General features: G+C 55.0%; 87 protein-coding genes, 2 tRNA genes and 3 pseudogenes (1 of these 92 only partly in view). 46 read left to right on the top strand and 46 right to left on the bottom strand.

Annotation, left to right across the window (positions count from 1 at the left end):
• The 5 genes from KO498_RS08840 to KO498_RS08860 form a co-directional block, all read left to right on the top strand.
• Positions 1-5, top strand: the 3' portion of a protein-coding gene (locus KO498_RS08840; RefSeq protein ID WP_215959549.1) for an ABC transporter substrate-binding protein. The gene continues 1,561 nt to the left of window position 1, outside the view; only the last 5 of its 1,566 coding nucleotides appear in the window; the start codon falls outside the window, past its left edge; its stop codon occupies positions 3-5.
• A gap of 62 nt (positions 6-67) precedes the next feature.
• Positions 68-1,051: an ABC transporter permease gene (locus tag KO498_RS08845; protein WP_215959550.1), complete on the top strand. Its 984-nt coding sequence runs from the start codon at positions 68-70 to the stop codon at positions 1,049-1,051.
• A complete protein-coding gene (locus KO498_RS08850; RefSeq protein WP_215959551.1) occupies positions 1,048-1,923 on the top strand; it encodes an ABC transporter permease in 876 nt (291 codons plus the stop codon). Before KO498_RS08845 ends, KO498_RS08850 begins: the two co-directional genes overlap by 4 nt.
• Positions 1,923-2,909 (top strand): ABC transporter ATP-binding protein, encoded by a 987-nt coding sequence (locus KO498_RS08855; RefSeq protein WP_215959552.1) that lies wholly within the window; start codon positions 1,923-1,925, stop codon positions 2,907-2,909. The genes KO498_RS08850 and KO498_RS08855 overlap by 1 nt, the downstream gene beginning before the upstream one ends.
• A complete protein-coding gene (locus KO498_RS08860) occupies positions 2,910-3,878 on the top strand; it encodes an ABC transporter ATP-binding protein (RefSeq protein ID WP_354667649.1) in 969 nt (322 codons plus the stop codon).
• Here the strand turns inward: KO498_RS08860 and KO498_RS08865 are convergent.
• Complete coding sequence (locus tag KO498_RS08865) at positions 3,875-4,822, bottom strand: formylglycine-generating enzyme family protein (protein WP_215959553.1); 948 nt, start codon at positions 4,820-4,822, stop codon at positions 3,875-3,877. The genes KO498_RS08860 and KO498_RS08865 overlap by 4 nt on opposite strands.
• 310 nt (positions 4,823-5,132) lie before the next feature.
• Positions 5,133-5,209: transfer RNA gene (locus KO498_RS08870), tRNA-Arg, on the bottom strand.
• A gap of 260 nt (positions 5,210-5,469) precedes the next feature.
• Between KO498_RS08870 and KO498_RS08875 the strand changes: the two genes are divergently transcribed.
• Complete coding sequence (locus tag KO498_RS08875; protein ID WP_215959554.1) at positions 5,470-6,459, top strand: Hint domain-containing protein; 990 nt, start codon at positions 5,470-5,472, stop codon at positions 6,457-6,459.
• An 18-nt stretch (positions 6,460-6,477) separates the two neighbouring features.
• Here KO498_RS08875 and KO498_RS08880 read toward each other — a convergent pair whose 3' ends face one another.
• From KO498_RS08880 to KO498_RS08890, 3 genes are read right to left on the bottom strand one after another with little or no spacing between them, the layout of a single operon-like run.
• Positions 6,478-7,848 carry a sensor histidine kinase gene (locus KO498_RS08880; protein WP_215959555.1) on the bottom strand — a complete coding sequence of 457 codons (1,371 nt, stop codon included), beginning with the start codon at positions 7,846-7,848 and terminating at the stop codon, positions 6,478-6,480.
• Between the two features lie 15 nt (positions 7,849-7,863).
• Positions 7,864-9,255: a dihydrolipoyl dehydrogenase family protein gene (locus tag KO498_RS08885; protein ID WP_215959556.1), complete on the bottom strand. Its 1,392-nt coding sequence runs from the start codon at positions 9,253-9,255 to the stop codon at positions 7,864-7,866.
• Positions 9,255-9,986 carry a TVP38/TMEM64 family protein gene (locus KO498_RS08890; protein WP_436835926.1) on the bottom strand — a complete coding sequence of 244 codons (732 nt, stop codon included), beginning with the start codon at positions 9,984-9,986 and terminating at the stop codon, positions 9,255-9,257. The genes KO498_RS08885 and KO498_RS08890 overlap by 1 nt, the downstream gene beginning before the upstream one ends.
• A gap of 327 nt (positions 9,987-10,313) precedes the next feature.
• Here KO498_RS08890 and rpmH point away from each other — a divergent pair, with 327 nt between their 5' ends.
• From rpmH to yidD, 3 genes are all read left to right on the top strand, one after another.
• Positions 10,314-10,448 (top strand): 50S ribosomal protein L34, encoded by a 135-nt coding sequence (gene rpmH / locus KO498_RS08895; protein ID WP_215959558.1) that lies wholly within the window; start codon positions 10,314-10,316, stop codon positions 10,446-10,448.
• A gap of 102 nt (positions 10,449-10,550) precedes the next feature.
• Positions 10,551-10,907 carry a ribonuclease P protein component gene (rnpA, locus tag KO498_RS08900; RefSeq protein WP_215959559.1) on the top strand — a complete coding sequence of 119 codons (357 nt, stop codon included), beginning with the start codon at positions 10,551-10,553 and terminating at the stop codon, positions 10,905-10,907.
• Positions 10,904-11,125 (top strand): membrane protein insertion efficiency factor YidD, encoded by a 222-nt coding sequence (gene yidD / locus KO498_RS08905; RefSeq protein ID WP_215959560.1) that lies wholly within the window; start codon positions 10,904-10,906, stop codon positions 11,123-11,125. Before rnpA ends, yidD begins: the two co-directional genes overlap by 4 nt.
• A gap of 97 nt (positions 11,126-11,222) precedes the next feature.
• Here yidD and KO498_RS08910 read toward each other — a convergent pair whose 3' ends face one another.
• On the bottom strand, positions 11,223-12,137 hold the full coding sequence (locus tag KO498_RS08910; RefSeq protein ID WP_215959561.1) for a LysR substrate-binding domain-containing protein: 915 nt from the start codon (positions 12,135-12,137) through the stop codon (positions 11,223-11,225).
• Between the two features lie 91 nt (positions 12,138-12,228).
• On the opposite strand from KO498_RS08910, the gene KO498_RS08915 reads away from it, so the two are divergent.
• The 7 genes from KO498_RS08915 (at position 12,229) to KO498_RS08945 (ending at position 18,460) form a co-directional block, all read left to right on the top strand.
• Positions 12,229-13,038 carry a HalD/BesD family halogenase gene (locus tag KO498_RS08915; protein WP_215959562.1) on the top strand — a complete coding sequence of 270 codons (810 nt, stop codon included), beginning with the start codon at positions 12,229-12,231 and terminating at the stop codon, positions 13,036-13,038.
• 26 nt (positions 13,039-13,064) lie between these two features.
• Positions 13,065-14,327 (top strand): M24 family metallopeptidase, encoded by a 1,263-nt coding sequence (locus tag KO498_RS08920; RefSeq protein ID WP_215959563.1) that lies wholly within the window; start codon positions 13,065-13,067, stop codon positions 14,325-14,327.
• Positions 14,328-14,362: 35 nt separating this feature from the next.
• Positions 14,363-14,584 carry a hypothetical protein gene (locus KO498_RS08925; RefSeq protein WP_215959564.1) on the top strand — a complete coding sequence of 74 codons (222 nt, stop codon included), beginning with the start codon at positions 14,363-14,365 and terminating at the stop codon, positions 14,582-14,584.
• Entirely contained in the window at positions 14,581-15,321 is a 741-nt protein-coding gene (locus KO498_RS08930) for a phosphate/phosphite/phosphonate ABC transporter substrate-binding protein (RefSeq protein ID WP_215959565.1), read from the top strand. The genes KO498_RS08925 and KO498_RS08930 overlap by 4 nt, the downstream gene beginning before the upstream one ends.
• Before the next feature lie 99 nt (positions 15,322-15,420).
• Positions 15,421-16,905, top strand: coding sequence for an aromatic amino acid lyase (locus KO498_RS08935; RefSeq protein WP_354667651.1), 1,485 nt, complete (start codon positions 15,421-15,423; stop codon positions 16,903-16,905).
• A gap of 200 nt (positions 16,906-17,105) precedes the next feature.
• A complete protein-coding gene (locus KO498_RS08940; protein ID WP_215959567.1) occupies positions 17,106-18,254 on the top strand; it encodes an aromatic ring-hydroxylating oxygenase subunit alpha in 1,149 nt (382 codons plus the stop codon).
• On the top strand, positions 18,251-18,460 hold the full coding sequence (locus KO498_RS08945) for a hypothetical protein (protein WP_215959568.1): 210 nt from the start codon (positions 18,251-18,253) through the stop codon (positions 18,458-18,460). Before KO498_RS08940 ends, KO498_RS08945 begins: the two co-directional genes overlap by 4 nt.
• Before the next feature lie 66 nt (positions 18,461-18,526).
• Here the strand turns inward: KO498_RS08945 and KO498_RS08950 are convergent, their stop codons facing one another.
• From KO498_RS08950 to KO498_RS08960, 3 genes are read right to left on the bottom strand one after another with little or no spacing between them, the layout of a single operon-like run.
• The gene (locus KO498_RS08950) at positions 18,527-19,324 is read right to left on the bottom strand and encodes a transglutaminase family protein (protein ID WP_215959569.1); all 798 of its coding nucleotides are present in this window, start codon (positions 19,322-19,324) and stop codon (positions 18,527-18,529) included.
• Between the two features lie 9 nt (positions 19,325-19,333).
• Positions 19,334-20,275: an alpha-E domain-containing protein gene (locus tag KO498_RS08955; protein ID WP_215959570.1), complete on the bottom strand. Its 942-nt coding sequence runs from the start codon at positions 20,273-20,275 to the stop codon at positions 19,334-19,336.
• 4 nt (positions 20,276-20,279) lie between these two features.
• On the bottom strand, positions 20,280-21,707 hold the full coding sequence (locus KO498_RS08960) for a circularly permuted type 2 ATP-grasp protein (protein ID WP_215959571.1): 1,428 nt from the start codon (positions 21,705-21,707) through the stop codon (positions 20,280-20,282).
• Between the two features lie 299 nt (positions 21,708-22,006).
• On the opposite strand from KO498_RS08960, the gene KO498_RS08965 reads away from it, so the two are divergent.
• Positions 22,007-25,336 carry a DUF2126 domain-containing protein gene (locus KO498_RS08965; protein WP_215959572.1) on the top strand — a complete coding sequence of 1,110 codons (3,330 nt, stop codon included), beginning with the start codon at positions 22,007-22,009 and terminating at the stop codon, positions 25,334-25,336.
• A gap of 19 nt (positions 25,337-25,355) precedes the next feature.
• Here KO498_RS08965 and KO498_RS08970 read toward each other — a convergent pair whose 3' ends face one another.
• The 3 genes from KO498_RS08970 to KO498_RS08980 all read right to left on the bottom strand — a co-directional run bounded on the left by KO498_RS08970 (position 25,356) and on the right by KO498_RS08980 (position 28,078).
• Complete coding sequence (locus KO498_RS08970) at positions 25,356-26,090, bottom strand: proteasome-type protease (RefSeq protein ID WP_215959573.1); 735 nt, start codon at positions 26,088-26,090, stop codon at positions 25,356-25,358.
• 115 nt (positions 26,091-26,205) lie between these two features.
• The gene (locus KO498_RS08975; protein ID WP_252731352.1) at positions 26,206-26,913 is read right to left on the bottom strand and encodes a transglutaminase-like domain-containing protein; all 708 of its coding nucleotides are present in this window, start codon (positions 26,911-26,913) and stop codon (positions 26,206-26,208) included.
• A gap of 190 nt (positions 26,914-27,103) precedes the next feature.
• On the bottom strand, positions 27,104-28,078 hold the full coding sequence (locus KO498_RS08980) for an alpha/beta hydrolase (protein WP_215959575.1): 975 nt from the start codon (positions 28,076-28,078) through the stop codon (positions 27,104-27,106).
• A 127-nt stretch (positions 28,079-28,205) separates the two neighbouring features.
• On the opposite strand from KO498_RS08980, the gene ttcA reads away from it, so the two are divergent.
• The 9 genes from ttcA to KO498_RS09025 all read left to right on the top strand — a co-directional run bounded on the left by ttcA (position 28,206) and on the right by KO498_RS09025 (position 36,924).
• Entirely contained in the window at positions 28,206-29,063 is an 858-nt protein-coding gene (gene ttcA / locus KO498_RS08985) for a tRNA 2-thiocytidine(32) synthetase TtcA (RefSeq protein WP_215959576.1), read from the top strand.
• Positions 29,064-29,121: 58 nt separating this feature from the next.
• The gene (locus KO498_RS08990; RefSeq protein ID WP_215959577.1) at positions 29,122-30,669 is read left to right on the top strand and encodes a putative bifunctional diguanylate cyclase/phosphodiesterase; all 1,548 of its coding nucleotides are present in this window, start codon (positions 29,122-29,124) and stop codon (positions 30,667-30,669) included.
• Positions 30,670-30,903: 234 nt separating this feature from the next.
• Positions 30,904-32,697, top strand: a complete 1,794-nt coding sequence (gene yidC / locus KO498_RS08995) for a membrane protein insertase YidC (RefSeq protein ID WP_215959578.1) — start codon at positions 30,904-30,906, stop codon at positions 32,695-32,697.
• Complete coding sequence (locus KO498_RS09000) at positions 32,694-33,440, top strand: MOSC domain-containing protein (RefSeq protein WP_215959579.1); 747 nt, start codon at positions 32,694-32,696, stop codon at positions 33,438-33,440. The genes yidC and KO498_RS09000 overlap by 4 nt, the downstream gene beginning before the upstream one ends.
• Positions 33,440-34,093 carry a ribosome biogenesis GTP-binding protein YihA/YsxC gene (gene yihA, locus KO498_RS09005; RefSeq protein WP_215959580.1) on the top strand — a complete coding sequence of 218 codons (654 nt, stop codon included), beginning with the start codon at positions 33,440-33,442 and terminating at the stop codon, positions 34,091-34,093. Before KO498_RS09000 ends, yihA begins: the two co-directional genes overlap by 1 nt.
• A gap of 36 nt (positions 34,094-34,129) precedes the next feature.
• Complete coding sequence (argB, locus tag KO498_RS09010; protein ID WP_215959581.1) at positions 34,130-34,990, top strand: acetylglutamate kinase; 861 nt, start codon at positions 34,130-34,132, stop codon at positions 34,988-34,990.
• A gap of 37 nt (positions 34,991-35,027) precedes the next feature.
• Entirely contained in the window at positions 35,028-35,822 is a 795-nt protein-coding gene (locus tag KO498_RS09015) for a sterol desaturase family protein (protein WP_215959582.1), read from the top strand.
• Positions 35,789-36,430, top strand: coding sequence for a ferredoxin (locus KO498_RS09020; RefSeq protein ID WP_252731353.1), 642 nt, complete (start codon positions 35,789-35,791; stop codon positions 36,428-36,430). Before KO498_RS09015 ends, KO498_RS09020 begins: the two co-directional genes overlap by 34 nt.
• A complete protein-coding gene (locus KO498_RS09025; RefSeq protein WP_215959583.1) occupies positions 36,427-36,924 on the top strand; it encodes a SixA phosphatase family protein in 498 nt (165 codons plus the stop codon). The genes KO498_RS09020 and KO498_RS09025 overlap by 4 nt, the downstream gene beginning before the upstream one ends.
• On the opposite strand, the gene KO498_RS09030 is transcribed toward KO498_RS09025, so the two are convergent.
• Complete coding sequence (locus KO498_RS09030; protein ID WP_436835925.1) at positions 36,896-37,996, bottom strand: DUF2235 domain-containing protein; 1,101 nt, start codon at positions 37,994-37,996, stop codon at positions 36,896-36,898. The two genes, KO498_RS09025 and KO498_RS09030, sit on opposite strands and share 29 nt — an antisense overlap.
• A 180-nt stretch (positions 37,997-38,176) precedes the next feature.
• Entirely contained in the window at positions 38,177-39,328 is a 1,152-nt protein-coding gene (locus KO498_RS09035) for a type III PLP-dependent enzyme (RefSeq protein WP_215959584.1), read from the bottom strand.
• A gap of 101 nt (positions 39,329-39,429) precedes the next feature.
• Here KO498_RS09035 and KO498_RS09040 point away from each other — a divergent pair, with 101 nt between their 5' ends.
• A complete protein-coding gene (locus KO498_RS09040; protein WP_215959585.1) occupies positions 39,430-39,861 on the top strand; it encodes an Lrp/AsnC family transcriptional regulator in 432 nt (143 codons plus the stop codon).
• Positions 39,862-40,069: 208 nt separating this feature from the next.
• Here KO498_RS09040 and KO498_RS09045 read toward each other — a convergent pair whose 3' ends face one another.
• From KO498_RS09045 to KO498_RS09055, 3 genes are all read right to left on the bottom strand, one after another.
• A complete protein-coding gene (locus KO498_RS09045) occupies positions 40,070-43,099 on the bottom strand; it encodes a valine--tRNA ligase (protein ID WP_215959586.1) in 3,030 nt (1,009 codons plus the stop codon).
• A 95-nt stretch (positions 43,100-43,194) separates the two neighbouring features.
• A complete protein-coding gene (locus tag KO498_RS09050) occupies positions 43,195-43,983 on the bottom strand; it encodes a crotonase/enoyl-CoA hydratase family protein (RefSeq protein ID WP_215959587.1) in 789 nt (262 codons plus the stop codon).
• A gap of 62 nt (positions 43,984-44,045) precedes the next feature.
• Positions 44,046-44,210, bottom strand: coding sequence for a Tat pathway signal protein (locus tag KO498_RS09055; RefSeq protein ID WP_215959588.1), 165 nt, complete (start codon positions 44,208-44,210; stop codon positions 44,046-44,048).
• A gap of 95 nt (positions 44,211-44,305) precedes the next feature.
• Here KO498_RS09055 and KO498_RS09060 point away from each other — a divergent pair, with 95 nt between their 5' ends.
• The gene (locus tag KO498_RS09060; RefSeq protein ID WP_215959589.1) at positions 44,306-45,412 is read left to right on the top strand and encodes a pyridoxal phosphate-dependent aminotransferase; all 1,107 of its coding nucleotides are present in this window, start codon (positions 44,306-44,308) and stop codon (positions 45,410-45,412) included.
• Here KO498_RS09060 and KO498_RS09065 read toward each other — a convergent pair.
• The 3 genes from KO498_RS09065 to ppk2 form a co-directional block, all read right to left on the bottom strand.
• Positions 45,404-46,315: a nickel/cobalt transporter gene (locus KO498_RS09065; protein ID WP_215959590.1), complete on the bottom strand. Its 912-nt coding sequence runs from the start codon at positions 46,313-46,315 to the stop codon at positions 45,404-45,406. The two genes, KO498_RS09060 and KO498_RS09065, sit on opposite strands and share 9 nt — an antisense overlap.
• A complete protein-coding gene (locus tag KO498_RS09070) occupies positions 46,300-46,920 on the bottom strand; it encodes a DUF1007 family protein (RefSeq protein ID WP_215959591.1) in 621 nt (206 codons plus the stop codon). The genes KO498_RS09065 and KO498_RS09070 overlap by 16 nt, the downstream gene beginning before the upstream one ends.
• 74 nt (positions 46,921-46,994) lie before the next feature.
• A complete protein-coding gene (gene ppk2 / locus KO498_RS09075; RefSeq protein WP_252731354.1) occupies positions 46,995-47,882 on the bottom strand; it encodes a polyphosphate kinase 2 in 888 nt (295 codons plus the stop codon).
• Positions 47,883-47,990: 108 nt separating this feature from the next.
• On the opposite strand from ppk2, the gene dtd reads away from it, so the two are divergent.
• Entirely contained in the window at positions 47,991-48,428 is a 438-nt protein-coding gene (gene dtd, locus KO498_RS09080) for a D-aminoacyl-tRNA deacylase (protein WP_215959593.1), read from the top strand.
• Positions 48,428-48,889, top strand: coding sequence for a DUF6194 family protein (locus KO498_RS09085; RefSeq protein ID WP_215959594.1), 462 nt, complete (start codon positions 48,428-48,430; stop codon positions 48,887-48,889). The genes dtd and KO498_RS09085 overlap by 1 nt, the downstream gene beginning before the upstream one ends.
• Here the strand turns inward: KO498_RS09085 and KO498_RS09090 are convergent.
• Positions 48,869-50,071: a pyridoxal-phosphate-dependent aminotransferase family protein gene (locus KO498_RS09090; protein ID WP_215959595.1), complete on the bottom strand. Its 1,203-nt coding sequence runs from the start codon at positions 50,069-50,071 to the stop codon at positions 48,869-48,871. The genes KO498_RS09085 and KO498_RS09090 overlap by 21 nt on opposite strands.
• A 148-nt stretch (positions 50,072-50,219) precedes the next feature.
• Here KO498_RS09090 and KO498_RS09095 point away from each other — a divergent pair, with 148 nt between their 5' ends.
• A complete protein-coding gene (locus KO498_RS09095; RefSeq protein ID WP_252731355.1) occupies positions 50,220-52,115 on the top strand; it encodes an ABC transporter ATP-binding protein in 1,896 nt (631 codons plus the stop codon).
• On the opposite strand, the pseudogene KO498_RS09100 reads toward KO498_RS09095, so the two are convergent.
• Positions 52,051-52,686 (bottom strand): annotated as a pseudogene (locus KO498_RS09100) (TIGR04283 family arsenosugar biosynthesis glycosyltransferase); the annotation flags it as partial. The gene KO498_RS09095 and the pseudogene KO498_RS09100 sit on opposite strands and share 65 nt — an antisense overlap.
• Before the next feature lie 42 nt (positions 52,687-52,728).
• Here KO498_RS09100 and ygfZ point away from each other — a divergent pair.
• Positions 52,729-53,466 (top strand): CAF17-like 4Fe-4S cluster assembly/insertion protein YgfZ, encoded by a 738-nt coding sequence (ygfZ, locus tag KO498_RS09105; RefSeq protein ID WP_215959596.1) that lies wholly within the window; start codon positions 52,729-52,731, stop codon positions 53,464-53,466.
• 289 nt (positions 53,467-53,755) lie between these two features.
• Here ygfZ and efp read toward each other — a convergent pair whose 3' ends face one another.
• The gene (efp, locus tag KO498_RS09110) at positions 53,756-54,319 is read right to left on the bottom strand and encodes an elongation factor P (protein WP_215959597.1); all 564 of its coding nucleotides are present in this window, start codon (positions 54,317-54,319) and stop codon (positions 53,756-53,758) included.
• 216 nt (positions 54,320-54,535) lie between these two features.
• Here efp and KO498_RS09115 point away from each other — a divergent pair, with 216 nt between their 5' ends.
• Positions 54,536-54,856, top strand: coding sequence for a DUF6280 family protein (locus tag KO498_RS09115; RefSeq protein WP_215959598.1), 321 nt, complete (start codon positions 54,536-54,538; stop codon positions 54,854-54,856).
• A 72-nt stretch (positions 54,857-54,928) separates the two neighbouring features.
• Entirely contained in the window at positions 54,929-56,371 is a 1,443-nt protein-coding gene (locus KO498_RS09120) for a cobyric acid synthase (RefSeq protein WP_215959599.1), read from the top strand.
• On the opposite strand, the gene KO498_RS09125 is transcribed toward KO498_RS09120, so the two are convergent.
• From KO498_RS09125 to KO498_RS09135, 3 genes are all read right to left on the bottom strand, one after another.
• A complete protein-coding gene (locus KO498_RS09125) occupies positions 56,372-57,253 on the bottom strand; it encodes a hypothetical protein (RefSeq protein WP_215959600.1) in 882 nt (293 codons plus the stop codon).
• 73 nt (positions 57,254-57,326) lie between these two features.
• Positions 57,327-58,748: a TolC family outer membrane protein gene (locus KO498_RS09130; protein ID WP_215959601.1), complete on the bottom strand. Its 1,422-nt coding sequence runs from the start codon at positions 58,746-58,748 to the stop codon at positions 57,327-57,329.
• A gap of 34 nt (positions 58,749-58,782) precedes the next feature.
• A complete protein-coding gene (locus tag KO498_RS09135) occupies positions 58,783-59,436 on the bottom strand; it encodes a protein-L-isoaspartate O-methyltransferase family protein (protein WP_215959602.1) in 654 nt (217 codons plus the stop codon).
• 170 nt (positions 59,437-59,606) lie between these two features.
• Between KO498_RS09135 and KO498_RS09140 the strand changes: the two genes are divergently transcribed.
• Positions 59,607-59,680 (top strand) — tRNA-Cys (locus KO498_RS09140).
• A 126-nt stretch (positions 59,681-59,806) separates the two neighbouring features.
• Here the strand turns inward: KO498_RS09140 and KO498_RS09145 are convergent.
• Complete coding sequence (locus KO498_RS09145; RefSeq protein ID WP_215959603.1) at positions 59,807-60,004, bottom strand: hypothetical protein; 198 nt, start codon at positions 60,002-60,004, stop codon at positions 59,807-59,809.
• 11 nt (positions 60,005-60,015) lie between these two features.
• A complete protein-coding gene (locus tag KO498_RS09150) occupies positions 60,016-61,020 on the bottom strand; it encodes a tyrosine-type recombinase/integrase (protein WP_215959604.1) in 1,005 nt (334 codons plus the stop codon).
• A gap of 1,007 nt (positions 61,021-62,027) precedes the next feature.
• On the opposite strand from KO498_RS09150, the gene KO498_RS09155 reads away from it, so the two are divergent.
• Positions 62,028-63,683 (top strand): RNA-directed DNA polymerase, encoded by a 1,656-nt coding sequence (locus tag KO498_RS09155; RefSeq protein WP_215959605.1) that lies wholly within the window; start codon positions 62,028-62,030, stop codon positions 63,681-63,683.
• Complete coding sequence (locus tag KO498_RS09160; RefSeq protein ID WP_215959606.1) at positions 63,680-65,236, top strand: DNA polymerase; 1,557 nt, start codon at positions 63,680-63,682, stop codon at positions 65,234-65,236. The genes KO498_RS09155 and KO498_RS09160 overlap by 4 nt, the downstream gene beginning before the upstream one ends.
• 371 nt (positions 65,237-65,607) lie before the next feature.
• Here the strand turns inward: KO498_RS09160 and KO498_RS18180 are convergent, their stop codons facing one another.
• The 4 genes from KO498_RS18180 to KO498_RS09175 form a co-directional block, all read right to left on the bottom strand.
• Positions 65,608-66,234, bottom strand: coding sequence for a tyrosine-type recombinase/integrase (locus KO498_RS18180; protein WP_252731356.1), 627 nt, complete (start codon positions 66,232-66,234; stop codon positions 65,608-65,610).
• Positions 66,235-66,376: 142 nt separating this feature from the next.
• Positions 66,377-66,628: a hypothetical protein gene (locus KO498_RS18185; RefSeq protein WP_252731357.1), complete on the bottom strand. Its 252-nt coding sequence runs from the start codon at positions 66,626-66,628 to the stop codon at positions 66,377-66,379.
• Positions 66,622-66,831, bottom strand: coding sequence for a hypothetical protein (locus tag KO498_RS09170; protein ID WP_085632936.1), 210 nt, complete (start codon positions 66,829-66,831; stop codon positions 66,622-66,624). The genes KO498_RS18185 and KO498_RS09170 overlap by 7 nt, the downstream gene beginning before the upstream one ends.
• Positions 66,828-67,061: a hypothetical protein gene (locus KO498_RS09175; protein ID WP_215959607.1), complete on the bottom strand. Its 234-nt coding sequence runs from the start codon at positions 67,059-67,061 to the stop codon at positions 66,828-66,830. Before KO498_RS09175 ends, KO498_RS09170 begins: the two co-directional genes overlap by 4 nt.
• 110 nt (positions 67,062-67,171) lie before the next feature.
• Between KO498_RS09175 and KO498_RS09180 the strand changes: the two genes are divergently transcribed.
• From KO498_RS09180 to KO498_RS09195, 4 genes are read left to right on the top strand one after another with little or no spacing between them, the layout of a single operon-like run.
• Positions 67,172-67,576, top strand: a complete 405-nt coding sequence (locus KO498_RS09180; protein WP_215959608.1) for a helix-turn-helix domain-containing protein — start codon at positions 67,172-67,174, stop codon at positions 67,574-67,576.
• 14 nt (positions 67,577-67,590) lie between these two features.
• A complete protein-coding gene (locus tag KO498_RS09185; protein ID WP_215959609.1) occupies positions 67,591-67,875 on the top strand; it encodes a hypothetical protein in 285 nt (94 codons plus the stop codon).
• A gap of 47 nt (positions 67,876-67,922) precedes the next feature.
• Positions 67,923-68,957, top strand: a complete 1,035-nt coding sequence (locus KO498_RS09190) for an adenine-specific methyltransferase EcoRI family protein (protein WP_215959610.1) — start codon at positions 67,923-67,925, stop codon at positions 68,955-68,957.
• Between the two features lie 5 nt (positions 68,958-68,962).
• Positions 68,963-70,066: an HNH endonuclease family protein gene (locus KO498_RS09195; protein ID WP_215959611.1), complete on the top strand. Its 1,104-nt coding sequence runs from the start codon at positions 68,963-68,965 to the stop codon at positions 70,064-70,066.
• 328 nt (positions 70,067-70,394) lie between these two features.
• On the opposite strand, the gene KO498_RS09200 is transcribed toward KO498_RS09195, so the two are convergent.
• Complete coding sequence (locus KO498_RS09200) at positions 70,395-72,263, bottom strand: hypothetical protein (protein ID WP_215959612.1); 1,869 nt, start codon at positions 72,261-72,263, stop codon at positions 70,395-70,397.
• A gap of 274 nt (positions 72,264-72,537) precedes the next feature.
• Here KO498_RS09200 and KO498_RS09205 point away from each other — a divergent pair, with 274 nt between their 5' ends.
• A complete protein-coding gene (locus tag KO498_RS09205) occupies positions 72,538-72,726 on the top strand; it encodes a hypothetical protein (RefSeq protein ID WP_215959613.1) in 189 nt (62 codons plus the stop codon).
• 197 nt (positions 72,727-72,923) lie between these two features.
• Here the strand turns inward: KO498_RS09205 and KO498_RS09210 are convergent, their stop codons facing one another.
• The 9 genes from KO498_RS09210 to KO498_RS09245 form a co-directional block, all read right to left on the bottom strand.
• Complete coding sequence (locus tag KO498_RS09210; protein ID WP_215959614.1) at positions 72,924-73,226, bottom strand: hypothetical protein; 303 nt, start codon at positions 73,224-73,226, stop codon at positions 72,924-72,926.
• Complete coding sequence (locus tag KO498_RS09215; protein ID WP_215959615.1) at positions 73,227-73,574, bottom strand: hypothetical protein; 348 nt, start codon at positions 73,572-73,574, stop codon at positions 73,227-73,229. It lies immediately after the preceding gene.
• A 1,012-nt stretch (positions 73,575-74,586) separates the two neighbouring features.
• The gene (locus KO498_RS18190; protein WP_252731358.1) at positions 74,587-75,009 is read right to left on the bottom strand and encodes a plasmid mobilization protein; all 423 of its coding nucleotides are present in this window, start codon (positions 75,007-75,009) and stop codon (positions 74,587-74,589) included.
• 41 nt (positions 75,010-75,050) lie between these two features.
• On the bottom strand, positions 75,051-75,455 hold the full coding sequence (locus tag KO498_RS09225; protein WP_354667650.1) for a hypothetical protein: 405 nt from the start codon (positions 75,453-75,455) through the stop codon (positions 75,051-75,053).
• 68 nt (positions 75,456-75,523) lie between these two features.
• Complete coding sequence (locus KO498_RS09230) at positions 75,524-75,922, bottom strand: helix-turn-helix domain-containing protein (protein WP_215959616.1); 399 nt, start codon at positions 75,920-75,922, stop codon at positions 75,524-75,526.
• A 219-nt stretch (positions 75,923-76,141) separates the two neighbouring features.
• Positions 76,142-76,501 carry a tyrosine-type recombinase/integrase gene (locus tag KO498_RS18195; RefSeq protein WP_354667652.1) on the bottom strand — a complete coding sequence of 120 codons (360 nt, stop codon included), beginning with the start codon at positions 76,499-76,501 and terminating at the stop codon, positions 76,142-76,144.
• A 9-nt stretch (positions 76,502-76,510) separates the two neighbouring features.
• On the bottom strand, positions 76,511-77,173 hold the full coding sequence (locus KO498_RS18200; protein ID WP_252731360.1) for a site-specific integrase: 663 nt from the start codon (positions 77,171-77,173) through the stop codon (positions 76,511-76,513).
• Positions 77,170-77,361 (bottom strand): hypothetical protein, encoded by a 192-nt coding sequence (locus tag KO498_RS09240; RefSeq protein ID WP_215959617.1) that lies wholly within the window; start codon positions 77,359-77,361, stop codon positions 77,170-77,172. The genes KO498_RS18200 and KO498_RS09240 overlap by 4 nt, the downstream gene beginning before the upstream one ends.
• 24 nt (positions 77,362-77,385) lie before the next feature.
• Positions 77,386-77,580: an Arc family DNA-binding protein gene (locus KO498_RS09245; RefSeq protein ID WP_215959618.1), complete on the bottom strand. Its 195-nt coding sequence runs from the start codon at positions 77,578-77,580 to the stop codon at positions 77,386-77,388.
• Between the two features lie 84 nt (positions 77,581-77,664).
• Between KO498_RS09245 and KO498_RS09250 the strand changes: the two genes are divergently transcribed.
• The 4 genes and pseudogenes from KO498_RS09250 (at position 77,665) to KO498_RS09260 (ending at position 81,123) form a co-directional block, all read left to right on the top strand.
• Entirely contained in the window at positions 77,665-78,003 is a 339-nt protein-coding gene (locus KO498_RS09250) for an Arc family DNA-binding protein (protein WP_215959619.1), read from the top strand.
• A 429-nt stretch (positions 78,004-78,432) separates the two neighbouring features.
• A pseudogene (locus tag KO498_RS18205) lies at positions 78,433-78,702 on the top strand (UvrD-helicase domain-containing protein); the annotation flags it as partial.
• A gap of 212 nt (positions 78,703-78,914) precedes the next feature.
• Positions 78,915-79,136 (top strand): annotated as a pseudogene (locus KO498_RS18210) (IS3 family transposase); the annotation flags it as partial.
• Between the two features lie 166 nt (positions 79,137-79,302).
• On the top strand, positions 79,303-81,123 hold the full coding sequence (locus KO498_RS09260) for a hypothetical protein (protein WP_215959621.1): 1,821 nt from the start codon (positions 79,303-79,305) through the stop codon (positions 81,121-81,123).
• Positions 81,124-81,198: 75 nt separating this feature from the next.
• Here KO498_RS09260 and KO498_RS09265 read toward each other — a convergent pair whose 3' ends face one another.
• The 4 genes from KO498_RS09265 to KO498_RS09280 all read right to left on the bottom strand — a co-directional run.
• On the bottom strand, positions 81,199-82,527 hold the full coding sequence (locus KO498_RS09265; protein ID WP_215959622.1) for a TolC family protein: 1,329 nt from the start codon (positions 82,525-82,527) through the stop codon (positions 81,199-81,201).
• Between the two features lie 48 nt (positions 82,528-82,575).
• Complete coding sequence (locus KO498_RS09270) at positions 82,576-83,772, bottom strand: HlyD family type I secretion periplasmic adaptor subunit (protein WP_215959623.1); 1,197 nt, start codon at positions 83,770-83,772, stop codon at positions 82,576-82,578.
• 27 nt (positions 83,773-83,799) lie between these two features.
• Positions 83,800-86,007 (bottom strand): type I secretion system permease/ATPase, encoded by a 2,208-nt coding sequence (locus KO498_RS09275; protein ID WP_215959624.1) that lies wholly within the window; start codon positions 86,005-86,007, stop codon positions 83,800-83,802.
• An 80-nt stretch (positions 86,008-86,087) separates the two neighbouring features.
• Positions 86,088-88,256, bottom strand: a 2,169-nt coding sequence (locus tag KO498_RS09280; RefSeq protein ID WP_215959625.1) for a hypothetical protein, incomplete at its 5' end; no start/stop codon positions are given.

Genomic DNA, 88,256 nt, shown 5'->3' on the forward strand with positions numbered 1-88,256 from the left:
ACTGATTTGAGCGATAAAAACAGCAGTGGCGCACCCGACGCGCCACTGCCTTTCTTACAAAGGGGCGATGCGTGTGAACTTTCTGCTAACCACTTCAAAACGCGTATTTTACGCTATCTTGCTGCTCATTGCGGTTCTGGTTCTCAATTTCTCGCTCATTCACCTCGCACCCGGCGATGTTGCGGACACGATCAGCCAGTCGATGGGCGGTGCAGACCAGGAACTGCTTGACCAGATCCGCGCCGATTACGGCCTTGATCAGCCTTTCATGGTGCAGCTTGGCCGCTATATCGGCGGAGTGCTGAGCTTTGATCTCGGATATTCGTTTTTCTACAATATGCCGGTCACGCAGCTGATTATGGAGCGTCTGCCTGCGACGTTGCTTCTGGTGCTCACGGCACAGCTTCTGGCCTTGATCATTGGCGTGTTGCTCGGTGTTGTGTCGGCCCGCAAACCCAATGGTATCACCAGCCACTTCGTGACATTCCTCGCGCTGTTTGGCTATTCGGCACCGGTGTTCTGGACAGGCATTCTGCTGCTCATTGGCTTCTCTCTCAAGATACAGCTCTTCCCTGTTGCTGGCATGCGTGATGTCACGATAGACGGCGGGTTCTTTGTGCAGGCGCAGGATATTTTTATGCATCTTATGCTGCCGATGATTACGCTGGCCTCGGTGTTTCTGGCGCTCTACTCGCGGCTTTCGCGCGCCACGATGATGGAAGTGCTGGGCTCTGATTATGTGCGCACCGCCAAGGCCAAGGGGCTGACGCAAAGTCAGGTGGTTTACAAACACGCCTTGAAGAACGCGCTGTCGCCGGTGATCACGCTTGCGGGCCTACAGTTCAGCGCGGTCATTTCCGGCGCGGTGCTGGTTGAAACAGTGTTCAGCTGGCCCGGTCTTGGCACGCTGGCATTCCAGTCGATCATCGCGCGGGATACGCCGACGATTCTTGGCATTCTTTTCTTCTCGGCACTGGTTGTTATCGTTGGCAACTTGCTGACAGACGTAGCGCTGCGGGCGGTTGACCCAAGGCTAAGGGGGCGCGGATGAGCGACATGATTGACGAACCCGTCGTGCAGGCGCAGTCGCCTTTTTCCGAAGCTTGGGGCATGTTCAAGCGCAACCACGCGGCTGTTGTGGCGCTGGTGTTTCTGGGGCTTGTTGTGCTCGGGGCTATCTTTGGCCCGTGGCTATACCCGACCGACCCGTTTGACATGGTCTGGGCGCCGTTCAGCCCTCCGGGGCAAGAGGGCTTCTTGCTTGGAACCGACTATTTGGGCCGTGATTTGCTGGCGATGGTCATCAACGGCGCGCGGGTTTCGCTGCTGATCGGCCTGTCGGCGGCTGTTGTCTCGATCTTCATCGGCGTGACTGTCGGCGCGCTCGCAGGCTTCTATCGCGGCTGGGTTGAGGAAGTGCTTATGCGCGTCACCGAGTTCTTTCAGGTGTTGCCGACGCTGCTGTTCTCGATGGTGCTCGTTGCGCTCTTCGGGGCCAGCCTGCCAATGATCACTTTTGCCATCGGCATCGTCAGTTGGACAGCTGTTGCTCGCATCACCCGCTCGGAGTTCTTGCGCATTCGCGAGCTTGAGTATGTGAAGGCGTCGCGCGCCTCCGGTGCCTCGTCGCGCAAGCTGATGTTCGGGGTGATCCTGCCCAACGCGCTACCGCCGATCATCGTGCAGAGCGCACTTATGGTTGGCTCCGCGATCCTGTTTGAAGCGGGTTTGTCCTTCCTTGGGCTGACCGACCCGAATGTTGTCAGCTGGGGGCAGATCATCGGCTCTAACCGGCAGTATATTTTGGATGCGAGCTTTACTGTAACGATCCCCGGCATCGCAATTTTCGTCACGGTACTGGCGATTTCACTGGTTGGTGACGGGCTTAATGACGCGCTAAACCCAAAGCTGAGGCAACGCTGATGAGCCCACTTCTGACAGTTGAAAACCTGCGCATCGAGTTGACGACGCGCGACGGTGTTGCACCCGTAATTGACGACCTCTCGCTAAGTCTTAACGCTGGCGAAACCCTGAGCTTTGTCGGCGAAAGCGGCTGCGGCAAGTCGATGACAGCGCTGGCACTTATGGGCTTGTTGCCCGAAAAAATCGGGCGGGTCGCGGCTGGTAAGATCATCTTTGATGGTGAGGACATCACCCATGCCTCCCCTGCTCGCCTGCGCGAGATCAGGGGCAATGATATCTCGATGATATTCCAGGAGCCGATGACCTCGCTCAACCCTGTGTTCTCGGTTGGAGAGCAAATCGCCGAGGCCATTCGGGCACACCAGAACCTGCCGCGAAAGGCTGCTTGGAACAAGGCTGTTGAGCTGCTTGATGCCGTGCGCATTCCAAACCCCAAGGGCCGCGCGGGCGACTATCCTTTCCAGATGTCCGGCGGCCAACGCCAACGCGCGATGATCGCTATGGCGCTGGCTTGCGAGCCGAAATTGCTGATCGCTGACGAGCCGACAACCGCGCTTGATGTGACCGTGCAGGCGCAGATATTCGACTTGCTGACCGATCTGCAAAAGCAGTCGGGCGCGGCGATTATCCTGATCACACATGACATGGGCGCAGTCGCCGAAATGGCCCGTGATGTGATTGTGATGTATGCGGGGCGCAAGGCCGAATACGGGCCGGTTGATGCGATTATCGAACACCCGCGGCACCCTTACACGCAGGGGCTGATTTCCTGTGTGCCGCATATTGTCAGTGACATGACCGAAGAGCGCCACGACCTTGTCGAGGTGCCGGGCATTGTGCCGTCGCTCAAGGATTTTGGCCGCGACGAGTGCTTGTTCGCCTCGCGCTGCCAGCACCGCACGGAAGAGTGCATGAGCAAACGGCCCGTTGAAAAGCACTTTGACAACAACCAGATCGCCGATTGCTGGCATGCGGAGGAGTTATAAGTGACTGATCTTCTGAACGTTGAAAACCTGACTGTGCGCTTTGAAGTCAAGCGCGGCGGCATGTTTGGCAAGAAGGCGCATCTCTATGCGGTTGATGACGTGAGTTTCACCGTTAAGCGCGGTGAGACGCTGGCGATTGTCGGCGAAAGCGGCTCGGGCAAGACCACGGCAGCGCTCGCCGTTGCGCGGCTGCAAGATGCTTACAAAGGCCGCGTCGAGCTTGACGGAGATGACATTCTGCCAATGGAGGGCGAGGCGCTCAGGCAGGTGCGCCAGAAGGTGCAGTTCATCTTTCAGGACCCTTATAGCAGCCTCAACCCGCGCAAACGGGCGCAAGACATTGTACAAGAGCCGCTTGACAGCCTGTCGGACAAATCCAAGGCTGAAAAGGAAAAGATCGTCGCGGGGCTGTTTGAGGCTGTCGGTCTGCGCCCCGAACAGATGCGACTGTTTGCGCATCAGTTCTCCGGCGGCCAGCGCCAGCGCATCGGCATTGCGCGTGCATTGGCGACACAGCCTGAGTTGATCATCTGCGACGAGCCTGTTTCGGCGCTTGATGTTGCCGTGCAAGCGCAGATTTTGAACCTGCTGCGCAAGTTGCAAAAGGACATGGGGCTGACGTTCTTGTTCATCAGCCACGACCTCGGCGTTGTGCAGCACATGAGCGACGCTATTGCCGTGATGTATATGGGCAAGGTCGTTGAGCATGCGAGCCGGCTTGATCTGTTCGGCAATCCCAAGCACCCCTACACGCAGGCGCTTTTGTCGGCGGTTCCGACGGTCGATCGCACCAAGCGGGCCGAGCAAAAGCGCATCCTCATTCCCGGTGATCCACCTGATCCTGTGAACCTGCCCAAAGGCTGCCGTTTTGCTGGCCGCTGCCCTGTCGCGCAGGACAAGTGCTTGGGCGAAGAGCCTGCATTGGTTGATGACGGCAAGGGGCACCGCGTGGCCTGCCATTTCGCTTAGGCAGGGTAAACCAGCCGGAAGCCTTGATGTGTGGTCGAGCTGTCAGGTGCCGAGCCGTTGCGCGCCGCGATGCGGTATCGGTAGCAGTATGAGGCGTGGCACAGGAACGAGCCGCCCTTGGTGAGCTTGTAGGCGCCTTTATGTGCATGGGCCGCTTGGGTGGTTTTCTTCAGCGAGCGCACGCGAAAGGGCTGTGCTGTCCACTCCCAGACATTGCCGACCATGTTGTAAAGGCCATAGCCGTTTGGTGCGAAGGACTTTGCCGGTGCTGTGGCCGCGTATCCGTCTGCGGCGAGGTTTTGCTGCGGGAAGCGGCCCTGCCAGATGTTGCAGGGGAAATTTGCTGTATCGTCAGGCTCGTCGTCGCCCCAAGGGAAGCGCACATCGCCCTGCCCGCCGCGCGCTGCGTGTTCCCATTCGGCCTCGGTTGGTAGCCGCCCTCCGGCCCATTTGGCAAAGGCGCGGGCATCACTCCAGGTGATGTGCACGACAGGGTGATCTGGCAAATAGCTGCTGTCCGGCCCTATGGGCTCACGCCAATATGCGCCCTCGATCACCCGCCACCACGGCGTTTCAACAACCCCACGGGTTGGGGGCGCATCGTCGGGCAGCTGGTGGGCAAAAACGAATGAATCGCCAAGGTGCTCGGCCTCGGTGATGTAGCCGGTGGCTTCAACGAAACGAGCAAAACGCGCGTTGGTGACAGTTGTCACGTCCATGCGGAAGGCCTTTACAGCTTGGCGGCGCAGGGGGGCTTCGCCATCAACTGTCAGCACAGGCTTGTCGGTTCCGACAAAGGCACGCGCAGCAGGGATGCTGACGATATCATCGGCTTCAGACAATGGCGCGATGGTATTGCTATCTGCCTTGTGCTGCGGCTTTGGCAGTTTAAGGCTGTCATCACGCGCCGGTGCGCAACAGGAAGATCCACGCTTTTCAATCATCGGGGCATCTATCCCATAGGCCGGACAGCGACTGCAAGCCTCGCCTCAGCTTTTCACCTTTCACAGCTCCGGACAATACAAACCAGCCAACGGTGAGCTTAATGATTTGAAGGATTGCGCTGATGAATGCGACGAGGCCAAAGCCCTGAACCGAATTTCTGAAGGCCCGCATTTAACCGCGGCCTTTCGCGTTCTATCGAACACCAGTCTCTGAACCCACCACCCAACCGGAACCAGTGAAGAAATCAGTGCGCGAACAGTTAAGCAATGCACACAAGCCATTGGAAAAACGTGAAGATTTAGGGGTAAATGGCGGACCGAGGAGGATTCGAACCCCCGACCCCCTGATTCGTAGTCAGGTACTCTATCCAGCTGAGCTATCGGTCCGTCACGCAGGCATCTAAGGGGTGTTGGCGGGCAATGCAAGCGAGATTTGCCAGAAAAGTAAAATGGAGCGGGGTTTCGTAAGGCTCGTCTTTGGCCTCTTTGTGAAGACAGCCTGCTTTGGCCTTCTCCGGCGTTCGCGCAGTCGCATAAAATTGTCTTAATTCAGACAATACCCAGTCACAAAGCTAGGGCAAACAGAGGGCGATGACCAACTAGCCTTCCTTTTTTAACCAGTTACCAAAGTATTGTGAAAGAACGCTATGCCATTTCTATATGTCTACTCCCCGAGTGATTTTGTCAGCACGCCGCCGGATGAGCTCGGCTCAAACGCTGACGGAACAGCCCCTTTCACTCTCACACTGGTTGCGGGAGCGACACCAACGGTTATCGAGATTTCTGATGATGATGCCGCCTTTGACGAGATCGACGGCACGCAGCAGACACTGACCAGTGCTGTTACGGTTGACGGCACGAGTTATGCCGCCGGCACATTCGTGAGCGCTGCATATGACATTATCAACACCACCACAGGACACATGCTCACCGGGTTTCATTTTGGCGGGGATGGCTATCAACAAGGTGCGATTGACGGCATGGCCTCAACCACCATGCTTGTGCCCGGGCAAACCTATACATTTGACACCGAGCGCACGTCACACAATCAGAACACGCCTTATACAGATTATGTCGCCTGCTTCACCAAGGGAACTCTTGTCGACACCCCCGACGGGCCGGTGCCGATAGAAGCCCTACGTGAGGGCGATCTTATCAACACCTATGAAACCGGGCCCCAGCCTTTGATCTGGGTTGGCCACCGTCGCGTTGATGCCGAAGGCAAGTTTGCCCCGATCAGGTTTGAAGCCGGCGCCATCGACAATGAGAGCTCACTAGAAGTGTCTCCTGAACACCGTATGTTGGTGCGCGGGGGCGATGTGCAACTGCTGTTCGGTGAGAACGAAGTCTTGATGCCTGCCAAAGCCTTGGTCAACGGGCGCGACGTGACACAGCGCAGCGGCGGAGAGGTGACGTATTTTCACTTGCTGTTTGAAGATCACCAAGTTGTTTTTACACATGGAGCGCTTTCAGAATCCCTGTTGCTGTCAGAGGCATCTTCAGCGGGTTTTTCCTGTGCTGCCAGCAGAGAGGCCTTGAGCATTCTCGGCGAGCAGGTGCCAAAGCCCATGCAAGCCTCGCGGCTTTGTCTGAAAAAACACGAAAGCGCGCTAATTGCTGCATTGCGGGCCGCTTAACGCGTTGTTTGCCTGTCTTTAGCGGTTCAAACGAATCACAAACTCGGTTCCGGTTTCGTCGCTCTTTTGCAGCAGCAGCTCGCCGCCGTGGCCTCGGATCAGCTCGGCTGAAATCGCCAAGCCAAGCCCCGAACCGCCTTTGCTTACCCCGCCCTGAAACGCAGCGAACAAATGTTCGCGCGCTTTGGGCGGCAGGCCGGGGCCATTGTCAGAAACTGTGATCTCTACGCAGTCTTCTGTTTGCGCGGCTTGCACGCGCACTTCGCCTGCTTTTCCGCTGCTAACAATAGCTTGGCGGGCGTTGCGCACGAGGTTCGCGATCACGCGGTAGAGCTGCTCGTTGTCGGCCATAAGCGTAAAACCCGGTGAGATATCTTCTACAAACGCCACCTCAGCGTCTGTGCTCGCAAGCCTTTCGGAAGCAAAAATATCATTGATGATTTCGCTTAGTTCGAGGCTCGCCAGCCGTGGTGCCGGCTCTTCTGCTTTGCCAAAAGTAAGCGTGGTTTCGCAGAGCTTCACCGCGCGGGTGATCGAGCCAACAAGCTTAGGCGCCATGCGCGTCACCACTGGGTCTTCGCTCATCTCGATACGGTCGGTAAACAGTTGCGCCGACGTCAGAATGTTGCGCAGATCATGGCTGATCTTGGCAACAGCCGAGCCGAGCTGTGCTAGCCGCTCTTTCTGTTTGAGCGAGGAGGTCAGCTGGGTTTCGAGCTTGAGAAGCGCCTCTTCGGCCTCGCGCAGCTCTGAAATGCTGGCACTTGGCTTGATCACATTGCGGGCATCTTCAGGGTTGTTGGCATAGGCCTGCATATCGCCCACAACCCGTTTGATAGGCTGCACCATAAGTCTGCGCACCGCGACAAACAGCATGATCGCCGTGATCACCGAAATCACTGCTGACAGGAGCAGAATACGCAACCCGTAGTCGATCATCGCCATACGCAAAGGGCCGGTATTGAGCGAGACCTCGATCATAAGCCCGGCATCACGCACCGGGTTTCCGATCACGCGGATCACCCTTTCCTCGCGGTCAAACACGCGGCTCATCGCGTCGCGGATCAGTTCGAGCGCAGACGCGTCACGCAGATCAAACGTCTTGTGAATAGGCTGCGGCATTGGCGCAGACAGGATAAGCTGCCGCGCCTCGTCGCGTCTGAGCACGACATTGAACACCTCGGCATTTAGCAGCAACTCTTCCTCGAGGTCGGCTTCGATCGAGTCATCTGCCAGCAGCGCCAGCGAGGCGATTTGCCCGCGCTCAAGGCGGCTGAGCAGATAATCCTCCCTAAAACGCGCGACCGAGGGCACAAAGATCATGATCTCGGCCAGCATCACAAAAATGATGGTCAGGATCAGAAACCGCCCTGAAAGTGTGTTGTGCATCGTGCCTATAGCCCTTTATGGAAGCCAGCGCTGCACTGCGCCGACCACTCGTTTGACCATCTTACTCTCAAACAGGCGCGGAGAGAAATAGGCCCCTGCGACGCGTTTGTTGATTTCACCTATCGTCGGATATGGTGCAACCATCGCCGCGATCTGGCCCATTTTCATGTTGTTGGCCAGCGCCAGCGCCCATGTGTTGATCAGCTCGCCCGCTTGGTGCCCGACGATTGTGGCACCAACCGGCCTGCCTTTGACGATCATCACCTTGATAAAGCCCGTGGTTTGCCCTTCGGCTATCGCTCGGTCATTGCCGGAGTAGTCAAAGCGGACAACCTCAAGCCTGTCGCCGTGTTCTTCACGTGCTTGCGCTTCTGTCAGCCCGACCTGGCTCAGCTCAGGCGCGGTATATGTCGCCCAAGGGATGTGGCTATGCTTGGCTTTTGCCGGCAATCCAAACAGCGCCGAGCGGATGATGATACCGGCGTGATACCCCGCGACATGGGTGAACTGTAGCCCACCCGCGACATCGCCAATCGCGTAGACTTTACGATTGGTCGTTTTCAGCGATGCATCGACTTTGATGCCTGTGCGCGTGGTCTCAATGCCGGCAGCCTCAAGGCTGAGCTTGTCGATATTTGCCTTGCGACCAACAGCCATAAGCAGGTGCGTGCCTTTGAAAACACGGCCATCCTTGGCCTCAACCTCAATGGCGCCATCCTTGCCGCGTATCTCGGCTGCAAGCGCATCTTCTTCAATGGCAATGCCTTCACCACGCAGAGCCTCAAGCAGCACCGCGGCGGCTTCAGGGTCGTCTTTGCCCAGTGCTTTCATGCCTTCAATCACGGTCACTTCACTGCCCAAGCGCCGATGTGCTTGCGCCATTTCCATGCCGATCGGGCCGCCGCCGATGATCAGCAAATGATCTGGCCGCTCTTGCAGCTCAAATATGGTTTCATTGGTCTGGTATGGCACGGTGTCCAGCCCCGGGATCGGCGGCACCAATGGCGAGGAGCCTGTGGCGATCACAACCCGCCGGGCTTTGATCTCATAGTCGCCAGCAACAACGGTTTCTGCATCTTTGAAACTGCCGTAGCTTTCGATCACCCGCACGCCGAGGCTTTCAAACCGCTCAACCGAGTCGTGTGGTGCGATGGTGCCGATAACCTTGTGCACATGTGCCTTGGCGGCTTTGTAATCGGCTTTGCTTGCTTTGCCTTTGGCGTGGGCCTTCTTGCCCTCGCTGAGCAACGCCTTGGACGGCACGCAGCCATAGTTGAGGCAGTCACCGCCCATTTTGTGGCCTTCAAGCAGCACCACGTCAGCGCCCATCTGCGAAGCCCCGGCGGCAACTGACAAGCCGCCAGAGCCGCCGCCGATAACCAGAAGATCAGTCGTAATCGTTTCCATTAGATACTCTTTCCGCCGCGCAGGGCTTTTATGACAATCGGCAGCGCAGCAAGCGCGCAGAGGCCGAGGATAGGCAGGAGAATATGTGGCTCGAAGATGATGCCGAGGTTGGGGGTTTCACCACTGGCGAAGACTTCGCCAAGCCCCGCACCAACAGAGGTGTAAACAACCGCGCCGGGGATGATCCCGAGAAAGGTGCTGACCACAAAGCGTTGCAACGACACGCCAACAAAGGCGGGCAACAGGTTTGCAACGAAGAACGGCACCGCAGGCACGAGGCGAATGAGAAACAGCATCGACCACTGGTTGTCGTTTATGCCGTCTTTGATCGCCTTGATCTTGCCATCAGAAGCTTCAAGCTTGGCACCAAGGCGCTCGCCCAGCCCCCAACGCGCCGCGAGGAAGATCAGCGTGGCACCAATGGTTGCGCCAGTGACGTTAAACAATGCTCCGGGGAAAGTGGCGAAGAGAAAGCCGCCTGTCAGTGTCGCAATGGTCGCCCCTGGCAGTGAGAAAGCCACGATCACGACATAAGCCGCCATAAACACCAGCACAGTGGCCAGGTAGTTGGCGTCGCGAAAGGCTATCAAAGCCTCGCGATTGTCGCGCAAGGCGTCAAAGCTAAGGTAGTCTTTAAGATAAATCGCACCCATGACAGCCGCCAGGCCGATCAGCACCAGCGGAAGCAACCGCGCAAAGGATGACTTCGCTTCTGGGGAATCATTCGTCATATTTGTCATTATCCTACTCCATGCTGCTGCATCTTACTGCGGCGGTGCATTCTATTAGGTTCAAAATGCCCAGACACCGGCAAAAACCCAACCCCGCTCACGGGCGCTTGATCACCCAGTGCCATTTTCGTGATAGGATTGCGGCTTATCCGCTGAACTGTAACAATTGTCACAGCAAAACACGGCACCACCCCGCCACTTTGTTGCAAAAATTGCTCGGTTCACGTTTGACAGCGCATTAAGGCGCGCCTATAGAACGGCTTCAAGCATTCACGAGGCATCTGTGCGAGTCGCGCATACCTGCCTCACCAAACAGGAGAGTGAGCTATGAAGCGCACCTACCAACCAAGTAACCTCGTTCGCAAGCGCCGTCACGGTTTCCGCGCGCGTATGGCCACAAAAGCTGGCCGCAAGATCCTGAACAACCGCCGCGCACACGGCCGCAAGTCACTTAGCGCATAAGCTAAGTCGCCTCTTCGGAGGTGTAGGATTGCGAGAGATGTTTCAAAACCGCCTTGGCTTTGCTTGGGCGGTTTTCACTTGTTCTATCGGCTCTCTAAGGCCATGACAGCGCCTATGACACTCAAACCCGAGATATTGAAGAAACGCGCCGAGTTTTTGGCAGCGGCCCGTGCACGTCACAAAGGCACCAAGGGGCTGATGCTGCAAGGGCTCAAGCGTGAAGACGGCTTTGAAGCGCTGCGCGTTGGTTTCACCTGCTCCAAGAAAGTCGGCAACGCCGTCGCGCGCAACCGCGCCAAACGCCGCTTGCGTGAGGTTGCCCGCATGGTGCTGCCCGAGCATGGCCGCGCCGGCTGGGATTATGTGCTGATCGGGCGTGCTGGCGCGACAGCCGCTCGCCCGTTTGAAGAGCTCAAAGGCGATCTCATCTATGCGCTCAAAAAGGTGCATGAGAAATGACACCGTTAGCCTACATCCTCTCCCTTCCTGTGCGTTTCTATCGCTTGGTGTTCAGCCCATGGGTCGGCAACTCATGCCGGTATGATCCGACATGCTCGGCCTATTCCCTCGAAGCCTACCGCAAACACGGCGGCATCAAAGGCACCTACCTAACACTCCGCCGCATAGGCCGGTGTCACCCGTGGGGCGGCAGCGGTGTGGATGACGTGCCTGACTAAATAAAAAAACACTGAAGCCCGCTTTGCGGGACGCAAGCTGCCGTTCGCTGCCGTTCGCTGCCGGGGCATCAAAGTCGGCTTCGCTCCAACTTAACGCTCACAGGTTATCAAGCTTTTCCGGTTTCGGCTCAAGCGATGCAAATATCTTCTTGGTAAGCTTCGTTTGCCGCTTCGCATGTGGGCAGATCGCAACATAAGAGTGTGTCATTGGCAGTGCGATATCAGAAGGCACAACCAAGCGCCCCGCCTCGACATCCTCTTTCAAAAAACTTCTGGGGGCCAGCGCAACCCCAAGCCCACGTCGCGCGGCAGAGATGACAAGTGAGGTGTCGCTGAACGAAAAACCAGCCGTATCGGCAAAACCCTCGGGCGTCCCAGTAGATTGAAACCAGTCTTCCCAACTTGGTTCAGACGCAAATGCCGGCCCCCAACGATTGTGCAAAAAATAGCGTGCCGGAACATCGCTCAATGTATTGCCAAGATTCTTGTAGCTCTCCCAAAATTCGGGGCTGCATGTCGGGACCGCGACATCCGCAAGGATCTCAAACCGGTAGTATTCCTTGTAGTACCTGGAATCGTAAGTCAGTCGCAGGTCTACACCGGATTGTTCAAAGTCAATCGGATCATGTTCCACACGAATATCAAGCGAAACCTCTAGCCCCTCGCTGATCTGGGCCAATCGTGGAAGCAACCAGAACTCGGACATCGCCGGCAACACACTGATAACGAACTGCCCCCGTTTCCGACTGCGTTGGAGCTTTTCGCTCGTGTGTGAGAGCTGCTCCAATGCGCCCGCGACGTCAGGGTAAATTGACTCACCAGCGTCTGTCAGGAAAATCTTGTTGCCGAGCCGCAAGAATAATTCTTTGCCGTAATAGGTCTCAAGGTTTTTCACTTGCAGGCTCACCGCTGCCGAGCTCACGCCAAGCTCTTTGCCAGCTTGGACAAATCCGCCACAGCGGGCCGCACATTCAAATGATCGCAACGCGTTTAGAGGAAGATGATCAGCCATTCTAGCACCAGTTTTTCTTATGATACCTAACAATTATGTTAGTTGCTACAGCCGTTACATCGGGCCTAATTTGCGGTCAAGGAGACACAAAATGCATACCTTAATTGATCTCGAACGCTTTCCCATCGACCGACCGGAGAGCCCAGAATACGCGGCGCTTGTGGCGCAATGTCAGGCGGACCTTGCGGCAGATGGCATGTTTAATCTTGTAGGTTTTTTGCGGCCCGAGCAGGCACAATTGGCCGCCGACCAACTGAAGCCCGAAATCGCCAAGAACAGCTATACGCATAGTCGCAAGCATAACATCTATTTCAAGAAAGAACTCAGCGATCTTCCAGCAGACCACCCAGCCTTGACCGAATTTCAGACAATAAATCATACGCTCTGTGCGGATCAGCTAGCAGATAGTGCGGTCACGACAATCTATCAGTGGCAACCGCTGGTGACGTTTCTTGCATTGACGATGGGCAAGGACAAATTGTTCACGATGGCCGATCCGATGGCAAAGGTGAATGTCATGGCCTACCACGCTGGCGAGACTTTGAACTGGCATTTTGACCGATCCGAATTCACCACGACGCTGCTGCTGCAAGCGCCGGATGCCGGGGGTGACTTCGAATACCGCACGGACCTTCGAACGGCGGATGACCCTAATTATGACGGGGTGGCAAAGCTGTTACAGGGGCAAGATCCGGATCTGAAGTCGATCACACCGACACCCGGAACGTTGAATGTCTTTCGCGGGATCAACACGCCACACCGCGTGACCAAAATCCAAGGCGATCGTGACCGCATCATCGCCGTTTATTCGTTTTATGACCGCCCCGATGTGGTCTTTTCGCCCGAGGAACAGATCGGGTTTTACGGCCGCACAACTGCCGTCCAAAACCACCAGTCCTAGAAGTCTGCGCACAGGAAACCACCATAATGAACACTGTCGAAGCCGCCTTTAAGGATGATCGCAAGCTGACTTATCTAAATAGTGAAGGTGCCGACAAACCCTTGATCAGCCCTGTGCCTGATACGGTTCTGGATGACGCACGCAAATACCGGCTGGGGCGGTTCCGCGACCAGATGGCAAAACACGATGTCGCCGCTTTATTGCTCTATGACCCGATCAACATTCGCTATGCGTTTGACAGCTCGAACATGCAAATCTGGACGACGCATAATCCGATGCGCTACGCTATGATATTAGCTGACGGGCCCGCGATAATGTGGGAATTCAAAGGCTGTGAACATCTGAACGACGGTCTCCCCGGGATCGACGAAGTTCGCACAGCGATTTCTTGGATGTTCATGGCAAAGGGCGACAAAGCAGAAAGCTGCATTGCACCGTGGGCCGATGAACTGGTTGCACTTGTCCGCGAACATGGCGGTAGCAACTCCCGCATCGCCATCGACAAACTTGACGCGCCGGGGGTGGCTGCGCTTGAAGATCGAGGGCTGACTTACGTCGAGGGCACCGAGCTGACAGAGCTGGCACGAGCGATCAAGTCCCCGTCCGAAATTGAACTGATGCGCTGGACGATCCGCGTGTGCGAAGCGGGGATGGCCCGCATTTATGACCATTCCATTCCCGGCACGACGGAACGCGAACTTTGGGCGCATCTGCATTTTGAGAACGCGCGCTCTGGCGGTGATTGGCTGGAGACCAAACTGCTGACCTGCGGCCCGCATACAAACCCTTGGTATAAGGAATGTTCTGACCGGATCTGCCAATCGGGTGAAATGATCTCGTTTGATACGGACATGATTGGCCCTTATGGCTATTGCGCCGATCTGTCGCGCAGTTGGACCTGTGGCTACACCCCGATGAACGACACGCAAAGGCGGCTATATGCAACGGCCCGCGATCAGATCGAACATAATCTCGCGCTGGTGATCCCTGGCATGAGTTATGCAGAGTATAACGCCAAAAGCTGGCGCATCCCTGCCGCTCATACGGACTATCGCTATTCGTTGGCGCTGCACGGCGTGGGCATGGCAGATGAGTATCCCGTTGTGCCGCTGCACGTCGATTTTGACGAGACATCCGCAGCAACTGGGCATCTTGAACCCGGTATGGTCGTCTGTGTCGAGAGTCTGATTGCTGAGACGGGATCAGAAAGCATCAAGCTTGAAACCCAGGTTTTGGTCACTGAAACCGGCTATGAAAGGCTTGATACCTTTCCGTGGGAAGACGTGTGAGCTGCGCGCCGATCAGCGGATCAAGGGCAGAAGCCTTGCTGGACTTTGACCTAGGGGTGCATTCGTTTCCCACCAGCACCACCGCTCTTTTGGCCCAGCCCTTGTTCGACCAAGGCCTGAAATGGTGCTTTGGTTTCAACCAGGAAGAGGCGCTGAAGCAGGTTCATGCGGAGTTCCCCGAACATCAGGATGTCATGGCGCTTTTGGTTGAGGCGACGTGCAGCAGGCCGCCATCTAACGCAAGGATCGCCTCATGATCGCAAGCCTTCCCATGTACGACCGGCCCGAGTTAGCCGCAGCCCATCGGCGGTTCTGGGATCTCGTTCGGCGCGGCCTGCACAGACATGGCATTGACGCGCCCCAAGCGCTGTCGCAGCGCGATGATCTGATGGCGGTATGGAGCGACCCCGCGATGGTACTTGCCCAGACCTGTGGCATGCCTTACCGCAAGTTGTTGCACGGCAAAGTCAATTTGGTCGGCACCCCGGATTATCGCCTTAAGGGTTGCCCTGAGGGCCATTATTACAGCGTGTTTGTGGTGCGAAAGGATGATCCGCGGACAACCTTGCAAGACTATGCGGCGGCGACATTTGCCTTCAACGAAGAGAATTCGCAGTCCGGATTTGCCGCGCCTTTAAACCACGGCGCCGCAGCAGGTGTTACGTTCCCCAAACGTATTCAGTCGTTTGGCCATGCCCTTTCTGCCCAGATGGTCGCATCGGGAAAGGCAGACATTGCAGCACTGGATGCGGTGACCTGGCGGTTAATCAAACGCTATGACGCGTTTGCAAATGATCTGCGCGTACTTAAAATCACAGCACCCACAACACCGGTTCTGCCCTTTATCACCTCTACACATCATAACCCCGAACTGGTGTTTGATGCCGTCGAACAGGGCATTGACCAATTGTCAGACACGGATAGAGCCACCCTTGGACTTTTCGGCATCGTTAGGATTCCGGCGTCAGAGTATCTGGCTGTGCCCAACCCTTAATCACGGGCCCTTAATCCCCAACCCTCAAACACGGGCCCGCTCCATTCTCGCGGAGCAGGCCTCCCAACATTTAGGAACAGTATTTTGACCAGCACCACTGTGAAATCCGCGTATTCTGAACACCTTACTCTTTCCGGCGTTGATCTTGATTGTGGGGCGCTTGTTCAGGCAGTTAGTCATGCGCAGAAAATACAAGTTCGTCCCGATTGTATGGATCAGGTTGCAAAACGCCGCGCGGCTGTCGACACAATCGTGCGTAAGGGCATTCCGTCTTATGGCATCACTACCGGTGTCGGATCGCAAAAAGATTTTGTGGTCTCCGAAGGCGAAGTTGCCGCCTATAATTTGCGTCTTGTAAACGCCCATGCAACCCGTATTCCCGGCCCTGTGCTGGCACCCGCAGTGGTGCGGGCCGCACTGATTGTTATGATCAACGAATTTGCGCAGGGGCATTCCGGCATCAGCCCGCAATTGCTAGAAACCATGATTGCGGCCTGCAACGACAACGAAATGCCGCAGATCGACGCCAGCGGGTCCGTTGGTGCATCTGATCTGGTGCCACTCGCCCAGATGGCGGTCTGGCTGCTGAACCTTGACGCGGCAAAGGCACAGGGCCTGCCAAAGGCAAAAGAAACGCTTTCATTGATCAACCACAACGCGGTGACATTGGCCCTTGGGGCCTTTGCAGTGGTCGAGCTGAAACAACAACTCGCGCTTTTTGATCTGGTCGGGGCCGTCACGCTCGAAGGTTTTTGCGGAAATCTTGGCGCGATGTCAGAGGCCGTAAATCAGGTTCACAAACGCCCCGGTCAACGCGCAAGCGCTGCGCGAATGCGCCATCATCTACGAGGCTCCAAACTTTGGTCGCCTGACGCTGCAAGACTTATTCAAGACCCTCTTAGCTTTCGGGCATTGTCACAAGTCCACGGAGCAGTAGCCGAAGCTGCAGACCGTATGGAAATGATCTGGGATCAAGAACTGAACACCGTCAATGATAACCCCATCATTGTGCCTGACATAAACGGCGCGGTGTCACACGCCAATATGGACACCACGCGGCTGACGCTTGCACTTGATACGATGCGACAGGCGCTTGGCAAACTCGCTGATCTGTCGGGCGAGCGCATCCAGAAACTTCAGTGGCCCGCATTTTCTGGCTTGCCAACGGGATTGGCCGAAAACAACGGAGCTGCGACAGGTGGCGTTCAGTTTCTAAACCTTGGTCATATTGCGTCGTCGTTGATCACATCAATGAAGATTTGGGCCCGCCCACACCTGCTTATTTCGGTAGGCCAACTTGCGGATGGTGTCGAAGATACCTCTGGTCATGCACTGCATGCGGTCCATGATTTGCAACGCCAGTTGGATACCGGCTGGAAGGTCGCCGCCCTTGAGATGAGCATTGCCGTTTGGGCGACCCACCGTCGTAAGATCCCGCTCGATTGTCTCGGGCAAGATGTGCGGCGCAGCTATGAGGCCATCCGCCCTCTGTTGCCCATTGGCACCGAAGGCGAACAGCAATTTGCCCTTTCCGAAGTTATCGACGCGGTTAAAGCACTCGCGACATCAAGCCAACAAACCTGACATTCGCTGCAAAGGTCACAAAGCTCGCTTTCTGTGCTGTTTGTCTCAATCCCGTGACAGCAAAACCAAAACGTCCCGAAAACTCTCACCAAGCTCGTAACCCCTTCAGAAACGTCGCCATGAGAAAAGTCACTGTCGCAGTGAGAAAAGTCAGCCGGCTCATTTCTGCTAGAATCCCTCTAACATAGGGAGACATCAACATGAGCACTGATCTGTCCGGCGTTATGCGCCCTGTCGCCAAGGCCAACGGCCTGCCCAACGAACATTACACTGACGAGCGCGTGTTCATGGAAGAGCGCGATGCGGTGCTTTACAACAACTGGTCGGGTATCGGAACCGAGGCTGATGTGCCCGAGAACGGTGATGCAAAGCCGATCGAGTTTATCGGTATGCCGCTGCTCCTAATTCGCGACACTGAAGGCCAAGTGCGGGTGTTTCAAAACACCTGTCGGCACCGCGGAATGATCCTTGTTTCCGAGCCCAAGAAGATCGAAGGCGCGATCCGCTGCCCCTATCATTCGTGGTGTTACTCAACCAAAGGCAAGCTCGTCGCGCAGCCGCATGTCGGCGGGCCGGGCATGAACACCCACAAAGACATGCCCAAAAGCGAGCTCGGGCTTTACGAGGTGCCAAGCTATATCTGGCTCGGGGTAATCTACGTTAACGCCTCAAATACGGCCCCGCCCTTTGAAGACGTGCATGCCGAGTTGCTGGAACGCTGGAAAGAGTTCGATGTTCCGATGTATCACGGAGGGGAAGACAGCCGCTTTGAACTTGAGGTTGATACCAACTGGAAGCTCGCAGTCGAGAACTACTGCGAGAGCTATCACCTGCCGTGGGTGCACCCCGGCCTTAACAGCTACTCACGGCTGGAAGACCACTACAACATTGAAGAATATGGCCACTACTCCGGACAGGGCACGCTGGTTTACCGTCAGCTCAAAGGCCAGATGGGCGAAACATTCCCCGACTTTCCGAACCTCTCGGACAAATGGAATGAAGGCGGCGAATACATCACCGTCTACCCCAACGTGCTGCTCGGTGTGCAGCGTGATCATGCCTTCGCGATCATCCTTGAGCCGAAGACCGTTGATACCACGACCGAGCATGTGCACCTGTTTTACGCCGAGCCAAAGGTTGATGAAGCCCTGCGCGCCAAGAACGCGACCCAGTGGAAAGGTGTGTTCATCGAAGACATCTTCGTGGTCGAAGGCATGCAAAAGGGGCGCTACGGGCGGGCTTTTGACGGCGGGCGTTTCTCTCCGGCGATGGACGGGCCGACGCATTGCTTTCATGACTGGATCGCACGGCAAATCACGGGGCACCGCCAGAAAATGGCCGCCGAGTGAGCGATCTCGACGCCCGCCTGCTCAAAGCTCATGCGATCGAGGACAACAGCGCCTTGATCGGCCTCTACACCGAGGCCGGCGAGCAAGCGCCTGAAGAGATCGCACGCGGGTTCTACCTCACCCACGCATTCATCTACGCCCTTGAAGCCGGTGATGCGCGCGCATCTGCCCTGCATGCCAGCCTCAAAGCCATGGGCCGCGTCTAGGCCTTCCCCTGTGGCGCGCCAGAAAATCTGCCTGTTTTCCGAGCCTTGAATGGCCTTCGTTCAAATCTATTGTTGCACTTGCAGCGACACGCTCATGTTTTCTGCCGAGTTTCCAATGCGCAGACCCGACATAGGCGCCGCCTCGCGTGAATCTCGCCCCACGGCAATTCGAACATAGCGTTCGTCGGCTGATATTCCGTTAGAAACGTCAAAGGACACCCAGCCCAGCCCGTCTATGTGCGCTTCAGCCCATGCATGGGTAGCGTCCTGGTCGATACGATCATCCATCCGCAAGTAACCGCTGATATAGCGTGCCGGAATACCCGCGTGGCGCAGGGCTGAAATGAAGATTTGCGCGTGGTCCTGACAGACGCCGCTGGCTGCGTTGAGCGCTTCTTCTGCTGTGGTTTTGACGTTGGTTTCCGACTGGCCGTAAGGCACCTTCGCCAAGATGGCTGCTGAAAGCGCGTGCAGTTCGTCCAGATCACCGGCGGGTGTTTTGATATGCTTGGCAAGTGCCCTGATACCCTTACCCGCAGTCGTGCGTGGCGTGCTTTGTCTGAACAGCCACAAAGGGGCCACTCCATAGGTTTTGCCATAGATGCCATCAGAGTTGTGGGTCTCGACCTCGCCTGCCACCGTGATCGAGATTTCGCTCACCCCGCTTTCGGCTTGCACGAGCATTGTGGTGTTGTTGAACTCGTCCTGAAACTGCAACTCTTCGGAACCGCCAGAGACACTCATAGCCCAGTTCAAAACGGTTTGGTTGTGGTCGGTTAAGGGTGTCAGGCGAACCTGCTGCAACCCGTAGCGCACAGGCTCGTCATAACTATAGGTCGTGGTATGCGATATCTTGAGTTTCATGAGGACAGCCTAACCATTGAACTGATAATCCTGCTCAATCTGGGATCCGATCGCGTTGTTGTCACGAATGAAACCCGCGATGAACTGGTGTAACCCGTCATCAAAAATCGTTTTGATGGTGTGGGCTCGCAGTTTGTTCAACTGCGCATCGACCAAATCGTACGAGGGCGCAGGTGCTCCGTAGTCTTTTGCGAGAAAGCCCAAATGCGCCTCGATTGCATGGCTTGCGGAGTTAAGCGATCTTGGAAACCGAGAATCAAGTATCATGAACTCCGCGATGTTGGCAGACGTCATGTTGCCCTCATTGAGCCACCTGAAAGCACGATGAGCCGAAACAGACCGCAGGATCGTCTCCCATTGCACGTTGTCGAGCGGAGAGCCAACAAAGCTCGCTGACGGAAGCAGCGTGTAGTATTTAACATCAATGATCCGTGCCGTGTTATCGGCGCGTTCGAGAGACGTTCCGATCTGTGCGAAGTCATAGATATCATTGCGCAGCATCGTGCCGTGCAGCGCCCCGCGCACCAAGGCGCTGTGGCGGCGCACTTCACCCAAAAGTGCAGGCAGCTCGGTTTCACGAACCGGGCGTTTCATAGCCGCCTTCATAACCATCCAGCTTTCGTTCACCGCCTCCCAGACTTCTGTTGTCAGGGCGGTTCGCACAAGGCGCGCGTTCATGCGGGCATTCGCGATGACGTTCATAACGCTCGACGGATTGCGCATGTCGCGCAGAAGGTAGTCGACGACATGAGCAGCGGCATAGCTGTCATAAATGTCGTCATATCCCGCGCGCACGCCAGCCGTTGTCACAACCGACTTCCACTCGGATTCAGAGTCGCTGGAGCGTGTCAGCGCAATGCGAAATCCGGCTTCGATCAGTCGGGCAGTGTTTTCACTGCGCTCCAGAAAGCGAAACATCCAGTAAAGGCCACCTGCGGTTTTGCCTAGCATCGCTCTAGTCCTCCAAAACCCAAGTGTCTTTCGTGCCGCCACCCTGCGAAGAATTCACCACAAGCGACCCTTCCTTGAGCGCAACACGTGTCAAACCTCCGGGTGTGATGTTTATTCCATCCGGTGAAACCAACACAAACGGGCGCAGATCAACGTGTCGCGGCGACAGTTCTTTCTTTGCAAAAATCGGCACTGTCGACAAAGACAGTGTTGGCTGTGCGATGTAGTTTTGCGGGTTTTTCTTTAGCTTCGCCGCGAAAGCCGCGATCTCTTTTTTGCTCGCGGCCGGGCCGACAAGCATGCCGTAACCGCCCGAGCCATGCACCTCTTTCACCACCAGCTCGGAGAGGTTTTCCAACACATATTTCAGCGCGTCCGGTTCTGAGCACCGATGTGTCAGCACGTTCTTCAAAAGCGCCTTTTCACCGGTGTAGAACTCAACAATTTCCGGCATGTAGGAATAGATAGCCTTGTCATCTGCAATGCCCGTTCCGGGTGCGTTGGCGATGGTGATATTGCCCGCGCGGTAAACATCCATGATGCCGGGCACACCCAACATCGAGTCCGGATTGAAGTTCAGCGGATCGAGATAGTCGTCGTCAATCCGCCGGTAAAGCACGTCAATGGGCGTGTAGCCCTGTGTTGTGCGCATCGCGACCCGGCCATCAACGACTTTCAGATCATGCCCTTCCACAAGCTCGACGCCCATCTGATCAGCGAGGAAGGAATGCTCGAAGTAGGCCGAGTTGTGAATGCCCGGCGTCAGGATAGCGACGGTGCATTTGTCGGTGCCGTTTACAGGCGCACAGGCCGCCAGCGAGCGGCGCAGGTTTTTAGGATAGTTGCTAACAGGCTGAACTTTGTTCTGGCTGAACAACTCGGGAAACATCTGCAGCATCGTTTCGCGGTTTTCCAGCATATAGGATACGCCCGAAGGCGTGCGCGCGTTGTCTTCCAGCACAAAAAAGTCGTCTTCGCCGGTGCGAACAATATCTGTTCCAACAATATGGGTGTATATATTTCCGGGTGGCGAAAAGCCCATCATCTGCGGCAAAAAGGCTTCGTTCCGGGCGATCAGCTCGGTCGGAATGACACCGGCGCGCAGAATCTCCTGACGGTTGTAGACATCATGCAGAAACATATTGATCGCGCGCACCCGCTGCTCGATCCCTTTGGACAACCTGCTCCATTCACGGTTCGCAATAATGCGCGGGATCAGATCAAACGGGATGAGCCGCTCCTGTGCAGCCAAGCGGCCATAGACATTGAATGTAATGCCGGTGCGCCTAAAAAACGCTTCTGCCTCTTTGGACTTCTTGATCAGGCGTGAGGGGTTCTCGGATGAAAACCAATTTTGATACTGCCGGTAAGGCTCTCTTACGCCATCTGAACCTTCAAGCATTTCGTCAAAGTGGTCTCGGGGTGTATCCATAGGTTAACCGTAGCTTAAAAAGCTCGATCTGCAACCTGTCGCTACCAAGAATTCGTAGCGACACTGAACCCGCCCCCTTATGTGCCTATTTTTTAGGCGGCCACAAAAAAGAATGCCCTTCAAAACACCGAATGGTTGCAAATTCTGCAATTGGAATGCCAACTAGAAGCACGATCACGCTCAATGCTCTCCTCGAAACCGGGGTTAATTCAGCGTCAAATGGTTGCCTCGTCATGACTTCGAGAAGGCAACTCCAACGGATCACTGCATGCTCGATTGAGCACAAGGAGGCAGACAAATTGTCAATCACTGCAAGTATTTACCACCTCACGCACTATAAATACGACACGCCAGTGACCCTTGGCCCCCAGTCCATCCGCTTACGCCCAGCGCCTCACTCGCGCACACGGGTCATTTCGCACAGTCTCACTGTCTCGCCTTCAGCTCATTTTGTGAACCACCAACAAGATCAATACGGAAACTGGCTCGCTCGCTTTGTCTTCCCCGAGCCGGTTCGCGAGTTCAAAATCGAAGTTGATCTGGTCGCGGATATGTCGGTTTACAACCCGTTTGATTTCTTTGTGGAAGACAGCGCGAAGGAGTTTCCGCTCACGTATGACCCCGATATAGCCCCTGATCTGGGCATCTATTTGACCACCGATTCTGTCGGGCCACTGTTGCAAGGTTTCTTGGGAACTGTGTCCCGCAGCCCGATGGTTACGATAGATTTTCTGGTGATGCTAAACAGCCGCCTGTCAAACGAGATCAACTATGAAATCCGCATGGAGCCAGGCGTGCAAACCGCCGAGGAAACACTTGGCCGCAAGGCAGGGTCATGCCGTGATACCAGTTGGCTTTTGGTGCAAGTCCTGCGCAACCTCGGCCTCGCCGCGCGGTTTGTGTCGGGCTATCTGATCCAGCTCAAGCCGGATCTTGTCGCAATCGACGGGCCTGCGGGCACCGACAAAGACTTCACCGATCTGCATGCATGGGTCGAGGTTTATCTGCCCGGTGCGGGGTGGGTTGGCCTTGATCCTACCTCCGGTTTGCTCGCTGGTGAAAGCCACATCCCGCTTGCGGCAACACCACATTACCGCCACGCCGCGCCCATTTCCGGCGTTGCGAGTGCGGCCAATGTCGAGTTCTCCTTTGACATGCAAGTCACCCGAACGGCCGAGCATCCGCGCATCACCAAGCCGTTCTCGGAAGATGCCTGGATTGCCCTGAACGCGCTCGGCAAGAAGGTAGATCAACGCCTTGAGGCCGGTGATGTGCGCCTGACGATGGGCGGCGAGCCGACATTCGTTTCAATTGATGACTTTGAAAGTGACGAGTGGAACTCCGACGCTGTCGGCCCGACCAAACGCGGACTTGCCGACACCTTGATGCGCCGCCTGCAAGGGAAGTTCTCAAAGGGCGGATTGCTACACTACGGCCAAGGCAAATGGTATCCCGGTGAAACGCTGCCCCGTTGGACCTTCTCTCTTTACTGGCGCAAAGATGGTCAGCCGATCTGGCATGACGCGGATCTCTTGGCCCGTGAAGACACAAATGAAGACGTGGGGCCTGATGACGCTCAAGCGCTTTTGAACGGGATCGCAGATTACCTTTCTGTGCCGCAAACAAACGTACTGCCCGCCTTCGAAGATCCGGCAGAATGGATCATCAAAGAGGGCAACCTGCCCGCCAATGTCACACCCGAAAACTCGAAACTCGCCGACCCGGAAGAACGCGCCCGCATTGCCAAGGTGTTTGAGCGCGGGTTGAACACACCGGCGGGCTACGTGCTGCCGGTGCAGCGCTGGCAGGCGCGCGCCTCCAGCAAGTGGATGTCGGAAGTCTGGAACCTGCGGCGGGGCAAGGTGTTTCTCGTGTCAGGCGACAGCCCTGTCGGCTATCGCCTCCCGCTCGGGACATTGCCGCACGTTCCCGAAAGCGACTATCCGTTCATCAACCCGCAAGACCCGACAGAAGCACGCGAAGCGCTGGCTCCGGCCCCGACACCGGCTGAAACCGAAGCCCGCCAGCCCAGCCCGAAGGTTGCGCACCGCACCGAGGCTTCAGCGGGACAGGAGCAGATTGAACAAACCTTGGGGGATCTGGACGGGCGCGTGCGCACCGCGATCTCTGTCGAGGCCCGCGACGGGCGTTTGTGTGTTTTCCTTCCGCCTGTCGAAAAGCTGGAAGACTACCTCGACTTGATTGCCGCCGTCGAAACCGCCGCCAAGAAGATCAACCGCAAAGTCCTGATCGAAGGGTATGCCCCCCCCCATGATCCGCGCGTTGAGGTGATGCGCATCGCACCTGACCCCGGCGTGCTCGAGGTCAATATTCACCCGGCAGCAAGCTGGGATGACTGCGTTGCAACGACCGAAACAGTCTATGAAGAAGCGCGCCAGTGTCGCCTTGGGGCAGACAAGTTTATGGTCGACGGACGGCACACCGGCACAGGCGGCGGCAACCATGTCGTCGTTGGTGGGGCCACGCCTGCCGACAGCCCGTTCCTGCGCCGTCCTGATCTTCTGAAAAGTCTGATCCTGTTCTGGCAGCGACACCCGAGCCTGTCATATCTGTTCTCGGGCACCTTTGTCGGGCCGACCTCACAAGCACCGCGTATCGACGAAGCCCGCCATGATGTTCTGTATGAACTCGAGATCGCGCTTGATCAGATTTGGCCACCAGCCGAGGGTGAAACGCCGCCGCCTTGGCTGACCGACCGTTTGCTGCGCAACGCGTTGATTGATGTCACGGGAAACACCCACCGCACGGAAATCTGCATAGATAAACTGTTCTCTCCCGATGGCCCGACTGGCCGCCTTGGCCTTGTCGAGTTTCGCGGCTTTGAGATGCCGCCGAACCCACGTATGAGCCTTGCCCAACAGGTTTTGCTGCGGGCCATCATTGCGCGCTGCTGGGAAAGCCCGATCAGCGGCAACCTGACCCGTTGGGGCACCACGCTGCATGACCGTTTCATGTTGCCTGCCTTCCTGTGGCAGGATTTCCGCGAGGTTCTGGAAGACTTGAAGGCGCATGATTTCACGCTTGACCCTGCGTGGTTTGAAGCACAGGCCGAGTTCCGCTTTCCGTTCTGCGGCGAAGTTACCTATGAAGGCGTCACGCTTGAACTGCGCCAAGCGCTTGAGCCATGGCATGTGCTGGGCGAAACCGGTGCGATCGGCGGCACAGTGCGCTACACAGACAGCTCTTCTGAACGTCTGCAAGTTACGCTGAAAGGCGCCAACCCGGACCGATACATCGTCACTGCAAACACCCGCGTTGTGCCGCTCACCCCGACAGAAACCAACGGAACCCGCGTGGGCGGTGTGCGTTACAAAGCTTGGAAACCGTCCCTGTCGTTGCACCCTGTTCTGGACGTCGATGTGCCGCTTACGTTTGACATCTACGATACATGGACAGGCAAATCACTGGGCGGTTGCCGCTATCACGTCGCGCATCCGGGGGGGCGCAACTTCGACACTTTCCCGGTGAACGGCAACGAAGCCGAAGCCCGCCGCCTGAGCAGATTCGAAAACCTCGGCCACACACCGGGAGTCACAACGCCGGTGCCGGAACGTCCGCATCCCGAGTTTCCGATGACATTAGATTTGCGGCGGCGGCCGAGCCTGTAGGCGTAATTTTACGGCAAGCTCAGTCGCGTTTGTAGCTCGGCAGTTGCGTTAACGCGGATCGCAGGGCCTCGCCCCAGCCTTGTGAGATTGACTGATAATACTCATTGTCTTCTTCGATGCGCAGCTGATCGTCCAAGGCAAAGCTGTCTTTTTCATAGATCTGCACGTCCAAAGGCAGACCCACAGACAAGTTCGCTTTGATCGTTGAGTCAAACGACACCATCAACAATTTGATCGCATCTTCAAAGCTCATGTCGGGTTCATAGGCGCGCACAAGAATTGGCTTGCCGTATTTGGCCTCTCCGATCTGAAAAAACGGAGCATCTTCCGTGACTTCGATGAAGTTCCCTTCCGGGTAAACAAGAAACAGCGTTGGTGTGCCGCCGGCAATTTGACCACCGACAATAATGGATGCCGTAAAACGGGAAGAGCCTGTTTGGCCGCCCGTCCCGCCGCCACGGATCACTTCGGTCAGCGTCGCGCCAACAAGACGCGCCACCTGAAACATTGTCGGCTGTTCAAGGATCGTCGGATTGCGTTCTGACGGTGCCTTTGAGCGTTCTTCGAGCAGGCTGATAACCGACTGCGTTGTCGCAAGGTTGCCCGCCGTCATAAGCGTGATCGAGCGCTCACCTGGCACAGTCCATGAAAACATTTTCTTGGTCGTAGAGAAGTTATCAACACCTGCGTTCGTGCGTGTGTCTGACATGAAAACAATGCCATCGTTCAGTTGAAGGCCAACACAGTAAGTCATTTCATCTCATCCAGATCCGGTAAAGAACAGCAAGTTTAGCGTTGCCCCTTCCATATGACTGAATACGAGGCGACACAACGTTGTTTTGCCCTTGTTTTACGACCGGGCGTTGCGTCTACTCAACCAGTTCAGTGACTAAAACTGTCTGTTTTTTCAATTCCATCCAGCCGTATGACGTTAAAAAAGACGCATCCGCAGCGTCGCGGCCGACACAAATGCGGATCATCTGCGCTGCATTTGCCATTCCTGTCGGATCAATCAGGTGCCAATACCCGTCCAGATACACCTCAACCACCGCATGAAAATCCTGCGGCTCGACATGTGGCGCATAAACGCTGACGAAACGCGCCGGAATTCCCGCAGCGCGCGCAAAAGCAATCAACACATGGGCATAGTCCCGGCATACGCCACGCAGGCTCACAAAGCTGTCCGTCGCGGTGGTGCCGACATCGCTATGGCTGTTGTCATAGGTGAAGTTCTGGTTGATCCAGTTGTTCATCGCAAGCACCAGCCCGCCGCCGGATTGGTCTGGGAACTGATTGGAAACAAACTCTAAAAACTGATCGGAATGGCAATAGCGTGATGGCTTCAGATACTTGATGACATCAGCAGGAATTTGCATCCAAGCCGTCTGCGCGAGGCTTTCCCAAGCTGGTATTTCACGTTCAACATCGAAGGTCGCCTCATAGCGGCATTCAAACAAAGGCCCCGCCTTGATCCACCTGCGCTTGCCAATGCCGTTTTCACCAGCAATCTCTTTGTGGATCGACTGTGAATCAAACCTGACATGGGCGCTATGACAAGCCTGCTCTGCATCTGGCATAGCTTCTATTTGAAGCAACAAGTCACAGGGCTGGGAAACCTCATATAAGAGGTGTGTTTGGACGCTAAGCCGCATTTGTATGTTCCCAGATGTTTGGCTAGGTCTAGATACATGTTATGGCAGCCAACGCCAACCTGTCGTCGATGGCCGTCAATGTGCAGCCCTTAAGGAACAAACCAAGTGGCCGCCACTATCCAACTGGCCCGGGTTCACTTCCGTCATTCAGCAGAACCAGATTGCCCCGATCTCCCCGCCCGCGGCCGGGTATGGCATCACGGTCAACATCGCCTTTGATGGTGTGATAGACATCCTCAAAGAAACGTTGATCATAGAAATACCAAGTGTGCGAGGCGTTCGCGATACCCGCAAAGTCGCCGCGATGCGCGCGATAGTAGTTGCCACAGTTGATGTCGACAGCCTTGCTCGGCGCGGTGTCGGGCATCCCCACACGCCCAACCCGCTCGGAAACCCCTACCCGCTTGATATTGCTCAGAGAAAGCGCTTCGTCGTAGGGGTTAAAGTAGTTCGTTAGCCGCACACAATGCCTATACATCGACGAGGTTTTAGAACTGCCAGCCTGCATCCCGCTGGCTGAAATGTCGCCCGATACCAGCATCAACTGGCTCACCGACCAAGCATGCGCCGCCACGCCGGGCCTGTCGTCGGCATCATCAAAGGCCTCGCGGAGCACATAGGCCCCCATCGAATGCGCCAGCACATGTGTGTTGATCTGACAGTCGGGCCGCTGCAACGCGGCAAAGCTCTGGATGCCCTCTGTGACAAGCCGGAATGCGGTTTGCTTGGCATCAACGCGGTCTTCAAGGTAGTTCAGCGCTTTGTTGTCAGACGGCCAGTCAAAGCTGATCACCACGCCCTCAAACCCCTGCGACTCAAGTGACGTGCGAATGCGCCGTTGGCGTTCGAGCATCACTTCCATCGGCGTGTTAAACCCGTGAATATAGATGAGAATATCACCTACCGGCCCGTCGTCTTGCGGCCCGTGGCGGGCGGTTTCGATCACCTCGTTCACCCAAGCGGTTTTGGTGATCTTATGGTCGGGCGACGGCATGTCGGCATTATCAGGCACTTTGAGAAAGTGTGACGCACCCGGTTCTGGTTCAAAGCTGTTGCCGCTGCGACGGCGCACGGTAAACACATAGTCCATTGGCTTTCCTCCACGTTATGCAACCTATACTTGCACACGATCGGAAACCTGCAAAGTCAGGTATAGCTTACCCAAGAGGAGAAAATCACCCCTTTTCGCGCCGCCGTCCTCGTGCGATATGCTCGGTATGCTAGACAAACCCGATGATATTCACCCGCTGTTTTATGGCGCGCCAAAGACCACCGAGTTCAAGAAGCTTCGCAAGCGGATCGTGCAGAACACCCGCGAAGCAATTGAGCAATACGGCATGATCGAGGAAGGCGCCAAATGGCTTGTCTGCTTGTCCGGCGGCAAGGACAGCTACACGCTTTTGGCTGTCTTGCACGAGCTACAATGGCGCGGGCTTTTGCCGGTTGAGCTTGTTGCCTGCAACCTTGATCAGGGGCAGCCAAACTTTCCCGCGACGGTGCTGCCGAAATTCCTTGAAGATATGCAAGTACCGCATCGTATCGAGTATCAGGACACCTATTCTATTGTCATGGACAAGGTGCCTGAGGGGCGCACTTTCTGCGCGCTTTGCTCGCGGTTGCGACGCGGCAATCTTTACCGCATCGCCCGCGAGGAAGGCTGCTCTGCTGTGGTGCTAGGGCATCACCGCGACGACATTCTAGAGACATTTTTCATGAACCTCTTTCATGGTGGTCGTCTGGCGACAATGCCGCCCAAGCTTGTGAATGAAGAAGGCGACTTGTTCCTCTATCGCCCACTTGCCCATGTGGCCGAGGTTGACTGCGAAAAATTCGCCGCCGCGATGCAATATCCGATCATCCCCTGTGATCTCTGCGGCAGTCAGGACGGTCTTCAGCGACAACAGGTCAAACAGATTCTTGATGGCTGGGAAGCGAACAGCCCCGGGCGGCGCCAAGTGATGTTCAAAGCCCTTACAAACGCCCGCCCGAGCCATTTACTTGATTCAAATTTGTTTGATTTTCAAAACCTTGCGCTGAATTCTGGAACAAAAGGCGATCCTCCCAAGCTGCGTTAATTGCCTGTTGAGACTCACCATGTAGCGTTCAACGACGTTAACTTGAGAGGGTTTCAAAATGGCCAATCAGCCGGCACGCGCTGCCTTGAAGTTCAGCCAGACATTCGGGCAATGGCTCGTCGGGCCGCATATGTTGGCCTTTGTGCCGGCGATCGCGCTTGGTGCCTTTTGGTTCGCGGGCGAGTTGGCCTTAGTGTCGGTGGCTTTGGGCTTGCCGCTGTTGTTCTTGCTCAGCGGGTCTATCAAAAACATGAGCCACAGTCACATGGGCGGGCTTGATCCTGTGACAGGGCTCGCCCAGCAAGCTGCGCTGGACTTGGAGACAAGCAAATTGCTGACGCGCTGCGCTGAACAAAGTCGCAAAACCGCGCTGGTTCTGGTACAACTTGAAGAGTTTGAGCCGCTGGTGCAACGCTACGGGCAGACCGCAGCCAACACCCTGCTTGAGCGCCTTGCTCAGAGGCTGAAAACAACGCTGCGCGACAACGATCAAGTGTTCTGGCTTGGCGGTGCCCGCTACGCGATTTTGCTCAGCCCCGTTCCGCATTTCGAGCTTGAAAGCGCCATTCAGCTGACTTCGCGTCTGCAATCCGCCATAGAAGAACCGGTGTCGATTGAAACCAACACTCTCTATGTAAGCTGCGCCATCGGGTTCTGTCTGAGCGCCCGCAGCCCCTCGCCGTCTGCTCAAGCATTGTTCAAAGCTGCCGAAACCGCGCTCAACGAGGCGGCGCGCAATGCACCCTCGGCGATTCGCTCGTTCAGCCGTGAAATGGGCGAAACCAGCGTCAAACGGGCAGCCTTGGTCAAAGATGCTCATGCGTCGCTCGACAATGGCGAGATCGAGCCTTGGTTTCAGCCGCAAGTGTCAACAGACACAGGGCGCATCACCGGTTTTGAGGCTCTGGCGCGTTGGCAACATCCCAAACGCGGCACCGTGTCACCAGCTGACTTTTTGCCCGCACTTGAAGAATCCGGGCAAATGGAGCGTTTGGGCGAGGTCATCCTTTATGGTGCGCTCACAGCCCTAAAGGCCTGGGACAAATCCGGCGCAAACGTGCCTTGTGTCGCCGTCAACTTCACCGCCGAAGAGCTTCGCAACCCCAAGCTTTCTGAAAGAATCCGCTGGGATCTTGACCGCTTTGATCTTGAGCCCAAACGCCTGACCATCGAGGTTCTTGAATCTATTGTTGCCGGGTCGCCTGAAGACGCTGCCGCACGCAACCTTGCCAAGCTCGCTGAAATGGGCTGCCGGATTGATCTTGATGACTTCGGCACCGGCCACGCGTCAATCACCGCGATCAGACGTCTGGCGATCGAGCGGATAAAGATTGACCGCTCCTTTGTCACCCGCGTTGACAAGGACCAAGAGCAGCAACGCATGGTGTCCGCCATCCAAACTATGGCCGAGCGCCTCGGATTGGAAACCCTTGCAGAAGGTGTCGAGACTGCAGGCGAGCACGCTATGCTCGGTCAGCTCGGTTGTGCCCATGTGCAAGGCTACGGCATCGCCCGCCCAATGCCTTTTGAAGCGACGATATCATGGCTACAGGCCCACAATGCGGCGCTCGGCTCCTTGCCCAAAATCAGTGGGCAATCACGTTAAGACTTTGAGTTATCAAAAGCGCAATTCGCAAAGAGGGCGGCATAGACGAAAGCAGTTTCCTTCAAGCAAAATCCGTCAGTCAAACGCGCCCTTGGGGCTCATCCCAGCCCTAACAAGCCAAAAAGCCCAAAAATCCTGCTGCCAGTGGGGCTGTAGGGAACTATCCGCTTGACGTTCGGGCCGCTACTCTGTTGAACCTGCTGCACTTGCAAAGCAAAGGTTACAGGGCGCGCAATGGACGATCAAAACAAGAATCTTATTCTCGCAGTTGCACTCAGCATGCTGGTCATTCTGGCTTGGAGCGTGCTCTTTCCGCCGCCCGAACCAACGCCAGAGCAGATCGCGGCGAACGCACCCGAGAGCCAAACCACAGGTTCTAGCGAAGCAACCGTGCCGACGGCAACCGCCGAAGCCGGAACTGCAACGACCACCCAACCCACCAAAGACCTTTCAGCAAGCGCAGCCCGCGTGGCGATCGAAACCGATACTTTGTCAGGGTCGATCTCGCTCGCAGGCGGGCGCATCGACGAGCTTTCACTGAAAAATTATCGGGAAACGCTCGATGAAAACAGCAAGATCGTCCAACTGCTCAAGCCAACAAGTGAAGACGAAGCCTATTACGCCCTGTTCGGCTGGGCACCGAGCACCGGCCTGACGCTTGACACCGTCCCCGGTGCGAGCACGATCTGGTCGGTTGAAAGCGGCGAGACTCTCACCCAAGACAGCCCCGTCACCCTTGTTTGGGACAACGGCGCCGGACTGGTGTTCCGCCGCGAGATCAGCCTTGACGATGCCTCTATGTTTTCGATCACACAAACAGTTGAAAACACCGGTGCAGGCACTGTCGCACTGGCAGCCTATGCAACGGTTGCACGGCACGGTGAGCCGTCGGACATGAAAAACTTTTTCGTTTTGCACGAAGGTGCGATCAACTCGGTTGACGGACAATACGCTGAAACCAACTATGACGACATCTCGCCTAGCAGTGACTTTGAAGAGCTGACCATGGCGGAATACGGCTGGACAGGCTTCACCGATCACTACTGGCAAACCGCGCTGATCGTGAACGAGCCCGGCACCAAGCTCAGCACTTATCACGACCCGCGCAGCGACATTTTCCAGGCCACAACGAAACACGCCACGCACACGCTCGCGGCGGGCCAAACCGTCAGCGCCTCAACGCGGCTCTTTGCTGGTGCCAAAGAATGGGAAACCATTCGCAATTACGAGAACACCCAAAACGTCCCGCAGTTTCTCGACAGCATCGACTGGGGCTGGTTCTTCTTTATCACCAAGCCGATGTTCTGGCTCCTGCACAACATCAACCTGCTGATCGGCAATATGGGCTGGGCGATCATCGGTCTGACATTTGTGATCAAACTCATCCTCTTCCCGCTGGCGTATAAGTCCTATGCCTCGATGGCGAAGATGAAAGAGCTGCAACCGCAGATGGAGAAGATCAAGGAAAACGCTGGTGACGATCGCCAGAAAGTTCAGCAAGAAATGATGGCGCTCTACAAAAAAGAAGGCGCAAACCCTGCCGCCGGCTGTCTGCCGATCTTGCTGCAAATTCCGATCTTCTTCTCGCTCTACAAAGTTATCTTTGTCACGCTCGAGTTGCGGCACGCGCCGTGGATCGGCTGGATCAATGATCTTTCAGCGCCTGACACCTCAACCATCTACAACCTGTTCGGCCTTCTGCCTTGGGACGCGCCTGCTGCCGGCTCGACGATGGCGCTGGTGTTTATCGGTGTGCTGCCGATCTTGCTTGGCGTCACAATGTGGCTGCAACAAAAGCTCAACCCCGCGCCCAGCGACCCGGTGCAACAACAGATTTTCGCCTGGATGCCTTGGGTGTTTATGTTCATGCTCGGCAGCTTTGCGTCGGGTCTGGTGATCTACTGGATCGCCAACAACACGATCACCTTCACCCAGCAGTATCTGATCATGCGCTGGCACGGCTATAAGCCTGATGTGTTCGGAAACATCACCTCGTCCTTCAAGAAGAAGACCAAGGAGTCTGAATGAACGCGCAGGTCACCCAACTTTGGCGCTACCCTGTCAAAAGCCACGGCCGCGAAGCGCTTGAAAGCGTGGTGCTCACGGCTGGTCAGACCTTGCCATGGGACAGAACATGGGCCGTCGCACACGACAGCTCTGACGCTGACGGGAGCGAATGGGTGCGCTGCCAGAACTTCTCGATCGGCACCAAAGCCCCGCGTCTCGCGGCGATCAATGCGCAATTGGATGAGGTCACAGGGCTGGTAACTTTGACCCACCCTGACCTCGAAACACTGACTTTCGACCCTGACAGCGAAGGCGACAAGCTCGTCGCTTGGGCCGGCCCGCTTGTGCCCGAAAACCGCGCGCAATCCGTGCGGGTCATTCGCGGGCAACAGCGCGGCTTTACCGATACGCCCTTTGCCTCGGTCTCGCTGATGAGCGAAGCGTCGCACCGAGACGTTGAGGCAAAGCTCGGTCATGCCCTCGAAGACCAACGCTGGCGTGGCAACATCTGGTTTGACGGCTTGCCCGCGTGGGATGAGTTCAACTGGATCGGCAAGACCGTCCGCATCGGTGAGGCTGAACTCACTGTCAAAGAGCCCGTCGTGCGCTGCATGCACACCACCGCCTCGCCCGTGACGGGCGCGCGCGATGTCGACACGCTCAAGACACTCAAAGCCAACTGGGGCCACCAGAACTTTGGCATCTACGCCGAAGTGACCCGCACTGCCGAGATCAAACGCGGCGACACAATCGAGGTGCTCTGATGCAACTTCCCTTTCCTGAAGCCGAAGCACCCGATGACATCAGCCTTGAAAAGGGCCGCAAAATGTTTGCGGGTGGCGGGGCCGAGTTCCTTAAGGGCGTGGTCGCGATGTCGGGCCTGCCTGAAGGCGACAGGCTTGAGGTTTGCTTTGCGGGCCGCTCCAACGTGGGCAAATCAAGCCTGATCAACGCGCTGACAAACCGCAAGGGGCTGGCGCGAGCCTCAAACACTCCGGGCCGCACACAAGAGATCAACTTTTTCACCATCGACGAGAGCCACTATCTCGTTGACTTGCCCGGCTACGGCTATGCCAACGCGCCCATCGCAGTTGTCGAAAAGTGGCAGCGATTGCTCAAGCAATATCTCTCCGGTCGTCAGAACCTGCGCCGCGCCTTTGTGCTGATCGACGCGCGCCACGGCATCAAAGCTGTCGATGAAGAGATCATGTCGCTGCTCGACAGCTCCGCTGTGACCTTCCAATGCGTGCTCACCAAGACCGATAAACTCAAGGTTGGCGAGCTTGAAAAAATCCTCAAGCAAGTGCGCGAGAAACTGTCAAAACATCCCGCGGCCTTTCCCGAGCTTGTCGTGACATCAAGCGAAAAAGGCCTCGGCATTGACGTTTTACGCACCATCATCGCGACGCTTGTTTAGCCCTCTTGCAAGCCTGCCAGCATCCGGACGCACAACATGAAAAAGCTCGATATGAACACCGATAGAAAAGCCACCGCCCGCACCCTTTCAAACGCATTGCCAGACTTGCAGCGCTACAATGGTGCAATCGTTGTGGTTAAGTTCGGCGGTCACGCAATGGGCGATCAAGCGGCGATGGACACATTCGCGCGTGACATCGTGCTAATGCAGATGGTCGGCGTGAACCCTGTGGTTGTTCATGGCGGCGGCCCGATGATCAACGAAAAGCTCGACACGCTCGGCATCAAAAGCACCTTTGTTGACGGCAAGCGCGTGACAGATGCCGCCACCGTCGAAGTCGTCGAGATGGTGCTCTCGGGCCTCGTCAACAAGCGTATCGTGCAGGCCATCAACGGCCAGGGCGGCAAGGCTGTTGGCCTCTCGGGCAAAGACGCAAACCTGATGGTCTGCACGCAAACAAACCCCGATCTCGGCTTTGTGGGAACGCCAACAGACATGGACGCCACCGTGTTGCATGATCTGTTTGAAAAGGGCTCGATCCCGGTTATCGCCCCCATCGGCGCTGGTAAAAACGGCGAGACATTCAATGTAAATGGCGACACAGCCGCTGGAGCTATTGCCGCCGCGCTCAAGGCTGACAGGCTCTTGTTGCTCACCGATGTCGCAGGTGTCAAAAACGCCGAGGGCGATGTCGTGACCGAGCTTAAAGCCGACTCGATCCGCGAGATGATCGCAAATGGCACGATCGCCGGCGGGATGATCCCCAAAACCGAAACCGCGCTCATGGCCATCGACGGCGGCGTGCGCGGTGTGGTTATTCTCGACGGTCGCGAGTCAAACGCCTGTTTGCTGGAACTCTACACCCAACACGGCGCTGGTTCGCTTATTCGCGGCTAGGCTTGCATCGCCTGCGCGATACGATCAAATTGCGACAATGGAACACGAAACTCTCTTTCGCTTGTCGGTCTTTCTCGGGCTGTTCGTGCTTTTGGCGCTTGCCGAAGCACTGCTGCCCCGCCGTGCGCGCCGCACGCCACGCAGCCAACGCTGGGTCGCAAACTGGGGCCTGTCGCTGCTCAACACCGCGACGCTTTGGTTGCTGGCACTGGCTCTGCCGTTGCTCGCTGTTGGTGCCGCGCTCGATGCATCTGCAAGTGATTTGGGGCTTTTTAACGCCCTCAACTGGCCGCTTTGGGTCGAGATCATCCTCGCCATTCTGATCTTTGATTTCGCCATTTGGGCGCAGCATTTGATCACTCATAAGGTGCCCCTCCTCTGGCGCTTGCACCGCGTGCATCACGCTGACACCGAAACCGACGTAACAACTGCGATCCGCTTTCACCCTGTCGAAATTGCCCTGTCGATGCTGCTCAAAATAGGGCTGGTTTACCTGATCGGCCCCTCGGCATTGGCGATCATCCTGTTTGAAGTGCTGCTCAACGGCACGGCAATGTTCAACCACGCCAACCTGCGCCTGCCCTTGCCGTTTGATCGCGCTCTGCGGTTGGTGCTCGTCACGCCCGACATGCACCGCGTGCATCATTCGGTTCACCGCGCCGAGCACGACAGCAACTACGGCTTTTCGCTCTCGCTCTGGGACAGGCTGTTTCACACCTACATCGCGCAACCAAGCGAAGGCCACGACGAGATGCATATCGGCCTTCAATGGCAAGACGAACGGCCAAGCAAACTCGGATGGAGCCTATGGTTGCCCTTCACCAAGCGCTAAGCCCCGCGCCCGAACAGCACGCGCTTGCTGTTTACGGCGCTCTGCATGATGGCGAAGAAACCGTTGTTTTGCTCGGCCCTGAAGAGGGGTGTTTCTGGCCGGCCTTCACCCATACGTCCGAGTATGGTGATGGCCTACCAAACCCGCTCGACCGTTTTTCAAAGCGGATTATTTCCGACTTCGCAGAAAGCTGGGGCGGCATAGCTGTCTTCCCCTCCGACGGGCCGCCTTACCCGCCGTTCATGCAATGGGCGATGGCCAGCGGCCAAGCTTGGCAGTCACCGATCGGAATGCTCGTGCATGCGCGCGCCGGGCTCTGGGCCTCCTACCGTGGTGCCGTGCGCCTCCCCGCGCTCTATGACTTGCCCGAAGCAGGCCAAAACCCCTGCGACACCTGTGCCGACAAGCCCTGCCTAACCGCCTGCCCTGTTGGCGCTCTGAACGCATCACAATCTTACGATGTGCCCGCCTGCAAAGCCCATATAGGCTCGCCCGAAGGCGCCGATTGCTTGAAAAGCGGTTGCCTTTCGCGGCGCGCCTGTCCACAATCTCAGGCTTTCGGGCGCGCGCCGGAGCAGTCAAATTTCCACATGAAAGCCTTTTTATGACCCTCAGATTAGTTCTTACCAGACACGCAAAATCAAGTTGGGATGACCTTACATTGAGTGACTTTGAGCGCGTGTTGAACAAGCGCGGTCAAGGCGCGGCCAAAGCTATCGGGGCATGGATATCTGCGCAGGGCTACACGCCTGACGCGGCCCTCTGCTCGGCCGCTACGCGCACCCGCGAGACACTTGAGCGCTCGGGACTGCAACCTGAAACACAGTTTCTTGACGGGCTTTATCATGCTGGTGCTGACAAAATTCTCAGCATCGCGCAGGGCAAAGGCTCGGGCAAAACGCTCATGATCGTGGCCCACAACCCCGGTATCGCCGAGTTTGCAGGCCGCATTTTGCAGCGCACGCCGCAACACCCGCGTTTTGCAGACTACCCGTCAGGTGCGACTTTGGTTGCTGATTTTGAAGCCGAACGCTGGGCCGATCTGCGCTTTGGCGCCGGCACACCGCTTGCTTTTATCGTGCCGCGCGAGCTGACGGAATAGGCGGAAGTTTCACCCGCGGCAGACTTGGCGCAACACCGGCTGCGAGCGCGCGCTCATCAACGCTTTTGTGCAGGCTCTCACAAACACCGGCACCCACACGGCGGCGCCGACGGTGCCAGAACAGCTTGCCCCAGCCACGCCATGTCCCGATCGACGCAGCAAACGGGTCTTGTTCGAAGCGCTCCTGCCATCCCTCAGGCAAAGGCATGCCGCATCCCTCTGCCTTGGTGAGCATCCATACCAGCGGGATATTGGCCAGTGTCCGCGCCCGTTCGTCGCGGTCAACATGACCGCCAACATCGCCGTGCGAACCTGAAAACCACACTTGCTCCACGCGCCCTTGCCAGTCTTGTGGACAGGTCCAAAGCACCGGCTCAAAAACACGGCGCGTTTCGTGTAGCGCCAGCGCGTGAAACCCGTGCCGCACGGAAGCGCCGAGCTGATGGTTGTGAAAAGAATGCGCCTTGCGCGACAGCCGCCACAACAGCGGAAGCTGGAGACCAAGCCTCTTGACCGTATCCCAAACGCCGATCATTTCGATACTGGTCTGCGCGTGGCAATGAGCGCTCGCAAATGTCTTTATCTGGTCAGTCGGAGCGTCGTTCTGGTAAAGCCTGTAGGCCTGCTCGACATTGCGCTCGGTGGCACATTCAGCCCGCAAGAGCCCGACTTTGTCGATCACACCAGCCAGCGAACGCACAGCATAAGCGCCGCGCGAATACCCAAAGAAAAAAATCGTGTCGCCGGGGCGGTAGCGCGACGCGAGGTAGCCAAAGGCACGCTTGATTTGACGGTTCATACCCCGTCCAAGCATCACATTTCGAGTGCTGCGCCAATCGGCCCACTGCACACCGGCTTCATAAAACACCGACACAGGTGCTCCGATTTCGCTGAGCAGACGGTAGGTGCGCCCTGCGTTGGTTTCACATCCCGGCTTGAGCGAAGACATGGTTCCGTCAAGGATGATCACATGTATCATCGGTGCGCGGGTATGAACCTGCGCGGTGCTTCCCTGTCTCTGTGCCGGCCACAGCAGGTTAAACAGGCCCTTTTTCAAGCGGTTGAACGGCATAGCTACTTTTCTTTCATCGGCTCCCAAACTTGTGCCAAAAGCAGGCAATTGCCAAGCACCATTACAGATGAACAAGACATCGTGATGGCGTGTTCATGCCGATAAGGTAACAAAACCTTGTTCAGGAAAGGTGAGCAAAGACTGGGAAAATACTCTTAATTTTTCCCAAATCTGCCGTTCTTAGCCACGCCCGACGGTGATCACCTCACGCGGGCCGTAGCCGTTAAAACCTGTCGCTATTGCCAGCGTATAAGCGCCCATAGCCTCAAACAGCAGGTAGTCCCCTTCCTGCAAATCAGCAGGGCATTGCAGCGCTTCGGGCAGCACATCAAGGCTGTCGCAGGTTGGCCCGAAGGCGCGGCGCGGTGTCGGTTTGCCGCCCACAAGCGTGCCGTCGGGGCGCACAAACGTCAGCCGTGTAACTGCAAAAATATCGCGCCACTCGGCAAAACCGCCGTAAATTCCATCGTTCAAAAACAAGCTGCCATCACCGCGCAGCGCCTTCACGCGGGTTCCAAGCGTGAAACATTCCGCAACCATCGCCCGCCCCGGCTCACAGATAAGCGCAGGCACTTTGCCAGCGAACACCCGTTCCGCCGTCTCTTTGATCACATCAAATACCTGCTCAAGATCAGGCGCGCTGCCGCTGCGATGCGAGGCAAAGCCGCCGCCGACGTTCAGCCGCCTGAGCGTGACACCAGCCTTGCCAGCAATCTCGGCGCTCGCCTCGATGTATCGCGCCCAGGCGCTCGCATCGTCGCATTGCGTGCCAGGGTGAAAGCTGAGCGCAGGGGCATAGCCAAGCTTTGCCGCGGCCTTTAGCAAGTCAACCGCCGTCGCCTCATCGGCACCGAACTTGTCACCAAAATCATAATGCGCGCCCGCCACGGGCAGCTTGAAGCGCACAGCAACTTCCTCTGCAACTTCCTCTGCAGCTTCCTCGCCTGTGCGCGCCGGCCCGAGCTTCTGAAGCTCGCTCATTTCATCAACCGACCACGACGCAACCCGCGCCGCCTTTCCCGCCGCAACTTCTGCCTTTGAGCGCACAGGGTTGTTGTAATGCAGCGCCGCATTCGGGGCTGCCCGGCGCACCTGAGCGATCTCTTCAGGGCTGGCAACATCAAAGCCCTTGATCCCTGCCGCAACAAGGTTTTCCAGCACTTCCGGCGCGGCATTGGCCTTGACCGCGTATGTCACCAAGCCGTCAAAACCGCTAACAAACCGCCGCGCCTGTGCTTGCAGCACCTCGGGGTTAAAATACAGCGTCGCAACATCAGGCTCTTGGGCGCGAATGTGCTCTTGTGGGGTTTTGTAACGGCTCGTCTCAAACATATCTGCCTCGCTTTTCTTTCAGCTTGCCAGCAAAAGATGTCGATTCATCGCGGCACTTCTGGCATAATGCATGTAACCTAGAGCAAAATGACGATCTTATAATGCATACTGACGAAACCGACGAAGCGCTGCTCGCCCTCCTGTCAGAGAACGCCCGCGCGCCCGTTGCCACGCTGGCCCGCAAAATGGGCCTTGCTCGCACCACAGTTCAGGCGCGGATCGAACGGCTCGAAACTTCTGGTGCAATCGCCGGTTACACTCTTCGCCGCAGCCAAAGCGCGAGCGCACCTCTGCGCGCCACAGTGCTGATCTCGATCGAGCCTCGCTCAGGCCCCGCCGTGCTGGCCCGTTTGCGGGCCCTTCCCCGTGTCGAACAGGTTCATACGACGTCCGGCCGCTGGGATCTGATCGCAATCTTGCGCGCCCGAACCACTGAAGAACTCGACGAAACCCTCGACGATATCGGTGCGGCCAAAGGCGTGAAAAGCTCCGAAAGCCTCATTCACCTCAGCACCAAGATAGACCGCGGCTAAGCAACGCGCGCCTCGTTAAGTTAACGCCTCTTAACTTTTCGCCGCAAAACTGTGCATACGCATTCTGCACTGTGGTATGCACTGCGGTATGCACCCAAGTCACAGGCGCGTTTTCAGCCTTTGGCGCGCCGTTAACCACAAAGTGCGCAGGCTTTAGGGAAAGCTTGCGCACTTGTGTTATACGTTGTTTTCAAACAGAAAAACTTGGTTAAATCTCGGCCAATCGCGTCAAAGCCGCTTTCATCAAGCTCTCTTCTTCCTCGCGTTCCGCAAGGTTCGCACGGGTTTCTTCAACAACCTCATCAGGTGCCGAGGCCACAAACTTGGGGTTTCCAAGCCGCCCCTTCATCCCGCCGATCTCTTTGGCGAGTTTGCCTAAGCTCTTCTCAAGGCGGGCTTTTTCGGCGTCAACGTCGATGATATCGGCCAGCGGCAAGCCGAACTCGGCCCCGGTAATACCCAGCGCCGCCGTGCCTTTGGGGAAGTCGTCAACCTCGGTCAGCACTTCGATGCGTGCCAGCTTTTTGATCAGCGCTTCATTGCCTTCAAAAGCCGCGCGCGCCGCGTCACCCATGTTGCGCACAACGACTTCGACTTTTGCACCAGCCGGCACATGCATCTGGGCGCGAACCGAGCGCACTTCCTCGATCAACCCGATCACCCAGTTCATCTCGCTGTCAGCATTTTCATCAACAAGATCAGTGCCATAAGTCGGCCAGTCGGTATGCGCCAGTATCTTCTGACGTTCGCCCAAAGTGCCCCAAAGCTCTTCGGTGATGAAGGGCATGATCGGGTGTAAAAGCACCACGCATTGGTCAATAACCCACGCCATAACAGCCCGTGTTTCGGCCTTCGTGGCCTCATCGGCATCCATCAAAAGCGGCTTGGAGAACTCGACATACCAGTCGCAAACCTTGCCCCAAACAAAGGCATAAAGCGCATTGGCGGCGTCGTTAAAACGGTAGGCCTCAAGCGCTGCGTCAACGACCTCGCGCACCTTACCCGTCTCGCCGATGATCCACTTATTCGCCGTCGCCGTGGCTGTCGGCAAGCTTCCATCACTGCCAATAGCCTCATGCATTTCCGCAAACCGCGCCGCATTCCAGAGCTTGGTGGTGAAGTTCCGGTAGCCTGTGATCTTCTGCTTGCTCAGCTTCAAAACCCCACCCAGCGCCGCCATTTGCGCATTGGTAAACCGCAAAGCATCGGCGCCAAATTCATCAACAATTTCAAGCGGATCAATCACGTTGCCCGTGGTCTTGGACATCTTCTTGCCCTTCTCGTCGCGCACGAGCTGGTGCAGATAAACCGTGTGGAACGGCGCCTGTTTTACCACGGCTTTTTGCATCATAATCATCCGCGCCACCCAGAAGAACAGGATGTCCTGACCAGTGATCAAAACATCGGTCGGGAAGTAGCGCTTCATCTCGTCGGTGTCTTCCGGCCAGCCCAAAGTGCCGATAGGCCAGAGCCCCGAAGAGAACCATGTGTCGAGCACGTCGGGGTCGCGGAACATCGGAATAACCTGCGGTGCTTCAAACGTGCGGATCGTGCCCTCGTCTTGTGTGTCCATCTCGTTGATGGTTGCTTGCAAAACTTCGGCAGCTTCTTGAGCGTTCTCAACGATGCGAAAGCTCATGCCATCGACAAAACGGCTCTTAGCAATTTCCAGCGCTTCAGCTTCCGTAGCTGCACAGATTGGCAGCCAGTCGTCCTCACCTGGAAGATACCAAACCGGGATCTGATGCCCCCACCAGAGCTGGCGGGAGATGCACCAAGGCTCGATGTTCTCGAGCCAGTGGTAGTAGGTTTTCTCGCCACTCTCAGGCATGATCTTGATCTCGCCCGAGCGCACCGCTTCAAGCGCCGGATCAACGACTTTTGCAGCGTCAACAAACCACTGGTCAGTCAGCATCGGCTCGATGACAACTTTTGAGCGGTCACCAAACGGCTGCATGATCGGCTTGTTCTCAACATAGGGCACGATCTGCGTGTTAACTTCGCCTTCATCATCTTTGGTTTCTACTGTGGTCATCACAGCAAGGCCCTCGGAGGTGATCTGATCAACAACACGTTTTCGCGCTTCAAAGCGGTCAAGCCCGCGCAAGTCGTCAGGCACAAGGTTAATCTCTTCAACGCTTTGCTCGGTAAATTCGGCCCCGTTCGCGTGGGCCTGCGCAAGAGCTGATGCCTCGCCATATGGCACACCGTCAGCGCGCATAGCGCCTTTGGTGTCCATCAGGCGATACATCGGAATGCCGCCGCGCTTGGCGACTTCGTAGTCGTTGAAGTCATGCGCGCCGGTGATCTTTACCGCGCCTGAACCGAAGGCCATGTCAGGGTATTCGTCGGTGATGATCGGGATCAGGCGGCGGTGTTCTTTTGGCCCAACAGGGATCTCGCAGAGCTTGCCAACAATTGGCGCATAGCGCGTGTCATCAGGGTGCACAGCAACCGCACCATCACCCAGCATAGTCTCAGGGCGGGTGGTGGCGATAGAAATATAATCGCGCTCTTCCGTGAGCGTCACGTTGCCGTCTTCGTCCTTCTCGACATAGGTATATGTCGCGCCGCCAGCCAGCGGATACTTGAAGTGCCACATATGGCCGGGTGTCTCGATGTTCTCGACTTCAAGGTCAGAGATCGCAGTTTCAAAATGCGGGTCCCAGTTGACCAAACGTTTGCCGCGATAGATGAGCCCCTGCTCATACATCTCGACAAAAACCTTGATCACGGCGTCATGGAAGTTGGCCGAGTTCTCGTGGCCAATGCCCGGATCACCCTCGGCTCCGGCCATAGTGAAAGCGTTGCGCTCCCAGTCACACGAACAGCCAAGACGCTTGAGCTGGCCGACAATCGTGCCGCCGTATTCGCCCTTCCACTCCCAGACTTTCTCAAGGAATTTCTGCCGCCCAAGCTCGGTGCGTTTGGGCTGCTGCGTCGCGGCGAGCATCTTCTCAACCTGCATCTGCGTTGCAATGCCTGCGTGGTCCTGGCCCGGTTGCCAGAGCGTGTCAAAGCCGCGCATGCGGTGCCAGCGGATGAGGATATCTTGCAGGGTGTTGTTGAAGGCATGGCCAACGTGCAAAGCGCCGGTCACGTTCGGTGGCGGGATCATGATGGTAAAGCTCTCGTCGCGCGAACGGTTGGCACCTGCGCGAAAAGCGCCTGCCTCTTCCCACATCTTGGTGAGGCGCGGCTCGGCTTCACTTGCGTTAAATGTCTTTTCCATCGCCATGATCATCTGCCTTCGGGCTGAATTTCGCTTTCGCGAGGTCTACCCAAAGTGAGGCGAAAGGAAAAGGGAGAAAGCTCGCCTTGGCCCTTGCGCCACTAACCGAAGTTCGGCGCACGCTTTTGCATGTTGGCCATGACAACTTCCATCTGATGCGGCTTGCCGATCAAGTCAGTCTGCTCGCGGCTTTCGGCCATAAGCACAGCGTCTTCATCAACACCGCTTTCAACGGTTTCGATCAGGCGTTTAGCTGCACGCACGGCAGAGGGGCTCTTGGAGGCAATCAATGTCGCAAGCTCGGTGGCACGCTCCAAGGGAGTCTCGGACAGCTCTGTCACCAGCCCCCAAGCAAGCCCTTGCACCGCGTCAACAGGTTCGGCCGTGTAAGTCATCTGGCGGATCACATCAGAGCGCAGGTAGGCAGGCCAAAGCGCCATGCCGCCCATGTCAGGCACGAGGCCCCACTTCATTTCCATGATCGAGAGCTTGGTTTCGGGGTGCGCGATGCGCATGTCGGCCGCCGAGCAAAGTTGAAAGCCAGCACCGTAGGACACGCCGTGCAAAGCGGCGATCACCGGCACAGGCAAGCGCCGCCAAGCCAGCACGATCTCTTGGTAGAAGTTGGCGTTGCCATGGGTGCGCGGCATCACGATCTCTTCAGGATTACCGCCCGCGAGCGTCGCAAAGCTGCTCACATCAAGCCCTGCACAAAAGGCGCGGCCGTCGCCCGACAGCACAACAGCGCGGATGTCGTCATTGTCCTGCAAGGCATGCGCGGCATTGATCAACCCCTCGCCCATAGCTTGGTCAACGCCGTTCATCTTGTCGGCGCGGGTGAGCGTGACAAAGGCGATATGATCTTTGATTTCGGTGGTAACGCGGGTCATGGCTGGCTCCTATCTGTTGGCGGGGAGCCTAGCGTGCGGGGCCAAGTCAGAAAAGCGTAACGTTAAGGCACAAGCCTCTCGACGGCGCGCATCATCCCGAGGGATTTGTCGTAGACCAGCGTCAAGATGCGGCGGCCACCGGCCCTTGACGCGATTGTCGGTAGGCTGCGCACCGTGCCAGCCGCAGCGGCACTGGCAATAAAGCCTCGGCGTGTAAGTTTGGCCATGAGTGACCCTCCTGTTGCGAGTGACTCTCATGTAATTACTCAGCGCTTGTTTTCAAGGGCTTGCTCCGCTTGGCCGCAATGGGTTAACTCGCGCTATGACATATCCTCGCTATACAAAACTGGCAGAAAGCCTTCCTGCAACTGTGCCGTTTGTCGGCCCCGAAGCCGCCGAACGCGCAATGGGCAAGCCGTTTGACGCCCGCATCGGCGCCAATGAGAACGTCTTTGGCCCTTCGCCCAAGGCGATCACCGCTATGCAGGAGGCCCTGGGCGGCATCTGGCAATATGGTGATTCTGAAAACCACGCCCTGCGCCACGCTCTGGCCAAGCATCTGAGCATCACTCCCGACAACATCATGGTTGGCGAGGGCATCGACGGGTTGCTAGGCTACCTTGCACGGCTCTTGATTGAAGAAGGTGACGCTGTGGTCACCTCCGACGGGGCCTATCCGACGTTCAACTATCATGTCGCAGGCTTTGGCGGGGTGCTGCACAAGCTACCCTACAAGGACGATTGCGAAGACCTGCCTGCGCTCATCGCCAAGGCGCATGAAGTCAACGCCAAGATGATCTACTTCGCCAACCCCGATAATCCTATGGCCACTTGGTGCAAGGGTGCTGACATCGTCGCTGCACTTGATGATCTGCCCGAGGGTTGCTTGCTGGTGCTCGACGAGGCCTATGTCGAGTTCGCGCCGGAGGGCACGGCTGCGGACGTTGATATCAACGACCCGCGGGTCATCAGAATGCGCACATTCTCAAAGGCCTACGGTATGGCCGGAGCGCGGGTAGGATATGCCCTCGGTGCGCCCGAGTTGATCATGGCCTTCAACAAAATCCGCAATCACTTTGGCATGAACCGCGCCAGCCAAGCCGGTGCTTTGGCGGCGTTGGCCGATCAAGAGTATCTGTCACAAACGCTCGTCCATGTTGCGCAGGCGCGGCTAAAAATCACGCAAATCGCTGAAGATAACGGCCTTACAACTCTGCCTTCGGCAACCAACTTTGTTGCGGTTGACTGTGGGCGCGACGGCGCGTTTGCCAAGGCAGTGCTTGACGGGCTGGTGGCGCGTGGCGTGTTTGTGCGGATGCCCTTTGTCGCTCCGCAAAACCGCTGCATCCGCATCAGTTGCGGCACCGAGGATGACCTTGCAGCCTTTGCAAATGCCTTGCCTGCCGCCCTTATCGAAGCATCAAAGTAGCGAAAGCGCCGCGAGCATGATCAGTGCCCCCGCGGCCAGCTCGATCAGCGCCGAAAGCTTTAACGCTGCCTTGCCGTCACCTGCCTGCGCCATAAGGCTCGAGCGAAAGAACACGGCGATGAATGCTACACTGACTGTCACGCTGGCTGTTCCCAGCCCCATGACAAATGCTCCAGCAATACCGGCCCAATCAAGGCCCAAGCGCCACGTCAGGATCAGCAAGAACAGTGCCCCCGTGCAGGGGCGTATCGCCACAGCGCCAATTAGCAGCAAGGCATCGCGAAGCCCGTGAATCTCGGCAGCCTCATCTATGGTCGGCCCGTGCTTGTGTCCGCAAGAGCAACTGCCATCATCGTGAGTATGGTGCCCGTCATGCTCGTGTTGAATGGTGTGGGCTCGCTCTCGCCAAAGCTTGCGCGCACCACGCAGGGCCAACCACAGGCCCACAAGCGCAATCGCAACGTAGGATGCCGGAGCGGCCCAATCTTCGGCCAGCCCTGTCATGCTTTCGCGGGTCAGGCCCAAAAGGAACACGCCGGCATAAACCAAGAGCACCGCGCTCAGCGCTTGCGCAAGGCTTGAAAGCACTGCCAATACCGACAGTCGAACCAAAGGTATTTTGCGCGCCGCGCCGTATCCGCCGATCAGAACCTTGCCGTGCCCCGGCCCTGCGGCGTGGAAAAACCCGTAGGCAAAGCAAAGCCCCATCAAGCCAGCCAAAGCCCCTGCTTCGCCGCCCTTTAGAGCACGCAACAAATGCGCCATCGCGTTTTGCACATCGCGTTGGCCATCAGCCGCCCATGCCGAAAGAACCGCCGCGCCGCCAAACCCCCAGAGCCAGACAGCGACGACAGCGAGCGCCGCCAAAGCGCCAAGGAAGCTCAGGTTCAAAGCCCTTCGCATACGACCCTAATCTCATCGGCAAAGGCCTCGCCCACTTCGGGAAAGGCCATGTTCGGGTCAGTCGCTTCATTGGCGTTTGCCGCCAGGGCCATCGCGCGCGCGGTGTTCAAATCAGCCTTGATAACCTCTGCTGTGCAAAATTCGGGCAGCTCGATCGCGTCGAACACCTCGTATTGGGTGTAATATGTCGGATCATACGCTTTGAGGCGCAGCGCATTGCCAGCCTCAGCAATATCACGATAGTGCCGCGTGGTGATCTGCCCGTCTTCAAAGCTGGTTCCGAGGTTGTTCGGTGCGCCCAAAGTGAGCTTTTTGCCGCCGTCAAAAACAAACAGATCGCCCTCGTAACCGGCTATCCATTGCATATCAAAGCCGTTGAGCTTTGCCAGTTCAGCCGCGGTTAACTTGCCGTCAAAGTCGTCATCTAGCTCCATGTCCTCCAGCACCAGAAGTGAATAGAGCGCATCGTATTTCCAGCTGACTTCGACACCGGTGATCTCTCCGTTGTCGCTCACCACGAGCTTAAGCCCCGTATCAATAAACACATGCGGATGCGCCCGAAGTGGCGTCGCCAGACACATGAAGATGATTACGAAAAGTCTCATGGCTTTACTCATAGATGGCAATTGTGAAGGCTGCAATCAGCGCTCCACAATTGCGGCAGGTTTTGGCCGCAGGTTCAGCTCTTGCCGCGGCGTTGCTCAGGGTGCAAGGCTGATCCTAGAATATGATCGGACCGATGAATAACGTGATTGGCGCTTGAGCAGATCAGTGGATCAGGCTGGCCGATAAGTTCAGCATCTTTGCCCGGATAATCAAGGCTCGCCAGAAAATGCCGCATGCAAGCCAGCCGCGCGCGCTTTTTGTCGTTTGATTTAACCACGGTCCAGGGCGCATCGGCGGTGTCGGTGTAAAAGAACATCGCTTCCTTGGCTTCGGTGTAGTCGTCCCACTTGCCCAAGCTGGCCTTGTCTATCGGGCTGAGTTTCCACTGCTTCAAAGGGTCGCTTTCGCGGCTCTTGAAACGCGAGCGTTGCTCGTCTTGGGTGACGGAAAACCAGTATTTGTAAAGCCGTATTCCAGAGCGAGTCAGCATACGTTCATACTCAGGCGTTTGGCGCATAAACTCGAGGTATTCAGAAGGTTCGCAAAACCCCATCACCCGCTCAACGCCAGCGCGGTTATACCACGAACGGTCATAAAGCACCATTTCGCCTTCAGTCGGCAGGTGCTGGATGTAGCGTTGGAAATACCACTGGCCGCGTTCTTCGTCGCTCGGTTTGTTCAGCGCAACAACGCGGGCTGTTCGTGGGTTCAGGTGCTCGGTGAAGCGCTTGATCGTGCCGCCTTTGCCCGCCGCATCACGACCCTCAAACAACATGACAAACTTCTGGCCGGTTTCCTGCGCCCAGTGCTGCACCTTCAAAAGCTCGGCCTGCAGCGCGGCTTTCTGCGTTTCATAGTCCTTGCGGCCGAGTTTGTCAGTATAAGGGTAAACGCCGTTTTCAAAGGCGCGGCGCACTTCTTCGACAGTTGGATTGTTGGTTGATGTGGCTTCTTTGGTCATCGCGCGTTCTCCTGTTTTCAAAACTTGAGCCATAGTAGCCGCAGTGCAGCGGTTGCACCTTGACCTCGCTCAAGTGCTTTGCATTTATCGGCAACAAAGGAGGCCCGCATGAGAGTTTTGTTACAAAGGGTAAGTCAGGCCGAAGTCCGGGTTGATGGCGCATGCGTCGGAGCCTGCGGCAAAGGCTTGCTGGTGCTGGTTTGCGCCATGCAGGGCGACACCGAAGCTGATGCAGACAGACTTGCGCTCAAGATATCAAAACTGCGGATATTCACCGATGATGCCGGCAAAATGAACCGTTCGGTGAGCGACGTCGGCGGAGAGGCTCTGGTTGTGAGCCAGTTCACGCTCGCGGCCGATACATCACGTGGCAACAGGCCAGGCTTTTCAGCTGCCGCACCTCCCGATGAGGGCGAAAAGCTCTATGAGTATTTCGCGGCACAGCTCGCGTCGCTCGGCATAGGCACTCAGACAGGGCGTTTTGGTGCCGACATGAAAGTCAGCCTCACAAACGATGGGCCAGTTACGATCTGGATGGAAAGCTGATGTCACCCGAGACCATATTGACCGACTTGCTGGCTCGTTACGCGGGCACGGTTTCGACACCCGCATGGGGCGAAACAACTCTGTTTTACAATCCTGACAACACCTTCAAGCGTGGCGCGTATTTTGCGACCATCAAAGAAAAGAACGGTGACCATGACCAGGCCTCAGAGCTTGATCGCGAAGGTGTCTTCCGGCTGAACATCGGTGCGACGCGGCCGCTGTTTGAAGCGCGCTTTGGCAATCCACCAGCGCGCCCGACCAAAGGCGGTCATGTTCATGGCCCCTGGGATTTTATAGCGCTCGACAGCCTCACGCCCCATCCCGTTTATGGCTGGATGAGTTGGGTCAGCATTCTGAACCCGTCAGAAGCGAGTTTTGCATCCTGTTTGGAGTTGCTTGATAGCGCATATGTCAAGGCAACAGCCACGTTCAACAAGCGCCTACGCGCCGCTGCTCGCTAGCACTTTGACGGCCGCATCAAGCGCCCCCGCACCGCGCGGCACTTTGTGGGCCTCAAATGCTGTCTCCATGCTGCCAAGCGTTGCCATGATCATCTGCGGGTTCACATGCCCCATGTGACCAATGCGAAAAAAGCCCTCGCCTTTCGGGTCTTCGTCCGTCGACATGCCAAGGCCGATGCCCAGAGTGACACCTGCGTTTTGCTCGCACCAGCGCCGCAGGTTCAGCCCGTGCGGTTGACCGACATGTAACGCCGTGACAGCGCACGACCGCTGAGCAGGGCTTGCAACATTCATCTTCAACGGCCCGTCTGCGCCCCATGCCTCACAAGCCGCCCAGACAGCGTTTGCCAGTTTCTCATGGCGCGCCCAGACAGCCTCCATGCCTTCCTCCTCAAGCATCCCCAATGCAGTGCGTAGCCCGTACAAATGATGGGTCGGCGCAGTGCCTCCGAAATACTGAAAGAACATCTCGGGGTTGGCACGCGGCGCCCAGTCCCAATAGCGGCTGACACGTTTCATCTCGGCACGCCGCGCGGCGGCTTTGTCACTGATGAAAACAAAGCTGACCCCTGCAGGCACCATCAACCCCTTTTGAGACGCGGCCACCGCAACATCAACACCCCAAGCGTCCATCTCAAAACGATCACAGCCCAGAGAGGCAATACAATCGACCATCAGCAAGGCGTCATGCCCGCTGGCAGTCATTGCCGCGCGGATCATCTCGATGTCGTTTCTGATCGAGGTTGAGGTGTCGGTATGGGTGCAGAGCACCGCTTTGATACGCCCCTGCGTGTCGGCTTTCAGCGCCGCTTCAAGCTTGGATGCGTCAACGGGTGCTTTCTTGCCAAAGTCGAGTTTCTCGACAACAGCTCCAAGGCCAGTAGCCATTTCAGCCCAGCCTTCGCCGAACCGGCCGTTGAACAAGCCCAAAACATGGTCGCCCTCGCCCACAACATTGCTCAGAGCCGCTTCCCATGCGCCGTGCCCGTTGCCTATGTAAATCGCAACGCCTTGCTTTGTGCGCGCCACACGTTTTAGTCCGGCAGTGATGCCATCCATCATATTGATAAGCTCGCCCTCATAGATGTTTGGCGAGGCTCGATGCATGGCACGCAGCACAGCTTCAGGCATCACCGATGGGCCGGGAATTGACAGTTGCTCACGTCCGCCGTGCTTGCTCATAGCGCATTTCCTTGTGCGTGTTTTGCCCGACATTATACCCAGGATACGCGGCGTCAACCTTCGCAAACACCACAGAGCACGCCAGATAACTTGCCAGTCAGCCCCCCCTCAATTAAACCGGAACGATGGAAACGACTGCGAGTGCCAAATGAGCAATGACACGCCCCAAAGCCCCACTCATGACCAAGGGCTTTTTAAGTGGCTCTGGCGCAATTACCTGAGTCGCTTCTGGCCATACCTCACCCTTGCATTGCTGTTCATGATCATCGAAGGTTCGATGCTTGGTGCGCTGAGCTTCATCATGCGGCCGATGTTTGACACTGTTTTTATCGAAGGGAACGAAGGTGCGATACGTTATGTCGCTTTGGCTATCTTTTGCATCTTTGGAGCGCGCGCCTTTGCCGCCGTCGGACAGAAAATCACGTTGGCCTATATCATGCAGAAAATGGCCGCCGCCCTGCGCACGGATTTGCTCTCGCATCTGATGAAACAAGACGGTGCCTTTCACCAGACACATCCACCCGGATTTCTTATCCAGCGTGTGCAGGCCGATGTGATTTCTATCAACGAAGGCTGGCGCGCACTGGTGATGGGCGCTGGCCGCGACGCTGTCACGCTGATCGTGCTGATGGGCGTCGCCATTTCAGTTGACTGGAAATGGACACTCGTTGCCCTGATCGGCGCACCTTTGGTGCTGGCACCTGCGCAACTGGCGCAGAAATTTGTGCGGGCCCGCTCGCGTGAAGCCCGCGACCTTGGTGCTAAGCTGGCTACGCGCCTTGACGAAGTTTTTCACGGCATCGTCCCTGTAAAGCTCAACCGTTTGGAAAGCTACCAAAGCCGCCAATACTCTGCGCTGACCGATGATCTCGTGAAAGCCGAAGTGCGTGCCAATGCCGGCGGTGCAATCATCCCCGGGCTGATCGACATCATGTCGGGCCTCGGGTTTGTCGGCGTGCTGGTTTACGGCGGCTCCGAGATCATCTCCGGAGAGAAAAGCGTCGGACAGTTCATGTCATTTTTCACCGCGATCGGCTTTGCCTTTGAGCCTCTCCGTCGTATCGGAGCGGTTAGCGGGCGCTGGCAGATGGCGGCAGCAGGCATCGAACGTCTGCGCGAGCTGCTGGAAATGCAGCCAACACTGGTCTCTCCTTCCAAACCCAAGCCCGCGCCCAACGGTGTGCCAGAGATCGCCCTCAAAGATGTGCGCCTGTCCTACGGCGACACAGAAGTTTTGCGCGGCGCGAGCTTTACGGCCGAAGCGGGCAAAACCACAGCCCTCGTCGGCGCGTCAGGCGCGGGTAAGTCAACTGTGTTCAACCTGCTCACGCGGCTGGTTGATCCCTCATCCGGTAGCGCCGAGATCGGCACGGTCGCCACAGCTGATATGAAGCTGGAAGACCTTCGCGGCTTGTTCTCAGTGGTCAGTCAGGATGCCGCGTTGTTTGACGAAAGCCTGCGCGAAAACCTTCTGTTGGGCCGCACCGATGTTACGGAAGCGCGCCTGCAAGAGGTGCTCGAAGCTGCACATGTCACAGACTTTTTACCGCAACTTGCCAATGGGCTCGAAACTCAAGTCGGCCCGCGCGGCTCAAGCCTGTCGGGCGGGCAACGTCAGCGCGTGGCCATCGCACGTGCCTTGCTGCGTGACACGCCTGTTTTGCTGCTGGACGAGGCAACATCGGCGCTTGATGCCGAGAGCGAAGCCGTTGTGCAGGCTGCACTTGAAAGCTTGTCAAAAGGACGCACGACACTGGTGATTGCGCATCGCCTTTCGACGGTGCGTGATGCTGACAAAATCGTGGTTATGGAACAAGGCGCAGTTGTCGAAGAGGGGCGCCACGAAGAACTGCTGGCACAAAACGGAGCTTACGCGCGTTTACATGAACTCCAGTTCAAGACTTCTGGCCCGACCGCCGATAGCGTTGCGCTAGCATCTCAGGGTCGGCGCCGCAAAGGTAGCGCAGGAGCAGCACGAGGTTCTTCGCGCCGCGACGGATCCAGCCTTCTGTCACGTATCTCTGCGCGCTTGTTTCGGCGCTGACAGGCAGCGCTTTAAGCTGGCCGCGCAGTTTGCGCGCCATCGCCACATCCTCCATAAGCGGAAGGGCCGGATAGCCACCAACCTGTTTGAGCAGATCCGCCGAAATCAGCAGGGCTTGGTCGCCATAGGGCAGCCCGAACATATGCGACCGCAGGTTCGCCCAGGCCGCAACAATCTCAGCCGCACGACCAGCCTGATCAAAGCGCAGCTGGAAATATCCAGCCAGCTCGACATTGCTCAAATGCTGCAACACGGCATTTGCCCAGCCCGTGTCAAGCAAGGTGTCGGCATGTAAAACCAACAACCAATCTCCTTGGGCGGCAGCGACACCGCGCGCTATTTGCGCCCCGCGCCCCGCCTTGCCGTCAACCCAGGTAGCACCTGCCGCGTCTGCGATTTTCTTGGTTGTATCCGATGAGCCGCCGTCAGAAACGATCAGCTCGCGGATCAGCCCCGCTTCAAGCCCCGCACCAAGGCTGCCCAAACACGCAGGCAGGCTGTCGGCGGCATTGAGCGTCGGAATAATCACAGAAATCGGCGCGCGCATATTCAGCCCTTTCAGATGCTGCATTTGCGCCTATATTACAGATTGCACCAGAAAGGGAGAGCCGCCATGCCGCGCGAGATTTACCGCATCGACGGAGCCGACAGCGAACATTTCCTGCAAGGGCTGGTAACAAATGATGTTGCCAAGCTGTCGCGGGGGCTTGTCTATACCGCGATGCTCACACCACAGGGCAAGTATCTGGCCGATTTTTTCCTTGTGCCTGCCGAAGGAGCTATCCTGCTGGATGTTGACGCCAACATCGGCGCAAGCCTCGTGCAACGCCTTGGCATGTATAAACTGCGCGCCGATGTCAATATCGGGAAAACAGCGTTGCACCTCCACCGTGGCCTCGGCACCCCGCCGCAGGACGCCTTTGCTGACCCTCGATCAGAAGCGCTAGGCTGGCGGGCTTACCGAGAAGACGCGCAACCAGAAGACCAACACACCGACTGGGACGCTGTGCGCGTGGGCAACTTGATCCCTGAAACCGGTACCGACCTAACGAATGACAGCTACATCCTTGAGATGGGCTTTGAGCGGCTCAATGGCGTCGACTTCAAAAAAGGCTGCTATGTAGGTCAGGAAGTGACGGCACGGATGAAGCACAAAACCGAGTTGCGCAAAGGTCTCGTTCAGGTGACGGGCACTTCATCGCTCACTGCTGGAAGCGAGATCACCTCAAAAGGCAAACCTGTCGGAAGCATCCTGACAACCAGCGGGGACAAAGCGCTTGCCTATCTGCGGTTTGATCGGGCAACCGGTGAGCTGGAAGCAGACGGCGTCACGCTCACGCGCACCGCATGATACCAGAAAAAACGGGGCCAGATTGCTCTGACCCCGCCGTCGTTACACCGTTTAAAAAAGCACTCGTTAACGACACCGACAAACATCACTGACATGTGAAATTTTACTTACAACCAATTACACAGCTGCTGTCTTGCTTGTAGCTGACAGAGGTTTGTACAGTGCAGGTGAAAAACTGCGCGCTGTTCCCCCTAAAGCGCAGGTCATGCGCAGCGCTCCAATGCAAAAAGCCCCAGCGGGTGCCGAGGCTCTTTGGTTGGTTCAGTGAACGAGCTGTTTTCGAGGCGTCTCAAGCGCGCTCGGAGTATTCCATCGTGTCGGTGTTAACGATGATCTCTTCGTCCTGGCCGACAAACGGAGGCACCATGACTTTTACACCGTTGTCCAAAGTCGCAGGCTTGAAACTGTTGGCCGCGGTCTGGCCTTTTACGACAGGCTCAGTCTCAACGATCTTGCAAGTCACTTTCTGCGGCACGGTCGCATGCAGGGCTTCGTCCTCGTGAAACTCGACAACAATGGTCATGCCGTCTTGCAAAAACGGGCGGCGGTCTCCGAGCAAGTCAGACGCGATTTGCACTTGGTCGTATGTTTCGGTGTCCATAAAAATGAGTTGGCCGTCATCTTCATACAGGAACTGCATGTCGCGCTGGTCAAGACGCACACGCTCAACTTTATCTGCGCTTCTAAACCTTTCGTTAAGCTTTGATCCGTTACGAAGGTTCTTGAGTTCGACCTGCGCAAAAGCGCCGCCCTTTCCGGGTTTCACATGATCGACCTTCACAGCGGCCCAAAGGCCGGCATTGTGCTCAAGCACGTTCCCGGGGCGAATTTCGTTTCCGTTGATTTTTGGCATTGTGGCGAAACCATGACTAAAGGTTGAAGGAAGTTTGACCGCACCTATATCTTGGGGGTGCCCCCTTGGCAAGAAAACCAGATGTCGTGCTGCAATTGCAGAAGGACATGCGTAAAACGCAACGTAGCTATGCAAAAACAGACTATCCGAATCAGAGAAAACCCTCCATAAGGAGCTTCACGCCAGAATGACAAGAGCAATAATAAAGGACGAATCATGAGAGATTTCGTTGACGGCACCGCCTTCAATAATGAACAAGGCAATCGTGCACGTAAACTGTTTGCAGCCGTTGTGTTGGCTGCCCTCGACGATGCAATCGCCGATGACAAGAAATATGGAAATGGCCCCGAGCAAATCGCTCGTTGGGCACGTTCACGGGACGGCCGCGAAGTGCTGTCTTGCGCGGGCATTGACCCGAACGAACGTGTCGTATCAGGCCTGATGGAATTTGTCGGCAAGGGTGTTCGCACCTCTGTTGCATTGTCTCGCGAAGAAAGCGAGCGCCGCAATGCGGCTGCTCAGGCCGAAGCCGCCTAAGATACCTATCAAGACTGCCAAATCACGAAATCGGCCCTCCTGCTCGGGGGCCGTTTTTGTTTCGGGGGCAGCATGTCAAAAGCGGTGATGATCCAAGGAACCGGCTCTGATGTCGGTAAGTCTCTGCTCGTCGCAGGGCTATGTCGTGCCGCGGCGAACCGTGGCATTAAAGTAGCCCCTTTCAAGTCACAGAACATGTCCAACAATGCAGCTGTTACTGCCGATGGCGGCGAAATTGGCCGCGCACAGGCGTTGCAAGCCCTCGCTGCGCGCCTCTCTCCTCACACCGATATGAACCCGGTTCTGCTCAAACCTGAAAGCGAACAAGGTGCTCAGGTCATCGTTCAGGGCAAACGCGCCGGAACCCAATTGGCGCGTGATTTTGGCAAGAGCAAGCAAAGCCTTATCAAGCCAGTTCTCGAGAGCTTCACACGGCTGAAAGCCCAGTATGACTTGGTGATCGTCGAGGGCGCCGGTAGCCCCGCCGAGATCAACCTGCGAGCAGGTGATATCGCCAATATGGGCTTTGCCGAGGCTGCAAACGTGCCTGTCATACTCACCGGTGACATCAACAAAGGCGGCGTTATTGCGCAGATCGTCGGCACCCAAGCGGTGCTTCCTCCGGAAGATGCCGCGCACATCAAGGCCTTCATCGTCAATAAATTTCGCGGTGACGCCGCGCTTTTTGACGAAGGTCTCGTAGCCATCGAACAAATGACAAGCTGGCCCTCCATTGGTGTCGTGCCATGGTTTTTTGACGCTTGCCGCCTGCCGGCTGAAGACGCTCCCGAGCTAACTGGCGGCACTGGCGGCACCTTCAAAATCGCAGTGCCGCTTTTGTCACGTATCGCCAACTTCGATGATTTTGACCCGCTCGCGTCCGAACCCGATGTCTCCCTTGTCATGGTGCCGCCAGGATTGCCTCTGCCTGCCGATGCTCAACTCGTCATCTTGCCGGGCAGCAAGTCGACCATTGCAGACCTGGCCTTCATGCGCGCACAGGGTTGGGACATTGATCTCGCGGCTCACATACGTCGTGGCGGCCATGTTCTTGGCATCTGCGGCGGATATCAGATGCTTGGTCAAACGATAGCTGACTCTGACAATATTGAGGGCTCTGGCAGCACCGCCGAAGGCCTTGGTTACCTCGAAGTGCATACCGTTATGAAGCCCGAAAAGCGGGTGCGCCTTACCAAAGCTCGCGACCCGGTTTCAGGCGCGGCGATTAGCGGTTATGAAATACATCTTGGTGAAACGACTGGTGTGGATTGTGCAAGAGACTGGTTGCGGATCGGCCAACACAAACACGGCGCCAGCAGCCCAAACGGGCGCATACGAGGTTGCTATTTGCACGGATTGTTCACATCTGATGCCTATCGCTCGGCATTCTTGCGAAGCTACGATGTGCGCTCAACGATTAGCTATGACTCCGATGTCGACGCGACATTGAATGCGCTTGCCACCCATTTGGAGCAACACCTCGACATAAACCATATCTTGAAGATTGCGGGCTAGTTATTCGAGCTCTTGGGCCATCAAGGCACGGTGAATCTCGCGGCGCACCAATTTGCGCACATTGCGGGTGATCCGCTCTCCCAACGCACCCTGCAACTCCTGACGGACGATGTCAGACACCATCTCACGCAGCATGTCTTCGTCGATCACCGAATCCTCGGCTGAAAACTCGAAATCTTCCAAGTCTTCTTCATCATCCGCATCTTCAGCAACATAACCGGATTCTGCCGTTGCCTTTTCTAACGGCTCGACCATTTCATCGGTCTCGGGCTCGGCTTCACGTTCGGGCTGTGGAGCGACAAACAAAGCCGCCTCATGAAGCGCTTCAGTTTCATCTTGCACTACATCGCTGTGATCTTCCCACTGGAGCGTCTCGAAGGGCGCCGCGGCGTTATCTCCTGCGCCTCCGGTGTCATCTTCCCAGTCATCAACCTTATCCGCGACAGCAGTTTCCAACTGTTCGATACGAGACTTTAGACCCTCGTCAGCAGGTTCAACCTCAGCAAAATCGGCAAGCTCAGCAGCATCTTCTGCAGCGACTTCAACCAATTCATCAGTAGTAACTTCAAGCGCGCTTTCCGGTTCCTGCGTGCCAGCACCTGCCTCAGACGTATCTTCAACAGGCTCTGCGATCCGCAAACTCGGTGTCAAAACAAGTTTATCCAGTGCGTTGTTTGCGTCAGCTTCTACTGCCGCTTCCACTGCTGTTTCCGCAACGGTTTCTAGCGCGGCTTCAGCCTCTTCAATCTGTTCCTCGACGACAGGTTCGGGATCAGCTTTTGTTGCGCCCTGCACGTCCGTTTTGCTGCCGCTTTCTGTTACGAGGCGGCGAATCGAAGACAAAACGTCCTCGATCTCAACGTTGGTTACCGGATCTGACATATTTATTTTCCACTCTTACCTGCCGCCGCAGTCTAACCCGCGACAAAGATTCTCACAACATATTGGTGGAACTTTACTCTTTACCGAGTTTTCTCAGCACGCGATCAAGTTGCTGCCCTTGTTTGCTTCGCTTTACAGGGGCGTCTTTAACCATGTTGTAGTAGGCCGCAGGGTCATAGCTCGGCACATTCAGTTTCAGCCGCTCGGCTGTTAACAAACCCATCGTTGCCAAAAGCGTGTAACCGGCACCAATCTCGTCAATACGTGCAGACAGCAAGTTGGCACGCGCATCCAACAGCTCTTGCTCCGCGTCCAGCACATCAAGCGTTGTGCGGGAACCTAGGGTCGCCTCTTCGCGCACACCGCGGAAAGCAACTGTGCTGGCGCGCACCTGACGCTCGCTGGCCTCGGCACTTGCTCGCGACACACGCAAGTCAGCCCAGGCGTTGCCCACTTCCTGCGCGATACTGTGGCGAGTTATGTGCAAATCTCCGCGCACTGAATCACGTTGCGCCATCGCCTGACGTGTCAATGCACTAAGCCGCCCGCCTTGGTAAATCGGCCCCGAAGCGGTGATCCCGACCGAGCCACCGCGTTGATAGCTTGTCGAATTATGCTGCTCCGTCAGGCCATAGCTGCCCGACAACTTAACCGAGGGCTTCATGCGCGCTTCAGCCACCATGATTTGCAGCTCGGAAACCGTGACCAAGCGTTGAACGCGTTTCATGTCAGGGTGAATGCGCAGCGCAAGCGATTTTGCATCTTCAAGGCTTTTGGCAGGGTTCGCAACCGCCGTCGGTGTGTTCAAATGTCCGGGTTTGCGGCCAACGGCGGCACGATACAGCTCGATAGCACGGGCAAGATCCCCCTGCGAGGCGGCCTGCTGGGCTCGTGCGGCAGCAAGCCGGGCCTCGGCAAGTGACACATCCGTGCGCGTCACTTCACCAACTTCAAACCGGTCACGCGCGGCTTTCAACTCTTCGTTGATAACCCGCACATTGTTGTTGCGCAGTTGGTTGAACTCGGCAGCACGACGAACTTCAAGAAAGGCGCGCACAGCTCCGAGCAACACCTGCTGTTCAGCCGCGACAAGCGCCTCGCGTGTCGCCAGAACACTCTCTTTGGCGACATCAATCGTCATCCGGCTGGCACCGCCATCAAGCAAAAGCAACTCGGCCGATAGCCCAACGCTGCTTTCCAATCCTTCCGACTTCGGAGCCAGAATACTGCCGGTGCGCGCGTAGTTATATGTCAGCGAAGTTGACCAACCGATGATCGGCCGCAAGGCCGAAATAGCAATTGCCACGTCTTCGTCGGCGGCTCGCAACAAAGCGCGGTTCTTTTCGATCAAACCGCTGTGTTTATAAGCCCCGACCATCGCATCTGCGAGCGTTTCAGCCTGCGCACGAACACCGAGTGACGCCGCCAAAGCAACGGCAGCACATGCGAGCGCCGAGCGTTTGAACAGCTGTGTTGCTTTTCCTTGACGTAGCATAATTTTTCTCACCAACAGATGTAAGTTTCTCGCTCTAAAGCGAAAATTCTTTCGAACGCTCGAAACCGGACAACACAGGCGCACTGGCGTTAAACGCAAACCGCCAGCTGATGTCGCCTCCAACCTTATGACCAATACGCACAGTGCCGACATTTCCGTCCATAAAGATGCAAGCGATACGCCCGCCTTCTTTTAGCTGGTCCGCAATCGCGGCCGGCAGTTCTTCAACTCCGCCTTGAATGCAGATCACGTCATATGGTCCGTGCTGCGGTGCGCCTGCAGTCAGCGCTCCGGTCTCCACAACAACATTATCAGCACCAGCCCCCGCCAAGGCCGCCTCGGCCTCGCCCGCCAGCGTTTCGTCGTCTTCTACCCCGATGACAGCCTCCGCCATTCGCGCGATAACCGCTGACGAATACCCAAAGCCGATGCCCAGATCGAGCACCAAGTCGGTTCGGCCAATTTCCAGCGCGTCCAGCATTTTGGCAAAATTGCGCGGCTCAAGAAGCACGCGGCCTTTTGCCAGCGGCAGATATTCACCCAGATAAGCCGCCTCTCGCAGCGCGTCCGGCACGAACTTCTCGCGTTCCACCGTTAGAAGCGCTTCAATAATGGGATATTTGGTCACATCCGAAGGACGAACCTGATTGTCGACCATCATCGTGCGGCGTTGAGCAAAATCTGTCATAAGTGAACCCGTTCGTTCAGAATCTCTGCGTCGCTTTTCGCACATTCCCTAAGCGTGGGCAATCCAAACCCGCCAGCATCCTAAAGCGAGCGTAAAGCCGGCGCAATCAAGCGCCAGCCCCTCTTGCACGCCCCTCGGATTTACGCTACTCGGGCGCTCGAACCACAGTTGGCGAGTTGGCGGAGTGGTTACGCAGCGGATTGCAAATCCGTGTACACCGGTTCGATTCCGGTACTCGCCTCCATTTACTTTCAAGGGCTTAGCGGGCCAAGCGCCGTCTGCCCTGATTAGAGTCTAAACAAAAGTCTAAACATTCTGTTTTTGTTCTGTTCTGGATTCACAGCGCGAATTCGCTCGTGGACGCTTGGCCTTATGCTTCGCCCAGTAACCACAGTAGGAATATCGCCAAGAACGGGCTGAAGAGAATTGAAACCAGCACCCAAGCAAACGCGCTACGGCCGCGTGAGGACGCCATATTACTTGGTAACAAAATGAAGAGCCAAACAATGAACCACATCATCAGGCCCATCATCAAAAATCCCAAGATTGCCCCGATTACTTCCACCATTTTTTATTCCTCTATCGCTGTTGTTCTCGCCGCTTGTTCTGAGCGCGTGTTGCCCTGATTTTTTGGCGAACGCGCTTGGTGTAATGCAAAACCATAGCTGGGCTTTGCCCAGTAACAGCAGCGACCAAATCATCTCCGCAGCCAGCCTCTACAAGCTCGCAGGCAGCGTTGTAGCGCCAGCTATGAATATCGTAGTCGAGCGCCCCGATTTGCTCGCGCACCTTCCTAACGGCCTGCGACGCCCCACGGTAAGACCAGCGGTTATCTCCGCGTTCGTTAGTCAGAAGAAACACTGAATGGCGGCTCGCAGCATCGAGTACAGCTTGAAGCTCAGGCAAGATCGGTATCCACAGCTCTTTACCTGTTTTGTTTTGCCGGACAACTACGCCGCCCCCTTCAATGTCGGACCAGCGCATTTCCAGCACATCACCGATACGCTGCCCCGTGCCGACACATAACTCCATGACGAGCCTTTCGCGGCTTCCTTGGGGAGCGACCGCGCGGTAGGCATCGAGCAGTTCTTGCGGCCAAGGCGAGCGTTCCTTCCTGTCTGTCTTGAGTTCTGGCACACCCTTCGCAGGGTTGTTTTCGCGCCAGCCCAAATCGACACAATGCTCCATAACCACGCGAAGAACGCGCAGAGAATAATTGGCAAAATAGGCTTTGTCCGCGTTGCTGTCGCGCAGTTTGATTACGTCTTTTCGCTGTATTTTGGCAGGGCTTGCCTCACCCATGATCGAAATGAAGAAATCCAGATATTTGTCATAGTCTAGCGCAGTTCGCGGCTTGAGGTTCTTGTAACGCGGCGACTGGCGGTAATTAGCAATCAATGAAGAGAAGGTTTTAGAAAGAATGCGTTTGGGCGCGGCCATACCTGAGAGAATATCTGCGTATTCCTGCCAGAAATCAGCCGATCCAAATTCACTTTGAAACTTGCGTGAAGGCCAGCCCCGCCTTTGAAAGTAAAGACCGTTTCGCTGACGGTAGACATGCTTTGGAAGCTCACGTTTTGCCATGGCACATATCAATCCTCTCAAACTCATCCACTACAGTATCCGAATTTGAAATCTCAATTTCAATCCGATGCCCTTCAACCGTCACGCGGCTAACGCTTTTCCCAGCACCTTCTAGACTTCTGAGTAAGCTCAACGCCCTTTTTTCAATTTGCTTTGCCGACATATTATCACCAATTCGCTTGCCTTTCTAAGTTCAGCGTTTGCGCAACCTATCGGGTGAATGTGTGTGTCCACCCATGCAAACTGCTTTGTAGATAACTTTAGAAACACCGCGATTCTGCGGCAAGAAGCTTGAAACATTTTTAGTTCGGAAGCTGAAAAAGGTGTCACTAACTGCATACAGAGATCGTGACTATTTTGCTGCATTCGAATTGAAAATCATGTTCCGCAAGCAAAGTTTTCGAACTAAATATTGACGTCCAGATTTAGACCCGCGAGCCAGTGAGCAGTGCTTTGGTCGCGACTGCAATCGCACTCGGTTATACCAAAATGGTGTCACTAAGTGCATACAGGAACAAGGAAGTCTGTATGAAATCGGCCCCGCCCATCCTCCGAAATTTGAAAATCTCCGGATGGGTGCGTCCTAACGTTGCAACTGAAAGGCAGCGATAAGATATGAATGAGCGCTTGCGCCTGCAAAAAAAGCGCGTGCAGAGGCGACAGTCCCTAATTGGCAGGAGTGGCACCCAAAAGCACCGACCTTGAGCCACAGCACGCCCTCTAAACGCCTCTACGCCCATTTGTGGGATTCGGCGGGAAGCAGACTTTCGCGGCAAGAGCGAACTCTTGTCGACAGAGCGTCAAAAGCGGACCTACCCCGTCGCCTACCAAACTTTGCCGCAACTGTCATGAAAGCTAGGAAGCCATCATTTTTTGAGGTCCCCAGAAACGTCCACTTCAGATCTAAAGTTTATCATCTCAATCATAGATTGTGCCCTTGTCATGAGCGCTAGCCTCAACGATAGTTGAATTCTTACAAATTTGGGTGCTGTGTCTTGGATGGGAATTTGGAACTATTTCAGACAGGGCAGGTCTTTGGCTTCCCGGTAGATTTTAAACTCGTCATGCAACATCTACAGCAAGATATGCGAGACGATTGGTATGCGGATACCCTCGGATACGCCGACATATTTGCTGACCACTCTCATGCGGCTGAGACGCTTCTGAAGTGCCTGAACGAGGGTGCCGGCCAGTACATCGGGAGCAAGCGTGTATTGCGCGCTATTCCTAAAAAAGCGTACGCAGAACGCTACTCCCTGGAAATCGATTTCTTTGATCGGTTTGTCTATCAGGCAATTTGCACATTCTTGATGCCTAAACTTGACCCTTTGCTTTCTCATCGGGTTCTTAGCTACCGGTTCAATCGTGGCGGAACGGACAAGAAATATCTCTTTCGAAGCAAAATAGGGAAATGGTTAGATTACGAAGGGCTTACCTATAGATTTAAGGCGGATGGAACCTTCTTAGCGGCCACAGATATTGGGAACTTCTTTGAGAATGTTTCATCAGCACAACTGACCAAGGAAGTTTCTGACCTAGCGACGAAATGCGACTGCAGTGGCTACGAAAAAGGGCAGATTCGCGCTGCCATCAGAGTTCTTGGCGAAGTACTAGAGCAATGGTCGTTCTCAGGAGACTTTGGCCTCCCGCAAAACCGTGATTGTTCATCGTTTCTTTCGAATGTTTTACTATCGAGATTTGACTTTGAAATGCAGAAATCAGGGTATGACTACTACAGGTATGTTGACGACATCCGCATCGTCTGTGCGTCGGAGCATGAAGCTCGCCAAGCGTTGCAGAGAACAATTGGATTACTTCGGAATGTTGGCATGAATATTAATTCAAGCAAGACAACGATTCTAGGTCCCGACAGTACTGAGCAGGAAGTCATTGATCTGTTTCCATCGCAGAACCCTTTGGTGCTGGCCATAGACAGCATGTGGAAATCTAAGAGTCGCCGGGTTTTCATTCGTTCAATCGACTATGTAATCCAAGTTATCCAAACGGCTTTGGCCGCAAATGACACGCAATCGCGAGCGTTCCGCTTTGGTGTCAACAGGCTCAGTCAGCTTATCGAAGCAGGGCTCTTTGATGTCGACAGCGGAGAAGCAGATCAACTCTTGGCGTATGCACTCGCAGCACTGCGAACCGACCCGGTATCGAGCGATCAAATCTGCAGGCTTCTCTTGGTCCTTCGACCGCCCGATGATCGCCTTGTCGAAATACAATCATTTCTCACTGACCGAGCCGCCTGCATCCACGATTGGCAAAACCATCGTCTGTGGATTCTCCTCGCCTCGTTGAGATTTGAAAGCAATGAACTAAAGGATTTAGCGAGCGCGGTCGTGAGTAATGACCCCACTACTGGCGAAGCTGCCGGAATATTCATTTGGCTTCAATCCATTGGTTTCTTAGAACCAATTGAGGCACTCTTGGAGAAGCTGAATGATACTTGGCCATTCCAAAACCAACGGTTCTTCCTTTTTGCAGCAAGTTCGTTGCCAGCCGATCAGAAGAGGGTGATGCACGGTAAGGTTTCAACAAAGCTCCTTGGGACTATGAGAAGGGCTCCGAAAAAATATCGAAGTGATGGGGTTGCCATCGCTGAACGAGAACAAGCCTCTTTCTCAGCGCTCTACGAAGATATTCGGGATTACTCATGAGCATTGCGATCCTTTCGTTCATCAAGAGCTATTCGAAGCCAAGCAGTTCAAAATATTATTTGACCGATAACAAGGGCTTCCGCGAAGCGACCGCGAACGAAGTTTGCTCGGTTCAGGACTATTTGGTGACACATGACTACTGGATGATTTGCCAAGATATCTATGAAGAAGCGGGCTGCTTGCCTCCAAAGGTAATCGATTTAGATGAATTTCACATTCTTACATCGCCTGATGGTGACGAACGCAAACGGCGTGAAAAAGTTGATGCCATCCAAAGAATAAACCGATTATTCCCTCTAAATTTCAACATCTCACAGAGGTATAAGGGCAACTTTTACGGTGAAACAGAGCCAGACCTAGAGGCCATTGAGGCCTTTCATGAAATCCTTTTGATCTATTACATTGAGTTGTGTCGGGTTGCTCATCAGAATGGGGAATTTCATAGATTTTTTGAAATCGAAGTACCCTGTCAGAACATTTGCTCAACGATGTCGTCACGCGGCATCAAAATCCACGCATCTAGAATTGCCGACTTTCGGCTCAACGCCCGCCATGATTATTATACATGCTTGAGAGAACTTTCTGACAAGTTTGATGTTCCGCTGGAGATACCATCAAGGGAAGATATCATCTCTTATGCGACTTCTAAAGGCGTTGATACAGACGAGTATGGCTTCGAATTCGTACTAAATTTTATGCCTCAGGTTCGCGACTTTTGCGAAACGATACAACGCCTTCGAGAGCTGGATCGCACTAGAGGCGTTTTGGATAGCCTTGCTGTAAGGGGCGGACGAGTTCATCCAGTACTGGATACTCAAGGGTCAAGAACTTCTAGAATTTCTGCTCGTAGTCCGTACTTGCAAAGCTTGGCGAAGAGGTATCGATCGATACTGGTTGCCGATCCTGGGTATGAGCTTGGATATGTTGATTTTGATCAATTTGAGGTCGGGATTATGGCCGCGCTTTCGGGAGACGCTGAGTTGCACCGTCTGTTTTCACAGGCCGATATGTATGAGAGCTTTCGGATTGATTGCCTGAAGGGCGAAGGTGACCGTAAAGCAGCAAAAATCATGTTTTTGGCTTATGCGTATGGAATGAAGCTAAACAACCTACCAATTATTGGAGCAAAGTTTGGTATCTCGCGAAACGTGGTCCGCAGTGCTTTCAAAAAATTTGGACGCTATGAGGAATGGAAGCAAGAAACCCTTCGGAATTTTGACAAAACTGGTTTTGTAGCCACCAGCCTCGGAAACCGCTTCTTTATGAAGGGCCCTAAGGCAACAAAGAAAGAACGCCTATCCGCGATTAGTCAGGTGGTGCAAGGAGAGGGTTCGCTGATTTTCAAAAAGGCATTGATTGAAGTATATGGTTTAAAGGACATCGAGCTTCTTTTACCGATGCATGACGCTCTGCTTTTTCAGTCTCCAGTTTCCACTACTCTCAACGCTGTTATCGACATATTTGTAAGGGTGATCGGTGATCACTTTGACAATGCAATCGAAGGTAAAGCGTCTGCAGAGTTGTTCGCTGAGGCGAACGGCCCCATCGAATAGGGTTCCGAACTTAGTAATCAGATCGGTTTGGCCTGATACGAACGGCTGCTTTGAGAAAGCTGCAGTGCGACAAGTGGATGATCCGCCAATGTCAGGTTAGGGCCGAAACCACCTAACTAGAGCGTGCTTCGATGCCGCGAACCAATTGTTGAATGAGCGTCTAAACCTTCACGATGTGTTCTGGCATTTTTCGCCTCTTATCTAAACAGAAAGTTATTTAATATCAGATATTTGCCTAGTCTTGCAAATCCGTGTACAGGAGTTCGATTCTCCTACTCGCCTCCAATAAAATCAATGGGTTACGAATTTTCCTGCTCATTGGGTATCACCTCTAGTATCAGTTTCACGTTCTGTGCCTGTTCTGTTCGGGGTCATTTGCGCTTTGCTACCGCCTGTCGCGCCCGCATGATTTGCCGCGCCTCGCCCGCATATTTGATGATCATCTCTTTGGAAGTGTGGTCGCTGTAGCTGGCGATTTCATCGTCAGTGCAGCCCGCCCACGCCAATTCCATCACGCCGCGATACCGCAACGCGTGTTGGTCATGGGCCATCAGGCCCAACCGCTTGCGCTCGCGCACCATCACACGCGCCATCGCGTGATAATCCATTTTGGAACCGTTAGAGCGCGTCAAGATGTGGCGCGTTGGGTGGGGCGCTACGCCTAGATCAGCTTTCGCACCGTCCAGTGCCGCCTTGAGTGCAATCGTGCAGGGCAGTGACAGGACGGTATCTGTCTTATTCTGGCGCAGCTTGAGGGTATCGCCGTCATAGTCGCCCCATTGAAAATCCACCCAGTCGCCGGGGCGCTGCACACTTCCGACGCCAATCTCAAAAATCAGGCGGGGCACGGGTGCGCCCTCTTCCCGCATCTTTTCAACAGCCCAGTCGGTCCATGGTAGGTGTGGCTTCTTGCGACCTTCTGGAACTTTGAGCTGTTCTATTTCGGTTGCAGGATTGTCCTCACGCCAACGCTTTCGGATCGCCAACTTGCACAACATGCTAATCGCTGTGGGAAGGTAATTGGCAAACCTGACCCGATGGCGATTTTGGTCCATTGCCTCGTAAATATCGGCTTGGACTAGCCGCGACACATCCATGTGACCGATTTTTTCGGTCAGATATTCGAAGGCATTTTCAAGGTCACTTCGGTAGCGCGGGGAAAACCCGGCCCACTTGTCTGTTTCTTGCATTGCGTCGATAAGCGCAGCCCACGACGTTTTCACATTCGCTTTTTTTGCCACTCAAAATTTCCCAGTATTGGCGGTCGAATTCAGCCGTACCCTCTTCGGCAGTAATACGTCCCAGATAAATCATCTTGCCATTGACGATCTTGCGCACATACCAACGGCCAGACGGATGCCGCCAAAGGTATTTCTTGCGTTTACCTACCACTGAATTTGATCCCATAGCTCTGTCACATCCCCCGCCGATATCCGTTTGAGAACCTCAGTATCCCAACGAACAACGCCGGGCGCAATTTCATGCCCCGGCGGTAGGTGGCCTTCATCGACCAAAGCCTTGAACTCGTTCGTGCGCAAATCGAGCAGCCGCGCGGCGGTCGTCTCACTGGCCATAATGGGTGTGTGCCGCGTCATTTGTCAGCTCCCATTTCTTGGCCTGCTCTGCATCGCGCAGGCTTTTGCGCTTTGACCGTGAATTGGGACACGTACTTTTCCCAAGCGCCGCTCGGAATCTTGGGGTTACGCTGTCCTGGCGCTGTGAAGATATGGTCCAGCATGTCTTCACGGATCAGATATCGGATGTTGGTCACGGGCAGACCTACGCGTTCGGCAAGCTCCTTTGGTGTTTCTAGAGGTTTGGTCACGGCTCACCTTTCCGATGGATTCTGCTTTTGAACAATGCAAGAGTGAACAAAATTGTGCTGAACACAATTAAAGTGCATTATTCGTCACTTTTAATAACCAAAGGTGCACCTTGTCAACTGACCTGTCTGGAATCGGCCTGCGACTGAGAGAAATTCGCAAGGACAATGACTTGACGCAGCCCGTCATGGCCGCCGCGATCGATGTGTCAGACCGCACTTATAAATACTACGAACAAGAAAAACGTGAGATTCCCGCCTTAGCCGCAGTCAAAATAAGTGAGGCGTTCGCCATTAACTTAGAGTGGTTGCTGACGGGGGTCGGCAAGGCCCACAAAAGCAACGATCCAGAACTGGCGGAAGCCTGCGCGATTGCTGTCCTTACCGAAAATGAGGGACGAGAGGCGGGTTTGCCGATAGCCAAGCTTGGCAAGATAATTGGCTTTGTTGCCGCCCAGTCCGCACAAACTGGCGAGACGCCAGCGCAGGTTACCTGCAAATATTTCGACACACTCTAGAAAGGAACGCCGACATGACTGACACATATCACCAGCCCAAAGTCGCAAAATCCGATTTGGACCCTTGCGACCAAGAGGTTTTTACCTTCGCGCGGCAAGTCGGCATTTCAGGCGCGTTCTTGTTTTTTGGTGGCGTGATTGCACTGATTGCCACGTCAGGTCAGGCAACTTGGGACATTGCGCGCTCCCTCTACCTCGCCATGGTGGTGCTCGGTCCCGTGGGCATAGTCATCGCGCAAAGACTTCTGCGCATATTGATGAAGCATCGGCGTAAGGAACTTTCAATTTTCGACCGTTAAAACACCTACCACCAGCTAAGAGAAAAACAATAAGTGAGAGTAGCAGAGTGACAACGCAGGTATCAAAACATAACTCAGGACTTCAATCCGCTCGGCGTGAAAAGAAGGACGAGTTCTATACTCAGCTCGAAGATATTGAGCGTGAAATGCGGCATCACAAAGCTCACTTCAAAGACAAGACTGTTCTCTGCAATTGCGATGATCCGCGCGTAAGCAACTTCTTTCATTATTTCGCTTACAACTTTGAACATCTCGGCCTCAAGCGTCTCATTACCACATGTTATAAAAGCCAGTCCTCAGACCTCTTCAGCGAAAACAGTGCCGAGTCTGCGATCTATCTGGAATATCTCGGGGACAAAAATGGCAACCGCGTTCCCGATGTGGAGGAAATTGGCGTTAAGCAACTTAACGGTGACGGAGATTTTAGAAGCCCCGAATGCATCGAGCTACTTAAACAAGCTGATATCGTGGTTACGAATCCACCCTTTTCGCTGTTTCGAGACTACATCACTCAATTAATTGAATTTGACAAGAAGTTCCTGATCGTTGGCAACGTAAACTCTGTAACCTATTTGGAGGTTTTCAATGAAATTCGGTCGGACAGGATGTGGATTGGCCCAAGTATCCGCAGCGGTGATCGCGAGTTTGGCGTCCCCGACGACTACCCTCTAGACGCAAGTGGCACACGAGTTGACGAGCACGGGAATAAATTCATCCGAGTCAAAGGGGTTCGTTGGTTCACAAACTTGGATTTCGAAGAGCGCTATGAAGATTTAACGCTTCATAAGAAATACAAGGCTGACGAGTATCCAAAGTATGACAACTTTGACGCTATCGACGTTGGCAAAGTGAAGGACATCCCAGTCGACTATGACGGTTTAATGGGGGTCCCAATCACGTTTCTGGACAAATACAACCCAAAGCAGTTTCGCATAATTGGAAGCTTCAACAATGGCCAGCACGGCGCAGAACTAGGTGCCAAGAAGGTGATTGCGGTCTCGCAAGGCAAAGAGCTGAAATGGAACGGACCCGTCATTAATCAAAAACCGCTGTTTAAGCGCGTTGTTATCCAAAGAAGATAGAACCCATGCAAATTACTCTCAAAGAGATCACAGTCCGCGAACTGAGCGAAAATTACGCCGACAACACAGAAGGTGGCGTCACTGGCTTCGGCGGCGAGCTGGATATCCGGCCACCCTTTCAACGGGAGTTTGTCTATAAAGATGCGCAGCGTGACGCCGTCATTGATACGGCCTCGAAAGGCTTCCCTCTCAATGTCATGTATTGGTCTGTCCGTGAAAACGGCGGTTTCGAGATTATCGATGGCCAACAACGCACCATCTCACTCTGCCAATACGTCCACGGGGATTTCTCGGTCCAGATCGGTTCTTTTAAGGAAAAACGGGCGTTCCACAACCTCCAAGATGATGAGCAGAAAAAGCTGCTCGACTACCCGCTGACCGTCTACCAATGCAGCGGCACCGATACCGAAAAGCTGGAGTGGTTCAAGACCATCAACATCGCAGGCGAACAGCTGACCAACCAAGAGCTGCGCAACGCGGTTTATCACGGTGAATGGGTCACAGACGCCAAAAAGTGGTTCAGCCGCCCAAACTGCCCCGCACAGGCTATCGGCTCCAACTATCTGACTGGCTCCGCGATCCGGCAAGATTACCTTGAAACGGCAATCATGTGGCACGCGCCCAATGGCGACATTGAGCAATACATGTCGGACCATCAAAATGAGCAATCAGCCAAAGAACTTTGGGACTATTTCCAAGCTATCATCGAATGGGCGCAGGCCTGTTTTCCCAAGTATCGCAAACAGATGAAAGGTGTTCCGTGGGGGCCGCTCTATAACGAATATGGCCCCACCGTCATTGATGCAGCAAAGGCCGAAGATGAGGTCAAGCGTCTGCTCATTGATGATGATGTTTCTGCCAAATCAGGCATTTACAGCTACATCTTCGACGGTAAGGAACGCCATCTCAGCATCCGAAAGTTCACTGACAAAGACAGAACGGAAGCATTTGAGCGGCAGAACGGCGTTTGCCCGGTCTGCAAAAAGACCTTTCCGATTGAAGGGATGGAAGCGGACCACATCGACCCATGGCATGCGGGCGGTAAAACTAATGCGGCCAACTGTCAGATGTTGTGCAAGGAAGACAATCGCCGGAAGTCCGGGGTTTAACTCATAGCTTTGCGCCATTCATATACTACAATTTGGCCGACCTTAGGACCTTCATGTCATGGGTCTTAGTATGGTACGAAACCATTTCCTGCGATCCACGCAGCAAGTACTAGCTAGAAACGAGGGTTTGCACTTCCGTAAAAGCCAAGAGTTCATAAATGTCTCAACTGCCGCGGCAATGGAATGGGATCTTCCAGCTTTTTGGTTCGTCGACAGTTCCTAAGCCCTGAGGGCATCCTTAGGTTACTTTCTGGAATGGACTTTACGCCTAATTCGCTTAAGTCTGGGGAGGGCAACCAAAGCCACTGTTGCTTAGTAGAACATGCTCTTAATTGCTCGGTATTTTTCTGTTCGCTTTTTTGCGGCGCTTCGAAAGCCGTTTCGCCAATTTGCTGGGTTTGGATCTGCTTTTTTCCAGCGGCTTTACAGGCTGAGTGCTAGTTAATTTCCATGCACGAGAGTCATCGCTTACCCTACCGTCGATCGTTTGTTGGCCAAGTTCCATCATGGAAGTTAGAGTGATCAACACCCCTCGAGCCCCGTCTTTGTACGGAAGATATATGGGAGTTTGTCCAAACGGACTGGAGAAGTAGGCAACGGCCTCCTGCCGCTTAAACATCTGGGTTTGGTTAGATCGCTCGACGAGACCAAAACAAGTTAATGTTAGAACAGAACTTCCGGGATCATCGCTTAGTGTAGAAGCATAGCGCGCTGACCACCTTTCAGCAATTTGAGGACCGTCCATTAGAAGCACGAAAACAAGATTTGGTGCGACGCTCCTGAGGACTTCGTGGCATGGTTCACTTCTTGCCAAATCCTCACAAATCATTGCAGAAAAAAGTGAGCTTTTTCGAAACGGATGAAAATGTAACTCGCACTGACCTATGTTGTGCGTCTCCCACCAGTTTGCGCGCGGGTCGAGCGTTGAGGTGAGGGCATATGTTTCAAGTTGGTTCGCAGAAAGCATCCATCGGTGGTGCTTCTTACGACTGCTGATCACCGCTCGTGGGCCTTCCCCGAAGTCATGCCATACTGCAGTCATTGCATAATTGCCTGGGCCGTCGGTCTCTGGGTCGCAGTTATCGCTTGAGCCCGCAATTACAAACTCTAACGCGGGTTCGAGTTTCTTTAGCTCCCAACACACCCTGCCGAAAGTATCAAAATCAAGCGAACACTCTGGAAACATCACCACGTTCACTGTTTCAACGTCTTGTTTTGCAGACATCATTAGACGAAGCGAAAGATCAACAATATCCTCTTCGTCTAGCCAATCTTGTTGAAGTTCAAAATTTCCCCAGTGCGGTCTAGTGTCTGACTTATTACCTCCTGGAAGGCTCTCCTTTGCGACATGGGTCGGCTTGAATGATTTTGCCTTAACCTCAAACGGAAACGGGATAACGAGAATATCGACGGGCATATCATCATCCTCAAGCAATTGCTTGGGCGGCATATGCCAATGACACCTTGCAGCTCCAACTTTTGGCAGCATCGTCAAGTTTCGGCTAAAATTACGATGGGAACAACCTGCTACTGAAATACGGGTCTTCGGAAAGATGTTAACCACATTGGGATCCGCCTGAAACGCAAATGTCCCAGCGCTGCCGTGTGAGCGCAAGTATGCCATACTTCCAGACCAGTTGGTATTTTCCGATAGCTCATAGTTGCCATGCCGGACCTGCTTATGATCAATTGCCTTTTTGAAATATGGATCATCGGCGGCCTCAGGAGCACCAACTCTTGACGATGCTTCGTCTGCGATTATCAATAGCTTCAGCGCAATCGTCCACCATTTTGGGGTTGCTCTATTCCGGAGAGGCAATCGTATGGGCTCAGCGCTCTCCTTGAGAAGATCCGCCCAAAGTTGCTCAACCTCCGTTGGAGTTGCGATTGTATCTAAACTACCATGCAGTTTGATCCACTTTTGACCTAAGATCTCACAAGTTTCCCGATCCTTCTTTTTTAGACTAAACCATGGATTTTCATCGCTATCGATAGCGCCGTCTGGATCTGGATCAAAATGAGAAAATGCACTACTTGTGTCCAAGAGCATCGCAGAAATAGCAAATAAGTCAGTCGGTATTGGCGGCGCTACAGACCATCTACCCGGCTCCGTTACATCTACGCCCGTCCCTTCCTCATTCGGCACTGTCGACTCTGGGAAGACGAGTTTAATGTAGTCGTATACTGTATGCGGCATGTAACGTATTGTTTACTTTTTGGGCACCTTCATTGGCGACTTGATGCTAAGGTAAGCACAGTTTGTTGCTTAGTTTAAAGGTAAAAGTTCGGTGGCGTAACGTGTTGTTATGTGGTTACACTTAAGAATGTTTTCTCTGCTGCCACAAAGCCGTCTCAGTTCCTTGACTCCTCTTGGTGTAGCTCATAAGTACTCGATCTACGAGTTCGAGCACATTGAGGCCAATGGTTGGCCCTCAAGAGAGATGGCGCGAATTTTGAAAAGGTGAATTGATATGACTGTACTGGTTGATGAAGTGTACGCACGGATTCTGACAGAGCAGAGCCAAAACTCAGAGCGAGAGTTGTCGGAAGCTGTCGCTGTGATGGAGGGTAACGCTAAGAATAGTGTTGCTCAAGCGCGCCGCCAGATGCCGATGTTGGGTGTTTTGAGAGCAGCCTTAGCTGCTAACCACGGTCAGTAATGACGACTTGATGTCGACAACCGATTAGAATCCAGCCGCTCGAATGATCAACTGAATGCAGCTGGTCTAAGCGTGAGTGTGTCCGGATTTCGTAGAGTGGCTCAAGTTATCGGCAGCCACAGCGTTCCTTTACGGTGTGAAATCTATGATCACGCCCTAATGCGTCATCCCCCTATCCATCTCTACCTCCCGCCCTTCTAGCTCTGTATCAACCTCTCTTCGGCGGCCTTCACTAATTTCAAGCTGGTCTCGAGTTGCGTGCGCAGCCTCCCGTAATTCGAGCCCTCGTTCAGCAAGCCGTGCAACGCAGCCACGGACGCCGTTTGCGATTGAATGAGCACCGACACGCAGGCGGCCAATCCATCCAGCTGGCTCTGCATCCTCTTCGTCGAGCGTTCCTCTAACCCGCTCAATTCCTTTGCTGAGACCTCGCAGGCCGTCACCAACCGCTCGACGCAGGCGAGCAAGTCGCGTTCCAAGGCTGTCAGGGGTGTCGTCATCTAGTTCTCCTCGATCTTGATGCAGGTGACTGACCTGCCGCCCAGCGTGCAGGTCCTCAGTCGTGTCTTGGTCGGGTCCAGCACCAGCCATGTCGCGTCCTCCCTGTCGATCCGCGTCAGGCCCAAGTCCGTCAGTTCCGAACTCGCCAGCATCAGCGTCCAAAGCAAGCTCACGGCCATCATCGAGACGATCCCCACCAAGAACGTCCCCGTGATCAGCCAGGGCGAGATCGTCAGCCAGCTCTTGTTCTGTCGCAGAAAGGTGCGGGTATCGCTCTCGATTGTACGATGCGCGATGGTCGCAATTTTGCTCAAATCGGTCCTGAAGCTCGCTAGCTGGGATGCCATCGAGGCGGCGTAGTCCTGCCTGCTTAGTTGAAAAGTGCAAGTTAAGGGCGATAATAAAGGTGCAACGCTCGACGTTACCAGCGTACTCGTTTCTTGGTGCATATCTTACTAGAGAATACTTGCGCGTAGTTGGTCCGCAGCGATATTGTTTGCTTGAAAATTTCCGTCAGGACTACTTTTGAAAGGCCACCGAACAATGCTCAAATATTTTTCTGAGAAAAACACTTCTCCTGCCGACGTGTCCGCAATCGGAGTTGAGCGATGCGGCCAAAACTCATTCACTGTTGAATTTCAGTTAAAAGACGGCTCAAAATCTCAACTCGGCACCTTTTCTGGAGAAACGATGAGATCTTTAATAGAGTATTGGATGGAGAGTGAAACGTAGCCAAACGAGAGGATATACTTTTACATGTTGAAAACTAATTCAGTGAAACCTACCAGCTTCGGCTTGCTGGTAATATTTGTGATATTTCTACTATCGGGTGGATCAAGTGCAGAAGTATTGCGAGGATTCCAATTCGAGCATGTAGCTGATGTTGTCCCGAAAAACCTAGTTGCTACGGCTGGACACCCAGAGGGCGCAAAGCTTTGGGTGATTATTCAACCAATAGCGCCTACCGTGGCGGATCGTATGAAAATCGATCCGTTTACCCAAAAAGAAACCTATAAAGAGAGCACAGTAACCTGCCACTTTGAGTACTATTATGGAAACCAGCATAGCACCAGAATAGCTTTGAACCCTGATGCGGGTTACACGCCGAATGTTGTTACATTTGTGATGCGGAATTCCGATACGGGCAAGACCACTGGGCTCAACACTTGGGCGAGCGGAATCTTAGAGCCGGCACAAGGTGTTGGAGGCGACCAGATAGTGACAGGCTATAGCTCTACTTCTCAAACTGACTCATATCGCCAAGATCACCCATCGCGTGACGAAGCAATGGCTGCGAAGTGGAAAACATGCGATATTAGTGGGATCACAAGTATTCAAATTCTAGCAGGCTCACCATTTCTAGTGGAAGGTTCTGGTGAGGAAAGTCCGATCGACGTGATTTACGTGGAACTCTACGATAACTCGGACTTTATTCGCGAAAGGGAGCGATAGGCAAATCGCGCGGTTCAGCCAGCGGGCGATCTGGTTGAGGTTGCCGCCGATGCGTCCGACAGCCAGCACAAGTGCGGGATCAACACGGGGGATGGGCTTGCGACGTCGGGCTTCGGTCAGGCCAAGCGCCTCGCGTAGAAGGGTCGCTGCGGGCAGGCCAGCCGCCTCGGCTTTGGCGCGCAACTGGGCCTTCTCTGCCGCTGTGCACCGGAAGACGAAGGTCTCGGTCAGTGGCTCGTTGGTGCGGGCTTTTCCCGCGCCGGTGGGGTTCGAAGGGGAGGCTTGCCGCCCCTCGCAAGGTCCCGTGTCAATAGCGTCAGCGTATGACATGGGTCGCCTTGCTGTTTGCTCTTCGGTGGGATCGGTGGCGGTCATGATCTGAGGCCTGCGGCTTGGATTTGGGCCTGTGTTACCAGCTCTGCGGCAAGCAAAGCCGTCACTTGGGTGCCCGTGATGTGTTTGCACATCGGGCTGCGATCATTGATCCAGCCGGCCAGCCGCGCATGGTGATCGGCGTGTAACGCTGTCGCTTTCTCTCGGTCTGCCGCTTGCTTCTCGACATAAATCTGCCAGCGCCGCGACTGAAACCAGTTGTCGGAAAAGCAGACTTTGGAACGGGTGAAACCTGCACTGTCGGCGGCATAGGCTTGGACCGCCTGCCGCAAGTCCTCCGATGCGACCCCCTCCTTCATGGCCTCTTCGATCTGGGCAATGCAGGTCACTTTGCCCCGCAATCGGTCGGGCGGGTAGGCTTCTAAAATCTTCTCAGCCTCCACCGCCTCGCGCCTGCGCGAAGGAGGTTCCTTTGTAGGTTCAATGGTAAGGTTCCTGTCCCGATTTGAGACTACCCCCGTCTCACCCTTGAGACTTTTCCCCCGCTTTTTTGAGACGTTTCCCCCGTCTCATTTTGAGACACAACCCCGTTGGGACCGCTACTACCGTCCTTTGGGCGAGCGCTTGGGCCTAGGGTGAGATCAAGGTGCAGCTCATACTGATTGGACCCACGTCCGCCATCGCCATCACCACGGGCGTGGCGTGTGACTAGGCCGCTTTCTTCCAATGTCGTCATGTGCCGGAACAGTGTTGCACGACCCATCTCGCATTCGTCCGCCAACCGCTGTGCGCTTGGATTGCACTGGCCGGTTTCCTTGTTGTGGAAATCCGCCAGTTGGATCAGCACGATCTTGGCGGCGGGCTTTAGGCCTTTGACATTCGCGGCCCAGATCAATGCCATGCCGCTCATAGCTGTGGGCTGACTTGGATAGTGGTATCAAGTTCGCATCTTGTTCGACAAATGTCCTGATACTCGAAACGGCCTAAGCTGTTGTTTTTATGAATAAAGGCAATGGATTGCAAATCCGTGTACACCGGTTCGATTCCGGTACTCGCCTCCAATAAAATCAATGGCTTGCGTCATCCTTACTCTCCTTCACTGCCATTTTTGAAACAATCGTTGAAACTTTCACGTTTCGGTCTTGCTTCGCTCCATTTGATTTCTTGCCTCTTGAGCGCGCTTCGCGAGCTCCCTCTGCCGGATCGGCCCTCCGTATTTTTTCAGCATCTCGACGCCTGAGTGACCGGTGACCGCCTTGACCATCTCGTCATTACATCCAGCCAGATACAGCTCGATCGTCTCGTTTTTCCTGAGCCCGTGGGTTTTGTAGTAGCTCGCCTTCTCGTGCTTCATCTTCTTTTTGATGGTGCGCATTTCCTCCGCAACGATCCGGTAGCTCACTGGTCGATCCTTGGCGTCGGCCACAACAGTGCCGTCTGTTGGTGCGAACCCCTCGAGATGGGCTTTCAGGCGGTCGGTGAGCGGGATCCAAAGCGGCTAGTCGGTTTTGCCCTGCGTGAAATCGAATCCTTCATCGGAGAAGTGCTCCCACTTCATCCTCACGACGTCGCCAATTCGCTGGCCTGTGCCAACGCAAAGTTCGTAAACCAGCCGTGCCCTCTTTGAAGCCAGCGCTTCGAACTCAGCCCGCACATCGTCTGGCCAAGGCTCCCAACCGTCGCTCTGTTGTTTGAATAACGGAATGCCTTTCGCTGGATTACCGTGTTCTTTCTTGATGAAGCCAATCAAACGCGCATGGTTCATCAAGACGACCATCACTTGGAGCAGATAGTTCGCCTGCCGCCGATGATCAGCATTGGCGCGGTGCAGTTCATAAATGTGATGCGTTTCTATCCTAGCCGGGTCTTTCCCTGCCCAGATCTCGCGGATGTGGCTGATGTATCGCCGATAGTCAGATTTCGTCAGGGGCTTCAGTTTCTTGTACGCGTCGCTCTCGTAGTAGCTAAGGATCAACGCCTCAAAGTTTCGTTTCACCGGCGCAGGCGCTGGCTTTCCCTTCAGCAACCGATTGTAGTGATCCCAGAGTTCCGGCGAGCCTGCCTCCTCATGCATCATGACGGAGATGTCACGCGAACGCCGGATAAAACGCAGATACCCTCTGTCGTTATAGACGTATTTTGGCAGGCTCTTTCGGGTCATTCGCCCATTCTCAAGTCACTGTTGAGAAAGTCGTCTGCGGCCTCTGGCGCGATCATGTTGGCATCAACGATGACACTACCATCAGACTTGATCTCAAGCTTTGCGCGCTGCCAACCTGCTTCCCGCGCCTCGCGGATGAAGGCCGAGGCTGCCTGTTTCGCCTTTGTTTGTGCACTTGCTTTGGTCATCGTATCGGCACCTCTCTCACTTCGTTAAAAACGCGCATTATCACTCTGATCTATAGTGATTTTCCCAAATGCTCCGGATGTAGAACGTCTGTCCTTTGCCGCGCGAGTGGCACGGATCACTTCAGAATTTTGGGAATTTCCATTGCGATCGGACTCTGCCTTGATCCGCTCTTTGAGCTCTTGCGGAAGCCGAAGCTGCATTGGTTTACGACTGTTCATGAAACGCCTCCAGGTTGAAACCACAGCTCGTTAGTGGCACTTAGCCACCATTGCGTCAATTGCATTTTATGGCACAGTGCCACCATGCCAGAACAAAGCTCTCAAAGTCAGGATAAATTCATTGTGCGGCTGCCCGACGGCTTGCGCGATCGAATACGCCTTGCGGCTGAGGCCAACCATCGCAGCATGAATGCTGAGGTCGTTACCCTCCTCGAAGAAAACTATCCGGTTCCAGTGCCGGAAAACGTCACCGATCCTGCTGCAAGGCTTCTCTTTTGGCTTGCCAAAAGAATACGACGCAGAACGCCCAAACCGGGTTCAGCGAGGGAGCGCCAAGCGGTGCTCTACGAGACAATTGCCAACGAGATAGTAACGCGGATGGTCGCTATTGAACGCAGCGATGCGAAGAACGAGCGCGGCTAAGCACGCAGGAAAGAGCTCGAATTGATTGAGTGGATTATTGGAACGGCCCTACTCGGCGGCTTGCTATTTGGTGGCAAAGGGCAATCGAAAGACCCCGGCCCCAAATTGGCACGCACTAGCTTAAAGCTAGTGGAGTCAACGCTTTCAATAACCAAAGACTCTGAATACTCCGCTTGGAGAGCAAAGTGGGAAGGCGAAGTTGATCCAGATAGGTGGGTCCCTAAAGGTGCGGCCGAGAGCATTATCCGACGCTTTCCACCATTTAAGAGCGGGAGCGAAGACGCTGAACCCACTTCGCAGCATCCACGTTTTCAGAAGGCGCTTTCGAAAGAGTTCGATGCGGCCAACTCCGCTTTTGGCAAAAAACAGAAAGAGCGATTGAGCGAATTTTTTTCGTCAGTCGAGCGGAACCCTCTCACCGATGAGCAAATGGATTGCTGCATCTGCATGGACAACACGCTTCAAATCGTTGCCGCTGCAGGATCTGGGAAAACATCAACTATCGTTGCACGTGTCGGGTATGCGCTAAAGGAAGGCTTGGTCCCACCTGAGGAGATTTTGATTCTTGCGTTCAACCGATCCGTAAAGGACGAACTGGAAGCTCGCATCAAAGAACGCCTTGGTGGTTTTCCCAATGTTCAACGCATTAATGTAAAGACATTCAATGCTTTCGGACTGGAGTTAATCGGAAAGAGCACCGGGCGAAAGCCGAGGTTGGCTGACTGGGTTGAACCTGGCAAAGACGTTCAGGCCATCTCAGAAATTGTAGAAGTCCTTCGCCAACGCGATCCCCGCTTCCGGCTTGACTCGGATCTTTTCAGAACGGTCTACGGTCGCGGCATCGATGAGTGTGAGAACCTCAAGCAACCTGAAACCGATATTCATCAGAAGTGCGCGAACGTGCTGTGCGGATGGTGTTCGAGCATCAGGGCGAATTTGATATCCAATCTGCTGCGACCAAATCAATTGCGCCTAAGATTGGCTGTGGGTCTGATACGCTTCGGGCGGGGGGCAGGCGTGCTGAGACAGATAGCGGTCGACGCGATGGTGTGACGACCGCCGAACGGGATCGGATCAAGGCACTTGAGCGCGAAAACCGCCAGCTGAGGCAGGCCAAAAAACGCGAAAGGAGACCACACAATTGACTGCCAAATAAACGCTGATACATAGATAAGGGTGGGGCAATTCTCGGCGGAAATATCGGATCACGTCTCAGCGGAAATCAACACAAGAGCTCCCAAAACCCCGCCATCTTAACCGCCTATTGAAGATCTTTTGAACAACAAATAGGAGACCAGAATGGCACGAAAGAGAAGCTCTGGGCATCAGACGATGCTTAATCGGGTACAGCAGGGCAAAGCTCAAAAGTCACGCCAGTTGCGCAAGACAACCGCGATGTCCCGTGAGTTGAAATCTCCCCTCGCGCCTTACCCGCTGGTCGATATCAACGTCCTCATAACCCAAGCCCTAGATGCTATACAATCCACGCTGGAAACTGGTGCTGACAACCCCGTCACTTCACCGAAATCACCTCTGCGGGTGTTCTTTGCGTTCAGCGACGGAAACCAACGCGCCCGTGTTGTACTCTTTACGGGTATAAACCTTGACGACCTCGCGCAGCAGGCCTTTGCATGGGGAAAGCGACAGGATGAAACCGTTTCCACGGCGCGTTGGCTGCGCGTCGATCGGGTGGATCAGGCATGGCCAATGACATGGGCTGAGTGCCAGAAGAGGATTGAAACCACCAAGAGGAACTACTTTCGATACGGGATCACCTTGGATCGAAGTTTCAAACAGGCATTCATGGAACAAGAAATCAACGCCAATGCCATGCTTTACCTTGGCGGCAAAACCCTAAACTCCAGAGTGAATACCAAAAACTCCACTATTTATGGACGTCGACGGTTCGGAAAAGGCTTTCAGCTCCCACAGGATCCAGAGCACCAGGTTCTAATATTCACAACGAAGGGATTCTTCATTCAGGCCGGCCGACCTGCCGTTCATCTGAATGGATTTGATGAGGACACGGGTGGTCGCAATACCGGCCGGCGGGTTATCAAATGCCTAGACAAACCCGTCGTAGACAAGCTCATCAGTGATTCCAGTCAGTTCCTTGCGGCACAAGTGGGGGATGACGGGCGTTTTGTGTACGGGCTGCACCCCTGCTTTGATCGGGAGATTAACGCCTACAACACCCTGCGCCATACCAGCACTATCTACGCCATGCTGGAAGCCTGGGAGGTCACGCGGAATCCTGCGCTCAAGGCGGCGATCGACAGGGCTATCGGGTATCTGGTTCAGGATTTGATCCGTATCTATACGCCCGAAGGGGAAGCGCCAGTTGCCTACCTGCAGGATGCCAACAACGAGATCAAACTGGGTGGAAGTGCTGTTTGCCTTCTTGCGCTTGTGAAATATACTGAGCTGACGTCGAACCAGCAATATCTACCGCTCCTTGAGAAACTGGCACTTGGTGTTCGAAGATTGCAAGATCCGGAAACGGGTCAGCTATCTCATGTGTTGAATGCGGATGATCTCTCCGTCAAGGAAGTGTTCCGCATAATTTACTATGATGGGGAAGCAGCTTTCGGTCTGATGCGCCTCTATGGTCTCACGAAAGATCCACGGTGGTTGGAGACCGTCGAATCTGCTTTTGCATATTTTATCGCAAACAAGCACTGGAAGACCCATGATCATTGGCTCAGCTATTGCGTAAACGAGTTGACGCTTTACCGGCCCGAAGAGCGTTACTTCGAGTTCGGGATCCAGAACTTTGTCGGGCATCTGGATTTTGTCATCGAACGGATCACAACATTCCCGACCCTTCTTGAGTTGATGATGGCTGCGCATAAAATGATCATCCGCCTTCAGAGCAGTGACGAGCATAGGCATCTGATCGACCAGATCGACATCGACAAATTTTATCGCGCTCTGGAAGCGCGTGCCCAGTATCTCCTGAACGGCTTCTTTTGGCCCGAATTCGCGATGTACTACAAGAACCCCCAGCGGATCCTTGGAGGGTTCTTTATTCGACATCAATCTTTCAGGGTAAGGATTGATGATGTCGAGCACTACCTCTCGGGGTATGTCGCTTATCTGCAGCATTATTTAAAAGAATGAACGGCCGAGAAAACCCGACCGTCATTCAAACTTTCGGAAGTATGCAGGGCTGGATATCCGGCCCCGCAAATTTCATCAAAACCCGTCTGATGTCAGCGGGTATCCGTAAATCTGAAATGCCGTAATCCCGAGGTGTTGCCGCAAAGTGTCGCTGCGGGCAGCGCACTGGACCAGACTTTTCTGAAGGTCATATTTGACTTCATTGAGCTCCGCTTGGCGATCATAGACTGACTCCTCCATATCAAGAAGGTCTGTAATCACGCGCGTTCCCAGGTTGATATACTGGCTGCGATAAAGCTCGCGGGTTTCTTCGAGTAAACCGATCTGACGTTGTAACATCACCTGTTTTTCACGCAGCACAGAGAGGTCTCTCTGAAGACTGGTGGCATCTAGGATCGCGTTCCGCTCTTCGGTCTCCACAGCAGCCTCTGCGCCGGCATAACGATTGCGGGCTGCATTTTCGCGGGCTTCAACAGCGCCCCCTTCAAGAATTGGTGCGCTCACACTCACATTCATACCTGTGGTGACGCCATTGCTGCCAGCAGTCACACGGCCCAGAGGATTCAAACTAATCCGTGGGAACCTGGCCCTTTCAGCTTCTTCGAGCGAAAGCCTGGCTTCAATAACTTTCAGCTGGGCTATTTTAAGATCATCGGTTTCACCACCGGCAGGAGAGCAGATCTCGGGAAAGTTCGGGATAAAGCCACCTTGTCGTTGCCCAGTCAGCCGAAAAAGCCTGTCGCGTTCTTCGGAAAGCTCAAGCTCTGCATCAAGCACATCGAACTCGGCCCTTTCTACGCGGTTGCGGGTTTCAAGAGCATCAGAGGACCCCGTGGCTCCTATCTCCAACCGTACGTCGATTAGGTCTTGTAGACTGCGCAATGCAGAGAGTTTTGCCCTCTGGATCGCAAGCCCGTCCTCCAGCGCCTGTATCCTTCGGTAGGTCAGCAAGCTGGATACAATGGCATTATCAACCGATGACTGGAATGTCATGTATTGTATTTGCAGCTGGATATCTGCGGCTTCAATGGCGCGCCGTGTGCCGCCAAAGTCCAGGATCGTTTGGTTTCCGGAGAGTTCCAGAGTGGAGTCGCCCACGCTGGCGCTCCCTTCCCCGCCCGTCAGCCCGAAACTCACGCTCGGAAACAGGGCTGCCCTTTCGATTGCTATCTGGTCCACACTGACTTCCGTCAGACTCGCTTGCTCCCGCACTTCGCTATCCATCAGGATGGCGGATCGGGTCACGCTCGGTGCGGTCCCTCCGGGTCCGGGGGTCAATTGCTGCAAGGTCGCCCCGCGATCCGCTATCCGCGAAACTGTTTCACTTGGCGGCCCGGATGCACAGCCGCCCATGATGGAGACCGCAACGAGCAGCGCAAACCTCTTTGAGTTATTGGTCTTCATGTTTCCCCTCAAACATCAGACAAGAGACGTCAATCTATTATCTAAAGGTCACCTTTCTCTCATTGCCTCGCTCGCTCGATTGAACGGTTGGATCAAATATTCCAATACCGTTTTCTCACCAGTGTGTATATCAACCGTCGTCATCATACCCGGCAGGATGGAAAAGCGTGTTCCCACTTCATTTACCAGCGCGGTGTCGTCCGTCTTGATCAAAACCCGATAGTAGAATTGCTCTCTGCTAACTTCATCCTGTATCGTGTCGGGTGAGATTGTGACAACTTCCCCTGCTAGACCACCGTAAACCGAATAGTCATATGAACTTACTTTTATGTTCGCAGGAAGTCCTGGCCGTATAAAAGCAATATCTCGCGGAGTAACCCGTGCTTCTATCATGAGTTGATCATCGAGGGGGACGATCTCCATCAATCGCCCATTCGGTGAAACCACTCCACCGATCGTGCTGATCTCGATGTTCTTGACAATACCGCGCACGGGAGAGCGTAACGTGAGACGGTCAACCACATCATTCCTCCCCCTGACTATGGGCCGTAAGGCTGCTATTTCCGCCTCTGCATCCGAGAGGTCCTGCCGCGCCGCGATATAAAACTCCGAGGATATGTCTGAACGCTGGATTTCAAGGTCGATCACTTCTCGCTGTAGACGCGTGACATCGAAATTGCTGGTTGCTCCCGTCACTCTCAGTTGTTCGTTGATCTCCAGTTCGTCGGATGCCAAGGATATTGCTCTGTCCAACATTTGCAGTTTTGCCTCAAGACCAAGAGTGCGTGCGTCGTGCAGCTGGGTTTCCACGGCTACTAAATTCGGGAAATCATTCAATTCCTCAGGGAAGCTCAAGGGCTCCCCTGTTATCTCGGACACAAGTCGCGCGGCTGTGGCTAACGCTGCACGAAACTTCGATAGGGTCTCTTCAGCCGCGGCCGTTCCCTGTGTCGGATCCAATGTGGCAAGGATTTGTCCGGGCTCGACCACCTCATCCGGCACGACTTCCAAGCTGGAAAGAATGCCGCCTTCCAGAGATTGAATGACCTGAACGCTTGTCGTCGGGACAACACGACCGCTACTTGTGGAAACTTCATCCAAGACAGCAAAATTCGCCCACACAAGTCCGGCAGCAAGCAATACGAAAACATAGAATATGACGCGTTTTGACCGTGTGACGCTGACCTCGTCATCTTCGCCAAAAATCAACCCCGCATCTGCTGCAGACAGTCCTTGGTCAGACATCTAGTTTCCCCTCATTTCGTTTCGGCATTATTTGTCACTCACTAACACAATCGTAGGTTTTTTCGGGCTGGTTTTGGTCACCGTTTTCCGCGATGCTTTTCGCGACCTCTCTAGGAAGGACGCCTTGCTTTCGTCAGACAGGATCTTTCCACGTTCGACAACTATGATCCGATCCACTAAATTCAGGACGCGCATCCGGTGCGTTGCCAAAATAACCGTCCGGTCATTCATCCATTCTTGCAAAGCATTGATCAGGTTCTGCTCGGTCTGTTCATCCATAGATGCCGTAGGCTCATCGAGAATGAGCACCCGAGGGTTGCGAAGGATTAACCTCGTCAACATCAGCGCCTGTCGCTGCCCACCAGAGAGCCCCCGACCGTCTTCTAGCAACGGATAATCGAGCCCTTGTGTCATCCGGCTTACGAAGTCTATCGCGCCGGATATCTTTAAGGCCTCTAGTATTTCCTTATCCGTTGCTTGGGGCGAGCCCATCATCAGGTTGTCGCGTATCGTACCGTGAAACAGCCGAGAGTCTTGCGACAACAGCGAAACATCACGCCTGACGTCGGAAGGATCGATCTGCCCAAGAGACATATCATCCAGAAGCACTTCACCTTCACTTGGCTCAAATGTTCCTGCCAGCGCATACAGAAGCGTAGATTTCCCAGCCCCGACCCGTCCGAGAACAGCAACCTTTTCTCCAGCGTCAATTTTCAGGTCATTGATCGAAAGGGCAAGGTTCGCCTTTTCTTCGTCGTGAAAGAAGTTTGCTCCCTTCAGGTGGTACGTCCCGGAAATTGCCGAAACACCGATACGGCTTTCCCTGTCAGGATGATCCACTGGCATCTGCATAACCGCATCGACACTCTTGTAGCTCAGTTTCGCCTGCTGCATTTTGCTGAATATCTGTGTGAACTGTGACATGGGGCTCATCATGCGCGATCCAAGCAGGGAACAGGCAACCAATGTCCCTGTCGTCATGTCTCCCGCAATGACCATCGGTGCGCCGACAAAAACAATCGTCGCAAACACGCTCATTTGCACCGCATGTGCCCATGATTGTAGCGTGCTGGTGATGTCTCTTTGTTTGAGTTGCGCTTCTGCCGTTACGGCATTGAAGTGGTTCCATCTTTGCTGAAACCGAGTTTCAGCTTGAAGTGTCTTTATGTCTTCGGCCCCCTGCACCGCTTCGATAAGCATAGCATTTCGCATCGAGGCTTCACGCATACCTTCGTTGACATAACGGTTAAGCTTCTTTTGGAAGAGAATTCCGGGCAGGATCATCGCAATGGCGGCCACTATCGGAACGAGAACAAGCGGCCCGCCGATATACCAAAAAAAGAAGAGAAACATGAAGAAGAACGGCAAATCCGCAAGGACAGTAATTGTTGTTGATGTCAGCATTTCGCGAAGGGACTCCAGATCCCTCAACTGCGAAACGAACGAGCCGGTTGATTTCGGTCGTGCCGAACTTTTCACTCTCATTGCGTGACCGAACACCTGATCTGACAATCGGATATCAGATCGCTTGCCGAGAGTATCCGCAATTTTCGTGCGGGTGCGCCGCATTATAAAGTCAAACACCGCTGCCAGCATGACACCAATAAAAAGAACGTAAAGCGTATTGAAGGACTCTGCGGGAACCACCCGGTCATAGACCTGCTTTGAAAACAGGATTCCTGTAAGACCAAGCACATTTGCAGTAAAAGTCGCGATCATCACATAGCCGTAAGGGCGCAAATCCGGCAGAGCGAAACGCCGCAACCAGCCTTTACGGTATGGCGCGATGTAATTATCAACACGCTCATCCACAAGCGTCCTCAGTGGCCGCGCAGAGATGAAGTGAAGGCTTTCGGACATGAGATCTGAGAGCTCAAGGCTGACTTCATCCTGTTCATCGGAAAGCAAAACGCCTGCTTGGCCTGATTTACTCAGGGATACGACAAGACCCAAAGTTCCGTCTTTTAGTTCGCAGATCACTGGTAGGCGCCATGGCGTCAATTCCAATTGATCCGGTGTGTAGATCTTGATCCGGAGGCCAAGATGTCTGCCCAGTGTAATCAACCGTTCTGCTTGTGGCCTATCCGCATTCCATGCGGCGCTATTCAAGGCAGACTGTGCTGAAAAGGAAATGCCGTAGTGTCGGGAAATATGGCCCAGACATGTGATCCAGCCTTGAGCGTCTAGAGTGTCAGTGTTGCATTTGCCGTCCGAGATGGATTCTTGATCGTCCATGATAACTCCATCTTGTCGAGATACTAGGAAAGCGCGCCGGTTTGACCCGGCGCACCGTCTTTTCAAGGCTACAAGATTGATTAGAAGACGTCTGTGCCGCCCTGATCATCATCTTGTTTAAGGGAAGCCATATAGTCAGATCCAGCGTTCTCGACATCGCCTTTCGGGGGGGCAATCTCACCATCATCGGCAGATTTGCCCAAGAGGTCAGCCGGAATTTCACCACCTTCATCAAGCATTTCGCTAGCCTCTGGTATCATTCTGAAGGCTACTGATTCAGCCTCACCATCATCCAGACTGACATCAATTGTCAGATCAGCATCCTGCTGCTCTAATGTGACGGTATTCTCGACTGTGATCGTGAACACATCCTCCCCTTCCCCTTCTGACGGGTCAGGAGTGTAAGTGTAGGTGCCGTCTGTACCAATATCAAGCGTGCCGAAGTCCCCGACAACAGAGCTGCCTACCGGCGTATCCACCCCGTTGAACTGGACAGATATGACCTCAAGGTTGCTGTCATCATCGGTTGAGTCATCGATGAAGTTTCCTGTCGCCGCCTCACCGACAATAACCTCTTCAACCTCGAACAGGTCTGTCGCTTCAACTTCAATTGTGCGGATTAGAAGAACCCCTACAGAGATAAGACCTGGATCCGGAACAAGTGCTGCGCGATAGTCACCAGTCGGCAGATTTTCTACAGTGAAGGTACCTTGTGTAGCCCCCAGACCGAGAACGTCCAGGCTCAAGATCCCATCGTTGAAAGACCCACCCAGATCATCCGGCCGTATCCAATTACCATCCTCATATCGTTCGATGATGACAACGTAACTATCGAGAATTCCGATGTCCAAAGCGCCGGAGATTTCTAGTGAAAACTCGGTGCTGTTGTCACTTTCTTCTAGGTCGAATTCAACCAGAGGATGACCGGAGCCAATATCGAGGCTTAGAAGGTTACCGACGCTAAGCCCAATCAAATCAGTCTCAGAATCGTCGTCTGTCGATGGGCTGTTCTCCGATTCGTATGTGATCTGGGTCTCAATGGTTGCTGTTTCTTGCACGTTATCAAGATCAAGAGTCTGAACCTCTACCGCGCCGAGTGATACAGCCATGCCTTCGTTGCCCGCCTCATCAATCTGACGCACCTGAACAAGGCCATCAGCGTAGACGCCTTCAGACAGTTCAAAGCTGGTTCCTGTACCATCCTCCCAAGTGCTGCCGTCCGTCGTATACTGCCAGGTCGCACCCGGCTCGAGGTCACCAACATTGACGGTACCATCGCTGGTGATGCCATCAGCATCATCACCGGTGTCAGTCGCCAAGGCGGCAGTCGGGGCATCCGGATCGGTTTCATCAACCTCTACCGCGCCGAGTGATGCAGCCATGCCTTCGTTGCCCGCCTCATCAATCTGACGCACCTGAACAAGGCCATCAGCGTAGACGCCTTCAGACAGTTCGAAGCTGGTTCCTGTACCATCCTCCCAAGTGCTGCCGTCCGTCGTATACTGCCAGGTCGCACCCGGCTCGAGGTCACCAACATTGACGGTGCCATCGCTGGTGATGCCATCAGCATCATCACCGGTGTCAGTCGCCAAGGCGGCAGTCGGGGCATCCGGATCGGTTTCATCAACCTCTACCGCGCCGAGTGATGCAGCCGGGCCTTCGTTGCTCGCCTCATCAATCTGACGCACCTGAACAAGGCCATCCGCGTAGACGCCTTCAGACAGTTCGAAGCTGGTTCCTGTACCATCCTCCCAAGTGCTGCCGTCCGTCGTATACTGCCAGGTCGCACCCGGCTCGAGGTCACCAACATTGACCGTGCCATCGCTGGTGATGCCATCAGCATCATCACCGGTGTCAGTCGCCAAAGCGGCAGTCGGGGCAGCAGGGGCTTCTACGTCAGCATCCGCATCCGCGTCAGCATCCGCATCAGCATCTGCATCGGCGTCCGCATCAGCATCTGCGTCGGCGTCGGCATCCGCATCTGCATCGGCGTCAGCGTCGGCATCAGCGTCAGCATCGGCATCAGCGTCGGCGTCAGCATCTGCATCTGCATCCGCGTCCGCATCGGCATCAGCGTCAGCATCAGCATCTGCATCCGCATCGGCATCTGCATCAGCGTCTGCATCGGCGTCCGCATCGGCGTCCGCATCGGCGTCAGCATCCGCGTCAGCATCAGCATCAGCGTCGGCGTCAGCATCTGCATCCGCGTCGGCGTCGGCATCCGCATCCGCATCGGCGTCCGCGTCGGC

The organism is Lentibacter algarum, from assembly GCF_018860975.1.
GTDB lineage: Bacteria > Pseudomonadota > Alphaproteobacteria > Rhodobacterales > Rhodobacteraceae > Lentibacter > Lentibacter algarum_A.

Bases quoted from the DNA above. Each gene is read 5' to 3' on its own strand.
- KO498_RS08960 (WP_215959571.1), bottom strand. From the start codon at position 21,707: ATGGATACACCCCGAGACCACTTTGACGAAATGCTTGAAGGTTCAGAT.
- KO498_RS09275 (WP_215959624.1), bottom strand. From the start codon at position 86,007: ATGGACGATCAAGAATCCATCTCGGACGGCAAATGCAACACTGACACT.
- KO498_RS09125 (WP_215959600.1), bottom strand. From the start codon at position 57,253: ATGTCAGATCCGGTAACCAACGTTGAGATCGAGGACGTTTTGTCTTCG.
- KO498_RS09060 (WP_215959589.1), top strand. From the start codon at position 44,306: ATGACATATCCTCGCTATACAAAACTGGCAGAAAGCCTTCCTGCAACT.
- KO498_RS09130 (WP_215959601.1), bottom strand. From the start codon at position 58,748: ATGCTACGTCAAGGAAAAGCAACACAGCTGTTCAAACGCTCGGCGCTC.
- yidC (WP_215959578.1), top strand. From the start codon at position 30,904: ATGGACGATCAAAACAAGAATCTTATTCTCGCAGTTGCACTCAGCATG.
- argB (WP_215959581.1), top strand. From the start codon at position 34,130: ATGAAAAAGCTCGATATGAACACCGATAGAAAAGCCACCGCCCGCACC.
- KO498_RS08930 (WP_215959565.1), top strand. From the start codon at position 14,581: ATGATCGCAAGCCTTCCCATGTACGACCGGCCCGAGTTAGCCGCAGCC.
- KO498_RS09070 (WP_215959591.1), bottom strand. From the start codon at position 46,920: ATGAGACTTTTCGTAATCATCTTCATGTGTCTGGCGACGCCACTTCGG.
- KO498_RS09185 (WP_215959609.1), top strand. From the start codon at position 67,591: ATGACTGACACATATCACCAGCCCAAAGTCGCAAAATCCGATTTGGAC.
- KO498_RS09195 (WP_215959611.1), top strand. From the start codon at position 68,963: ATGCAAATTACTCTCAAAGAGATCACAGTCCGCGAACTGAGCGAAAAT.
- rnpA (WP_215959559.1), top strand. From the start codon at position 10,551: ATGACAGCGCCTATGACACTCAAACCCGAGATATTGAAGAAACGCGCC.
- KO498_RS09265 (WP_215959622.1), bottom strand. From the start codon at position 82,527: ATGAAGACCAATAACTCAAAGAGGTTTGCGCTGCTCGTTGCGGTCTCC.
- KO498_RS09215 (WP_215959615.1), bottom strand. From the start codon at position 73,574: ATGGCATCCCAGCTAGCGAGCTTCAGGACCGATTTGAGCAAAATTGCG.
- KO498_RS08940 (WP_215959567.1), top strand. From the start codon at position 17,106: ATGAGCACTGATCTGTCCGGCGTTATGCGCCCTGTCGCCAAGGCCAAC.
- KO498_RS09120 (WP_215959599.1), top strand. From the start codon at position 54,929: ATGTCAAAAGCGGTGATGATCCAAGGAACCGGCTCTGATGTCGGTAAG.
- KO498_RS08975 (WP_252731352.1), bottom strand. From the start codon at position 26,913: ATGCCAGATGCAGAGCAGGCTTGTCATAGCGCCCATGTCAGGTTTGAT.
- KO498_RS08850 (WP_215959551.1), top strand. From the start codon at position 1,048: ATGAGCGACATGATTGACGAACCCGTCGTGCAGGCGCAGTCGCCTTTT.
- KO498_RS09115 (WP_215959598.1), top strand. From the start codon at position 54,536: ATGAGAGATTTCGTTGACGGCACCGCCTTCAATAATGAACAAGGCAAT.
- KO498_RS08990 (WP_215959577.1), top strand. From the start codon at position 29,122: ATGGCCAATCAGCCGGCACGCGCTGCCTTGAAGTTCAGCCAGACATTC.
- KO498_RS09250 (WP_215959619.1), top strand. From the start codon at position 77,665: ATGCCAGAACAAAGCTCTCAAAGTCAGGATAAATTCATTGTGCGGCTG.
- KO498_RS09020 (WP_252731353.1), top strand. From the start codon at position 35,789: ATGGAGCCTATGGTTGCCCTTCACCAAGCGCTAAGCCCCGCGCCCGAA.
- KO498_RS18200 (WP_252731360.1), bottom strand. From the start codon at position 77,173: ATGACCCGAAAGAGCCTGCCAAAATACGTCTATAACGACAGAGGGTAT.
- KO498_RS18190 (WP_252731358.1), bottom strand. From the start codon at position 75,009: ATGTCATACGCTGACGCTATTGACACGGGACCTTGCGAGGGGCGGCAA.
- KO498_RS09000 (WP_215959579.1), top strand. From the start codon at position 32,694: ATGAACGCGCAGGTCACCCAACTTTGGCGCTACCCTGTCAAAAGCCAC.
- yihA (WP_215959580.1), top strand. From the start codon at position 33,440: ATGCAACTTCCCTTTCCTGAAGCCGAAGCACCCGATGACATCAGCCTT.
- KO498_RS08915 (WP_215959562.1), top strand. From the start codon at position 12,229: ATGCATACCTTAATTGATCTCGAACGCTTTCCCATCGACCGACCGGAG.
- KO498_RS09240 (WP_215959617.1), bottom strand. From the start codon at position 77,361: ATGACCAAAGCAAGTGCACAAACAAAGGCGAAACAGGCAGCCTCGGCC.
- KO498_RS09205 (WP_215959613.1), top strand. From the start codon at position 72,538: ATGACTGTACTGGTTGATGAAGTGTACGCACGGATTCTGACAGAGCAG.
- KO498_RS09025 (WP_215959583.1), top strand. From the start codon at position 36,427: ATGACCCTCAGATTAGTTCTTACCAGACACGCAAAATCAAGTTGGGAT.
- KO498_RS08885 (WP_215959556.1), bottom strand. From the start codon at position 9,255: ATGGAAACGATTACGACTGATCTTCTGGTTATCGGCGGCGGCTCTGGC.
- KO498_RS08875 (WP_215959554.1), top strand. From the start codon at position 5,470: ATGCCATTTCTATATGTCTACTCCCCGAGTGATTTTGTCAGCACGCCG.
- KO498_RS08890 (WP_436835926.1), bottom strand. From the start codon at position 9,986: ATGACGAATGATTCCCCAGAAGCGAAGTCATCCTTTGCGCGGTTGCTT.
- KO498_RS09050 (WP_215959587.1), bottom strand. From the start codon at position 43,983: ATGACCCGCGTTACCACCGAAATCAAAGATCATATCGCCTTTGTCACG.
- KO498_RS09245 (WP_215959618.1), bottom strand. From the start codon at position 77,580: ATGAACAGTCGTAAACCAATGCAGCTTCGGCTTCCGCAAGAGCTCAAA.
- KO498_RS08865 (WP_215959553.1), bottom strand. From the start codon at position 4,822: ATGATTGAAAAGCGTGGATCTTCCTGTTGCGCACCGGCGCGTGATGAC.
- KO498_RS09270 (WP_215959623.1), bottom strand. From the start codon at position 83,772: ATGTCTGACCAAGGACTGTCTGCAGCAGATGCGGGGTTGATTTTTGGC.
- KO498_RS09055 (WP_215959588.1), bottom strand. From the start codon at position 44,210: ATGGCCAAACTTACACGCCGAGGCTTTATTGCCAGTGCCGCTGCGGCT.
- KO498_RS08845 (WP_215959550.1), top strand. From the start codon at position 68: ATGCGTGTGAACTTTCTGCTAACCACTTCAAAACGCGTATTTTACGCT.
- KO498_RS09040 (WP_215959585.1), top strand. From the start codon at position 39,430: ATGCATACTGACGAAACCGACGAAGCGCTGCTCGCCCTCCTGTCAGAG.
- KO498_RS09095 (WP_252731355.1), top strand. From the start codon at position 50,220: ATGAGCAATGACACGCCCCAAAGCCCCACTCATGACCAAGGGCTTTTT.
- efp (WP_215959597.1), bottom strand. From the start codon at position 54,319: ATGCCAAAAATCAACGGAAACGAAATTCGCCCCGGGAACGTGCTTGAG.
- KO498_RS09085 (WP_215959594.1), top strand. From the start codon at position 48,428: ATGTCACCCGAGACCATATTGACCGACTTGCTGGCTCGTTACGCGGGC.
- KO498_RS08950 (WP_215959569.1), bottom strand. From the start codon at position 19,324: ATGAAACTCAAGATATCGCATACCACGACCTATAGTTATGACGAGCCT.
- ppk2 (WP_252731354.1), bottom strand. From the start codon at position 47,882: ATGACCAAAGAAGCCACATCAACCAACAATCCAACTGTCGAAGAAGTG.
- KO498_RS08920 (WP_215959563.1), top strand. From the start codon at position 13,065: ATGAACACTGTCGAAGCCGCCTTTAAGGATGATCGCAAGCTGACTTAT.
- ygfZ (WP_215959596.1), top strand. From the start codon at position 52,729: ATGCCGCGCGAGATTTACCGCATCGACGGAGCCGACAGCGAACATTTC.
- KO498_RS09230 (WP_215959616.1), bottom strand. From the start codon at position 75,922: ATGAGCGGCATGGCATTGATCTGGGCCGCGAATGTCAAAGGCCTAAAG.
- KO498_RS09015 (WP_215959582.1), top strand. From the start codon at position 35,028: ATGGAACACGAAACTCTCTTTCGCTTGTCGGTCTTTCTCGGGCTGTTC.
- rpmH (WP_215959558.1), top strand. From the start codon at position 10,314: ATGAAGCGCACCTACCAACCAAGTAACCTCGTTCGCAAGCGCCGTCAC.
- dtd (WP_215959593.1), top strand. From the start codon at position 47,991: ATGAGAGTTTTGTTACAAAGGGTAAGTCAGGCCGAAGTCCGGGTTGAT.
- KO498_RS09035 (WP_215959584.1), bottom strand. From the start codon at position 39,328: ATGTTTGAGACGAGCCGTTACAAAACCCCACAAGAGCACATTCGCGCC.
- KO498_RS08880 (WP_215959555.1), bottom strand. From the start codon at position 7,848: ATGCACAACACACTTTCAGGGCGGTTTCTGATCCTGACCATCATTTTT.
- KO498_RS08910 (WP_215959561.1), bottom strand. From the start codon at position 12,137: ATGGCTGATCATCTTCCTCTAAACGCGTTGCGATCATTTGAATGTGCG.
- KO498_RS09170 (WP_085632936.1), bottom strand. From the start codon at position 66,831: ATGACGCGGCACACACCCATTATGGCCAGTGAGACGACCGCCGCGCGG.
- KO498_RS08955 (WP_215959570.1), bottom strand. From the start codon at position 20,275: ATGCTAGGCAAAACCGCAGGTGGCCTTTACTGGATGTTTCGCTTTCTG.
- KO498_RS09260 (WP_215959621.1), top strand. From the start codon at position 79,303: ATGGCACGAAAGAGAAGCTCTGGGCATCAGACGATGCTTAATCGGGTA.
- yidD (WP_215959560.1), top strand. From the start codon at position 10,904: ATGACACCGTTAGCCTACATCCTCTCCCTTCCTGTGCGTTTCTATCGC.
- KO498_RS08980 (WP_215959575.1), bottom strand. From the start codon at position 28,078: ATGGACTATGTGTTTACCGTGCGCCGTCGCAGCGGCAACAGCTTTGAA.
- KO498_RS09200 (WP_215959612.1), bottom strand. From the start codon at position 72,263: ATGCCGCATACAGTATACGACTACATTAAACTCGTCTTCCCAGAGTCG.
- KO498_RS09030 (WP_436835925.1), bottom strand. From the start codon at position 37,996: ATGCCGTTCAACCGCTTGAAAAAGGGCCTGTTTAACCTGCTGTGGCCG.
- KO498_RS09145 (WP_215959603.1), bottom strand. From the start codon at position 60,004: ATGGTGGAAGTAATCGGGGCAATCTTGGGATTTTTGATGATGGGCCTG.
- KO498_RS09045 (WP_215959586.1), bottom strand. From the start codon at position 43,099: ATGGCGATGGAAAAGACATTTAACGCAAGTGAAGCCGAGCCGCGCCTC.
- KO498_RS09160 (WP_215959606.1), top strand. From the start codon at position 63,680: ATGAGCATTGCGATCCTTTCGTTCATCAAGAGCTATTCGAAGCCAAGC.
- KO498_RS09065 (WP_215959590.1), bottom strand. From the start codon at position 46,315: ATGCGAAGGGCTTTGAACCTGAGCTTCCTTGGCGCTTTGGCGGCGCTC.
- KO498_RS09150 (WP_215959604.1), bottom strand. From the start codon at position 61,020: ATGGCAAAACGTGAGCTTCCAAAGCATGTCTACCGTCAGCGAAACGGT.
- ttcA (WP_215959576.1), top strand. From the start codon at position 28,206: ATGCTAGACAAACCCGATGATATTCACCCGCTGTTTTATGGCGCGCCA.
- KO498_RS09210 (WP_215959614.1), bottom strand. From the start codon at position 73,226: ATGACGACACCCCTGACAGCCTTGGAACGCGACTTGCTCGCCTGCGTC.
- KO498_RS18180 (WP_252731356.1), bottom strand. From the start codon at position 66,234: ATGTTGTGCAAGTTGGCGATCCGAAAGCGTTGGCGTGAGGACAATCCT.
- KO498_RS08855 (WP_215959552.1), top strand. From the start codon at position 1,923: ATGAGCCCACTTCTGACAGTTGAAAACCTGCGCATCGAGTTGACGACG.
- KO498_RS09090 (WP_215959595.1), bottom strand. From the start codon at position 50,071: ATGAGCAAGCACGGCGGACGTGAGCAACTGTCAATTCCCGGCCCATCG.
- KO498_RS08970 (WP_215959573.1), bottom strand. From the start codon at position 26,090: ATGACTTACTGTGTTGGCCTTCAACTGAACGATGGCATTGTTTTCATG.
- KO498_RS09135 (WP_215959602.1), bottom strand. From the start codon at position 59,436: ATGACAGATTTTGCTCAACGCCGCACGATGATGGTCGACAATCAGGTT.